87 protein-coding genes are annotated in these 109,345 nt (G+C 72.7%); 42 read left to right on the forward strand and 45 right to left on the reverse strand.

The window, feature by feature from the left end; genetic code table 11:
• Window positions 1-260: 260 nt before the first annotated feature.
• Window positions 261-1,433, reverse strand: coding sequence for a serine hydrolase domain-containing protein (locus ABD331_RS51655; protein WP_344493311.1), 1,173 nt, complete (start codon window positions 1,431-1,433; stop codon window positions 261-263).
• 315 nt (window positions 1,434-1,748) lie between these two features.
• Window positions 1,749-2,594, reverse strand: a complete 846-nt coding sequence (locus ABD331_RS51660) for an SDR family NAD(P)-dependent oxidoreductase (RefSeq protein ID WP_344493313.1) — start codon at window positions 2,592-2,594, stop codon at window positions 1,749-1,751.
• A gap of 72 nt (window positions 2,595-2,666) precedes the next feature.
• Between ABD331_RS51660 and ABD331_RS51665 the strand changes: the two genes are divergently transcribed.
• Window positions 2,667-3,617 carry a LysR family transcriptional regulator gene (locus ABD331_RS51665; protein WP_344493315.1) on the forward strand — a complete coding sequence of 317 codons (951 nt, stop codon included), beginning with the start codon at window positions 2,667-2,669 and terminating at the stop codon, window positions 3,615-3,617.
• On the opposite strand, the gene ABD331_RS51670 is transcribed toward ABD331_RS51665, so the two are convergent.
• The 5 genes from ABD331_RS51670 to ABD331_RS51690 form a co-directional block, all read right to left on the reverse strand.
• The gene (locus tag ABD331_RS51670; RefSeq protein WP_344493316.1) at window positions 3,604-4,185 is read right to left on the reverse strand and encodes a GTP-binding protein; all 582 of its coding nucleotides are present in this window, start codon (window positions 4,183-4,185) and stop codon (window positions 3,604-3,606) included. The genes ABD331_RS51665 and ABD331_RS51670 overlap by 14 nt on opposite strands.
• The gene (locus ABD331_RS51675) at window positions 4,166-4,516 is read right to left on the reverse strand and encodes a DUF742 domain-containing protein (protein ID WP_344493318.1); all 351 of its coding nucleotides are present in this window, start codon (window positions 4,514-4,516) and stop codon (window positions 4,166-4,168) included. Before ABD331_RS51675 ends, ABD331_RS51670 begins: the two co-directional genes overlap by 20 nt.
• Entirely contained in the window at window positions 4,513-4,938 is a 426-nt protein-coding gene (locus ABD331_RS51680; RefSeq protein ID WP_344493320.1) for a roadblock/LC7 domain-containing protein, read from the reverse strand. Before ABD331_RS51680 ends, ABD331_RS51675 begins: the two co-directional genes overlap by 4 nt.
• A complete protein-coding gene (locus tag ABD331_RS51685; RefSeq protein WP_344493322.1) occupies window positions 4,931-7,492 on the reverse strand; it encodes a sensor histidine kinase in 2,562 nt (853 codons plus the stop codon). Before ABD331_RS51685 ends, ABD331_RS51680 begins: the two co-directional genes overlap by 8 nt.
• Window positions 7,493-7,720: 228 nt before the next feature.
• On the reverse strand, window positions 7,721-8,896 hold the full coding sequence (locus ABD331_RS51690; protein ID WP_344493324.1) for an acyl-CoA dehydrogenase family protein: 1,176 nt from the start codon (window positions 8,894-8,896) through the stop codon (window positions 7,721-7,723).
• A 122-nt stretch (window positions 8,897-9,018) separates the two neighbouring features.
• On the opposite strand from ABD331_RS51690, the gene ABD331_RS51695 reads away from it, so the two are divergent.
• A complete protein-coding gene (locus ABD331_RS51695; RefSeq protein WP_344493326.1) occupies window positions 9,019-10,206 on the forward strand; it encodes an aminotransferase class I/II-fold pyridoxal phosphate-dependent enzyme in 1,188 nt (395 codons plus the stop codon).
• Here the strand turns inward: ABD331_RS51695 and ABD331_RS51700 are convergent.
• The 9 genes from ABD331_RS51700 to ABD331_RS51740 all read right to left on the reverse strand — a co-directional run bounded on the left by ABD331_RS51700 (window position 10,203) and on the right by ABD331_RS51740 (window position 26,505).
• Entirely contained in the window at window positions 10,203-11,759 is a 1,557-nt protein-coding gene (locus ABD331_RS51700) for a hypothetical protein (protein ID WP_344493328.1), read from the reverse strand. The genes ABD331_RS51695 and ABD331_RS51700 overlap by 4 nt on opposite strands.
• A complete protein-coding gene (locus ABD331_RS51705; protein ID WP_344493330.1) occupies window positions 11,759-12,763 on the reverse strand; it encodes a hypothetical protein in 1,005 nt (334 codons plus the stop codon). Before ABD331_RS51705 ends, ABD331_RS51700 begins: the two co-directional genes overlap by 1 nt.
• Window positions 12,760-13,752: a protein kinase family protein gene (locus ABD331_RS51710; protein WP_344493332.1), complete on the reverse strand. Its 993-nt coding sequence runs from the start codon at window positions 13,750-13,752 to the stop codon at window positions 12,760-12,762. The genes ABD331_RS51705 and ABD331_RS51710 overlap by 4 nt, the downstream gene beginning before the upstream one ends.
• Window positions 13,742-15,577, reverse strand: coding sequence for a hypothetical protein (locus ABD331_RS51715; RefSeq protein ID WP_344493334.1), 1,836 nt, complete (start codon window positions 15,575-15,577; stop codon window positions 13,742-13,744). The genes ABD331_RS51710 and ABD331_RS51715 overlap by 11 nt, the downstream gene beginning before the upstream one ends.
• 2 nt (window positions 15,578-15,579) lie before the next feature.
• Window positions 15,580-18,693, reverse strand: coding sequence for a tubulin-like doman-containing protein (locus ABD331_RS51720; protein ID WP_344493336.1), 3,114 nt, complete (start codon window positions 18,691-18,693; stop codon window positions 15,580-15,582).
• 7 nt (window positions 18,694-18,700) lie between these two features.
• Window positions 18,701-20,878 (reverse strand): VWA domain-containing protein, encoded by a 2,178-nt coding sequence (locus tag ABD331_RS51725; RefSeq protein ID WP_344493338.1) that lies wholly within the window; start codon window positions 20,876-20,878, stop codon window positions 18,701-18,703.
• 312 nt (window positions 20,879-21,190) lie between these two features.
• On the reverse strand, window positions 21,191-23,830 hold the full coding sequence (locus tag ABD331_RS51730) for an MGH1-like glycoside hydrolase domain-containing protein (protein ID WP_344493340.1): 2,640 nt from the start codon (window positions 23,828-23,830) through the stop codon (window positions 21,191-21,193).
• A gap of 178 nt (window positions 23,831-24,008) precedes the next feature.
• Entirely contained in the window at window positions 24,009-25,643 is a 1,635-nt protein-coding gene (locus ABD331_RS51735) for a glycosyltransferase (protein ID WP_344493342.1), read from the reverse strand.
• Between the two features lie 184 nt (window positions 25,644-25,827).
• Window positions 25,828-26,505, reverse strand: a complete 678-nt coding sequence (locus ABD331_RS51740; protein WP_344493344.1) for a TetR/AcrR family transcriptional regulator — start codon at window positions 26,503-26,505, stop codon at window positions 25,828-25,830.
• A gap of 72 nt (window positions 26,506-26,577) precedes the next feature.
• Between ABD331_RS51740 and ABD331_RS51745 the strand changes: the two genes are divergently transcribed.
• Window positions 26,578-27,804 (forward strand): hypothetical protein, encoded by a 1,227-nt coding sequence (locus ABD331_RS51745; RefSeq protein ID WP_344493346.1) that lies wholly within the window; start codon window positions 26,578-26,580, stop codon window positions 27,802-27,804.
• 223 nt (window positions 27,805-28,027) lie between these two features.
• Here ABD331_RS51745 and ABD331_RS51750 read toward each other — a convergent pair whose 3' ends face one another.
• Window positions 28,028-28,975, reverse strand: coding sequence for a pectate lyase family protein (locus tag ABD331_RS51750; protein WP_344493348.1), 948 nt, complete (start codon window positions 28,973-28,975; stop codon window positions 28,028-28,030).
• Between the two features lie 189 nt (window positions 28,976-29,164).
• Complete coding sequence (locus tag ABD331_RS51755; RefSeq protein WP_344493350.1) at window positions 29,165-30,925, reverse strand: HAL/PAL/TAL family ammonia-lyase; 1,761 nt, start codon at window positions 30,923-30,925, stop codon at window positions 29,165-29,167.
• A gap of 211 nt (window positions 30,926-31,136) precedes the next feature.
• On the opposite strand from ABD331_RS51755, the gene ABD331_RS51760 reads away from it, so the two are divergent.
• Entirely contained in the window at window positions 31,137-31,490 is a 354-nt protein-coding gene (locus ABD331_RS51760; protein WP_148443499.1) for an arsenate reductase family protein, read from the forward strand.
• A gap of 80 nt (window positions 31,491-31,570) precedes the next feature.
• Here ABD331_RS51760 and ABD331_RS51765 read toward each other — a convergent pair whose 3' ends face one another.
• Window positions 31,571-33,112 carry an MDR family MFS transporter gene (locus ABD331_RS51765; RefSeq protein ID WP_344493476.1) on the reverse strand — a complete coding sequence of 514 codons (1,542 nt, stop codon included), beginning with the start codon at window positions 33,110-33,112 and terminating at the stop codon, window positions 31,571-31,573.
• A gap of 162 nt (window positions 33,113-33,274) precedes the next feature.
• Between ABD331_RS51765 and ABD331_RS51770 the strand changes: the two genes are divergently transcribed.
• Window positions 33,275-33,928: a TetR/AcrR family transcriptional regulator gene (locus tag ABD331_RS51770; protein WP_344493352.1), complete on the forward strand. Its 654-nt coding sequence runs from the start codon at window positions 33,275-33,277 to the stop codon at window positions 33,926-33,928.
• A 2-nt stretch (window positions 33,929-33,930) separates the two neighbouring features.
• Here the strand turns inward: ABD331_RS51770 and ABD331_RS51775 are convergent, their stop codons facing one another.
• Window positions 33,931-34,617 (reverse strand): hypothetical protein, encoded by a 687-nt coding sequence (locus ABD331_RS51775; RefSeq protein WP_344493354.1) that lies wholly within the window; start codon window positions 34,615-34,617, stop codon window positions 33,931-33,933.
• A 348-nt stretch (window positions 34,618-34,965) separates the two neighbouring features.
• Here ABD331_RS51775 and ABD331_RS51780 point away from each other — a divergent pair, with 348 nt between their 5' ends.
• Window positions 34,966-38,049: an AfsR/SARP family transcriptional regulator gene (locus ABD331_RS51780; protein ID WP_344493356.1), complete on the forward strand. Its 3,084-nt coding sequence runs from the start codon at window positions 34,966-34,968 to the stop codon at window positions 38,047-38,049.
• A 52-nt stretch (window positions 38,050-38,101) separates the two neighbouring features.
• On the opposite strand, the gene ABD331_RS51785 is transcribed toward ABD331_RS51780, so the two are convergent.
• The 3 genes from ABD331_RS51785 to ABD331_RS51795 are packed head-to-tail and all read right to left on the reverse strand — an operon-like array spanning window position 38,102 to window position 42,034.
• Window positions 38,102-40,186: an iron ABC transporter permease gene (locus ABD331_RS51785; RefSeq protein WP_344493357.1), complete on the reverse strand. Its 2,085-nt coding sequence runs from the start codon at window positions 40,184-40,186 to the stop codon at window positions 38,102-38,104.
• A complete protein-coding gene (locus tag ABD331_RS51790; protein WP_344493359.1) occupies window positions 40,183-41,178 on the reverse strand; it encodes an ABC transporter substrate-binding protein in 996 nt (331 codons plus the stop codon). Before ABD331_RS51790 ends, ABD331_RS51785 begins: the two co-directional genes overlap by 4 nt.
• A gap of 37 nt (window positions 41,179-41,215) precedes the next feature.
• A complete protein-coding gene (locus tag ABD331_RS51795) occupies window positions 41,216-42,034 on the reverse strand; it encodes an ABC transporter ATP-binding protein (protein WP_344493361.1) in 819 nt (272 codons plus the stop codon).
• A gap of 255 nt (window positions 42,035-42,289) precedes the next feature.
• Between ABD331_RS51795 and ABD331_RS51800 the strand changes: the two genes are divergently transcribed.
• Both ABD331_RS51800 and ABD331_RS51805 read left to right on the forward strand, forming a co-directional pair.
• On the forward strand, window positions 42,290-43,819 hold the full coding sequence (locus ABD331_RS51800) for an alpha-N-arabinofuranosidase (RefSeq protein WP_344493363.1): 1,530 nt from the start codon (window positions 42,290-42,292) through the stop codon (window positions 43,817-43,819).
• Window positions 43,820-43,887: 68 nt separating this feature from the next.
• Window positions 43,888-44,403 (forward strand): XdhC family protein, encoded by a 516-nt coding sequence (locus ABD331_RS51805; RefSeq protein ID WP_344493364.1) that lies wholly within the window; start codon window positions 43,888-43,890, stop codon window positions 44,401-44,403.
• 4 nt (window positions 44,404-44,407) lie between these two features.
• Here the strand turns inward: ABD331_RS51805 and ABD331_RS51810 are convergent, their stop codons facing one another.
• The 4 genes from ABD331_RS51810 to ABD331_RS51825 all read right to left on the reverse strand — a co-directional run bounded on the left by ABD331_RS51810 (window position 44,408) and on the right by ABD331_RS51825 (window position 47,762).
• Complete coding sequence (locus ABD331_RS51810; RefSeq protein WP_344493366.1) at window positions 44,408-45,616, reverse strand: cytochrome P450; 1,209 nt, start codon at window positions 45,614-45,616, stop codon at window positions 44,408-44,410.
• 19 nt (window positions 45,617-45,635) lie between these two features.
• Entirely contained in the window at window positions 45,636-46,124 is a 489-nt protein-coding gene (locus ABD331_RS51815) for a GbsR/MarR family transcriptional regulator (RefSeq protein ID WP_344493368.1), read from the reverse strand.
• A gap of 53 nt (window positions 46,125-46,177) precedes the next feature.
• Entirely contained in the window at window positions 46,178-46,642 is a 465-nt protein-coding gene (locus tag ABD331_RS51820; protein WP_344493370.1) for a hypothetical protein, read from the reverse strand.
• A 100-nt stretch (window positions 46,643-46,742) separates the two neighbouring features.
• Window positions 46,743-47,762: a methyltransferase gene (locus tag ABD331_RS51825; RefSeq protein WP_344493372.1), complete on the reverse strand. Its 1,020-nt coding sequence runs from the start codon at window positions 47,760-47,762 to the stop codon at window positions 46,743-46,745.
• A 215-nt stretch (window positions 47,763-47,977) separates the two neighbouring features.
• Here ABD331_RS51825 and ABD331_RS51830 point away from each other — a divergent pair, with 215 nt between their 5' ends.
• From ABD331_RS51830 to ABD331_RS51845, 4 genes are all read left to right on the forward strand, one after another.
• On the forward strand, window positions 47,978-49,039 hold the full coding sequence (locus ABD331_RS51830) for a Glu/Leu/Phe/Val dehydrogenase dimerization domain-containing protein (protein ID WP_344493374.1): 1,062 nt from the start codon (window positions 47,978-47,980) through the stop codon (window positions 49,037-49,039).
• A 199-nt stretch (window positions 49,040-49,238) separates the two neighbouring features.
• On the forward strand, window positions 49,239-51,041 hold the full coding sequence (locus ABD331_RS51835; RefSeq protein ID WP_344493376.1) for a rhamnogalacturonan lyase family protein: 1,803 nt from the start codon (window positions 49,239-49,241) through the stop codon (window positions 51,039-51,041).
• Window positions 51,042-51,078: 37 nt separating this feature from the next.
• The gene (locus ABD331_RS51840) at window positions 51,079-53,796 is read left to right on the forward strand and encodes an exo-rhamnogalacturonan lyase family protein (RefSeq protein WP_344493378.1); all 2,718 of its coding nucleotides are present in this window, start codon (window positions 51,079-51,081) and stop codon (window positions 53,794-53,796) included.
• 90 nt (window positions 53,797-53,886) lie between these two features.
• Window positions 53,887-54,324, forward strand: a complete 438-nt coding sequence (locus ABD331_RS51845; protein WP_344493380.1) for a hypothetical protein — start codon at window positions 53,887-53,889, stop codon at window positions 54,322-54,324.
• 46 nt (window positions 54,325-54,370) lie between these two features.
• On the opposite strand, the gene ABD331_RS51850 is transcribed toward ABD331_RS51845, so the two are convergent.
• The 3 genes from ABD331_RS51850 to ABD331_RS51860 form a co-directional block, all read right to left on the reverse strand.
• Complete coding sequence (locus ABD331_RS51850; RefSeq protein ID WP_344493382.1) at window positions 54,371-55,378, reverse strand: hydroxyacid dehydrogenase; 1,008 nt, start codon at window positions 55,376-55,378, stop codon at window positions 54,371-54,373.
• Between the two features lie 225 nt (window positions 55,379-55,603).
• Window positions 55,604-56,467 (reverse strand): hypothetical protein, encoded by an 864-nt coding sequence (locus ABD331_RS51855; protein WP_344493384.1) that lies wholly within the window; start codon window positions 56,465-56,467, stop codon window positions 55,604-55,606.
• Window positions 56,468-56,584: 117 nt separating this feature from the next.
• Window positions 56,585-57,229: a TetR/AcrR family transcriptional regulator gene (locus ABD331_RS51860; RefSeq protein WP_344493386.1), complete on the reverse strand. Its 645-nt coding sequence runs from the start codon at window positions 57,227-57,229 to the stop codon at window positions 56,585-56,587.
• 256 nt (window positions 57,230-57,485) lie between these two features.
• On the opposite strand from ABD331_RS51860, the gene ABD331_RS51865 reads away from it, so the two are divergent.
• On the forward strand, window positions 57,486-58,268 hold the full coding sequence (locus tag ABD331_RS51865; RefSeq protein WP_344493388.1) for an SDR family NAD(P)-dependent oxidoreductase: 783 nt from the start codon (window positions 57,486-57,488) through the stop codon (window positions 58,266-58,268).
• Here ABD331_RS51865 and ABD331_RS51870 read toward each other — a convergent pair.
• Window positions 58,265-58,564, reverse strand: a complete 300-nt coding sequence (locus ABD331_RS51870; RefSeq protein ID WP_344493390.1) for a DUF3817 domain-containing protein — start codon at window positions 58,562-58,564, stop codon at window positions 58,265-58,267. The genes ABD331_RS51865 and ABD331_RS51870 overlap by 4 nt on opposite strands.
• A gap of 190 nt (window positions 58,565-58,754) precedes the next feature.
• Here ABD331_RS51870 and ABD331_RS51875 point away from each other — a divergent pair, with 190 nt between their 5' ends.
• Both ABD331_RS51875 and ABD331_RS51880 read left to right on the forward strand, forming a co-directional pair.
• On the forward strand, window positions 58,755-60,077 hold the full coding sequence (locus tag ABD331_RS51875; protein ID WP_344493392.1) for a cytochrome P450: 1,323 nt from the start codon (window positions 58,755-58,757) through the stop codon (window positions 60,075-60,077).
• A 2-nt stretch (window positions 60,078-60,079) separates the two neighbouring features.
• Window positions 60,080-60,787, forward strand: a complete 708-nt coding sequence (locus ABD331_RS51880) for a TetR/AcrR family transcriptional regulator (RefSeq protein WP_344493394.1) — start codon at window positions 60,080-60,082, stop codon at window positions 60,785-60,787.
• A 127-nt stretch (window positions 60,788-60,914) separates the two neighbouring features.
• Here the strand turns inward: ABD331_RS51880 and tcuA are convergent, their stop codons facing one another.
• Window positions 60,915-62,390: an FAD-dependent tricarballylate dehydrogenase TcuA gene (tcuA, locus tag ABD331_RS51885; protein WP_344493396.1), complete on the reverse strand. Its 1,476-nt coding sequence runs from the start codon at window positions 62,388-62,390 to the stop codon at window positions 60,915-60,917.
• 96 nt (window positions 62,391-62,486) lie between these two features.
• Here tcuA and ABD331_RS51890 point away from each other — a divergent pair, with 96 nt between their 5' ends.
• From ABD331_RS51890 to ABD331_RS51905, 4 genes are read left to right on the forward strand one after another with little or no spacing between them, the layout of a single operon-like run.
• Entirely contained in the window at window positions 62,487-63,491 is a 1,005-nt protein-coding gene (locus tag ABD331_RS51890; RefSeq protein ID WP_344493398.1) for a Bug family tripartite tricarboxylate transporter substrate binding protein, read from the forward strand.
• Window positions 63,488-64,012: a tripartite tricarboxylate transporter TctB family protein gene (locus ABD331_RS51895; RefSeq protein ID WP_344493400.1), complete on the forward strand. Its 525-nt coding sequence runs from the start codon at window positions 63,488-63,490 to the stop codon at window positions 64,010-64,012. The genes ABD331_RS51890 and ABD331_RS51895 overlap by 4 nt, the downstream gene beginning before the upstream one ends.
• Before the next feature lies 1 nt (window position 64,013).
• Entirely contained in the window at window positions 64,014-65,531 is a 1,518-nt protein-coding gene (locus tag ABD331_RS51900) for a tripartite tricarboxylate transporter permease (protein ID WP_344493402.1), read from the forward strand.
• Between the two features lie 33 nt (window positions 65,532-65,564).
• A complete protein-coding gene (locus ABD331_RS51905) occupies window positions 65,565-66,215 on the forward strand; it encodes a GntR family transcriptional regulator (protein WP_344493404.1) in 651 nt (216 codons plus the stop codon).
• 378 nt (window positions 66,216-66,593) lie between these two features.
• Here the strand turns inward: ABD331_RS51905 and ABD331_RS51910 are convergent, their stop codons facing one another.
• The gene (locus ABD331_RS51910; protein WP_344493406.1) at window positions 66,594-67,202 is read right to left on the reverse strand and encodes a hypothetical protein; all 609 of its coding nucleotides are present in this window, start codon (window positions 67,200-67,202) and stop codon (window positions 66,594-66,596) included.
• 233 nt (window positions 67,203-67,435) lie between these two features.
• Between ABD331_RS51910 and ABD331_RS51915 the strand changes: the two genes are divergently transcribed.
• The 7 genes from ABD331_RS51915 (at window position 67,436) to ABD331_RS51945 (ending at window position 74,169) form a co-directional block, all read left to right on the forward strand.
• Window positions 67,436-69,379: a sensor histidine kinase gene (locus ABD331_RS51915; protein ID WP_344493408.1), complete on the forward strand. Its 1,944-nt coding sequence runs from the start codon at window positions 67,436-67,438 to the stop codon at window positions 69,377-69,379.
• On the forward strand, window positions 69,376-70,026 hold the full coding sequence (locus ABD331_RS51920) for a response regulator (protein ID WP_344493410.1): 651 nt from the start codon (window positions 69,376-69,378) through the stop codon (window positions 70,024-70,026). Before ABD331_RS51915 ends, ABD331_RS51920 begins: the two co-directional genes overlap by 4 nt.
• Before the next feature lie 86 nt (window positions 70,027-70,112).
• A complete protein-coding gene (locus ABD331_RS51925; RefSeq protein WP_344493412.1) occupies window positions 70,113-70,565 on the forward strand; it encodes a MarR family winged helix-turn-helix transcriptional regulator in 453 nt (150 codons plus the stop codon).
• Window positions 70,562-71,539: an ABC transporter ATP-binding protein gene (locus ABD331_RS51930; protein WP_344493414.1), complete on the forward strand. Its 978-nt coding sequence runs from the start codon at window positions 70,562-70,564 to the stop codon at window positions 71,537-71,539. Before ABD331_RS51925 ends, ABD331_RS51930 begins: the two co-directional genes overlap by 4 nt.
• Window positions 71,499-72,371 (forward strand): ABC transporter permease, encoded by an 873-nt coding sequence (locus ABD331_RS51935; RefSeq protein ID WP_344493416.1) that lies wholly within the window; start codon window positions 71,499-71,501, stop codon window positions 72,369-72,371. Before ABD331_RS51930 ends, ABD331_RS51935 begins: the two co-directional genes overlap by 41 nt.
• A 113-nt stretch (window positions 72,372-72,484) precedes the next feature.
• Window positions 72,485-73,558 (forward strand): Gfo/Idh/MocA family protein, encoded by a 1,074-nt coding sequence (locus ABD331_RS51940; RefSeq protein ID WP_344493418.1) that lies wholly within the window; start codon window positions 72,485-72,487, stop codon window positions 73,556-73,558.
• A complete protein-coding gene (locus tag ABD331_RS51945) occupies window positions 73,555-74,169 on the forward strand; it encodes an NUDIX hydrolase (protein ID WP_344493420.1) in 615 nt (204 codons plus the stop codon). The genes ABD331_RS51940 and ABD331_RS51945 overlap by 4 nt, the downstream gene beginning before the upstream one ends.
• On the opposite strand, the gene ABD331_RS51950 is transcribed toward ABD331_RS51945, so the two are convergent.
• A complete protein-coding gene (locus ABD331_RS51950; protein ID WP_344493422.1) occupies window positions 74,068-74,775 on the reverse strand; it encodes a histidine phosphatase family protein in 708 nt (235 codons plus the stop codon). The genes ABD331_RS51945 and ABD331_RS51950 overlap by 102 nt on opposite strands.
• Before the next feature lie 12 nt (window positions 74,776-74,787).
• Complete coding sequence (locus ABD331_RS51955) at window positions 74,788-75,693, reverse strand: SDR family NAD(P)-dependent oxidoreductase (RefSeq protein WP_344493424.1); 906 nt, start codon at window positions 75,691-75,693, stop codon at window positions 74,788-74,790.
• Between the two features lie 60 nt (window positions 75,694-75,753).
• On the opposite strand from ABD331_RS51955, the gene ABD331_RS51960 reads away from it, so the two are divergent.
• Together ABD331_RS51960 and ABD331_RS51965 are read left to right on the forward strand one after the other, a co-directional pair.
• Entirely contained in the window at window positions 75,754-76,695 is a 942-nt protein-coding gene (locus ABD331_RS51960; protein ID WP_344493426.1) for an AraC family transcriptional regulator, read from the forward strand.
• Window positions 76,696-76,746: 51 nt separating this feature from the next.
• The gene (locus ABD331_RS51965) at window positions 76,747-77,661 is read left to right on the forward strand and encodes a DUF8094 domain-containing protein (RefSeq protein WP_344493428.1); all 915 of its coding nucleotides are present in this window, start codon (window positions 76,747-76,749) and stop codon (window positions 77,659-77,661) included.
• Here the strand turns inward: ABD331_RS51965 and ABD331_RS51970 are convergent.
• Together ABD331_RS51970 and ABD331_RS51975 are read right to left on the reverse strand one after the other, a co-directional pair.
• Window positions 77,658-79,112, reverse strand: coding sequence for an MDR family MFS transporter (locus tag ABD331_RS51970; RefSeq protein WP_344493430.1), 1,455 nt, complete (start codon window positions 79,110-79,112; stop codon window positions 77,658-77,660). The two genes, ABD331_RS51965 and ABD331_RS51970, sit on opposite strands and share 4 nt — an antisense overlap.
• A gap of 183 nt (window positions 79,113-79,295) precedes the next feature.
• A complete protein-coding gene (locus ABD331_RS51975) occupies window positions 79,296-79,862 on the reverse strand; it encodes a helix-turn-helix domain-containing protein (protein ID WP_344493432.1) in 567 nt (188 codons plus the stop codon).
• 99 nt (window positions 79,863-79,961) lie between these two features.
• Here ABD331_RS51975 and ABD331_RS51980 point away from each other — a divergent pair, with 99 nt between their 5' ends.
• The 5 genes from ABD331_RS51980 (at window position 79,962) to ABD331_RS52000 (ending at window position 84,156) form a co-directional block, all read left to right on the forward strand.
• Window positions 79,962-80,342, forward strand: coding sequence for a hypothetical protein (locus tag ABD331_RS51980; protein WP_344493434.1), 381 nt, complete (start codon window positions 79,962-79,964; stop codon window positions 80,340-80,342).
• Window positions 80,339-80,848 carry a DinB family protein gene (locus tag ABD331_RS51985; RefSeq protein ID WP_344493436.1) on the forward strand — a complete coding sequence of 170 codons (510 nt, stop codon included), beginning with the start codon at window positions 80,339-80,341 and terminating at the stop codon, window positions 80,846-80,848. The genes ABD331_RS51980 and ABD331_RS51985 overlap by 4 nt, the downstream gene beginning before the upstream one ends.
• 86 nt (window positions 80,849-80,934) lie before the next feature.
• The gene (locus ABD331_RS51990) at window positions 80,935-81,855 is read left to right on the forward strand and encodes a carbohydrate ABC transporter permease (protein WP_344493438.1); all 921 of its coding nucleotides are present in this window, start codon (window positions 80,935-80,937) and stop codon (window positions 81,853-81,855) included.
• Between the two features lies 1 nt (window position 81,856).
• The gene (locus tag ABD331_RS51995) at window positions 81,857-82,798 is read left to right on the forward strand and encodes a carbohydrate ABC transporter permease (RefSeq protein ID WP_344493440.1); all 942 of its coding nucleotides are present in this window, start codon (window positions 81,857-81,859) and stop codon (window positions 82,796-82,798) included.
• Window positions 82,798-84,156 carry an ABC transporter substrate-binding protein gene (locus tag ABD331_RS52000; protein ID WP_344493442.1) on the forward strand — a complete coding sequence of 453 codons (1,359 nt, stop codon included), beginning with the start codon at window positions 82,798-82,800 and terminating at the stop codon, window positions 84,154-84,156. Before ABD331_RS51995 ends, ABD331_RS52000 begins: the two co-directional genes overlap by 1 nt.
• 18 nt (window positions 84,157-84,174) lie before the next feature.
• On the opposite strand, the gene ABD331_RS52005 is transcribed toward ABD331_RS52000, so the two are convergent.
• The 6 genes from ABD331_RS52005 to ABD331_RS52030 form a co-directional block, all read right to left on the reverse strand.
• Window positions 84,175-85,416, reverse strand: coding sequence for a ricin-type beta-trefoil lectin domain protein (locus ABD331_RS52005; protein ID WP_344493444.1), 1,242 nt, complete (start codon window positions 85,414-85,416; stop codon window positions 84,175-84,177).
• A gap of 90 nt (window positions 85,417-85,506) precedes the next feature.
• On the reverse strand, window positions 85,507-87,708 hold the full coding sequence (locus tag ABD331_RS52010) for an effector-associated constant component EACC1 (protein WP_344493446.1): 2,202 nt from the start codon (window positions 87,706-87,708) through the stop codon (window positions 85,507-85,509).
• 134 nt (window positions 87,709-87,842) lie between these two features.
• Window positions 87,843-90,053 (reverse strand): WD40 repeat domain-containing serine/threonine protein kinase, encoded by a 2,211-nt coding sequence (locus tag ABD331_RS52015; RefSeq protein ID WP_344493448.1) that lies wholly within the window; start codon window positions 90,051-90,053, stop codon window positions 87,843-87,845.
• A gap of 163 nt (window positions 90,054-90,216) precedes the next feature.
• The gene (locus ABD331_RS52020) at window positions 90,217-90,828 is read right to left on the reverse strand and encodes a class I SAM-dependent methyltransferase (RefSeq protein WP_344493450.1); all 612 of its coding nucleotides are present in this window, start codon (window positions 90,826-90,828) and stop codon (window positions 90,217-90,219) included.
• A 114-nt stretch (window positions 90,829-90,942) separates the two neighbouring features.
• Complete coding sequence (locus ABD331_RS52025) at window positions 90,943-91,557, reverse strand: TIGR04282 family arsenosugar biosynthesis glycosyltransferase (protein ID WP_344493451.1); 615 nt, start codon at window positions 91,555-91,557, stop codon at window positions 90,943-90,945.
• A complete protein-coding gene (locus ABD331_RS52030; RefSeq protein WP_344493453.1) occupies window positions 91,544-93,007 on the reverse strand; it encodes a hypothetical protein in 1,464 nt (487 codons plus the stop codon). Before ABD331_RS52030 ends, ABD331_RS52025 begins: the two co-directional genes overlap by 14 nt.
• Before the next feature lie 139 nt (window positions 93,008-93,146).
• Between ABD331_RS52030 and ABD331_RS52035 the strand changes: the two genes are divergently transcribed.
• The 4 genes from ABD331_RS52035 to ABD331_RS52050 all read left to right on the forward strand — a co-directional run bounded on the left by ABD331_RS52035 (window position 93,147) and on the right by ABD331_RS52050 (window position 98,189).
• Entirely contained in the window at window positions 93,147-94,187 is a 1,041-nt protein-coding gene (locus ABD331_RS52035) for an NAD-dependent epimerase/dehydratase family protein (RefSeq protein ID WP_344493478.1), read from the forward strand.
• On the forward strand, window positions 94,184-94,834 hold the full coding sequence (locus tag ABD331_RS52040; protein ID WP_344493455.1) for a glycosyltransferase family 2 protein: 651 nt from the start codon (window positions 94,184-94,186) through the stop codon (window positions 94,832-94,834). The genes ABD331_RS52035 and ABD331_RS52040 overlap by 4 nt, the downstream gene beginning before the upstream one ends.
• Window positions 94,835-94,979: 145 nt before the next feature.
• On the forward strand, window positions 94,980-95,990 hold the full coding sequence (locus ABD331_RS52045) for an alpha/beta hydrolase (protein ID WP_344493457.1): 1,011 nt from the start codon (window positions 94,980-94,982) through the stop codon (window positions 95,988-95,990).
• 27 nt (window positions 95,991-96,017) lie between these two features.
• Complete coding sequence (locus ABD331_RS52050) at window positions 96,018-98,189, forward strand: ATP-binding protein (protein ID WP_344493459.1); 2,172 nt, start codon at window positions 96,018-96,020, stop codon at window positions 98,187-98,189.
• A 20-nt stretch (window positions 98,190-98,209) separates the two neighbouring features.
• Here the strand turns inward: ABD331_RS52050 and ABD331_RS52055 are convergent, their stop codons facing one another.
• The gene (locus ABD331_RS52055; RefSeq protein WP_344493461.1) at window positions 98,210-101,071 is read right to left on the reverse strand and encodes a helix-turn-helix transcriptional regulator; all 2,862 of its coding nucleotides are present in this window, start codon (window positions 101,069-101,071) and stop codon (window positions 98,210-98,212) included.
• 140 nt (window positions 101,072-101,211) lie between these two features.
• Window positions 101,212-101,985 (reverse strand): hypothetical protein, encoded by a 774-nt coding sequence (locus ABD331_RS52060; RefSeq protein ID WP_344493463.1) that lies wholly within the window; start codon window positions 101,983-101,985, stop codon window positions 101,212-101,214.
• A gap of 206 nt (window positions 101,986-102,191) precedes the next feature.
• On the opposite strand from ABD331_RS52060, the gene ABD331_RS52065 reads away from it, so the two are divergent.
• The 5 genes from ABD331_RS52065 to ABD331_RS52085 all read left to right on the forward strand — a co-directional run.
• On the forward strand, window positions 102,192-103,442 hold the full coding sequence (locus ABD331_RS52065; protein WP_344493465.1) for a PQQ-binding-like beta-propeller repeat protein: 1,251 nt from the start codon (window positions 102,192-102,194) through the stop codon (window positions 103,440-103,442).
• Window positions 103,443-103,663: 221 nt separating this feature from the next.
• On the forward strand, window positions 103,664-104,527 hold the full coding sequence (locus tag ABD331_RS52070; protein ID WP_344493467.1) for an LLM class F420-dependent oxidoreductase: 864 nt from the start codon (window positions 103,664-103,666) through the stop codon (window positions 104,525-104,527).
• 232 nt (window positions 104,528-104,759) lie between these two features.
• Window positions 104,760-106,013 (forward strand): bifunctional glycosyltransferase family 2/GtrA family protein, encoded by a 1,254-nt coding sequence (locus tag ABD331_RS52075; RefSeq protein ID WP_344493470.1) that lies wholly within the window; start codon window positions 104,760-104,762, stop codon window positions 106,011-106,013.
• Window positions 106,014-106,020: 7 nt separating this feature from the next.
• The gene (locus ABD331_RS52080; RefSeq protein ID WP_344493472.1) at window positions 106,021-108,405 is read left to right on the forward strand and encodes a glycosyltransferase family 39 protein; all 2,385 of its coding nucleotides are present in this window, start codon (window positions 106,021-106,023) and stop codon (window positions 108,403-108,405) included.
• Window positions 108,406-108,527: 122 nt separating this feature from the next.
• A partial coding sequence (locus ABD331_RS52085; protein ID WP_344493474.1) for a polyphosphate polymerase domain-containing protein occupies window positions 108,528-109,345 on the forward strand: 818 nt, incomplete at its 3' end.

Raw genomic sequence — 109,345 nt, forward strand, 5'->3', positions numbered from 1 at the left:
CGCGCGCCGCCCGCCTGACCGCGCGCCGCCCGCCTGACCGCGCGCCGCCCGACCGCGCGCCGCCCGACCGCGCGCCGCCCGCCTGACCGCGCGCCGGTGCGTCTGACTCGTGCGCCGTGCGCTGCTGCATGTGCGATCAAGTGGCGCACCGCTTGAACACGCGCCGCGATGGAGGTGGCGTGTGAGGCGCACCGCCTGAGTGCGACGCTGTGCGCCGCTGAGCGTGCGATCAGGCGCGCCGTGCGAGGTGGGGCGCGGGTTCAGGTGCAGGCGGAGCGGTGGGTGGCCTCGACGAGGTGCCTGACCCGATCGTCCCCGCCCTCGATGAGCTCCGTCATCCGGTTGGGCACGTACGCGAACCCCAGCTCATGATCCGGATCGGCATAGGCGAACACCCCGGTCACCCCCGGATGCCCGAACGCGGTGGGAGAGCAGTCGCCAGGCCACATCGGCCCCCCAGGCAGCATGAACCCCCGCCCGTACGCCGTCCGGCACCGCAGCACCAGGTCCATCCCGCTGGCCTCCACGGTCCGCGCCCGGTCGGCCGTCTCGGGGCGCAGCAGGCGGATGCCGTCCACCTCGCCGACGAGCGCGGCGTACATGCGGGCCAGGCCTGACGCGTTGCCCGCCCCGCAGCAGGACGGGATCTCGGCCTGCGGCACGCTGGCGGCGGCGAGGGGGTTGCCCGCCAGGGCGACGCTGCCGAAGGTCGAGCGGTGGAAGAGGGACGCGGGGTCGCAGATGGCCCGGTTGAGCCCGGCCAGCTCGGGGTTGGCGCGGCCCTGGAGAAGCTGCTCCGCGGTGGGCGGCACGAGGTCGGCGAGCTGTCGTTCCCTGGCGTCGGGCAGGCCGATGTGCAGGTCGAGGCCGAGCGGGCCGGCGATCTCGGCGGCGAAGTAGCGCTGCACCGACATGCCCGTGACGCGCTTGATGACCTCGCCGACCAGCCAGCCCATGGTCAGGCAGTGGTAGCCGTGCGCCCGTCCCGGCTCCCACGCGGGCACGGCGGCGGCCAGGGCGTCGCTCACCGCCGTGCCTCCCTCGATGTCCAGCAGCGTCAGCGGCGGGTCCACGGTCACCACCCCCGAGCGGTGACCGAGCACCCACCGCAGCGGGATGTCCGCCTTGCCGCCCGCCGCGAACTCCGGCCAGTACTCCGCGATCGGCGTGTCGAGGTCGAGCTGTCCGCGATCGACCAGCAGCATCGTGGCAGCCGCCACCAGTCCCTTGGTGGCGGAGGCGAGGAGCGTGATCGTGTCCTGCCGCCATGCGGTGTCCTGGCCCGCCTGTCCGCCCCACAGATCGACGACGGCTCGGCCGCGCTGGTAAACGGTCACCGAGGCGCCCTGCTCCCGGCCCTCGTGGAAGTTACGCGCGAACGCCTCCCGGACCGCGTCGAACTTGGGCTCGCACACCCCGTGGATCTCGATCAAGGCCCCTCCTCACGACCCTCCTCGAAGGCTTGCTGCGGGCGTGGGGGGGTCGCCTCAGGGGTTGGTGGTGGCTCGGGCCGCCGGTGTGACGAGCTCCGACTACCCTGGCCGCCCGACAGCAAACAGCGCTGACCTGCGCGAACGGCCGGAGCTAGGTCTTACGCGGGAGGTTGCCGGGGCGGGCCCTTGCCTACGCGCGGAGTTGTCGAGCGGGGCCTTGCCTACGCGCGGGGTTGTCGGAGCGGGCCTTGTTACGCGTGGGATGCCCAGAGCAGAGCCCTGCCACGCGCGGGGCTGCCTGGGCCAGGGCCTTGGTCACGTGCCGGGCTTCCAGGACAGGACCTTGCCGAATCGGACGAGCCGGCCGTACCGGTCCGGGTGCGCAGGGCCGAGGGCCAGGTCCAGGAGGGGGACGGCGGCTTGGGCGGGGGAGGGGGCGCCGGAGACGTCCCACCACAGGCCGGAGGTCGGCGTGTTGATCATGCCGGGGCAGGCGGCGGCGAGCAGGATGCCGCGCCGCGCGTCCTCGGCACGGCGCTCACCGGCGAGGGCACGCACGGCCGCCACCTGGGCGGTCTTGGACGGGATGTTGATGAAGCCGGGCCAGGCCCCGGCGGCGGCGCTGCCGTCCAGGACCGCGTCGCGCCAGGCCGCCACCTGCTTGTCCACTTCGTCGAGCGTGGTCAGCCCGTCGAAGCGGTCGTGCAGCACTGGCGCCAGGTGGTGCAGCGTCCCGAGAGAGCTGGCCACGACCACGAACCGCCCGCCGTCCCGCAGCAGCGGCGTGAAGGCCCGCATCAGCCGGGTGGTGCCGAAGTTGTTCACCTGGGTGTACTCGTCCAGCACGGCACGCGGGTCGTCGTCGGGGCCCACGCGCATCACGGCGTTGCCGAACACGATGTCCACGCCGCCGTGCCGCTCCTCGATCACTTCGGCCAGGCGGGCGGCGGCGCCGGGGTCGGCGACGTCGAGAAGCTCGCCGCGTACGCGGGCGCCCGTCCGGGGCATGTTCGCCGCCGCCTCGGCCACGCGCCCGGGGTCGCGGCCGGTCAGGTAGACGGTGTCGGCGGCGTCCAGCCGCCTGGCCAGGCCCTCCACCAACGCGAGGCCCAGTCCTTGAGTCGCGCCCGTCACGAGGGCGACGCGAGGTCCATTGGTCATGAACGTCAGGCTAGGAACGCTGGCAGGCATGCGTCCAACGAGAGTTGCTCATCTGTGGTATGCGTGATTGTCATGGCCTTCACCGACGCCTCGCTCACCGCGCTGCGGGTCTTCCGCGAGGTGGCCGAGCGCGGCACGCTCACCGCCGCCGCCACCGCGCTCGGCTACACCCAGTCGGCCGTCTCCCGCCAGATCGCCTCGCTCGAACGGGCGGCTGGGGCGTCCCTGCTGGAGCGGCGCCACGACGGCGTCCGGCTCACGGCGGCGGGGCGGATCGTGCTGCGCCGCGCCGCCGCCGTCGTCGATCAGGTGGACGCGGGAGCGCGCGAGCTGGCCGGGCTGCCCGGCGAGCCGGGGATGGTGCGGCTCGGCTGGTTCGCCAGCGCGGGCGCCGATCTGGTGCCCAGGGCGCTGGCCGGGCTGCGCGCCACGCACCCCGCCATCACGGTTCACTCCCGGGAGGGGCGCACGCCGGCGCTGGTCCGCGCGTTGCGGGCGGGCGCGCTCGACCTCGCGCTCATCGCCTCGGCGCCGCCGTTCCGGCCGCCCGACGCGGAGACGCCGGCCCTGGAGATCCAGACCCTCACCGAACGCGGGCTGTGCGTGGCCGTTCCGGCGGGCCATCCGCTCGCGCGGGGCGCGGACATCGATGTCGCCGACCTGCACGGGCAGCGCTGGATCGCCGGCCCGGGCTCGGCCGCCGCCGGGGGAGCGGGCGACAGCACGGGCATGGGGGCCTGGCCGGGGCTGGACGAGCGGCCGGAGATCGCGCACTCCGCCCGCGACTGGCTGGCCAAGCTCGCGCTCGTGGCCGCCGGCTGCGGGCTCACCACCGTGCCCGCCATGCTGGCGGCCGCCGTGCCGCCGGGCGTGCGCGTCCTGCCGGTACGCGGCGGGCCGCAGGAGCAGCGCCGCCTCCTGCTGGCCAGGATGCCGGGCCCGATGCCCGAGGCCGCCGCCTGCCTGGCACGGGCGCTACGCGAAGCCGCCCTGGCATCATGGAAGGACGTTACGCCCCCTTGACCGCGTACGTGACGAGCGTCGTGAGCACCTCCTTGACCGACGCGCGCCGCCGCACGTCGCACATCACGACCGGGATGTGCTCGCTCAGCCCGAGCGCCCGCCGCACCTTGCCCGGCTCGTACCGGCGGGCCCCGTCGAAGCAGTTCACCCCCACCACGAACGGGATGCCGCGCTGCTCGAAGTAGTCCACCGCCGGGAAGCAGTCCTGCAGCCGGCGCGTGTCGGCGAGCACGACGGCCCCGAGCGCGCCCAGGGCCAGCTCGTCCCACATGAACCAGAAGCGGTCCTGCCCCGGCGTCCCGAACAGGTACAGCCACAGCCCGTCGCGGATGGTGATGCGGCCGAAGTCCAGCGCCACGGTGGTGGTGGTCTTGGACTCCACGCCGGAGGTGTCGTCCACGCCGATGCCGCGGTCGCTCAGCAGTTCCTCGGTGTGCAGCGGCCTGATCTCGCTGATCGTGCCGACCATGGTCGTCTTGCCGACACCGAAGCCGCCCGCGATCAGGATTTTGATGGCCAGGGCCGAGGGAGCCCTGGTCGTGCCCGGCTCAGAGACTGCGTAGCCCATCCAGCACTTCCCTGTAGATGCGTTCGTCGATCGTCTGCGCGACGGGGCGCGGGCGCTCGATGTTGATCAGGCCGTCGCGCCGCAGATCGCCGAGGATCACGCGGGTGATGTTGATCGGCAGCCTGAGGTGCGCCGCGACGTCCGCCACCGGGGTGGGCCTGCGGCACAGCGAGAGCACGGCGCGATGCTCGGGGAGCAGGTCGGCGGGCTGGGGAAGGCCGCCGGCCGTGACCACGATGGCCACCAGGTCGAACGACTCGCCCTGCGGACGCGCCCGGCCCCCGGTCAGCCCGTAGAGCCGGATCAGCGGCCCGGGATCCTCCCCTGTCACGGTCTCGCGCCGTTCCAGGCGGGTGCCGGTGCCGCTCCCCTCGGATGCGCGGACAGGTGCTCGCCGACCCGCTTGACCATCAGCGCCATCTCGTACGTGACCATGCCCAGCTCGGCGTCGGCCGTGGCCAGCACGGCCAGCCGCGCCCCCTGCCCCGCGGCGGTGACGAAGAGGAAGCCCTCCTCCAACTCGATGATCGTCTGCCGGACGCCGCCCATTCCGAAGTGCCGCCCCGCCCCCAGGGCGAGGCTGTGGCTGCCGGCGGAGATGGCGGACAGGTGCTCGGCGTCCTCCCTGGTCAGGCCGTGGGAGCTGCCCATGGAGAGCCCGTCGGCGGACAGCACGATGGCGTGCCGGATGCCGGGCACGCGCTGGATGAGGTCGTCGAGCAGCCAGCTCAGTTCGCTTCTGGGGTCAGGCATCGGGGTGGTCGTCCTTTCGATTCCACATGTCGGGCTCCTGCTTGGCCTGCTGGCGACCTTCCTGCCAGCCGCGTTGCATGGACGACATGAGCTGTGCGAGCTCTTCGGGCGAGCGCCCGCCGCCGCCCCGCCGCTCCGGCCGCGCGTCCACGCGCAACTGGGGGGCGAGGCTGGCCTGCGGGATCCGCATCGGCAGCCCGTCGAGATCCTCGTCCGCCTCCTGGGGCGGCACGGTGACGCTCCAGCCCGCGGGCGGGCCGGAGGTCCTGGGGGGAGTGGCCGCGCGGGCGTGGTCGTCCCCGAACACGAGTGCTTCGAGGTCCGGGTGCTCGCTCCCGGGCGGGAACGTCGCCCCGGACAGCGGCGCCGGGTCGCCCCCAAACGTCCCGGACAGCGGCGCCCGGTCGCCTCCGAGCGTTCCGGACAGTGGCGCCGGGTCGCCTCCGAGCGTTCCGGGCGGCGGCGCGGCGTCACCCTGCGGTGGGAAAGCCGTCCCGGACAGCGGCGCCGGGTCGCTCTCCAGAGGGAACGGGTCGGGCCTGTTCTGCGCGGGGTCGGGCTCGAACCAGGTGCCGCGCACGGGCCGGGTCGCACGCCCGTTCACGGCGTCGTGCCCGGCGGTCGAGGCGGCGGTCGAGGTGGCGGCCGGTCCCGCGGTGAGGGCGAGCTGCTCGGTGTCGGCGAGCAGGCCGGCGGGCAGCAGGACGATCGCGGTGGTCCCGTCGTACGGCGACCGCCGCATCACGATCTTGATCCCGTGCCGGGCCGCGAGCCGCGCCACCACGAACAGCCCGAGCCGGTCGCTGTCGGCCAGGTCGAACTCGGGCACGTCGGCCAGCCGGGCGTTCAGCTCGTGCAGGGTGGCGTCGTTCAGGCCGAGACCGCGGTCCTCGACCTCCAGCGCCATCCCGTTGGCCGCCGTCACGCCGCGCACCTGCACGGTCGTGTTGGGCGGGGAGAACACGGTGGCGTTCTCCACCAGCTCGGCGATCAGGTGGATCACGTCGGTGACCGCGGCGCCGACGAGCAGCGGCGAGTTCGGCATCGGCGCGACCGTCACGCGGGTGTAGTCCTCGACCTCCAGCACCGCCGCGCGGACCACGTCGAACAGCGGCACCGGGTCGCGCCAGCGGCGCGCGGGGGAGGAGCCGGACAGGATGATCAGGTTCTCGGCGTGCCGCCGCATGCGGGTGGTCAGGTGGTCGAGCTTGAACAGGTCCTCCAGGACCTCGGGCTCGTCCACCCGCCGCTCCATGGTGTCCAGCAGCGCGAGCTGGCGGTGCAGCAGCGCCTGGTTGCGCCGGGCCAGGTTGAGGAAGACCTGGCCGACGCCCTTGCGCAGGGCGGCCTGGCCGACGGCGGCCTCGACCGCGGTGCGGCGTACGGCGGAGAAGGCGTGCACGACGCGGTCCACCTCGGCGGTCTCGGCCCTGTCGAGGCCGGGGGCCTCGGTGGCCGGGTCCACGTCGTCGCCGCGGCGCAGCCGTTCCACCAGCCGGGGCAGCCGCTGTTCGGCCAGCTCCACCGCCGAGCCCTGCAGCCGCCGCAGCTCGGCGATGAGCGACTGGCCGAACCGGTACGACAGCCACACCGACAGGATCACCATGGCCAGGCCGAGCAGCAGCACGATCCCGATCCGCCAGTAGGCGCCGTTCTTCTGCGACTCGCCCGAGGCCGCGGCGCGGACCAGCTCGATCTGCGTGTCGCGGTTGATCTGGGCCAGCACGGACTCGGCGGCGCCGCGCCACTCGCTGACCGACACCGGTGGCGGACCGCCGGTGTCGTAGGAGAACAGCTCGTCCTCCACCGCCACCACCCGCTTGTAGGAGGCGGTGGCCACGAGCTGCTCGTAGGCGGCGCGCAGCTCGGGGCTGGCGTCGCGCTCGGCGTTGGCCAGGACGAGCCGGCGGGCGGTCATGGCGGCGACGAACGCGGCCCGGTCGGTGGGGGTCATGTTGCGGTGCACCAGCGTGGTGGTGAGCACGGCGTGCTCCCGCCACAGGTACTCGGCCGAGGTGCTGTAGGCCGTCATGCCGCGTACCGACTGGTAGACCGAGGCGTCGCTCATCGCGTCGCGGTCGGTGAACTGCTGGTTGGCCGCGGCGATCAGGTTGTTGTACGCCTCGACGATCGTCAGGGCGGGCGCCAGCACGCCGCCGTCGGCGGAGGCGCGCAGCGACTGCAGCCCGTCCAGGGCCTGCACCATCGTCTGCACCTGCGCCGGCGTCTCGTTGACCGCCGTCACGTCGAGCGTCGCGATGATCTCGCGCAGCCGCTTGACCTGCTCGTCGGTGGCCTTGCGCTGTTCGATCAGCGGTTTGTACGTCGCCGTGCCGCTCGGCGCCTCGGCCGAGAGCTGGCGCTCCTTCTGTAACTCCACGATGAGCTGGAGCACCGGTGCGCCGATGGCCTGCCATCGATTCTGGATCTGGGAGACGGTGGAGATCTCATCCACGCTGGAGTAGGCGATGAACCCCCAGAGGGCCACCATGGAGACCAGCGGAAGCAGGAGGATCCTGAGCAGCTTGGTGCGAAGAGGCGGGGGCGAGCTCATCCTTCAATGTCCAATTCCGCGCGTGGGGGGTGCGCCCGGGCAGTCGTGACCTTGCTACCGCCCCCCGAGGTTGCCCGCCACGACTGGGTGCGCCTGTGGTCCGTCCACTATGCAGGTGAGGCAGATGGACTTCAAGGTACGGATGCGAAGAAACCTCCCGAAAGTAATGTTGACTCTTTGTCAGCACACTGTTCGTGAATGTGATCGTGCGCAGCTAACTATGGGTAGTCAGACGAAGGCCCCCACGCCGGTCACCGCCCGGCCGACGATCAGCGTGTTGATCTCCCGGGTGCCCTCGTAGGAGTAGATCGCCTCGGCGTCGGCGACGAACCGGGCGATGTCGTACTCCAGAATGATCCCGTTCCCGGCGAGCAACTCCCGCGCCCAGCCGACGACCTCCCGCATCCGGCTCGTGCAGAACGCCTTCGCCAGCGCCGAGTGCTCGTCGCGGAAGACGTCGTCGTCCTGGAGCTGCGCCAGCCGCACCACCATGCCCAGGCAGGCGGTGGCGTTCCCGAGCATCCTGACCAGCAGGTCCTGCACGAGCTGGAACCCGGCGATGGGCCGGCCGAACTGCTCGCGCTCCTTGGCGTAGCGCAGTGCGATCTCGTAGGCGGCGAGCATGATGCCGACCGCCTGCCAGGCCACCCCGCTGCGGGTCCTGCGCAGGATCCGCGCGGTGTCGCGGAACGAGTTCGCGTTCGCCAGCCGGTTCTCCTCCGGCACCCGGCAGTCCGACAGCGTGATGTCGGCGTTCTGCACCGTGCGCAGCGCCATCTTGTTCTCGATCCGCGTCGCGGTGAAGCCGGGCGTGCCCTTCTCCACCACGAACCCCTTGACGTGCCCGTCCGCCACGTCCCTGGCCCAGACGACGATCAGGTCGGCGAACGTGCCGTTGCCGATCCAGCGCTTGGCCCCGTCCAGCACCCACACGTCGCCCTCGCCCCTGGCCGTGGTGCGCATGCCGCCCGACACGTCCGAGCCGCCCGCCGGCTCGGTCAGCGCGAACGCCCCGATCCGCTCCATCCTGCTCATCGCGGGCAGCCAGCGCTCCCGCTGCTCCGCCGACCCGCAGGCGGCGATGCTGCCCATGGCCAGGCCGGTGTGCACGCCGAAGAACGTCGCCATCGACGGGTCGGCGCGAGCCATCTCCAGCGCCAGGAAACCGCTGAGCAGCCCGCTCGGCTTCGGCCCTGGACACTCCGGGTAGGCCAGGCCCGCGATGCCCAGCTCGGCGTACTCCTTCACCAGGTCCACGGGGAACTCCGCGCGCACCCAGCACTCGTTCGCGATGGGCACCACCTTCTCCCGCAGAAAGGCCCGCACCCGCAGCAGCGTCTCGCGCTCCTGTTCGGCCAGCAGACTCTCGAACGCGTACAGATCTCCGGTCAGCAGCTCAGACATGGCGGGACAGCTACCCACGGCCCGCGCCGTGACACGAAGCGTGGTACGCCACGCGCCCCGCCCGCCCCCGAGGCAGACTGCGCAGCACAGGGTCAGCCTCCGAGAAGGGCGGTGATGCGCCGATGCTCGACGTGTTCGGCAGGTGCCAGGTCCAGGACGACGTCAAGCCCGTCACCGAGATGGGCGTCTACCCCTACTACCACCCCGTCGAGCAGCGGCTGGCCGACGGTGAGGTGGTGGTCGGCGGGCGCGTGCTGGTGTCCGTCGGGTCCAACGACTACCTCGGCCTGTCGGCCGACCCCCGGCTGAAGGACGCGGCCTGCCGCGCCGTCCGCTTACTGGGCACCGGCACCGCCGGATCCCGCATGGCCAACGGGTCGCTCACCCTGCACGAGACGCTGGAGGGCAGGCTCGCGGCGTTCCTCGGCCAGGAGTCGGCGATGGTGACGCCCACCGGCTTCCTGGCGAACCTCGTCCTCAGCGCCCTGGTGGGCCCGCGCGACACCGTGCTCGCCGACCAGCTCATCCACGCCTCCCTCATCGACGCGGTCCGGCTCTCCCGCGCCCGCCTGCGGCGCTACCGGCACAACGACCTCGATCGCCTGGCGGGGCTGCTGGCCGAGTGCGACCCCGCCGCGGGCGCGCTGATCCTCACCGAAGGCATGTTCTCCACCACCGGCACGCTCTGCGACCTGCCCGGAACCGCCGGGCTGGCCCGCCGCCACGGCGTCCGCCTCGTCCTGGACGGCGCCCACGACATCGGCCTGATCGGCCCAGGAGGGCGCGGGACGGCCGAGCACTACGGCCTCGAACCGGCGGTCGACCTGCACACCCTGGCCTTCTCCAAGTGCTTCGGCACCACCGGCGGCGCCGTCGCCGGGCCCGAGCAGATCATCGTCTACCTGCGCCACCAGGCCCGGTCGATGGTGTACTCGGCGGCGCTCGCCCCGTCGAGCACCGCCGCCGCGCTGGCCGCCCTGGACATCATCGAGACCGAGCCGGAACGCCGCCGCCGGGCGCTGGCCGCCGCCGCCCGGCTGCGCGCCGACCTGTCGGGGCTGGGGTTCCGCACCGAGACCTCGCCGACCACGATCATCCCCGTGTACGTGGGCGACCTCCTGCTGTGCTGCCGGTTGTGGCGGGAGCTGTTCGACGAGGGCGTGCTCGCCACCGCCATGGTGCCGCCCGCCGTGCCGGACGGGCAGGCGCTGATCCGCGTCAGCACCACCGCCCTGCACACCGAGACGCAGCTCGACCGCGTCGCCGCCGCCTTCGCCGCGGCCGGGCGGCGGCTCGGGCTGATCCCCTAAGCCAGGAGGAACACCGCCACGATCGCGAGGATCACCAGGACGGTCAGCAGCGCGACGATGACCAGCCACTGGGGGTCCAGCCAGTTCGGCCTCGGGGCGCGGGCGGGGGCGTCGGGGTCGAGGAGGGCGCGCAGGACGGGGTTGATCTGGGCTTCGGGGAGTTGCCGTTCCAGGACGGGGATGAGGCGCGGCAGGCGGGCGCGGACCTCGGCCGGTTGGCGTCTGGCGGCCAGGGCGCGCATCTCCTGGAGGATGGCGGTGACGTCCTTGGGGGAGGTGGCCTGGGTGAGGTCGGTGCAGAGCATCTCGAACGCGTCCTGCTCCGTGTACTGCGGCACGGCCGGGCCCGCCGTCCGGGGCCGCTGCACCTGCGCCGTCTGCCCCGCCCCCTGCTCCGCCACCTCGCCCGCCACCGGGCCCGCCCCCTGCGTGGCCGCCTGCGCGGTCTGACCCGCCGCCTGCCCGCTCGCCTGTCCTGCCGCGTGCCCGGCTGCCTGCCCGGTCGCCTGCTCCGCCGCCCAGCCAGCCACCGGGCCCGCCGCTGCCTGCCCGGCTGCCTGCTCCGGCGCCCAGCCCGCCGCCTGCCCGGCCGCGTGCGGTGCGGTGACCTGCGAGGGCGCGGCCTGCGGGGGCGCAGCCGGGGAGGGCGCGGCCTGCGGGGACGGCGCGGGCTGGGAACGTGCCGGAGGCTGGGGCGACCACACCAGCTCATCCTCCCGATCCCCCGTAACCCCCCCGAACCGCCGCAACCGCTCCTCGAACGGCGTCCTGTCGGAGATCCGCAGCCGCTTCACCAGCCCCACGAGCTGATCCCGCGCATAGGCGTCCACCAGCATCGACGCGATCTCGGAATACCGATCCCCCTGCCCGGGCGACCGCGGATCCACCCGCGTCCGGTTGGAGCTCTGCGACGACACCCCCGGCCACTTCCGCAGAAAGACGATCTCGGCCCCGGGATTGAAGTCATCACTCTCGTACGTGGAGAACGTCTCCGGATGCCGCCCCAGCACCAGATCCAGAATGTCCACCAGCCCCCACAACTGCACGATCGCGTTCCCCCCTGAAGCGACCGACAATGGCGACCCCGGCCGCCGCAGGCACTCGGAGACGATCGGCGCGAGCGTCACGGCCGCCGCCCGCGATTCCCGGTCGAGCGCGGTCCGCGCGCTCTCGTACGAGCTGATCAGCTTGCCCAGGTCGAGCGGCTCGTCGTCGCCGGGCAGCCGGGAGCCCCAGCCGGAGGCGAGGGCGAGGGTCTGGCGCACGTTCGGCATGGCCATCGGCTGGGAGGCTGCGCCGCCCAGGTAGGCCTGAACGCGGATGGTGCGGCGGCTGTCGGCGCCGCCGGTGCGGGTGCGGGAGAGCACCACGACCCGCCCGTCCACGAGCAGCCGGCAGAGGCTGACGCCCGGCTCCGGCCCGGGGTCGAGCCAGGGCCCGAGCTGGTGGTACCAGCTCGCGGTCTGCTCCAGGGAGGTGCGCACGGGCCCGAGGCCGGTGCGCTGCTCGTCCCATTCGAACTGGATCCAATCGACGCTGGCGTAACGTCCCATCAGATCCCCACCTCCGGGTAGCCGCGCAGGACGCCGGTCATGGCGAAGAGCGAGATCAGGGGTTCGAGGACGCGGCGCGGCCGGACGCCGCGCCGGTAGCGGCCTTCGGCGGCGGCGGCGCCGGTCGCCGAGACGAAGTGCAGGGTGCACCTGCGGCACTTGTCGTACGGGCTGAGCCACGCCTGCGCCCCCCGCCGGTGCAGGTAGGCGTAGACGTCGCGGCTCTCGCGCAGGACGGCGGCCGGGTCGAGCCCGTCGGGCTCGGCGTACAGCCAGTTGTCGACGGGCGCCTGGAAGCGCACCGCGTCGCTCTTGGTGACGGCGATGGCGGCCGGGATGTCGAGCCGCCCGCCGGTCTTGGGCAGCCGGTCGAGCACGGCGCGGAACGACTCGTCGCCCATCCGGGCGGACTTGGTGGCGGCGTCGATCACGAACAGCAGCCCGCCGATGGCCGGCACGAACCTGGTGGCCTCGTGGGTGGCGCTGCGCAGCAGCTCGCCGGCGATGTCGAAGAAGGCGACGGCGGTGGTGTGCCGGCCGTCGTTGACGAGCAGCGCGTCCACGGGCTCGGCGGTGGCCCGGTGGGTGGTGCGGTTCAGCGCGACCCGTTCGACGAGCAGGGGGCGCACGTAGGAGTTGACGTACTCGGCGTGCCGCTCGATGTCGACGGCGTCGGTGGTCAGCCCGTACGGCCGCAGCCCGCCCTGCTCGATGGCGCCGATCATGGACGCCAGCAGGTGCGTCTTGCCCGTCTCGGGCCCGCCGACGAGGCCGATCACCAGGGGGCGGCCGTGCCGCACGTAGGTGTAGGGCAGGTGGTGTTCGAGCCCGGGGTCGGACACGGGCGCGGGGCAGCGGACGTGCGCGGCCCGCAGGAGGTCCTCGCGGCGCGGCCCTGTCACGTGCTCCAGGGAGAGCGGCTGGTACTGGCCGGCCGGGGTGCGCTCGTACAGCTCGTCCTCGGTCCAGGCGAACTCGTGCAGGCAGATCGGGCAGAGGATCACCGGGACACCACCCACAGGACGACGAGCAGGACGAGCAGGACGGCCAGCGGCAGCCAGCGCGCCCACCGGGGCAGCGGCCTGCCTTCCTCCTCCTCGGGGACGGGCACCGGCTGGACCCTGGTCTCCTGCGAGGCGGTGGCGGCGGCCGGTTCGCGCCTGGCCTCGCGGGCCCGGTCGAAGGCGGCGCGGCCCTCCTCCAGGCCGAGGTCCCGCTCGACGGCGACGGACTGCATCGGGTCGGGCATCCGCAGCCTGGCCAGCACCTCCTGCGCCGTCGGCGGCGAGTCGGAGAAGACGTCCCTGAGCGGCTGGAGCGCGGGGGTGGCCGACAGGTCGGGCACGTCGGCGATCTCGCGGCCGGTGACCGTACGGTAGATCACCATGCCCGCGCTCCACAGGTCGTCGCCGGCGGCGGTCAGCCCCTCGCCCCTGCGCTGGGCGGGGCAGGCGTAGGGCGCCTCGCCCATCCGCAGCCGGCGCGAGCCGGCCAGCGTGGCGTGGCTGAGGTCGGTGAGCTGCGCGGTGGCGCCGTCCCAGCGCACGGTGGCCGGCTCGATGCGCCGGTGCACGATGCCGCAGGCCGACAGGATGCGCACGGCGCGGAAGAGGCTGGCCTGCAACGTCCGCTGCTCGCTGATCAGCAGCGCGCCGAAGTAGCGGCTGACGGGCTCGCCCCGGTAGTCGTAGAGCAGCACGAACGGCTCCTCCTCGTCGAGGCTGTAGCCGATCAGCCGGGGCAGCTCGGGCGGGTAGGCGCGGCGCAGCCGGGTGAGCAGCCTGGCGCCCATCCGGGCCTCGTTCTCCAGCAGGTCGTAGAGGTACTCGCGGTCGCGGCCCTCGGCGCGCGGCACCCGCCGCTGCACGAGCTTGGTGCCGGAGGCGAGGTGGGTGACGCGGCGCTCGAACGGGTCCTGCCACGGCTCGGCCTCCACCTCCCAGCTCACCGGGTCGCCTTCGGGAGAGTCGAAGTCCAGCGGCTCAGGCTCCATCACCACTCCAGTTCTCCTCCACCGTCCCGGGACGCAGCGGCACCAGCCGTAGGGTGCCGGCGTACTGGCCCGACCGGGTCCACACGACTCCGGGCGGGTTGCCCTGGCCCCGTACGGCCCTGGGCGCGAACCGCACCGCGTACGCCTGCCGCAGCAGCAGCGACAGGTCACGGTCGCCGCAGAGCTGCAGCATCTGCCCGCCGGGCGGGGCCTGCAGCGCCCGCACCACCTGCTGCGACTGCCGCCACACCGCGTCCACCAGGTCCTGGCGGCCCGCGTCGGCGGTGCCGAACTCGGGCTTCTCCTGCACGCCCCGGTGCGCCAGGTGGTAGCGGTACTGGCGGAGCGTCTCGTCGACCCGCCGCTCCAGCCCCGCCTGCACGTCGCGGTAGTCGCCGTGCTCCAGCGCGGGCCAGGCCGGGTCGAGCCAGCCGGTCACCGCGTCGAGCAGGTCGCCGGTGATGACCTCGCGGAGCTGGCCGCCGCGGTCGCGCAGCCGCACGGTGACCTCCTCGTCCAGCGCCGGGCTGGCGGCGGCCTGCCCCGCCTCGGCCCTGCTCCAGTCGGTCAGCGTCGCCGACACCTGCGCGCAGATCTCCGCCAGCGCGGCGGCCACCGTGCGGGCCGCGTCGGAGGTGTGCATGCGGGCCTCGCCCAGCGTCCACTCGCTGGCGGCGACCTGTTCGAGCAGCGTGCGCAGCTCGTCGAGGGCGGTCCTGGCCGGGCCGAGCGAGAGCTGCTCGCGCCACCACGCCCGCGAGCGCCGCCAGAAGACGAAGCGGTTGAGCAGGCCGCGGGGGAACTCGGGCGGCGCGTGCAGCTCGTTGAGCAGCTCGTCGGGGCACCGGCGCCGGCAGCCGGGGACGAAGGCCGCGCTGCCGATGGGCGCGCTCTGGTCGGCCAGCGCGCGCAGCCGCGACACCAGCCGGGTCAGGCTCTTGCGCTCGCCCAGCGCGGTGTCCACGTCGGCGCGCAGCTCGGCGACGATCTCGGCGTGCCCCATGCCTGCCGGGGTGGCGAACTTGATCCCGTTGGCGGCCAGCACGCCGGGGGCGTCCTCGTCGCTGTGGTCGACGTCGGCGAACAGGCGGGCGACGGCGTCGCGGAACTCGGCCAGCGCCCGGCCCGCGGCGATCACCTCGTCCACGACGGCGGCCCTGGCCAGGGCGGTGCTGAGGTAGCCGAGCTCGTCGAGCGCCCTGGTGGCGCGGTCGAGCCGGTCGCGGGCCTGCCGGTAGAGCCGGTCCATCCGGCCGTCGGGGACGAGCGCGTCCAGGAGGTCGGCGGGCAGGTCGGCGGTGCCGCTGAGCACCGGCAGCGCGCTGGCCAGCGGCGAGCCGAACACCGCCGGGTCCTGCTGGGGCGGCCCGGCGAACCGGTCGGCCACGTCGGTGAAGGCCTGCGCGAGCACCTCGGGGTCGATGCGGCCCGCCACGATGCGCCAGCCGGGCGAGGCCGTCCCGTACGGGATCTCGCCCAGCTCGCCGACCACCTCGTCGAACACCTCCGGCTGCGACAGCAGGTCGATGAGGATGGCCTCGGAGCTGACCTCTGGCCCGTGCGCCGCCTCGCCGGTGTCGGCGTTCCACAGGATGCCGCACGGATCGCCCACCCACAGCACCCTGCGGCTCTCGCCGGTGAGCGCCGGGGGCAGGCGCGGGTCCGGCCCCAGCGCCACCACCAGCACCGACCTGACCAGGCGCGAGCTGAACACCTCCTGCAGCGCCTGCTGCCCGGCGGCCAGCCGGTCGGTGTCGGTCACCACCAGGACCCGGTGGCCGAGCCTGGTGATCTCCTCCTTGCGGAGGTCGAGCACGACGACCATGCTCACTCCCCGGTGAGCGCGTCCAGGTCGCGCAGGTTGTAGGCGACGGCCTCGGCGACCCGTTCGAACGGCAGGTCCAGCGCGGCGGGCAGGGTGTTCGCCCAGAACGCGACGAGCTGGTCGGCCCGGTTGCGCGCGCCCCCGGGCAGCTTCGGCATCATGATCTCCAGCAGGCCGAGCTGGTCGGCGGCCATGCCGGTGACCTGGTGGAAGAGCGGGTCGGGGGCGCTCAGCGCGCCCGCCAGGCCGCGCGGCAGCGCGTTCATGAGCTGCTCGCTCACCAGGCTGCGGAACTCCTCGTCGCCGCCGATCACCCACTGCTCGTAGGCCCGCAGGATGCTCGGCCACGAGGACGCCCTGCCGTAGCCGGTCAGCGGCAGCGTCATCGAGCCGCCCTCCACGTCGATCCTGATCCGCGACGGCGAGGCCGGCTCGCCCTCGACCACGCTGACCTGCCCGTTCCACAGCAGGCAGAGCAGCCGGTGCAGGATGCGGACCCGGTGCTCCTCGGTGGTGGCCAGGTAGCCGAAGTCGTAGCCGAGCCGCTGGCGCCACTTCAGATGGTCCTGCGGCCGTTCGTGCTGCAGGGCGTCGGCCCAGTCGTGCAGCACCTCGCGCAGCTCGCGCACCTGGGTGACGCTCATCGAGGTGCGCACCTGCACGACCGTCACCGAGTCGGCGTCGATGTTGCGGAAGTCGGGCACGCCCGGCAGGTCGATCCGCTCCTTCAGGAAGCGCTCCAGCTCGACGTCCTTGGCCGGCGCCGGGTAGGAGACGAGCACCTTCAGGTCGCCCGTGCCGTCGGGCGTGAAGCCGCCGGGCACCAGGTCGGCCAGCTTGAGCTGGAACTGCCGCACGTGCGGGTCGTCGCCGCCGCCCGTCGCCGCCTGGGCGAGGATGTCGGCCAGCGACGGCAGCAGCGGCTGCTCGCCCAGCACGGCGGCCTCGTCGCGGTCCTTGAAGAGCTTCTTGACCTCCAGCTTGAGCCGCTCACGCACCCAGGCCAGCGCGTCCACCGGCTTGCCCGTGCGCCAGGCCAGGTCGTAGGCGTGCTGCCAGCCCGCCGCGCCGATCAGCGCGTTGACCACCCCGGCCTCGCCGTCGGTCGGCCGCAGGAGCTGCCTGGCCACGTGCACGTCCACGAAGCGGCGCACCACCGCGTCGTAGAACGCCTCGGGGCCCGACGGCGGCAGCAGGTGGTAGACGCCGACGCGGGTCTCGTACAGCTCGCCTGCGCGGCGCGCGAACCGCTCGGGGTCCGCGTCCGCGTGCTCGGCGAACACCTCGGTGAAGTCGCGCACCTCGCGGATGAGCTGCTTGCGCAGCGGCTCCCAGCGCGGCATCTGGTCGGCCCAGGCCCGGTGCCACAGCCCCTGGCTGCGCCACAGGTACCAGGTGTCCTGGTCGTGCAGCGACGCCTGCACCTCGGGGTCGCTCCACTGCACCTTGCGGAACAGCCGGTCGCGCATCGGCCGCGGCTGCGGCGGCGCCTCGCTCATGTTCTCGTACGGCTTGCGCGGCTGCGCCCTGCGCTGGTCGAGCAGCCCGGCGAAGCCCAGCTTGTCGGCGTCGTGCACGTCGCCCTGAAGGCCCATCACCACCCGCCGCAGCCGGAACGGATCGACGTGGCCGAGCCCCTCCAGCGCGCCGCGCCGCACATCCATGTCCTTGGCCATGGCCGGCACGACACGGCTGAGCTGCCGTTCCAGCGAGGCCAGATTGTCCTCCATCGCACGCATCCGGTTGGCCAGCGACTTCTGGATCTCCGCCGCGCCGGTCGCCGCGCGGGCCTCGGGCAGCGGCAGCGGCTCGCGGGTGTTGAGCTGCTCCAGGTTGGCGGTGGTGAACATGCGGCGGATCTCCTCCACGTTGCTCTCTGCCGCGCCCGGCGGCGCGGCGTGCAACTGCGTCACCGCGCGCGCCAGCAGCCGCGAGCTGACCAGGTCGGCCAGCTCCTCCACGGGCACGGTCATCGAGGAGACGAACGCCGTGGACACGCCCCGGTTGCCGATGCCGGAGGCGGCGGGCACCTCGCGCTCGACGGCCCGGTTGATGAAGTCGTCGGCGAAGGAGGACTCGCCGCGGTCCTCCATGCCGCCCACGGTCTCTCCCGCGGTGCTCGGCCGGGTGCCGGCCAGGGAGACGATCAGCGAGGCGATCGAGCGGTGCAGGTCGTCGCGCTCGACGCCGGGCGGCATGGTGAACAGGAACGCGGTCTGCACCGTGCCGGTGCCCAGCCGCACCTCGCCCCTGCCCGGGTAACGCACGCCCAGCTCGCCGACGATGCCCTGCTCGTCGACCTGCGTGCCCGCGTGCGGCGCGTTCTGGTCGTCGACCAGCCTGAACAGGTCGAGCAGGCTCGCCCCCGCGTTGAGCCGGGCCCTGCGCCCGCCGCCCTTGCCCTCGACGAACGCCGACGGCATGACGACCAGCGGGTGGATCCGCGCCCTGATGTGGTTGCGGGCGAAGGCGTCGCCGATCAGGTGCAGGTAGTCGTAGAAGATGCCGCTGCCGGTGCCGCCCGCCACCGAGTAGGCCACGAACACGTCGCAGGTGCGCCGCAGCCGGCCGCCCAGCGCGGCCAGTTCGCTGCCGGAGTTGCTGATCGCGCCGATGGCGTCCTCGATGCCCTGCACGACCGGCCCCGTGCCGTGCCGCATGCGCTCGAACAGCGCCGCCCTGGCCACCGTCGGAAGCTGCCCCGCGCCCCGCATCAGCGGCGCGACCAGCGGCTCCTGCTCGCGCGGCGGCAGCCAGTCCTTGACGTGGTCGCCCAGCGTGGCGCGCAGGCTGCGGGCCACCTCCGGATAGGAGTCGAACTTGGGCACCACGTCGTGGATCAGGTGCGCGGTGCGGCCCGCCGCGGGCAGCTCCCGCTCGGTCGGCACCACGCGGCGGCGGGTGCGGTTCAGCTCGTCCTCGTTCAGGTCGACGTAGACGAACTGCAGGCAGGAGGGCAGCTCGTAGGGCTGGTAGTTCTGCCACCTGAAGTTCCTGATCAGATCCATGCCGTCGGGACCGCACAGCTCGTCACGCAGCCAGCGCTCCAGCTCCACCCCGACCCGGCAGCCGGTGCCGCCGAGCCCCACGAACATCATCGGATCGAAGATCCTCATGCATCCCTCACAACAGGTCGTCGCCTGGCATCGGTCGGTGGGTCGTCCTGCTCTGGTACGGCTGCGCGGGCCCGTACGCCGGCTGCTCGGCGCCGCCCCTGGCCCGGCCGTCGTCCACGCCGAGGTACATGCCGTTCGGCAGGGCGATCGGCTGGCCTGGGGAGAGCGGGTCCAGCTCCCGCCCCGACGGGTCGCGCACCAGCACCGTCCGGCCAGGGCCGCGGCGCACGGCGTAGCCCGTCCCGTACGTGCGGACCAGAAGGCCGTCGCGGACCTCGAAGGTGAACTCGGGGCCCTCGCCCAGCGGCGCCTGGAGCCGGCTGATGTACGGCTCGCCGAGCCGGTCGAACAGGTGCAGGGTCAGCTCGCTCGGGTCGGCCGCCCGCCGCCGCGCCCGCCGCCTGGCCAGCAGGAACGGCAGCGCCACCGCGAGGACGAGGAGGAGGATCAGCAGGGCCTGCAGCGCCCGCTGCCACAGCGGAGTCGGCGGCTGCACGTCCACGCTGACGAACTCCTCGGCCACGACCTGCCCGGCCGGGTCGAGCACCTGCACCATGCCGCTCACCTCGCCCTCCCCGGCGTCGGAGCCGACGCGCAGCTCCAGCGGCTGCTCCGAGCTGCCGGTCGGCGCCTGGAGCCGCTGGGCGGACAGGGTCACGGTGCCGGGGACGTCCACGAGCCGCAGGCCGAGCTGGACGGGCTCGGCCTCGTTGGTGATCCGGACGGCGCCGGCGAGCGTGCCGCCCGGCTCGACGGTGGCGGGAGTCAGCTCGACCTGGGCGCGGAGCCGGTCGGCGGGCCCGGCGATGCGCGTCGCGTACGGCCGCTCGTCGCCGGCCACGCCAGGCCCCGTCACCTTGCCGACGAAGGACAGCGCGCCGGTGGCCGTGGCGGGGATGACGATCGGGCCGGAGTACTCGCCGTCGCCCTGCGCCCGGTCGGCCCCCTCACCTGTGTCGCCCAGCTCGACCGGGACCTCCTGGAACCCGTCGCCGGACATCCTGGCGCTGAACCGCAGGCCCTCCAGCGCGGCAGGGTCGGTGATCGTGCCCGTCCTGGTCTGCAGGCGCAGCCGCACGTTCACCTGCTCGCCGGGGCGCGGCCGGGGGTTGCTCAGCGAGATCGAGGCGCGCAGCGCGCCCTGCCAGACGACGGTGGCGCTGACGTCCTGGCGGCTGACGCCCGGCGGCGAGGTGAGCCTGATGACCCACTCGCCGGGCAGCGGGTTGCGGATGCGCAGCGACTCCACCGGGCCTGACTCGCCGGCCGCCTGGAAGGTGGACTCCTTCAGCTCGCCCTGCTTGGGCACCTGGGTGTTCTCGGGGTCGAAGTAGGCGACCTGGATGCGCTTGTCGCGCTTGACCACCACGATCGAGCCGTCGGTGGCGATGATCGGGATGTTCACCTTCAGGTCGATGGTGGCGCCCGCGTCGAGCGAGTCGGTCACGGACTTCTCGATGCCGGCGCACCTGGCGTAGGCGAACGCCTCCAGCAGCGAGCGCTCCACGTCGGCCGAGCTGGCGACGACGCGGGCGGTCGGCGTGGCCGTCTTCTGGTCGCCGCAGGGCTGCACCCAGCCGCCCGCCGCGAACGCGTCGAGCGCCGACTTGTCGGCCGCGCCGAAGCCCAGCGGCCAGATCTGCACCTGCCCCTGCTTGGCGTCGCCGAGGCTGCGGGTGATCTGGTCCTGGGCGTTGGCGTTGCGGGCCTGGGCGTCGGCGCCGTACTGGGGGCTGTTCTTCACGTCGAGCACGCCGTCGGTCAGCAAGAACACGATCTTCGCGCGCTGCTGGTCGTCGGGCTTGCCCATGATGTCGAGCGCCTGCTCCAGGGCGGCGGCGTGATCGGTGTCGTTGCCCTCGCCCGAGCCGCGCAGGCGCAGCTTCTCCACGCACCGGCTGAGCGACTCGCGATCCTGCGCGGTCTCCACCCCGGTCAGCGGGCAGACGATGTCCACGGCCGACTGGCCGGGGGCGTTGGAGCTGCCGAACCCCACCACGGCCACCTGCGACTGCGGCGAGAGCTCGCTGAGCGCGATGAGCTGGGCGGCGGCGCGCTCGCGCCTGACGTCCTGGTCCTTGAGACTGCCCGACTCGTCGACCAGGACGACGACGCGGACGGGCTTGACGTCGGAGGGCGGAGCGGCGTGCGCGGCCGTCGGGGGGAGCGCCACGGCAGCGGTCACGGCAGCGGTCACGGTAAGCGCGAAAAGAAATCTGAGGGATGTAGTGACGAGCACATTTCCTCGCAGTCGCCGTTTTTCTTATCCGCAGAACGGAGAGGAGCCCCGAGAAGTTTCAACCCTGGTTTTGGTCATGCAATCTGTCAGATTGTGCATGTCCCTAATCGCCGTCGTCTACCCCGCATACAGGGATTCTATGGGGAAGGTCACGGCTGTGGGGCTGGTGGGTCAAGAGTTAAGTAAATACGGCTTTATGCCGAAATATCGGTCAATAATGGCCTCCGCCCCGGTTTTGGGCCGGGGCGGAGGAAAAGGCTAGAAGTCGGTCGCCGACAGGCGGCCGTAGACGATCATGAGCACCGCCACCAGCGACGTCCACCCCGTCTGGTGCGCCGCACCCAGACCGGCCCCGTCGTCACCGTGGAAGTACTCGTGGAACAGGATCAGATCCCGCCAGTGCGGGTCCTCCTGGAAGATCCGCTGCCCGCCGTACACCGGCCGCCGCCCGTCCTGACCCCGCAGGAACGTGCGCACGAGCCGGTCCGAGATCTCCTTGCTCACCTCGAACAGCGTCATCCGGTTGCCCGAGCCCGTCGGGCACTCCACGGTGAACTCGTCGCCGTAGAACGCGTACAGGTGCAGCAGCGCCCTGATCAGCAGCACGTTGATCGGGAACCACACCGGCCCGCGCCAGTTGGAGTTCCCGCCGAACATGCGGCTGTCGGACTCGGCCGGCAGGTACGCCACCTTGTACTCGCGGCCCTGAACCGTGAACGAGTACGGATGATCGGCGTGGTGCCGCGACAGCGACCTGATCCCGTACGGGCCGAGGAACTCCTCCTCGTCGAGCATCCGCGCCAGCACCCGGCGCAGCTTCCGCTCGTCCAGCAGCGACAACAACCGCCGCCCCGCCACGCCGGGCCGCTCCGCCGCCGACATGCCCTCGGCCAGGTCGGGATGGCGGCTCGCGAACGCCCTGACCCGGTTGAACAGCCTGGCCTCCGACTCCTCCGCGCGCGGCGTGAAGACCGTCGTCGCGCACATCGGCAGCAGCCCCACCAGGGAACGCACCTTGAGCCGGACGGCCTCGCCGTCAGGCAGCCGCAGCACGTCGTAGAAGAAGCCGTCCGCCTCGTCCCACATCTCCTCCTTCAGATCGCCGACCCGGTCGGTCGAGGCGGAGATGCGCAGGAAGGCCTGCGCGAAGCGCACCGCGAGATCCTCGTACGCGGGCGCCCGGTCCGACAGCTCGGCGGCCATCTGCAACATCGTCTGCGTGTAGAACGCCATCCACGCCGTGCCGTCGGCCTGGTCCAGCGAGCCGCCGGTCGGCAGCGTCGCGCTGCGGTCGAACACGCCGATGTTGTCCAGGCCGAGGAAGCCGCCCTGGAAGACGTTGCGCCCGTCCGGGTCCTTGCGGTTGACCCACCAGGTGAAGTTGACCAGCAGCTTCTGGAAGACCCGCTCCAGGAAGTCCAGGTCGCTGTGGCCGTCGAGCCTCCTGTCCAGGCTGTTGACGAAGCGCGCCGCCCACGCCTGCACGGGCGGGTTGACGTCGGCGAAGTTCCACTCGTACGCGGGCACCTGGCCGCTGGCGTGCAGGTACCGCTCGCCCAGCAGCACCTCGATCTGGTGCTTGGCCAGGTCGAGGTCCACCACCGACAGCGCGACCGCGTGGAACGCCAGGTCCCAGGCGGCGAACCAGGGATACTCCCACGTGTCCGGCATGACGAGCACGTCGTCGGCCGTCATGTCGAACCAGGCGTGGTTGCGCTGCCCCGTGCGCGTCCACGGGTCGGCGCCGTGCTCGGCCAGCCACGTCTCGACGTCGAAGTAGTAGTACTGCTTGCTCCACAGCAGGCCCGACAGCGCCTGCCTGAGCACCATCGCCTCGTCCTGGCTCGCCTCGGGCGGGGTGAGCGCCGCGTAGAACGCGTCCGCCTCCGCCCGCCGCTGCCGCAGCACCTCGTCGAAGCCCGCGCCCAGCGGGTCCGGGCCCGCGTCGCCCGCGGCCAGCCGCAGGCGCACCGTCACCTCGCCGCCCGCCGGCACCGTCAGCGTGTGGTGCACGGCCGCCTTGGTGCCCGTACGCTGCGGGTTCACCGCGCTGCTCTCCCCGCGCACCACGTGACGGTCGAACGCGTCCTTCACGTACGGGGAGGCGTTCCTGCCGCCGTACAGCCGCTCGTGGTTCGTCTCGTTCTCGGTGAACAGCAGCGGCGCGTCCGCCGCGCAGTACAGCCGGTACGTCCCCAGCTCCGCATGTTCGGCCTGCACCACCCCCGGCCCCGCGGCCCGCAGCTCCGGCTTGACGGCCCCCGCGCCCCACGACCACGTGTTGCGGAACCACAGCGTCGGCAGCACGTGGACCGTCGCCGCCTCCGGGCCCCGGTTCGCGACCGTGACCAGCATCAGCAGGTCGTCGGGGGCGGCCTTGGCGTACTCGGCGAACACGTCGAAGTAGCGGTTGTCGTCGAAGACGCCCGTGTCGAGCAGCTCGTACTCGAAGCCGCGCGCGTCCCTGGCCGCGTTCGTGGTGACCAGCTCGTTGTAGGGGAACTCGGCCTGCGGGTACTTGTAGAGGTACCGCATGTAGGAGTGGGTGGGCGTGCTGTCAAGGAAGAAGTAGTGCTCCTTGACGTCCTCGCCGTGGTTGCCCTCGCCGTTCGTCAGCCCGAACGGCCGCTCCTTGAGAATCGGGTCCTTGCCGTTCCACAGCGCCATCGACAGGCACAGCCGCTGCTTGTCGTCGCTGACGCCGCCGAGCCCGTCCTCACCCCATCGATAGGCGCGGGAGCGGGCGTGGTCGTGCGGGAAGTGGTTCCACGCGTCGCCGTTCACGCTGTAGTCCTCGCGGACGGTGCCCCACTGCCGCTCGCTCAGGTACGGTCCCCACCGGCGCCATGGCGCGTCCGGAGCGGCCGACTGCCCTAGTCGTTCTCGTTCGGCATCCATGGGCGCAGCATCCTCCGATGGCCGCCCGCTGCCTCCTTCCCGGGAAGTGAGGTTTCTCAGCCACGCGCCCGCCTCAGCCTTCGGGCGTCCGCTTGGTGAGCGCCCGCCTCAGCCTTCGGGCGTCCGCTTGGTGAGCGCCCGCCTCAGCCTTTGGACGTCCGCTTGGTGAGCGCCCGCCTCAGCCCTTGGGCGTCCGCTTCGTCAGCACCCGTTTCATGCGGCGGGTCAGGACGGCGCGCACGCCGTCCCCGCGCCTGGCCACGTGCAGCTCGCGGCGCAGCGTGCCGACCTCGCGCCGCAGCTCCACGGTGCTCCTGCGCCAGCGAGCCGCCTCGTCCCGCCACTTGGCGACCTGCGCCCGCAGCCGCTCGGCCTCCTTCGCCAGCCGGGCCGCCTCCGCCTCCGCCTGCGTCCTGGCCTTGTACGCGGCCCGCCGCCCGACGATCTCACCCGGCCCGCTGCCGAACCCGTACTCCTCACCGACGACCCACCGCACCCCCGACACGTCCTCCACGACGTCGTCGAGCGCCTCGCCCCGGTGGGCCACGATCCGGGCGCGGGCCAGGGCCGACACCCGTTCGAGCCGCGCCGAGACCACCTCCTCTGCCGTCTCCGCCAGCAACACCTGGATCAGGCCCAGCCCCTCACCACGAGCCAGCGCCAGCAGCCTGGCCAGGCTGTCCTCGCCGGGCACCCACCCCGCGGGCAGGCGCAGCACGAACGGCACGGACGGGTCCACCCGCTCCTCGGCCGCCAGCAGCACCCGGCTCTCGTGCTCGTAGTGGCCGTGCACCAGCACCAGGTCGAGGTTCGGGTCCTTGAGCGGGGCGCGGCGGTCACGTTCGAGCGTGTCCCAGGGGCCGACGAGCACCACCGACAGGTCCGCCACGGTCGAGGCGAGCAGCGCGTCCACGGTGGCGCGGACGGCCTCGTACCCGGCGGCGCCGTCCACGACGGCGGTCACGTTCGGCACCTTCCAGCGGCGGGCCGGATGTGTGCGCAGCCATTGGTAGGCGGGGATGCGGTCGGCGACGAAGGCGTGGCTGACCCGGTCGATGCGCTCCTGATGACGCATCCGCATGGTCGGGCCGAGATGGTAGGCGCGCGCCCGCGGCTCCGGCACGAACACCGCCCCCGCCTGGTACAGCCGGTAGCCCAGCTCGGTGTCCTGGCCGAGTATCAGGTCGTCGTCCATGGGCCCGGCGGCCTCCACCAGGCGGGCGCTGACGGAGGTGGCGCCGCCGACGTGCAGGCTGAACGGCCGCACCGGGTTGTTCGTCAGCCCGTCCGTCCGCTCCACCAGGCCGACCAGCCACGCGTGCGGGTCGGCCGGCTCGAACGCCGCCTCCAGATCATCAGGCAGTACGCCGGGCAGCGGCGCGCTCGTGAAACGGAGGTAACCCGTGACGGACAGGTAGGGCGCGGCGTGATGCCAGCGCATGTGCGCCTCGATCGCGCCGGGCGTGAGCACCACGTCCGAGTCCAGCCAGTGGATGACGTCGCCGGTCGCCTCGGCCAGCCCGGCGTTGCGGGCGGCGGCCCGTCCCGGACGTTCGCACACCACCATCCTGGCGGACGAGCCCGCGGGCAGCCGCAGCGGCGGCGAGCTGCCGTTGTCCACCACGATGATCTCGGTCAGCTCCGCCGGGTACGTCTGCCGCGCCAGCCCCTGCAACACCAGATCCAGCTTGTCCTGCGTGCCGTAGGCCGGGATGATCACGCTGACCCGCAGCTCCGGCGTGCAGCGCTCCGGCGGTCGCAGGACGCGGTAGTCGTTGCCGCGCACCCGCCGCGCGCCACCCTCGACGGACATGCCGGCGCCCCCCTGAGATCGACGAGGGGCTCACTTTAGGGTCTCTACCTGGGAAGAAGCTGTGTCCTCACTGGGAAATCGACATTTCCGCAGCTCAGTCCTGACAGCTTTCACACAGGAACGTCCTGACGCTGACAGGGACTGGTTTCACCCGGGAAGGCCCTGGCGCTGACAGGGCCTGGCTTCATCCAGGGAGGGCCCTGGCGCTGACAGGAGCCAGCCAGAGCCCGGCCAGCGCGTCGATGAGCCCGATCGCGGTGGCCTCCCACCCCGTACGCGCCCCCTGCTCCCCTTCGTGCAGCGCCCGCTCCCGCTCGGCCAGCGTGTGCACCACCAGCAGGCGGCTCATGTCCCCCCGCTCCCTGTGCACCTCCTCCGGCAGGTCCGGCAGCAACCGGAACATCCCCTCCAGCGCCCGCCCCATCGACGGCGCCGCCACCGACTCGTCCACCACGATCTGCCGCAGAGCCGGCACCGTGTCGAACTGCGCCAGGCAACGGGCCCGCCAGCTCGGCACACCCAGCGCGTCGAGCTGGCCGGTCGCCGGACGTACCAGACAGGCGATCCAGTCGCGCGGGTCGCCGGGCTCGGCGATCTCCGCCAGCATGCGCAGCCGCCGCTCCTCCGTCACGGCGGTGTGCCGGCGCACGATCGCCCGCACCAGGTCCGCCTTGGTGCCGAAGTGGTAGCCGACGGCGAAGTTGTTCGCCTGCCCGGCCGCCTGGCCGATCTGCCGGTTGGAGACCTCGCCCACCCCGCGCTCGGCGAAGAGCCGCTCGGCGGCGTCGAGAATCGCCTCACGGGTGTCGTGGGCCCGCTCGGCCCTGCCGGATGCCGCCTGCGCGGTTCTGCTGGAGGACATGCCCACCACCGTACGGGCCCCCGCCGCCCGCCGCCCTTCCACCCGGATGATCCGTTGTGATCTCCTGGGCCCATGCCGAACATCCCCCGGGCTCTCCTCACGGCAGCCGTCACCCTGCTCGCCGCGCCGGGCCTGGCGGCGCTCCTCTACCTCGCCGGCCGCCCCGAACCCGCCGGCGTCCTGACCGGTCTCGCGGCCGGCCTCCTGCTCCGCGACCGTCCCGCCCGGGCCGCCATGGCCACGTTGTGCGGGAGTGTGGTGGCGGTGGCGGTCGGGTCGCTGGTGGTGCAAGGGTTCCGCGCCGACGGGCCGGACTTTCCCGATGCGATGGCGGGGTGGCCTGGCTGGGTGGCGGGCGCCGTCCTCGCCTACGCGCTCGCGGCCCGCCGCCCCACCACCTCGGCCCGCGCAATCACCGCCCACCGTCCCACCACCCGGGCCGACGCGACTGTGGCTCGTGAGGCCGCCACCTGGTCCGGCGCGAGCGCGGCCGTGCCTCGCTGGCGTGGGGCCGCCACCCGCACCCTGGTGACCGCGGCCGTGCTCGCCGCCGTCCTGTGCTGCGGGCAACTCGTCCTCGCCCAGGCGGCCGGGATGACGCTGTGGGAGGACTACCACGAGTGGGACGGCCCCGGCCTGTACCGGGACCTCACCAGAGCCACCTGGCACCCCGCCGCGGCCGTGATCGTGGCGACGCTGACGGCGACCCAGGTGTTCGGGGAACGCGTCAGGCACTGGGCCGTCCCGGTGGCCGCGTGGCTCGGCTGCGCCCTGATCGGCGGCCCCGTCCAGTACGCGCAGGCGCTGGGGGCGGGGGAGCGGGCGGCGCTGCTCGCCCTCCTGGCAGCCCTGGCCGGCGGCGCGATCGGCGCCGCCGCCGCGACGGCCGCCCTCGGACGCCCCGGGATCTGGCTGGGGCTGACCGCCTTCGTCCTGTTGTTCACGGCGCAGGAGGTGCGGGGCGGCTGGGTGGAGGACCTTCCCGACCTGTGGGGTCTGTACGTGTCTGTTGCCCTGGTGGCCGGGGTCGCCGCGTGGACGGCCTGGCGTGAGACGAGCTTCGGGGCGGGGGCCGTCGCAGGGCTGGCGGGGCCGATGCTGATCTGGTCCGTCTACCTGCTGATTGGCTCCCGGCACTACGATCACGCGTCGCAGAGCGGGCCGTACACGTACGCGCTGCTGATCGCACTCGCCGCGATGGCCGTCGCACCGGTCGCGGCCGGCCTCGCCCGCGCCTTCCGCGGCGACCCCGCGACACCGCCGGGCTCAGGAGCGCCGTCGAGCCCGGCGGCGGCCTAACTCCAACACGACACCGACCCCGACCGGGGTGCCGAGCCCGCGTGTGGCACCGACCCCACGCGCGGCCTCAGTCCCGTACGTGCGACACCGAGCCTGCGTGCGGCCTCAACCTCGCGTGTGGCCTCAGCCCCGCGGGTGGAGTCGACCCTGCGTGCGTGCGTGCCAGCCCGGCCGTCGAGGCCGTGAGCGCGGGGAGATCAGGCCGCGCTCACGGCCACCGTCGTCAGATGGAGATGCGGCCCGCGCCCGCCCCCGCCGTCACGATGGACTTGACGCTGGAGGCGGAGTCGAGCGAGTAGGAGTACGGGATCGACCGCACGCTGCCACCACTCTGCCCACTGCCCGAGTTGACGAAGTGGTTGTTGCGGGCCACCAGGGTTCCGGCCGGCGAGCTGCCTTCGCCCAGGTGGAACGGGTCGTCGGTGTTCTCGAAGTAGTTGCCTTCGACGAGCACGCCGCCCTCCATGGTGGAGGCGACGCCGTAGCTGCCGACGCTGCCGTAGAAGTTGTTGAAGACGTGCACCGGGTTGCCGAAGCGGACGCGCGGGTGGCGCTGGTTGGTGCCGTCGAACCAGTTGTGGTGGTAGGTCACCCGCAGGCGGCCGCGGTCCTCGGCGGCGTTGCTGTCGCTGTGGCCCAGGAGCATGGTCTTGTCGTGGTCGAAGAACCTGTTCCAGGACACGGTGATGTAGTCGCTGGACCGCTTGATGTCCAGGGCTCCGTCGCCGCCGTTGCTGAAGGTGTTGTGGTCGATGTAGACCCGGGTCGAGTACTGGACGTTGATCCCGTCGTCACCCCAGTTCCTGAACGTGAGGTTGCGGATGATGACGTTCGACGCCTGCGACACGTTGAAGCCGCACCCGGAGATGGTCGCGCCCGAGTTGCCGATGACGGTCTTGTTGGAGGCGACGCGGAGCATGCCGGAGCAGGAGATCGTGCCGGAGACCCTGATCACGGCGGCGGAGCCGGACGACAGGGCGCTTGTCAGCGCTGAGGCGGAGGAGACGGTGGTGGTGGCGGCGCTGCCGCCGCCGGTGGTCCCGCCGCCCTGCGTGGCCCAGCCGACCAGCGGGGTGTCGGCTGCCGCCGGTGCCGCGGTCGCCGCCGTGAGCCCCGCCGCCGCGGCGGCCAGGCTGGTGACGAGGGTGAGGACACGTCGTGTTGTGCGCATGAGTGTGCTCCTACCTACTGCGGGTTGTCTGTAGGTGCTGTCTGTGCCTGGCGTTCACGTATGTGAATGGCAGGCATGGGAGTGAACGCATGCGAATCTAGGAAAGCGCTTTCCGGCCGTCAATGAAGCGCCTTGGACGGCCTTTCACCGGATCGGCGTCGTGGCCGGTCAGGGCATAACAACGCGATTTTACGATGGTGAAACTTTCATGTCGGGCACCAGTCGTCGCTCCCGTACGAGCTGGATGGCGCGTTCCAGATCGGGGGTCTGGTAGCGGTCGTCGCCGAGCGGCGCCACGTACCGCCTGAGCTCCGCCCGCAGCCGCGCCGTAGCCGCGCCCAGCGGCAGGCCCGCCATCGTCCCGGCGATCAGGTCGATGCCCTGGGCGGCCATCAGGTACTGGACGGCCAGGACGATCTCCAGCCGGTCGAGGTTCTCGTGCAGGTGGCGGGCCGAGGCCATGGCCATCGTGTTGTGGTCCTCCTGCCCGTCCTTCACCGGACGCGACAGCGTGCCCGCCGGGGAGGCTCTGACCTGCATTTCGGGGACCAGGGCGGCGGCCACCGTCTGCACCTGCACCATGCCGGAGTTGAGGCCGACGGGGGGACCGGCCAGGTTCGCCGGAAGGCCGTAGCTCCAGCGGGGGGAGAGCAGGCGTCCCGACAGCTCCTGCGACAGGACGCCGACGTCGGTGATCTCCGCGTTCAGGGTGTCGGCGAGATGTCCCATGATCGAGCCGTCCCAGTTGCCGCCCGTCACGAACTCGTACCCGCGGCCCCGCTCCCGCCTGAAGATCAGCGGGTTGAAGGTGGAGGAGTTGGCCTCGCGGGTGAGGGTGCGGCGGGCGTCGGCGAGCGCGTGCCGCAGGCCGGCCAGGATGTGCGGCGCCGCCCGTACCGACACCGCGTCCTGGACCCTCGGCTCGGCGCTCAGCCGCCTGCGGCCCTCCTCCGTCATCCAGCGGGAGCCCGCGACCAGCGCGCGCAGGCGCGCGGCGACCGCGTTCTCCTCGGGGATGTGGCGTTCTGCGTGGGTACGGGCGTCCAGCGCGCTCCGCTCGGCCCTGGTCGCCTCCATGAACAGGGCGAACGCCCCCTCGGCCTGGTCGGCGAGCGTCGTGGCGCGGTGGACGGCGTGCGCGAGCGTGGCGGCCAGGACGGTGCCGCCGCTGACGATCGGCAGCGCCTCACCTGCCTGGAGGGTGAAGCTCCTGGCCAGCCCGGCACGGGGCAGCACCTCGGAGGCGGGCCCCTCCTGGCCCCGGTAACGCACCGGCGCCTCCTCGCCGATCGCCGCCAGGCCGGCCGCGGCGTGGGGCTGCAGGTCGCCGGTGCCCAGGGAGCCGATCTGCGGCATCCGTGGCACGACTCCGGCGTTGACCAGGTCCAGCAGCCGCTGGGGCAACTCGGGGCGGACGCCGGCGCGGCCCCTGGCCAGTTGGTTCGCCTTGAGGATCAGGGCCAGCCTGACCACGTCGTCGGGCAGCGGGTCGCCGACGCCCGCGGCGTGGGAGCGCAGGATGTTGCGTTGGAAGCGTTCCTGCTGGGCCATGGTGAGCGGGCGGTCCTTGAGCGGTCCGAGCGCCTGGTTCCAGCCGTAGACGCGGCGGCCTTCCAGGGCAGCCAGGGCGCCGGCGCGGGTTCTGGACATGGTGGTGCGGGCGGACGGGGCCAGCGTGGCGGTGACGGGACGGCCGTCGAGGATCGCGAACGCGTCCGTGAGGGAGAACGAGGAGCCGTCCAGCACCAGGCTCAGCGGGCGCGAGGCGAGGGCTGGGGTGGGAGGCACTGCGGGCAGCGGCGTGAGGTGTGCTGTGAGGGACGGTGCGGGTTCGGCGGCTGCCTGGCCCGGGCAGTTCGCGGCGCAGCCGCCCGTCGGCGGCACGCACAAGGCGGCGACCAGCCCGAGGCCGAGGCTGAGGCCGAGGCCGGTGGCGGTGCGGCGGGTCATGGCGGCTCCCTCGGAACTCCAACCGGCGAAGATCGGTGCCGCACCGTTATAACGACGGCAGCGGGGCGGGCAGGAGGAGGCCCGGCCTCGCCGGGAAGAGTGCTGACCCGATCTCGACCGTTTCCATGGCAAGCCTCCCGCCGCGGGGCGAATCGCGGCTTGAGCTGCTGCGGTGGGGGTGGGGGCGAACGGGCCGATACGGTCTACTGCCATGGAGATCTGGATCAACCCCGCGTGCTCGAAGTGCCGCTCCGCGCTGTCCGTCCTGGATGCCGAGTCGGCGCAGTACACCGTGCGCCGCTACCTGGAGGACCCGCCGAGCGAGCCCGAGTTGCGCGAGGTGCTGTCCAGGCTCGGTCTGGAACCTTGGGACATCACCCGGACAGGGGAGGCGCGGGCGGCCGAGCTGGGGTTGGACGGGTGGCCACGGGAGGCGTTCGCGCGTGATCGGTGGATCAGGGCGCTGGCGCAGAACCCGATCCTGATCCAGCGGCCGATCATCACGGCGGACGACGGGTCGGCGGTGATCGGCCGGTCGGAGGACGCGGTGCGGTCGGTGCTCTGAGCCCTTGAAGAGGTGGTCCGGACAGGAGGAAGGCCGCGTCCCCGCGGGCGATACGGGGGCGCGGCCTTCCTGGTCGGAGGTCAGGCGCCGGTGACGGCCTTCTCCTTGGGAGCCTCGGAGGGCAGGTCGAGGCTGTCGCGGAGCTTGGCGGGCTTGAGGAAGGCGGCGGCGATGAGGCCGACGACGGCGATGGCCGCCGAGATGAGGAAGATGTGGCCGGTGGCGTCGCCGTACGCGGCCCTGACGATCTCCTTGATCGGCTCGGGCAGGGCGGCGATGTTCAGGCTGCCGCCGGCCGCGGCGGCGTCGCCGCCGACCGGGATCCCCGCCTTGGCCAGCCCTTGCGTGATGTTGGTCGCGACCTGGTTGGCCAGCACCGCGCCCAGCACCGACACGCCGACGGTGCCGCCGAGCGAGCGGAAGAACGTGACCGCGCCGCTGGCGGCGCCGATCTCGCTCAGCGGGACGGTGTTCTGGATGACCAGGACGAGGTTCTGCATCGACATGCCGACGCCGATGCCGACGGCGAGCATGTAGACGGAGATCAGCACCAGCGAGGTCTGGTGGTCGATGGTGGACAGGCCGGCGAAGCCCGCCAGCAGGACGACCAGGCCGACGAGGATGAACGGCTTGGTCCTTCCGGTGTTGGAGACCATCCGGCCGCTGATCGTGGACGACAGCAGCACGCCCACCATCATGGGGATGGTCAGCAGGCCGGCCTGGGTGGGGCCGAAGCCGCGGCCGATCTGGAAGTACTGGCCGAGGAAGACCGAGCCGCCGAACATGGCCATGCCGACCGCGAGGCTGGCCAGGATGGCCAGCGCGGGCGTGCGCCGCCGGATGACGTGCAGCGGCACGACCGGCTCCTTGACGAACGACTCGACCCACGTGGCCAGGGCGAGCAGCACGACGCCGCTGCCGGCGAGGGCGGCGGTCTGCCAGGACAGCCAGTCGAAGTCGTTGCCGACGAAGGTGACCCAGATGAGCAGGATGCTGACGCCGGCGGCGATGAGGGTGGCGCCCCAGTAGTCGATGCTCACGTTCGAGCGCCGCACGGTCGGGATGTGCAGGGTCTTGGCCAGCAGCGCGAAGGCGGCGATGGTGAACGGCACGGCGATGAAGAAGCACCAGCGCCAGCCGAGCCAGGAGGTGTCGGCGATGAGGCCGCCGAGCAGCGGGCCGCCGACGGTGGCCACGGCCATGACGGCGCCGAGGTAACCGTTGTAGCGGCCACGCTCCTTCGGCGAGATCATCGCGGCGATGACGACCTGCGCGAGGATCTGCAGCGCGCCCATGCCCAGGCCCTGCACGGCGCGGAACGCGATGAGCTGCCCGGTGTTCTGCGCGAACCCGCAGGCCAGCGAGGCGACCATGAAGATGACGATGGAGATCTGGAGCAGCAGCTTCTTGTTGAACAGGTCGGCGAGCTTGCCCCAGATGGGCGTCGAGGCGGTCGAGGCCAGCAGGGATGCCGTGACGACCCAGGTGTACTGCGACTGCGTGCCGTCCAGCGCGCCGATGATCTGGGGCAGCGCCACCGAGACGATGGTGCCGCTGATCATGGCGACGAACAGGACGAGCAGCAGGCCGCTCAGAGCTTCGAGGATTTGGCGGTGGGTCATCGGCTCCGCCGCGGACGGCGCTGCCGGCTGTGCACTCACGCGCGACCTCCGTTTCTAGGACGTTTTCACAAGGAAGTAAGGATCAACCCGGACACCTTACATGCACATGGGGCAACTTTGCGCATTGAGCATTTATTCCCGTTGGGTAAGCTGTGAGACATCATGGGCAACACAACTGGTCTGCGGGAGCGCAAGAAGGCCCAGACCCGCCAGGCCGTGCACGAGGCGGCGCTACGGCTGACCGTCGAGCACGGCCTGGACAACGTCACCGTCGAAGCCATCGCCGACGCCGCCAACATCTCGCGGCGCACGTTCTCCAACTACTTCGACGGCAAGGAGGACGCGCTGCTGTACGGCGACGAGCAGCGCCTGGACACCCTCGTCCTGCGCGTACGCGAGCAACCCGCCGACCGGACCGCCTGGCAGGCGCTGCGCGGCGCGCTCCAGAGCCTCTACGCCGAGACCGGCGGCCCTGACCGCGAATGGCACCAGCGCGCCCGCCTCGCCATGAACCACCCGTCCCTGCTGGCCAGGCAGCTCGCCGGCCGGGTGCGGCTGGAGCGGTCACTGAGCCAGGCGGTCGCCGAGCGCGAGCAGCCCGGGGGCGTCGGGCCGGAGATGGTCACGGCCGCGTTCCTGTCGGCGATGCGGATCGCCACGCAGCGGTGGTGCGCCGACTCCGAGACGCGGTCGCTGCACGAGCTGACCGTGCTGGCGCTGGACGAGATCGCCCGGCCCTTCGAGGCATGGCCCAGCCCCTGTCCGTCCGGGGGTGAGGGAGGTCCGGGCGGGCAGGGGCTGGGCGGCTCTGGATAACTTCAGGCGCGCGTGACCTCCCAGCTCAGGGTGGCCGTGCTCGGCGAGGTGTTGGTGACGCACACCTCGTAGCTCTGCGTGATGGGCGGCGTCAGAGCCCGGTCGATGGACGCCGTCGTCTCCAACGGCTGCTCACCGAGGATCTCGCCGTCGCCGTTCGCAGCCCTGATCGCGAACAGCACCGGCACGGACGACGTCCCGGCCAGCCGCAACGCCGGCGCCTCCCACCCGGCGGCCCACTCGCCGCACGCCCGCGCACCCGCGCCGAGCACGGCCGTATGCGGCCCCACCCCCGTCAGCACCTTCGGCCCGGGGACGGGCCCGAGCGACAGACGGTAGTGGACGGTCGCGTCGGAGGTGTTCGTGAGACAGGCCCGGTAGTACGCGGGCCCGGGGGACGGCGACGTGACACGCACGCTCGTCAGCTCCCACTGGGTACGGCGCAGCAGCTCCGTCTCGGGCCCGTCCACGGTCGCGGAGGTGCGGACCGTCCACGTGACGGGCGCTTGGTGGGTCGCGTTCCCGTACGCCCACGCGCCCCTGTCGGAGTAGGCGCGGTCGGTGCAGACGACGTCTCCAGGACGCAGCCCGGACCCGTCCGCGGCCCCGGCCGGAGCGGCGGCGAGCACGATGACCCCGGCCGCCACCAGGAACGCGGCCGCCGTGTGACGTGACTTGCGCAATGCCATGGCTTCTCCTCGTGCGTCGAGGTGGCCCGGCCCCCGTCGGCGGACTGGGACCGGGCCGGTCGCAGGCGCGTCCGACCCACCGGCACCGGCGCCGCCGGGGAGGACTCCAGCTCAGGCCTGTCGTCAACCCCGTCGAGCGCCGCCGCCGCGGGCCCGGGCCCCCGCGCTGCTGACGTCGGGAATGCTAGGAGATCGCCCTTCCGGAATCCTTACTCGCCCACTTGCCGCGATCATCCGGTATCCGTCCCCGTCATCCGCAGCCGCGTCCGGGACGAAGACCCGATCGGGGAGACGCCCGGACGGGGGCACGCCGCCGGGCCCGCTTCACGCATGCGCCTGGGGAGTGTGATGGTGGAGTTCCGGATCTTGGGTTCGGTGGGGGCGGTGCACGACGGCGCCGCGATCGCGCTCGGCGGGCCGCGGCACCGGCGGCTGCTCGCCGTCCTGCTGCTGAACGCGGGACGGCCGGTGTCCGTGCCCGCGCTGACCGACGCCCTGTGGGGCGAACGGCCGCCGCGCAGCGCGGCGGCGATGATCCACGTGCGGGTCTCCGAGCTGCGGAACGCGCTGCGGTCCGCCGGACGCGGGGTGCTCACGCGCGACGGCGGCTACCTGCTGCGACTCGGTCCGGACGAACTGGACGCCGACCGCTTCGAACGGCTGGCGGGAGCGGGGGCCGCCGCGTTGGCCGATGGGGATCCGGCTCGGGCCCGCGCCGCGCTGGAGGCGGGGCTGGCGTTGTGGCGGGGGCCCGCGCTGGGGGAGTTCGCCGACGAGGCGTTCGCCCGGCCCGACGCCATCCGGCTCGGGGAGCTGCGGCTGCAGGCTGTCGAGCATCGGATCGCGGCCGATCTCGAGTTGGGGCGGCATGGTGAGGTGGTGGCGGAGCTGCAGAAGCTCGTCACCGATCAGCCGCTGCGGGAGCGGTTCTGGGGGCAGCTCATGGTCGCCCTGTATCGGGCGGGGCGGCAGGGGGAGGCGCTTCAGGCTTATCGGGCGGCTTGGGATCATCTGCGGGATCAGCTTGGGCTTGAGCCGGGGGATGCGTTGCGGGGGTTGCATCAGGCGATCCTGACGGGCGATCCGGCGTTGCGGGTCGGTGGTGTGGACGTGGCTCGGTCAGGCGACAGGACACCGCCTGAGCCTGAGAGGCCGGTCGCGGATCCGCGGCCGGTGGCCCCCGTTCCCGCGCAGTTGCCCGCCGACGTGCCCGCCTTCACCGGCCGTACCGATCAACTGCGCCGGCTCGACGACCTGCTCCTCCACACCCCCGACACCCGCCCGCCGGACACCACGGTCACCGTCGCTGTGCTCTCCGGCACTGCGGGCGTCGGCAAGACAGCCCTCGCCGTGCACTGGGCGCACCGCTCACGCGACCGGTTCCCCGACGGCCACCTTCACGTCGACCTGCGCGGCTACGACCCCGGCCGGCCCATGGCCGCCACCGACGCCCTCGCCCGCTTCCTGACCGCGCTCGGCGTGCGGCCCGCCGACATCCCGCTCGACACCGACGAACGGGCGGCCAGGCTCCGCACCGAGCTGGCGGGCCGCCGCATGCTCGTGATCCTGGACAACGCGTCGTCGGTCGAGCAGGTCCGCCCGCTGCTGCCCGGCACTGGGCCGTGCGGGGTGCTGGTGACCAGCCGGGACAGCCTGGCGGGGCTGGTCGCGCGGGACGGCGCACGGCGGGTCGAGGTCGGCCTGCTCCCGCCCGCCGACGCCCACGCCTTGCTGCACCGCCTGATCGGCGCCCGCGCCGCCGCCGACCCGTCCGCCGTCGCCACCCTCGCCGCCCGCTGTGCCCGACTGCCGCTGGCCCTGCGCATCGCCGCCGAACTGGCCGTCTCCCGCCCGGCGCTGCCCCTGCGCACCCTCGCCGCCGAACTCGCCGCCCCCTCCACACCCCCCGAGCCGGCCGACGTCCGCCCTCGGCTGGAGTTGCTCGACGCGGGCGGTGACCCGCGTACCGCCGTGGTGTCGGTGTTCTCCTGGTCGATCAGGCACCTCCCGCCGGCCGCCGCCCGCACGTTCAGACTGCTCGGCTTGCACCCAGGCGCCGACTTCGACGTGCACGCCGCAGCCGCGCTGACCGGAAGGGACCTGAAGAGAACGCGAAAGGAAGTCGAAACGCTCACCCGAGCCCACCTCCTGCACGAGAACACCCCCGCCAGGTACGGCATGCACGACCTCCTGCGCGCGTACGCCGTCCGCCTGGTGACACCGGAGGAGCCGGACGCCGCGCTCGCCCGCCTGGCCGCCTACTACGTGGCCGCCGCCGCGACGGCGATGGACGGCCTCTACCCGGCCGAGACGCACCGCCGCCCGCCCGTAGACCCGCAGGACACCCCTCTCCCCGAGCTGGCGGGCACCGACGCGGCCCGCAGGTGGCTGGACGCCGAACGGCCGAACCTGGTGGCGGTCGCCGCACACCGTCCCATGCTGGCGGCCATCATGTACCGCTACCTCGGCGCGGGGCTCACCACCGACGCCCTGACCCTGCACTCCCGGGCTCACCGCGCGGCCGACGAAGCGGGCGATCGGGAGGGGGCGGCCTGGGCGTTGCTGGGGCTGGGGGAGGCGCACCTGGAGATGGGGCAGCACGACCGGGCGGCCGGGCTGTTCGGGCGGGCGCTGGCGTCGTTCGACGAGGCGGGGCAGGGGGTCGGCGCGGGGATCGCGATGACCAGCCTCGGCAGGGTGGAGCTGCGGCAGGGCAACCTGGACGCCGCGCACCGGCACCTCGAAAGCGCCCTGACCCGCTGCCGGAGCGCGGGCGACCCCACCGGGCAGGCGCGGGTGCTGAACATCCTGGGCATCGTGGCGGAACGCCTCGGCCGCACGGACCGGGCCATCGGTCATTACCGGAAGGCACTGGCCCTGTTCCGGCGCACGGGCGACCTGTCGGGCGAGGCGGCGATCCTGAACAACCTGAGCATCGCCGAGCAGCACGCGGGCCGGCCCGACCGGGCCGTGGGGCACTGCGAGCAGGCGCTGGTGCTGTTCAGGCGGCTCGGGGACGTGTCGGGTGAGGCGAGCACGCTGGACAACCTGGCGGGCGCCCAGGCCCGCCTCGGCCGGCACGCCGTCGCCGCCGAGCACTTCGAACGGGCGTACGCGCTCTACCGGGAGATCGGCGACCGGGAGGGGCAGGCGTGGGCGCTCAACGGGCTCGGTGAGACCGCGCTGGCCACCGGGCGTCCGGGTGACGCCGTCGCCTGCCATGAGGCGGCCCTGGCCGTCGCCGCCGAGATCGGGGCGCCCGATCAGCGGGCCCGCGCCCATGCCGGGCTCGGTCACGGGCATCGGGCCGCCGGACGTCCCGATCTCGCGCGCGACCACTACGAGCGGGCGCTCGGCGGGCACGCCGACCTCGACCCGGCCACGGCCCGCGACGTGCGGGCCCACCTCGCGGCCCTCCCCGGCACGCGATGAGGAGGGACGCCCCCGAAGGCCGGACGCGCCCATGGCTGGCCGCATCCAGGGTTCAGGCGCGCGCCCGCCACAACAGGTAGACGAAGTACGGCGTCCCGATGAGCGCCGTGACCAGCCCGGCAGGCACCTGGGCAGGCGCGATCACCGTCCGCCCGAGCGTGTCCGCCAAGCTGACCAGCACCGCCCCGAGCAACGCCGCCACCGGCAACACCCGGGCATGATGCGCCCCCACCAGCGCCCGGGCGGCATGCGGCGCCACGAGCCCCACGAAGGCGACCACCCCGACCGCTGACACGGCCGTGGAGGTGAGCAGCACGGCCCCGGCGAGCGCCCCCAGCCGCACAGGCTCCAGGGGCACGCCCAGGATGCGCGGCGTGTCCTCGTCCAGGGAAAGCAGGTCGAGGTCGCGCCGCAGCCACACCAGCAGCGGCACGACGAGCGCGAGCGCCAGCAGGACGGGCACGAGCTGCACCGGCACCCGCCCGTAGGTTGAGCCGGACAGCCAGGTCAGGGCCTTGGCGGTGTTCCACGGGTCGGACAGGACGATGATCAGCACGGTGATGGCGGTGCAGGCGGCCTGCATGGCGACGCCGATGAGGACGAGCCGGTCGGAGCTGAGCCCGCCGCGCCACGCCAGCCCGTACACGAGCCCGAACGCGACGAGCGCGCCCGTGCCGGCGGCGGCGGACATCGACCAGATGCCGGCCGCCGGCGCCAGCGTGATGAGGGCGACGGCGCCGACGCCGGCGCCGGTGGTGACGCCGAGCACGCCGGGTTCCGCGAGCGGGTTGCGGCACACGGCCTGCACGGCCGCGCCGGCCACGGCCAGTGCGGCGCCTGCCAGCACGGCGGCGCCGACGCGGGGCCACCGCTGGTCGAGCACGTACGTCAGCGCCCGCCCGCTGCGCCCCTGCAGCCAGTTGGCCACGTCGCCGGTGAGCAGCCACCGGTCGCCGCCGAGCAGCCCGAGCACGATCGCGCCGGCGAGGAGGGCGGCGCAGACGGCGACGACGGTGAGGAAGGCCGTGCGGGAGCGGGCCCCGCCGGTGCGGACGGCGGGCGGCTTGCGGGTCGGTCCCGCGTCGCGGTAGCGGCGGGCCAGCCAGATCATCACGGCCGCGCCGATGACGGTGGTGACGACGCCGGGCGGCACCTCCACGCCGGCCTGCGCGCCGAGCACGGCCCGCAGCAGGATGTCGGAGCCCAGCATGATCAGCGCGCCGGCCACCCCGGACAGGGGCAGCAGCATGCGGTGCCGGTGCAGCCCGGGGATGGACCTGGGCAGCAGCCGCACGACGACCGGCGCGCACAGCCCGACGAACCCGATGGGCCCGGCGATGGTCACGGCCGCCGCGGCCAGCAGCACGGCCAGCAGGGTGAGCCACAGGCGCAGCCGCCGCACGTTCAGGCCGAGGACGGTGGCGGTGTCGTCGCCGAGGCCGAGGATGTCCAGCCGGGGCCCGGCCACCACGGCGGCGGCCAGCGCGATGGCGATGAGCGGGCCGAGCTGGGTGACGGCGTCCAGGTCGCTCTGGACGAGGGAGCCGCTGCCCCAGGCGAACAGCCCGGTCGTCTCCTGCTCGAACAGGATCATGACGAGGTTCGTCAGGGAGCTGAGTGCCAGGGACGTGGCCGTACCGGCGAGGATCAGCCGGGTGGTGCCGGTGCGCCCGCCCGCGGACAGGGCCAGCACCAGCGCGGCGGCGCAGAGCCCGCCGACCAGCGCGAGCCCGCCGGACACGGACACGGGGAGCGCCAGCCCGAACGCGGCCGCGGTGGCGACCGCCAGATAGGCGCCCGAGCTGACGGCCAGCGTGTCGGGCGCGGCCATCGCGTTGCGGGCGACGGACTGCAGCAGCGCGCCGGCCACGCCCAGGGCGACGCCGACGCAGACGCCGGCCAGCAGCCGGGGCAGCCGTGAGGCGATCAGCACGCGGGCGGCCTCGTCGGCGTTGCCGGAGTCGCCGCCGAACGGCAGGGCCAGCAGGTCGAGCGCGCCGATGGAGGAGGTGCCCTGGGTGAGGTGCACGGCCGCCACCAGGACGGTGGCGCCCAGCGCGAGGAGGAAGACCCCGGCGGTGCCCAGCCGCCGCAGCGGCGTGGTGGGCGGCGCCGGGGTCAGGACGTCCGTGCTCAACCGGTGAACGCCTTCACCAGAGCGTCGGCGAACTGCTGGCAGGACAGGGGGCCGCCGAAGGTCCAGATCCCGTTGGGCAGCTTGGTGACCTGCTGCTTCTCCACGAACGGCAGCGACTTCCAGATGGCGTTCTTGTCGAGGCCGTCGGCGAAGACGTCCTCACCGTCGGAGGCGTTGTAGAAGAAGCGGGTCTCGGGGTCCTTGAGCACGGTCAGGCCCTCGACGTCGGTGGTGCCCAGGCCCCAGTCGGCGTCGACCTTGCCCGTCCAGGCGTTCTTGAGGCCGAGCTGGGTGGCCACCTCGGAGACCAGCGAGCCCTTGCCGAACAGGCGGATGGAGATGGTGCTGCCCTGCTTCCAGCCGTCGGCCATGATGAACGGCTTGCCTGTGGCGCCGGCGGCGGCGAGCTTCTCCTTGCCGGCGGCCATCGCGGCGTCGAAGTCGCTCATCAGCTTGGTGGCGGTGTCGGTCTTGCCGACGGCCGTGGCGATCAGGTTGAGGTCGTCGCGCATGCGCTTGAGGTTGTCGGTGGCGTCGCTGCCCTTGGCCACCACCACGGGCACGAACTTCTCGAGCTGCGCGGCCAGCTCCTCGTCGTCGGACTCCATGATGACCAGGTCAGGGTCGAGGGCGCTGATGGAGTCGATGCTGGGCTCCTGCCGCATGCCGACGTCCTTGACGGTGGAGTCGAGCTTGGCGGCGGTGTCCCAGGTGGCGTAGCCCTTCACGTCGGCCGCGCCCACGGGCATGACGCCGAGGCTGACCAGCATCTCGGTCTCGCTCCACTCCAGGCTGACGACCCTGGTCGCCGGGCGGTCGAGCTTGACCTTTTTGCCGCGGGCGTCGGTCAGGGTGACGGGGGTGGCGGTGGCCGACGCCGTGCTGCCGGCGGCGGGGGACTGCGTGGTCACGGGGGCCTCTGTCGTGCCGCAGGCGGCGAGGACGACGACGGCGGCGAGGGCTGTCAGGGGAGCCGTCAGGGCACTGCGCATGGTTGTTCCTGTCATGTGGTTGCTGGGACGGTTCTGGTCAGGTGGCTGCTTGGACGGTTCTGCTGTGGCGGCCGATGGGCCGGGTGGTCACGGTGCCGGTCCTCGGGTCGTGGCTGACCTCGATGCGGATGCCGTAGGTGTCGGTGAGGAGTTCCTCGGTGAGTACGTCGGCGGGCGGGCCGTCCGCGCGGATGCGTCCCCGGTGCAGGAGCACGACGTGGTCGGCGATCTCGGCCGCCTGGTTGAGGTCGTGCAGGACGACGCCGATCGCCACGTTGTGCTCGTCGGCCAGGTCGCGGACGAGGTCGAGCAGCTCCACCTGGTAGCGCAGGTCGAGGAACGTGGTGGGCTCGTCCAGCAGCAGGACGCCGGTGTCCTGGGCCAGGCAGGTGGCGAGCCAGACACGCTGCAGCTCGCCGCCGGACAGCTCGTCCACCGGCCGCTGCGCCATCTGGGTCACGCCGGTGAGCTCCATGGCCCGCTCGACGGCGGCGGTGCCGTCGGGGTCCGCCGCCCGCCAGCGCCGCCGGTAGGGGTGGCGACCGTAGCCGACGACGTCGCGTACGCACACGCCGCCGGGAGTGGGGCGGCTCTGCGCGAGCAGCGTCACCCGGCAGGCGAAGTCGCGCGCGGACAGGGCCAGCGCGTCGGTGCCGTCACCCAGCGTCACGGCGCCGCCGTCGGGGCGGTGCAGCCTGGACAGCGCGCGCAGCAGCGTGGACTTCCCGCTGCCGTTGGGGCCTACCAGGGCGGTCACGTGGCCCGGCCGCAGGGTGATGCGACCGTCCTCGACCACGGGGGTGCCGTGGTAGCTGAGGCGAAGCTCCGCGCCGCGGAGAGAGATCTCCTCGGTCATGGGCCTAAGGTTAGGCTAACCTTGCTAAGGATGCCATGCCGGGGTAGGTCACACCTTGTGATCAATCGCTGCACAGCAGCGACAGCGGCTCCTCAGGGGCCGGATCGACCGGCCGGGTCGCCGTCCGCCCGACGTAGCGGACCAGCCCGATGCGAGCACCAGGATCTCCGCCATACCACTCCTCCTTGACAGCACTTTATGTATCGATAAAGTAGCCCGCGTCCTCTGCAGCCATGAAACGAGAACGGTGCCCTGATGAGTGACAACGTCGTGCCCGCTGTCATCAACCTCGACGTGCCCGGCCCGGTGATCAGCCGGCACCTGTACGGTCACTTCGCCGAGCACCTCGGCCGGTGCATCTACGGCGGCTTCTACGTGGGCGAGGACAGCGAGATCCCGAACGAGGGCGGCATCCGCCTCGACGTGGTCGAGGCGCTGAAGGCGCTGAACATCCCGAACCTGCGCTGGCCGGGCGGCTGCTTCGCCGACGAGTACCACTGGATGGACGGCATCGGCCCGAAGGCGGACCGGCCGGTGATGGTCAACACGCACTGGGGCAACGTCGAGGAGAACAACCACTTCGGCACGCACGAGTTCATGGCGCTGTGCGAGCTGCTGGGGACGGAGCCGTATATTTCCGGGAATGTCGGTTCGGGCACCGTCAAGGAGATGAGCGACTGGGTCGAGTACCTGACCCGCGACGGCGACTCGCCGATGGTCCGGCTGCGCAAGCAGAACGGCCGCGAGGAGCCGTGGAAGGTGCGCTTCTGGGGCCTGGGCAACGAGGCGTGGGGCTGCGGCGGCAACATGTCGGCCCAGCACTACGCGGCCGAGGCCCGCCGGTTCGGCACCTACTGCCGCGACCACGGCGACAACAAGCTCTACCGCGTCGCCGCCGGCGCCAACTCCGCCGACTACGGCTGGACCGAGACGCTGATGAAGCAGTACGGCGAGCTGGGCTGCGCCTACCGGCCCACGCACTTCATGCAGGCGCTGTCGTTCCACTACTACACGGTCCCCGGCCCCTGGCACGACAAGGGCGACGCCACCGTCTTCGACGTGGACGACTACTACGCCACGATGGTCAAGGCCGCGCACGTGGACGAGCTGATCACCGGCCACGCCAACGTGATGGACTGCTACGACCCCGGCAAGACCGTCGGCCTGGCGCTGGACGAGTGGGGCACCTGGTGGAACGTCGAGCCCGGCACCAACCCCGGCTTCCTCTACCAGCAGAACACGCTCAGGGACGCCCTGGTCGCCGGCCTGCACTTCGACATCTTCCACCGCCACGCCGACCGCCTGGTGCTGGCCAACATCGCGCAGACCGTCAACGTGCTGCAGGCGATGATCCTCACCGACCCCGACACCAAGGCCCTGGTGCTGACGCCGACGTACCACGTCTTCGAGATGAACAAGGGTCACCAGGACGCCACCTCGCTCCGCGTGGACCTGCGCGAGGAGCTGCCCGCCCGCGAGGTCGGCACCGGCACCCTGACCACCGTGTCGCTGTCGGCCAGCCGCAAGGACGGCAAGGTGCTCGTCTCGCTGTCCAACCTGGACGCCGAGCAGCCCGCCGACGTCGACCTCGACCTGCGCGGCGGCGCCGTGACGGACGTCCGCGCCCGCATCCTCACCGCCGACAAGCTGCAGGCCCACAACACCCCCGACGCGCCCGGCGCCATCGCTCCGCGCGCCCACGAGCAGGTCACCGCCACCGCGACCGGGCTGCGCGTGCACCTGCCCGCCCACTCCTTCGTCACCGTCGAGGGCCGGCTCGGCTGAGCTTTCCCGGCCCGCATCGGCCTGGAGGACCTGCTCACGCCGAGCCCCGCCGCGTAACGTACGGGGGTATGACCCACACTCACGATGAGGACCCGGCGTGTGAGGTGGCCCACAGCGAGGCCCCCGTCGCGGCGGACGGGCGCACCCTGGTCGCCGTCTTCGACTCGCCGGTGGCCGACTGCCTGCTGAGGTTCGGTGCCGAGCTCGGCTACCGCACGGTCCTGTACGAGCCCGACCCGCAGCGCCAGGCCCAGGGCTCGGTACGGGCGGAGCGGCTGGCCGACCACCTGGACGGCACGGCCGACGTGGTGCTCACCGACCACCACCGCGACGAGATCGGCCCGGTGCTGCGCGACGTGCTCAAGTACCCCGTGCGCTGGGTCGGCATCATGGGCAGCGCCCGGCACACCGCCCCGCACGTGGGGGCGCTGGCCGAGCTGGGGGTGCCGCCGGAGGAGGTCGCCCGGGTGCACCGGCCCATCGGGCTGAACATCGGCTCGAAGACCCCGCCCGAGATCGCCGTCGCGACCCTCGCCGGCCTGATCGCCGACCGCAACGGCCGCCCGGGCGGGTTCCTCTTCTAGGCGCTCACAGGTTCCGGACGAGCGCCAACCGCCGCACCCCCGTCAGTGTCGGCGTGGGGATGAACAGCACCGGGTCGTCGGGATCCGTCCTGAGCCGCTCGAACCGGTCGAGCAGGATGTTCAGCGCGATCCGCCCCTCCAGCCTGGCCAGCGGAGCGCCGAGGCAGAAGTGGATGCCGCGCCCGAAGGCGAGGTGCGGGTTCGGGTCGCGGTGCGGGTCGAACGCCTCCGGGTCGGGGAACTGCCGGGGGTCCCGGTTGGCCGCCCCGAGCCAGCACATGACCATCTGGTCGGCCGGGATGGTCACGCCGCCCAGCTTCACCTCGCGGGTGGTGGCCCTGCCGAGCGCGGCGAACGGCGTGAACAGCCGCAGCGCCTCCTCGATGACGGCCGGGATCGAGGCGCGGTCGGCCCGCGCCCTGTCCTGCTGCTCGGGGTAGGCGTCCAGGCACAACACCGTGTTGCCGAGCAGCATCGTCGTGGTGATGTGCCCGGCGAGCAGCAGCAGGATCGCGAAGTTGACCACCTGGTCGTCGGGCAGGCGCTCGCCGTCCACCTCGGCCTCGACCAGCCTGGTGAGCAGGTCGGCGCGCGGCTGCCTGCGGCGTTGCGCGGCGTGCCCGGCCAGGTAGTCGGACATCTCCTTCCACGGCTTCATCACTGCCTGGAGCTCCGCCTCCCGTTCGTCCGACGGCCGGTTGACCGAGACCTTGGCGTCGCTCTGGAACAGCGCGTCGGCCCACCGCTTGAACAGGGCGCGGTCGCCACTGGGCACCCCCAGCAGCTCGGCGATGACGATAACGGGCAGGGGATAGGCCAGGTCGCTCACCAGCTCGAACCGCTCCCGATCACGCGCCGCGTCGAGCAGCTCATGGGTGAGCGCGGCGATTCTGGGCTCGAGATCCGCGACGACCTTGCGCGTGAAGGCGCTGCTGACCAGCTTGCGTAGCTTGCCGTGCTCGGGCGGGTCGATCTGGGTGATGAAGCCGTCCAGGGAGAAGTCGTCCTTGGACGGCATCATGGACGCGGGGACCACCCGCATGGTGTCGGAGGAGAACGCCGCCGGGTCGCCGAGCACCTCGTGCAGCTCGGGGTGACCGTAGACGTTCCACATTCCGGCGTCGGCCGAGAACTCCACCGCCGGGCCCGATCGGGGCCCGTGCAGCCAGAAGTGTTGTACGGGGATGTCGTACCTTTCGACGATGTCGGCCATCGCCACTCCTTGTCGGTTGTCAGGATGACGCGTCGCGGTACTCCTGCCAGCGGTGCAGCATCTCGTCGCCGTCCTGCACGGTGAAGGCGAAGAAGTCCCTGGTCTCCTCCAGCCGGACGCGCTGGGCGGCCCGGCTCTCGTCGAGGATCGACAGCCCGTACTCGAGCGTCTCCAGGCTCTGCTTCACCAGCCCGAGCTGGACCCGCAGGATCTGCGCCCACCCGCCGCCGACCGCGCGGTAGCGGTGCTCGCGGCCGGCCGTGGGGACACGTTCGATGATGCCTCCCGCCTCCAGTTGCCTGGCGACCGTGCTGACGGCGGTCTTGCTCAGGCTGAGCTCCGCCGCCAGGTCGGTGAGCGAGGGGTCGGGAGGGTCGCAGATCATCAGCCACGCCCAGAGGCGGCCCATGGAGCGGGTCGCGCCCAGGCGCTCCATGACCAGGCCCATCCGATCGACGAACTCGCTCTCCGAAGGCTTCACGGGCGACAACTCCGCAACGATCGTCAAGTACGTACTTTACGTACGGTATGCCGAGGACCGTGAAGTGAGAAGGGCTGGAATCAGCCGGTCTGGCCCGCGACCTCGTCGACCCGCACGAACGTGGCGCCCTGGGCGGCGGCGCGCGCGCCGAGCACGTGCCCGTCGCACATCCGCGTGACCGTCCCCGCCTGGTCGATCACCTTCCACGTGGCCGGCTCCTCGCACGGCCGGCCGAGCCGGTCGTAGCTCCAGGTCCGGTGGCACACGCGGCACTCGGTGATGCCCGCCCGGGAGGAGAGCGTGTTGCCGTGCTCCGCGCACACGCCCCACGGCAGGCCGCATGGCCGCACCTGCAGCCTGGCCAGCTCGGCCGCCGCCCGCTGCAGGTCCTCGGCGGCCCTGGCCAGGTAGCCCGCCGCCTGCCGCGCCTCCACCAGGGGGTCGGGCTCGGTGCCCGGTGAGCCGCCGCAGAGTGCCCAGACCTCGGCGGTGAGCGCGTCGGCGCGGGCCGCGAGCGCACGCAACTGCTCGGGTGTGACGGTCATGCGGGCTTCCATCTCGCGAGGGCCGTCGCCGGTACGGCCGGGGAACTGGTCGCTGAACTGGACCCTACGTCCTCGGGGCCGCCACCGCGTTCACACCCCGTCACGGCCCTGCTTTGGCGCGCAGGATGCTGTAGCGGCCCGAGGTCGGGGTGACCTCCTCCAGCTCCCAGCCGCCCGCCCGCAGCAGGTCGCGGTACTGCGCCTCGGTACGCTCACGGCCGCCCAGCAGCACCAGCATCGCCAGGTCGGACAGGTGCACGTGCGACGGCGTCCACGGCTCGGGCAGCAACATCTCGACCAGCAGCAGCCGGGCGCCGGGCGGGGCGGCGCGGCGGCAGGTCGCCAGGATGCGGACGGCGTGCTCGTCGTCCCAGTCGTGCAGGATCCACTTCAGCAGGTACAGGTCGCCCTTCGGGACCTCCTCCAGGAAGTCGCCGCCCACCAGGTCGATCCGTTCGGCCAGCGGTGAGCCCTGCAGCCGCTGCCGGGCCGCCTCGATCACCGGCGGCCGGTCGAGCAGCACGCCCGTCGCGGCCGGCGCCTTGTCCAGCAGGGCCGCGAGCAGCACGCCGTAGGCGCCGCCGACGTCCACGAGCCGTTCGTGGGCCGAGGGGTCCACGGTGGCCGCGACGTCGGCGGCGACCTGCGCCGACTGCTCTCCCATGCCCAGCGCGAAGTGCTCCGCCTCGTCGGGATGGGCGGCGAGGTGCTCCCAGAACGTCCGGCCGAGCAGCGCCGGCGCGACCGGCTCGCCGGTCTGGACCGCCTGCTCGAACTCCCCGACGAGCCGCCACACCGTCGGCGAGCCGTAGGCGACGGCCAGCTCGCGCAGGGCCGTGGGGGAGTCGGAGCGCAGGCACTCGCCCGCCTCCGTCAGCCGGTAGTGGTCCGGCTCCGTCTCCGTCAGCAGTCCGGCGGTGGCGGCGGCGCGCAACAGCCGCAGCAGGGCGCCGGGGTCGGCGCCGACCGCCGCCGCGAGGTCCCGCGCCGAGCGCGGCCCTGCGGCCAGTTCGTCGGCGACGCGCAGCCGGGACAGCACCACGATGATCTGGGTGTGCCAGAAGCCGCTCAGCAGTTGCAGGACGTGCTCCGCTGGTTTCCCGCCGTCGGCGTACGACATGGACTCACTATGACATCCGGAGCTGATGGTGTCATCGAAGAGTTTTGCCCGAAATTTCGGTTAACGGTCCGCGGTACACGCCCCGCCCTGCCATGCCCGCCTCGCGGCCTGGAGGGTGCTGATCGCGTACTTGGCGTATCGGCGAGCGGTCTTGACCCGCGGCGCCGCCTCGCCGATATTCGCGATATCCCGCCGCTCGGCCTTGAGGACTGTTCATGAGGATCGTGGAACTCGTCTCCGTCGATGGGTACGTCGCTTTCGACCTCGAATGCCCGATGAGCGCGGGCGGTACGCGGCTCGCCCCCGACGTCACCCCCGGCGAGGCCGGGCTGCTGGCGCGGGCGATGACGTACAAGCTGGCCGTGCTGGAGCAGCGGATCGGCGGCGCCAAGGCGGTGCTGCGGGCCACGGACGACGAGCGGGACGTCACCCTGGCCCGCTACTGCGCGGAGATCGCCCCGCTGATCGAGAAGGGCGACTTCGTCACCGCCTCCGACCTGGGCACCCGGACGCAGGACTTCACCTCGCTGCCCGACTACCGCGCGGACTCGCTGATGCACCAGGAGGTCGGCGGCGAGCTGGTCGACACCATGGTGACCGGGCTCGGCGTGGTGGTGGCCGCCGAGACGGCGCTGGGCGGGCTGGCGGGGCGGACGCTGGCGGTGGAGGGGTTCGGCAAGGTGGGCGGCGCCGTCGTGCGCGAGGCCGCGGCGCGTGGCGGGCGCGTCGTCGCGCTGTCCACCCTGTACGGCTGTGTCGCCGACCCGGCCGGGCTCGACGTGGCCGCCCTCCAGCGGTTGCGCGCCGAGCACGGGGACGCCTGCGTGACCCGGCTAGGGCTGCCCGTGCTCCCGGCCGGGGCGCTGTACGAGGTGGCCGCCGACGTGCTCGTCCCCGGCGCCCGCACCGGGACGCTGACCGCGGAGCGGGCCGCCCGGGTGCGCGCCCGCGTGGTCGCCCCGGCGGCGAACGTGCCCTACACGGCGGCGGGGCTGAGTACGCTGCGCGAGCGCGGCGTGCTCACGCTGGCCGACTTCGTCTGCGGCGCCGGCGCCACCATCGGCTACCTCGCCGACCGCGCCGGCCAGGCCCGCGACGCGGACACCGCCCGCGCCCTGGTGGAGGAGCGCATCGCCCGCCTCACGGCCGAGGCGCTGGAGCACCCGGGCGGGCCGTTCGCCGGGGCGTGCGCGGTGGCCGAGCGCTTCATGGCCACCTGGCGCGACCCCAGCGGCCTGCCCGACGGCCCGCCGCTCGCCCCCGACCCCGAGGGCTGATCTCTCCTAGGTAAACCGCTTGCAGCCGATGATGGCGCACCCGCGGTTCCCCGTCAAACCCTCTGGGCCAGGCATGACACAGGCCTTGACTTCGCCATGCGTTCATGGTCCCATCCCGTCTATGTAAACGCTTCAACCCTCTTGGGTTTCGCCCGGGTTACACCACGAGCCCGGTACCCCCGTCACCAAGGAGGTCATCATGCACGTCCCCCGCCGCTTACGGGCCGCCGCCGCGGCGCTGCTCTTCCTCACCGCCGTCCCCCGGCCCGCCGAGGCCGAGGCCGCGGTCGCCGCCCGTCCCATGGAGAGCCTGGACCGCGGCGTCGTGGCCGTCCGCCGCAGCAGCACCGAGGTGCTGATCACCTGGCGGCTGCTGGGCCTGGACCCGGACGGGATCGGCTTCAACGTCTACCGATCGACCGCCGGCGGCGCGGCCGTCAAGCTCAACGCCGAGGTGCTGACCGGCGGCACCAACTTCACCGACTCCACGGCCGACCTCACCCGGCGCAACAGCTACTACGTGCGGCCGATCATCAACGGCGTCTGGCAGCCCGCGAGCGCGTCCTTCCTGCTGACCGCGAACCACGCCGTCGAGCCGGTGGTCCGCGTGCCGCTGCGCCCCGGCGGCCCGATCAAGTACACCTGGGTCGGCGACCTCGACGGCGACGGCGCCTACGACTACGTGCTCGACCGGCAGACCAGCCCGCAGACGATCGAGGCGTACAAGAGCGACGGCACGTTCCTGTGGTCGGTCGGCATGGGGCCGAACAGCACCGACCAGGACAACATCGAGGGCGGCTCGGCCACCATCGACGTCGGCCACTGGGACGGCGCGACGGTCTACGACCTCGACGGCGACGGCCGCGCCGAGGTGGCGCTGAAGGTCGCCAACGGCGTCGTCTTCGGCAACGGCGCCACGTACACGGGCGGTCAGACCGACACCCACCAGGCGATCGCCATCCTCGACGGCCGCACGGGGGCGCCCCGCGCCACCGCGCCGGTGCCGGCCGACTACCTCTCCGACGGCCCGATGGGCGCCCGTTTCGCCGTCGGCTACCTCGACGGGGTCACGCCGAGCCTGGTGGCGTACCTGAAGAACCGGGTCGGCAGCGGCGGCTTCAACCTCATGATGACCGCCTGGAAGTTCACCGGCACCGCGCTGACCAGGCAGTGGAAGTTCCTGCGCGGCAACCAGGACCTCCCCGACGGGCACAACACCCGCGTCATCGACGTGGACGGCGACGGCAGGGACGAGGTCGCCGAGATCGGGTTCGTGCTCAACGGCGACGGCACCCTGCGTTACTCGCTGTCCGACGAGGGCGTCGTGCACGGCGACCGGTGGCACCTCGCGGACCTGGACCCGTCCCGCCCGGGGCTGGAGGGCTACGGCGTCCAGCAGGACAACCCGAGCGGCCTGCGCGAGTACTACTACGGCGCCAGGAACGGCAACCTGCTCTGGACCCACACCGGCGACGGCGTCGCGGACGTCGGCCGGGGCATGGCCGCCGACATCGACCCGCGCCACCTCGGCATGGAGACGTGGGCCTTCGACGGCGTCTACAACGCCCGCACCAATACGCTCACCCAGGCCACCGGGCCGTGGCCGCACCTGCGCGTGTTCTGGGACGGCGACCTGGGCGCGGAGCTGTTCAACGACGGCAAGATCGAGAAGTGGGACCCGGCCACCGGAGGCGTGGCGCGGCAGGTGACCACTTGGAACCACGGCGCGGCCAACGTCGGCACCCAGTACCCGACGCTCGTCGGCGACCTCTTCGGCGACTGGCGCGAAGAGGTCGTGATGACCAGCCCGGCCTACGACGAGCTGATCGTCTTCACCACCGACAGGCCGACGGACACCAGGCTCTACACGCTCGCCCACAACCCGGCCTACCGCAACGACCTGACCGTCAAGGGCTACCTGCAGGACCACCACGTCGACTACTACCTCGGCACCGGCATGACCACGCCGCCCCGCCCGAGCATCGCCTACGCCGGCAGCTGAGCTGCCTTCCCCCTGCTGCACCCAAGGAGTTGACCCTGTGGCTGACATCAGCCGACGTTCCATGCTGGTCACCACCGCGGCCGGAGCCGCGGCCGCCCTCGCCTTCCGCGCCGCCACGCCGGCCGCCGCGCAGGCCGCAGGGACGGTGACGCCGGCCGAGGTGAACGGCCATGACCCGATCACGCTGAAGTGGCTGGAAGGCGGCGCGCCCGCCGAGGTGACCGGCGGCACGACGTGGGGCGTGCCGTGGCCGCGCGGCGCGTTCGCGCCCGACCAGCAGTTCTCGCTGACCACCGAGGCGGGCGCGCAGGTGCCGGTGCAGTCGTGGCCGATCGGCTACTGGCCTGACGGGTCGGTGAAGTGGACCGCGCACGCGGTCAGCGGGGCCGACCCGCGCGCGCAGACGTACCGGCTCGGGGCGGGTACGGCGGCGCAGCCCGCCAAGCCCGTCGTGGTCAGGACCGAGGGCGGCAAGGTGAGCGTGGACACCGGCGTCATCACGGTGGTGTTCGAACGCGGCGGCGACCACGTCGTGAAGTCCATCAGCCGGGGCGAGACGGTCATCGCCAGGGACGGCCGCCTGGTCGCCTCCCGCCAGGACAAGGCCGAGGAGCCCGGCAGGACCGAGTCGTTCACCGGCCGCGTCTCCTCCGTCAAGGTCGAGCAGGAGGGCCCCGTGCGCGCGGTGGTCAAGGTGGAGGGCAAACACAGGAAGGGGCGGCGCGAGTGGCTGCCGTTCACGGTGCGCTTCTACCTGTACGCGGGCTCCGACGCCGTCCGCGTCGTGCACACCTTCGTCTACGACGGCAACGAGAACAAGGACTTCATCAACGGCCTCGGTGTCGCGTTCACCGTCCCGATGCGCGGCGAGCCGCACGACCGGCACGTCCGCTTCGCCGGCGAGGGCGACGGGGTGCTCGCCGAGGCCGTACGCGGCATCACCGGCCTGCGCCGCGACCCAGGAGCAGCGGTCCGCCAGGCCCAGTACCAGGGAAAGGCCACCCCCGACCCGGCCACCTGGGACCAGCGCGTCACCACCCGCCTGCACTGGATCCCTGCCTGGGGCGACTACCGGCTGAGCCAGCTCAACGCGCACGGCTTCGAGATCCGCAAGCGCACCAAGGAAGGCCACTCCTGGGTCCGGGTGGACGGTGGCCGCCGCGCCAGCGGGCTGGCCTACCTGGGCGGCCCGACCGGCGGGCTGGCGTTCGGCATGCGCGACTTCTGGCAGCTCCACCCGACCGAGCTGGAGATCACCGGCGCAGCCTCCGACGAGGCCACGGCCACCGTCTGGATGTGGTCGCCCCGCGCCGGGGCGATGGACCTGCGCTTCTACCACGACGGCCTGGGCCAGGACACCTACCCCGAGCAGCTCGACGCCCTGGAGATCACCTACGAGGACTACGAGCCGGGCTTCGGCACCCCGTACGGCGTCGCCCGAACCACCGAGCTGACCTTCTGGGCCCTGGAGGCCACCCCCACCAGCGAGCGCTTCGCCCGGCTCGCCGCCGCCAACGCCACCCCGCCGCTGCTGACCAGCCCGCCGCAGCACAACCACAGCGCGGGCGTGTTCGGCTCCTGGGCCCCGGTGGACCGGTCGGTCCCGGCCAAGGCCGCGATCGAGGACAAGCTCGACCTGATGCACAAGTACCACCGCGAGCAGGTGGACCAGCGCTCCTGGTACGGGTTCTGGGACTACGGCGACGTCATGCACAGCTACGACGGCGACCGGCACGTGTGGCGCTACGACGTCGGCGGCTACGCCTGGGACAACTCCGAGCTGTCCACCGACCTGTGGCTCTGGTACCACTACCTGCGCACCGGCGACGCCAAGGCGTTCCGCTTCGCCGAGGCGATGACCCGCCACACCAGCGAGGTGGACATGTACCACCTCGGCAAGTGGCGCGGCCTGGGCACCCGGCACGGCATCCTGCACTGGGCCGACAGCGCCAAGCAGGTGCGCATCAGCAACGCCGGGTACAAGCGCTTCTACTACTTCCTGACCGCCGACGAGCGCGTCGGCGACGTCATGCACGACCTGATCGACTCCGACCGTACCTTCCTCGTCCTCGACCCCGGCCGCAAGCTGGACGGTGCGGGCACGTTCGACCCCGACCCGAAGGCGCTCGGCGTCGGCCAGACCACCGACTGGGGCTCCCTGGCGATGGCCTGGCTGGCCGAGTGGGAGCGGGGCGGCGACCCGATCGCCCGCACCAAGCTGATCAACGGCGCCACCACGATCGCCGCGCTGCCCAACGGCTGGGTGCAGGCCGGCGTCACCTACAACCTCGCTGACGGCCGCTACAACCCGATGACGGAGAAGTCGGTGAGCATCGGCAGCCTCAGCTCGGTGTTCGGCCTCATCGAGGTCATGACGGAGCTGATCGGCCTGATCGACGACGAGGCCGTGAAGGCCAAGTGGATCGAGTTCTGCCGCCTCTACAACGGCACCAGGGCCGAGCAGGAGGCGGCCACCGGCGCCTACTGGGGCAGCCTCAACCTGCGCCAGGCCTACTCCCGCGCCACCGCCTACGCGGCCAGGCAGCTCGGCGACCAGGCCCTGGCCAAGCGGGCCTGGCAGGAGCTGCGCACCGGCCACGCCGGATACCCGGACAACCACCCGTTCGGCTCCAGGCGCGTGACGGGCTCCGCCGTGCTCAACCCCGTGGACGAGGCGGAGCTGAGCACGAACGCCAGCGCGCAGTACGGCCTGGCCGCCTTCCAGTGCCTCGCGCTCGTGGGCGAGCACATCTGATTCCGCTGTCACCCGGCCCGGAGTACGGTGGTTGCCGAATCCGGTTTCGCGCCGCCTCGGAGGTCGGCTGTGCCGCGGTCGAGTGACGTCATGCTGGTGGCTCTTCTGCTCGTCACGGCGGGCTGCACGGGCGGGGGAGCCCCGGCCGTCCCCTGTGCCTCCAAGGTCGTGCAGAAAGAGCTGCCGGAGTGGGCGCGCGCCGGGTTCAGCCCCGGCGTGGCGCCGCACCACGTGTTCAGCGGACGCGGTGACATGGTCGCCGTGATCTTCGGCTATCCGCTGGCCAGCCCGCCACGCCCGAACCGCGGCAACAAGATCCTCTGGGTGTCGAGGCTGCCGCTGGTCCCGTCCAGCCCGCTGCGGATCGAGGCCCGCCTGGAGGGCGGCGGCGCGCCCGTGCGCACCAAGGTCAGCGGCGGCCCAGGCCCCTCGCTCATCGACCTGCCGGGCGCGGGCTGCTGGCGGCTGGACCTGAGCTGGAGCTCGCACACCGACTCGATCGATCTGGAGTACGTCGCCCCGGAGTAGGCGTGGTGGCACCGGGAGTGCCGCACCTGACCTACGAGCGTGAGGCTCAGGCCGTGTAGGGGAGCTGCTCGGGCAGCACCTGGCCGCGCAGCGGGTCGCCCGCGAGCAGCCGTTCGAGCTCGGTGACCGCGAACTCGCCGAGGCGGCGCAGCTCGCGGCCCTGCGCCCCGGCCAGGTGCGGCGTGATGAGCACGTTGGGCAGCTCGAAGAGCGGGTGACCGGCCGGCAGCGGCTCGGGGTCGGTGACGTCCAGCACCGCCGAGAGCCGTCCGGACGCGCACTCCTCGGTGAGCGCCCTCGTGTCCACCAGCGTGCCGCGCGCCGTGTTGACCAGCACGGCCCTGTCGGGCAGCAGCGCGAGGCGGCGACGGTTGAGCAGGTGGTGCGTCTCCGGCAGCGCGGGCGCGTGCACCGTGACGAGGTCGCCGCGCCGGCACAGGTCGTCGAGCTCCACCAGCTCGGCGCCCAGCGACGCCGCCTCGGCGGGCGTGACCGTGGGGTCCGACAGCAGGACCCGCACCTCGAAGCCGCGCAGCCGCTGCAGGACGAGACGGCCGATGCGGGACGCGCCGATCACGCCGACCGTGCAGTCGTGCAGCCCGGTGCCGTCGCCCGGCTGCCACAGCGCCCTGTCCCGCCCGGCGGCGTAGTGGCGGGCGCGGGCGAAGGCGAGCTTGGCGCCCATGACCAGCGCCGCGATGGTGTAGTCGGCGACGGGCACGGCGTTGGCCTGCGCCGCCGAGGACACGGTGATCCCGCGCTCGAAGACGTCCGGATCGACCAGGGACTTGACGCTGCCGGCCGCGTGCAGGACGGCGCGCAGCCGGGGCGCGGCGGTGACGATCCGCGCGTCGATGCGCGGGCAGCCCCAGCCGGTGAGCAGGATCTCCGCCCCGGCCAGCGCCTCGGCCGCGGCGGGGCCTTCGAAGGAGGTGAGCCGCACCTCGTCGGCCACGTCCGCGGAGCGGCGCAGCCGGGCGACGAGGTCGGGCGGGAAGACGCCGGTGAAGGCCCAGGGCGCGATTGCGAAGACCGCGACGGGTCGCCGTGGCACGGAGTGGTCTCCTTCTGGTCGAACGCGAGAAGCGATGTAAACGCTTCCGTGCATTCTGCCATGCCACGGATTGTCACACGCAGGGGCTTCCGGAGGAGTGCTGAAGGCTTCCGTTTAGGGTTGTGTAACCGTTTTATGTCCGGGGCAGCGCGATCGCCGCTGACCTGCACTATCGTGGGAAGCCGAGTCCGGCACACTGATCCTGTGCCGGACTCGGCAGACCGGTTAGCCCTTGTTCCACACCGAGGCGATGACGCCGTCCTCGGCGCTCACGATCTGCGGCCGGTAGCCCATCGTCCTGAGCTGCGCGGCCTTCACCGCGTACGTCACCTTCGACAGGCTCAGGTACTCCTTGAGGCCGGTGGCGCTGCCCTTGGCCCACACGGTGGAGTACAGCTTGCCCGGCCCGACGGCCATGAGCACCGGGCGCAGGCCCTGCTTCGCCTTGGCCAGCAGCTCCTGGCCGCGCTGCTCCACGGTCTGGCCGAGCGTCACCTGAAGGGTGCCGGTGGCGGCGCCCGCCACCCAGACGGCCGCGTACAGCGGCTTCTCCACCGTGCCGTACACGTCCAGCGAGGCGATGCTGTAGCCGGCGGCGCTCAGCTCGGCGTTGACCTTGACGAGGGTCTCCTTCGTCAGCGCCAGCTCGGACTTGACGAGCTGCGTGGTCTTCTCGAAGACCGCCGCGAAGACCGCGCCGGGGCCGGTGCCCGTGCCGGTGACCAGCTTGGGCTGGTAGCCCAGCTTGGCCTGCTCCGCGATGCGCTGCGGCAGGTCCGTGGCCGACAGGCCCTGCAGCACGTTGACCTTGCGGGCGGCGTCCTTGACCCAGACGGACGTGTACTGCGGGCTGGCCGCGTTCGTCACGTTCAGCGACTGGGGCACGTACCCCTTGCCGAGCAGCTCCTTGATCCGCTGCACCAGCTTCGAGCCGCTGAGCGCGTCGAGGGAGAGCCAGTCGAGCGCCTGGTTCTGGACGGTCTGCGCGGACGTGGTCTGCGCCGTGGCCGGGGCGGCGACGCCCAGCAGGGGAGCGGCGGCGAGCGCCACGGCCGCGGTCAGGGTGGTCGCTCTGTTCTTGCCCCTCATGGTCCTCCTATGTAGGTAAAGGTCATCCCAATTGCGGACAAGAGGGGACCATAACAGAGGATGAGGGGAAGGCGACCTACCGTTACGGTGATCGTGACAAGGCTGTGTCAAAACTCCTTACGCGGTGTCGGGGGCCGTGCAGAGCTGCGCGCGCAACGTCTCGTACGCCCAGCGCTCGAACCGCTCGGGCGTCCAGCCGCGCTCACGGACGAACAGCAGGTAGAGGTCGGGGCTCAGCACCCCGTAGAGCAGGTCGGCGGCCTCGTCCACCGGCACCTGTCCGCGCGCGCCCGGCTTGGCCATCAGCTCGCGCGCCGCCGCCGTCGCCACGACGTGGCGCGGGTCCTCCTTGTCCGGCCACATCTCCGAGACCTCGGGGTCGGTGGCCGCGGCGATCTCCAGCACCTTGGTCATCGGCGCCACCCGCTCCAGCACGGAGCGGGTGCCCGCCACGTGGCCGCGCAGGTGCTCCTCGGCGGTGCCCGCCGCCATGGCCTCGCGGAACCACGGCCGGTCGAGCGTCGCCACCGGCAGGTCGTCACCCGCGATCGTGACGTCCACCAGCTCCTTGAGCAGCCGGCGCTTGTTGCCGAACACGAAGTAGACCGTCTGCACGGCCACGCCCGCCCTGTCGGCGACCTCCTGCAACGTCGTCGCGCCGTAACCCCGCGCCACGAACAGCTCTCCGGCGGCGCTCAGCAACCGCCGCCGGGTCTCCGCCGACTTCTGCGCCTTCTTGCCAGGCCTCTTGCCGTCACTCACGGCGGCAAGGCTAGTGCACCCCGGGGAGCCGCACCGGCATGCCGACGATCATCGTCAGGGGTATCACCTCCTCCAGTGCGACGGGCTGCAACGCCAGACCCGGCACGCCCGCTCGCAGGCGGCTCATGTCCAGCCGGTCCAGAGACTGGGGGGGTTCTTGACGGGTTTCATACGGCCGTAGGTCGAACATTGACGACCTCTGTACGGCGGGGGACGCATCGTGGAGACAGCGAAGATCCAGCCAGCGAGGAGAACCATGTCACGCGTTCTGATCACCGGATCCGCCGACGGGCTCGGCCTGATGGCCGGGCGGCTGCTCATCGGCGACGGACACGAGGTCGTCCTGCACGCCAGGAACGCGCGGCGGGCGGCCGACGCGGAGGCCGCCGCGCCCGGCGCCGCCGGCGTGCTCGTCGGCGACCTGTCCGGCATCGAGGAGGTGCGGTCGGTGGCGCGGCAGGCGAACGAATCGGGGCCGTTCGACGCGGTGATCCACAACGTGGCCGTCGGATACCGCGAGCATCGCAAGATCACGACGGCCGACGGGCTCAGCCACGTGTTCGCGATCAACGTGCTGGCCCCGTACCTGCTGACGGCGCTGATCACACCGCCGCGGCGGCTGGTGTACCTGAGCTCGGGCATGCACCTCAGCGGCGACCCCGACCTGTCGGACCTGCAATGGGACAAACGGCCCTGGAGCCCGGCGCAGGCGTACGCGGACACCAAGCTGCACGACGTCCTGCTGGCCTTCGGGGTCGCTCGGCGCTGGCCGCAGGTGTCGTCCAACGCGCTGACGCCGGGCTGGGTGCCGACCAAGATGGGCGGGCCCGCCGCGCCCGACGACCTCGACCAGGGGCACCTGACCCAGGCCTGGCTGGCCGTCAGCGACGAGCCGGCGGCCACGGTGAGCGGCGCGTACTTCTACCACCAGGAGCAGGCCGACACGCATCCCGCCGCGCGCGACCACGACCTCCAGGACGCCCTGCTCGCGGCGTGCGCCGAGCTGACCGGGACGCCGCTCCCGTCCTCAGCGGGTTAGGCGGGCTGCTCTGCCACGGCCGTGCGTGCCGCCATCCGCCGTTCGAACCACAGGGAGGTGAACGGCGGCACCGCGCAGGCCAGCCCGAGCACCACCGCGCCCCGGCTCCAGCCCGCCTCACGCGCCGAGAGCAGGACTCCGGCCACGTACAGGACGAACAGCGCCCCGTGCACCGGGCCGAAGATCTTCACGCCGAGTTCGCCGGTCTCGGTCACGTACTTGAAGAACATCCCGACGAGCAGGCCCGCCCACGAGCATGCCTCGGCCACCGCCACGGCCCGGAACCAACGCAGCACAATCCGCCCTCTCGCTCGATATCGCGCCTTACTCTACAAGCTGTAGAGCGAGGCGGGAACATGCACGGCGTGCATTGATGCGCGTCGTGCATGTTCGGCGTGTAGGGTGGCTCCGTTTCCGGCTTGCCGACGGGCGATCGCGCGGCGCCGCCGTCGCACGTCGCCCGTCCTCCGAGAAGAGGATGTGGCGATGGCGATCTCCGATGAGCAGCAGACCGAGGGCCAGAACGGGCGGGTGACCGAGTCCCCGACCCAGATCCGCCGGATGTTGCCGGCCGACATGGTGGACAGGGGCGGCTGCCCGTTCGACCCGCCGCCCGGTGTGCGGCAGCGGCGCGGGCAGGGTGCGATCCAGCCGCTCCAGCTCCTCAACGGCGCCCCCACCTGGCTCGTCACCGGGCTGCAGGAGGCGCGGGCCGTCCTGGCCGACTCCCGCTTCAGCTCCGACCGGGTGCGCTACCCCGACGTCACCAAGCTGCAGCCGCACGAGGTCGAACAGCTCACCGCCGCCGCGAACGGCAGCGGGTCAGGTGCAACCGTCGCGCCCAAGGTGGAGACCCGCACCGACGGCATGTTCGTCTTCATGGACCCGCCCGAGCACACGCGCCTGCGGCGGCTCCTGACCGGCCAGTTCACCGTCCGGCGGATGCGGGCGCTGGAGTCGCGGCTGCGTGAGATCGCCGTGGAGCACATCGAGGCCATGCGGGCCGCCGGCACCGAGGCCGACCTCGTGCCCGCGTACGCGCTGCCCATCCCCTCGCTGGCCATCTGCGAGCTGCTCGGCGTCGACTACGCCGACCGGGCCGAGTTCCAGGAGCGCACCGCCATCGCGCTGAACTCCAACACCCCCGACGACGAACGCATGCGCGCCGGCATGGAGCTGTACGGCTTCATCCAGGGCCTGGTGGCGGCCAAGCGCGACAAGCCGGGCGACGACATCCTGTCCGGGCTCGTGCACGACGCCGACCCGCCGCTGACCGACGCCCAGCTCACCGACGTGGCCCTGGTGCTGCTCGGCGCCGGGCACGAGACCACCGCCAACATGCTGGGCCTGGGCACGTTCGCGCTGCTGGAGCACCCCGACCAGCTCGCCGCGCTGCGCGCCGACCCGTCGCTGATGGACAACGCGATCGAGGAGCTGCTGCGTTACCTGTCCATCATCCAGATGGGCGTCAGCCGGGTGGCCATCGAGGACGTTACGATCGCCGACGTGAAGATTCCCGCAGGCGGCACGGTGATCATCGCCACGCCCGAGGCCAACCGCGACCCCCGCCACTGGGACGACCCGGACCGCCTCGACGTCCGCCGGCCCCGCGCCTCGCACCTCGCGTTCGGCCATGGCATCCACCAGTGCCTGGGGCAGCAGCTCGCCAGGGCCGAGATGAAGGTCGGGCTGAGCGAGCTGATCACCCGGATGCCGGACCTGCGCCTCACGGTGCCCGCCGACCAGGTGCCGCTGCGCAACGAGATGCTCATCTTCGGGGTGCACTCCCTGCCCGTCACCTGGTCCTGACCATGCCCGACGCCACCACCGCCACCGCCCTGCCCGTGGTCGGGCGGCGGGAGCGGAAGAAGCAGGCGACCAGGGCCGCACTGCGGGAGGCGGCTCTGCGCCTGGCGCTGCGCGACGGCGTGGAGAACGTCACCGTCGAGCGGATCGCCTCCGAGGCCGACATCGCGTTGCGGACCTTCTTCAACTACTTCTCCAGCAAGGAGGAGGCGGTGGTGGCGGCCGCCGCGGCGGGGGCGGAGGCGGTCATCGCCGAGTTCCGGGCCAGGCCCGCCGCCGAGTCCGTGTTGCGGGCGTTGCGGGAGGCGGTGCTCATCGTCTTCGACCAGGATCATGCGGCGAGTCGCGACTACATCAGGGCCAGCAGGCTCATCCGCAGGACGCCGTCGCTGCTGCCGCAGGAGCTGGCCGTTCTGGCCGCCCAGGAGAAGGCGCTCGCCGCCGCCATCGTCGAGCGCCTCCAGCCCGCCCACGAGATCGCACGCCCCGCTGCCGCCACCGAGCAGCCCGCCCCGATCGGGATTTATCCCGCCTTGTGTGCGGCCACGTCCCTCACGGCGCTCCGGGTCGTGCTGAGCCGGTGGCTGGAGCACGCCGCCGACTCCGACGAGACGCCGCCCATGGACCTCCTGCGCCAGGAGATCGACCAGGCGATCGGCGACCTGGCCGCCGGCCTGGACCGCCCAGGACACCCGCCCGCCTCAGGCAGGTGACCGGGCCCAGGCCGTCCGCCCGCCTCAGGCGAGTGACCCAGGCCGAGGCGGCGCCCGCGTTAGGCGAGTCACCGGGCCGAGGCCGCGCCTGGCTCAGGCGAGTGACGCGGCCGGAGCCGAGGTCGCGTCAGGCGAGTGAGCCCGCGCGGCGGCCGAACACCGCGCCCGAGGTGAGCCCGGTCCCGCCCGGGTAGTTGCCGCTGAACAGCCCGCCCAACATCTCCCCGCACACGAACAACCCCGCGATCGCATCCCCCCGCCCGTCCAGCACCCGCCCGTGCGTGTCGGCGTGCAGCCCGCCGAACGTGAACGTGATCCCGCACGTCACAGGAAACGCGTAGTACGGCGGACGCTCCAGCGGAACGGCCCAGTTCGACTTGGGCGGCGTGGTGGCGGCGGCCCGCCCGTCGAGCACGGACAGGTCGAGCGGCGCCGACCGGTCGATGGAGTCGTTGAACTCCGCGACGGTCCGCCCCAGCACCGAGGCGTCGACGCCCATCCCCGCGGCCAGCTCGTCCAGGGTGCCGGCCGTCACGACGGACGCGCCGGGCATGTCGTACTCCTCGGCCCGCAGCTTCGGCCGGGTGTCGGCGTCGAAGAGCTGGAAGGCGACGCCTCCGGGCTGGGCGAGGATGCGCGCGCCGTACTCGGCGTAGGTGAGGTTGCGGAAGTCCGCGCCTTCGTCGAGGAAGCGCCGCCCGTCGGTGTTGACGACGATGCCGAGCGGGTAGCCACCGCGGGTGAGCTGGTTGGTGAGCTCGCGGTTGCTCTCGTTCTCCGCGTACCAGGCGTCCCAGGCGACGCTGTGACAGGTGCTCCAGTCGCCGTGCGTGCCCGCTCCGGCGGCGATCGCCGCCGCGAGCATGTCACCGGTGTTGTACGGCGTGCCGCGCACCTTGGCCCGCTGCCAGCCCTCCCCGAGGTGCTCGCGCCGCATGCCGGCGTCGGCCTCGAACCCGCCGGCGGCGAGCACCACGGATCCGGCGCGCACCGAGCCGCTGCGGCCTTCGGTGTCCTCCCAGGTCAGGCCGGTCACGCGGCCCGCGTCGAGGATGAGGCCGCGGGCCCGTACGCCGTAGCGGAGCTCCACCCCGGCCTGCCGCGCCGCCCGCGTGTGCTGCTCGATGAGGCCCTTGCCGCCGCCGGTGCTGCCGACGGCCAGCCCGCCCCAGAAGACCTGGCGGCCGTCGTCGCCGGGGTAGGCCTGACGCTCGTACATGAGCCGGAAGCGCAGGCCCTTGCCGTGCAGCCAGCGCAGCGTCTCCGCGCTCTGGCTGATCAGCACGTCGGTGAGCGCCTTGTCGTTGCGGTCGCCGGTGACCTTGGCCATGTCGGCCGCGAACTGCGCGGCCGGGTAGGAGGGCAGCACGGTGGCGGCGTGCCGGTCGTCGGGGTCGAGCAGGTCCGCGAGCTCGCCGAGGCCGTCGTGCACGATGCGGAACGCGCCCGCCGTGTAGTAGCTGTTGCCGCCCGCCCCTTGCTCGGGGCCCTTCTCCAGCAGGAGAACGCGGCGGCCACGCTCCGCGGCGGCGTGCGCGGCGCTGAAACCGGCGTTGCCGCCGCCGACCACCACCACGTCGAAGTCGTCGCTCGCGAGTTGCATCATGCCCTCCAGGTCTTGTTCTCAATTGCATGTGAGTGTATACAGTCGTACACCATAAATTCTGACAACGGGACTCGGGGAGCGGTGAAGGGCTCGATGACTCCTATCAAGCGGTGGGCGCCACTGGTGGTCGCGCTGCTCACGACCGGTGCGCTCGTCGCCACCGCGCCGGCGGACGACCAGCGGGCGGGCTCCGCCGTGACCCGCGCGCTTGACGGCAGGCAACTACGGATCATGGCGCCCGCGGCGCCCGGCGGCGGCTGGGACCAGACGTCGCGGGAGATGCAGGCCGCGCTGCGCGACCTGATCGGCCGCAGCGAGGTGTACAACGTCGCGGGGGCGGGCGGCACGATCGGGCTGAGCCAGTTCGTCCGGCTGAACGGCGACCCCAGTCAGCTCATGACGACCGGCCTCATCATGATCGGCGCGGTGGAGACCAACGACTCGCCGCACTCGCTGTCCGAGACCGTCCCGCTGGCCCGGCTCACCACCGACTACCAGGTCGTCGTGGCCGCCGCGAACTCCCCGCTCAAGGACATGAAGGCGGCGGCCGACGCCATGCGCCAGAACCTGCCCGCCGTGTCGATCTCCGGCGGCTCGGCCGGCGGCGTCGAGCAGATCCTCGCCGGGCTGATGGCCAAGGCCGTCGGCGCCGACCCGGCGAAGGTCAGCTACGTCGCCCACTCCGGCGGCGGCGAGGCGCTCACCACGCTGCTCTCCGGCCGCTCGACCATCGGCATCTCGGGGGTCTCCGAGGTCATGCCGCAGATCAAGGGTGGGCAGGTGCGGGCGCTCGCCGTGTCCAGCCCGCAGCGGCTGCCCGCGCTGCCCGACGTGCCCACCTTGCGCGAGTCGGGGCTGGACGTCGAGCTGCAGAACTGGCGCGGCGTGGTCGCGCCGAAGGGGATCACGTCCGAGCAGGAGCGCGCGCTGGAGCAGATGCTGCTCGACATGACGCGCACGGACGCCTGGCGCCAGGCGCTCGCCGAGCGCGGCTGGGGCGACGCCGCCCTGGCGGGACCCGAGTTCGAGAAGTTCGTCGAGTCGGAGCAGAGCCGGGTGGCACAGATTCTCAAGGAGATCGGATTGGGGCGTTCATGACCACCGGGACGAACGAGGAGACCACCGCGTCCATCGAGCCCGAGCCGGACCTGACCTGCGACAGAAGGACCGCCCTCAGCTCGGCGATCTTCGGCGGCCTCATGGTCGTGGCCGGCCCCGTGATGATCGCGGACGCCCGCCGCCTGCCCGACGACGGCAGCGCCATGGGCCCCGCCGTGATGCCGTTCACGCTGGGCGTGCTGCTCGCGCTCACCGGCCTCTGGCTGGCGCTGCGCTCCCTGCGCGACCTGCGCACCGCCACCCGCGGGCACCCGCTGCGCAGCCACGCGGCCCTCCGGGTCGGCGCGCTGGCCGCCGCGCTCGTCGCCTTCGCCCTGCTGCTGCCGGTCATCGGGTACGTCGTCGGCTCCGCCGCCCTCTTCGTCGTCACGGCCCTGCTGCTCGGCGCGCCGCACGGCTGGCGGCTGTACGCGGGCGGCTGGTCGCTGGCGGCACTGGCCTTCCTCGTCTTCGACCGCGTCATCGGGCTCACCCTGCCCACCGGACCGTGGGGGTTCTGACATGGAGCAGCTCGTCCCCCTCCTGGAGGGCTTCGCCGGCGCGCTGACGCCGATGCACCTGATGTGGGCGCTGATCGGGGTGACGATCGGCACGGCCGTCGGCGTGCTGCCCGGCATCGGCCCAGCGCTCACCGTGGCCCTGCTGCTGCCGATCACGTTCCGGCTGGAGGCCTCCAGCGCGCTGATCCTCTTCGCCGGCATCTACTACGGCGGCATGTACGGCGGCTCGACCACCTCCATCCTGCTCAACACCCCCGGCGAGAGCGCGTCGATCATCGCCGCCATCGAGGGCAACAGGATGGCGCGGGCGGGACGCGCCGCCGCCGCGCTGGCCACGGCGGCGATCGGCAGCTTCGTGGCCGGCACCATCGGCACCGTCGCGCTGACGTTCCTCGCCCCGGCCGTCGCCGGCTTCGCCACCAGCTTCGGCCCGCCCGAGTACGTCGCCCTCATGGCGGTCGCCTTCACCACGGTCAGCGCCCTGCTCGGCCCGAACCTGCTCAAGGGCCTGGCCGGGCTCCTGGTCGGCGTCACCGTCGGGCTGGTCGGCATCGACTCCCAGACGGGGCAGCCCCGGCTGGTGTTCGGCGTGGAGTCGCTGCTCGACGGCATCGACGTGGTCATCGTGGTGGTCGCCCTGTTCGCGCTGGGGGAGACGTTCACCCGCGTCATGACCGGGATCGGCCGCTCCACCGTGCAGCCGCTGCGCGGGCACGCCACGCTCTCCCGCTCCGACCTGCGCCGCTCCTGGCCCGCCTGGCTGCGCGGCACCGCGCTGGGCTTCCCCATCGGCAGCCTGCCCGCCGGCGGCGCCGAGATCCCGACGTTCCTCAGCTACACCGTGGAGAAGCGGCTCTCGCGCCACCGCGACGAGTTCGGCCGGGGCGCGATCGAGGGAGTCGCCGGGCCCGAGGCGGCCAACAACGCCGCCGCGGCGGGGGTGCTCGTGCCGCTGCTGACGATCGGGCTGCCGACCTCGGCCACCGCCGCGGTGATCCTCACCGCGTTCCAGTCGTACGGGCTGCAGCCGGGGCCCGCCCTGTTCGAGGAGTCGGGGCCGCTGGTGTGGACCCTGATCGCCAGCCTGTACGTCGGCAACGTGATGCTGCTGCTGCTCAACCTCCCGCTGGCGAAGGCGTGGGCCAGGCTGCTCACGATCCCGCCCTACCTGATCTACGCCGCGGTGATCATGTTCTCCGCGCTCGGCGCGTACGCGGCCGGCGGCACCGCCGCGGACCTGGTCGTCCTGTGCGCGCTCGGCCTGCTCGGGCTGCTCATGCGCGAGGCGGGCATCCCGGCCGCCCCCGCCGTGGTGGGGCTGATCCTCGGCCCGCTCGCCGAGCAGCAGCTCCGCCGCGCGCTCATCCTGTCGGAAGGCGACCCGTCCATCCTGGTGTCGGGCCCCATCACCATCGTGCTCTGGGCGGCGGCGGCGCTGTCGCTGATCGTCCCGGTGGTGCTGCCGATCATGCGCGGCCGACGCCGCACGCTGGCGAGCGCCGACCAGGACTCCGAATGACTGCATACAACGGTATGCTCAGCTCTGCCAGGGATGCGAGGAGAGGAGGACACACTGTCCGAGGTCTACGACCGGTTGAGGGCCGAGATCGTCGACGGCACCCTCGCCCCAGGGGCGGCCCTCGTGGAGGTCGCGCTCGCCGAACGCTACGGCACCAGCCGCACGCCCGTCCGCGAGGCGCTGCGCAGGCTCCAGCAGGACGGCCTGGTCGAACGCGCCGACCGCGGCATGCGGGTGCGCACCCGCAGCCCCGAGGAGATCCTCGAGATCTACGAGGCGCGCATCGCGCTGGAGGCCACCGCCGCCGCCGGCGCCGCCCAGCGCCGCAGCGACTTCGATCTCGTACGCCTCGCCCGCGCCCAGAAGGCCATGATCGCCACCCCGGCCTCCGAGCCCGCCGCCATGGCCGAGGCCAACCGGGCCGTGCACGAGGCCATCTGGGCGGCCAGCCACAACGGGACCATCGTCGATCTGCTCACCCGGCTGAACAACCACCTCACCCGGTATCCGCAGACCACCCTGTCCATGCCGGGGCGGTGGGACGAGGCCATCGCCGAGCACGCCGAGATCATCGAGGCGATCGGGGCTCGGGACGCGGATCGGGCTTACGGGCTGGCTCGGGAGCACATGACCAAGGCTCGGGAGCTGCGGCTGCACATCTACGCCGACGACACAGACGCCTGACACCCCCACCCGCCCACCCCGCCCATGCGGCGCGTCACGCGTCCGTCCGACCGGCGCGTCACGCGTCCGCCCATCCAGCGCGTCACGCGTGCGCCCGGCCGGTCTGCCGCGCGTCCGTCCACCTGACGCGTCACGCGTCCGCCCGCCTGGCCCGCCTCGCGCGCCCCTCCACCTGGCGCGTCACGCGTCCGTCCGGCCGGTCTGCCGCGCGTCCATCCATGCGGCGCGTCACGCGTGCGCCCCGCCGATTGGCCGCGCGTCCGCCCATCCAGCGCGTCACGCGTGCGTCCGGCCGGTCTGCCGCGCGCCCGCCCAGTCGGCGTGTCAGGCGTGTGTCTGAGCGGGTGCGGGGCGTGGCTTGCCGGTCGGGCGTTCGGGTCATCGGACGGTGGCGGGCACCGGTTCGGTGGCCGTGCGTGCCGTCGCCACCCCCACGGCCAGCAACCCGACCCCCGCCACGACCGTAGCCGGGATGATCACCAGCCCCTCCACCACGGGCAGCCCAGGCCCCAGGATCAGCACCACCGCCGCGACCAGCAACGCCACCCCCGCCAGCCGCACCGGCCTCTCACCCCCGCGCCAAGCGAGCCCCGCCCCGAACGCCACCAGCGACGCCATCCACACCATCCCGGCCGCCGCGTTGACCGCGCCCCCACCCCCGGCCTCCACCTGCTCGGCGACCCCGTGCAGCGGCGAGACGTACGCCTCGAACCACGCGCCGGGCGCGAGGGCGGCGAACGCGACCGCCAGCACCACCGCGCCGACCGTGGCCAGCTTGGACGCCTGCAACGCCCGGCTGAGCGCCACGCACAGGGGCAGCCCGGCGGCGATCAGCAGGCCGCCCAGGGCGAAGACGAGGTGGGCCGCCTCCCAGGTGGGGGCGGAGTGCGCGGCCTCGTTGTGCTCCAGCGGGTGCAGGACGTTGCCGACGGCGAACAGGATGCCGCCGGCGCCCACCAGGCCGCCGGCCAGGACACGCAGGTTCATGGTCTCCTCCTTCGGGGATCGTGCGGGGCGGCGGGCCCGCCCCTGGCACGACCGTCAGTCCACCCGCCCGCCGGTCCCGCCCGCCTGAGCACCGGGTCCCGACCGAGTCCCGCCTTCCCGAGGTCCCGCGCCCCGTCCGTCCACGTCCCGGAGTCGCGTCCTTCCCAGGTCCCGGCCCGAGCGGGACCCTGGTCCCATTGCCCCAGCTCGGGACGGAAAGGGACGATGTGCGGGTGCGCCTCTCCACCTGGCCGTGGGTGATCCCCTGCGCGGCCGCGGCAGCCGTCCTGATCGGCACCGTGCTCACCGTCAACGTCCCGGTCCACGACGCCACCTACCTGATACTCGACGCCGCCGTCGGCCTGACGTACCCCCTGGTGGGGGCGCTGATCGTGACCAGGCGCCCCCGCGACCCCATCGGCTGGCTGTTCTGCCTGAGCGGCGCCGGGCTGGCGTTGCAGGCGCTGGCGGGCGGATACAGCTCCTACGGCGAGGCCCACGGATGGCCCGGCACCGAACTGGCCGCCTGGGTGGTCAACTGGGTGTTCTTCGCCGGGTTCGGGCCGCTGTTCCTGCTGCCCGCGTTCCTCCCGGACGGCCGCCTGCCGTCGCGGCGGTGGCGGCCCGTGATGGGGGCGCTCGTCGCGGCGATGGCCGTGATGCTGGTCGTGCTGATGTTCAGGGACCTGCTCTGGGTCTGGGGGAGTGAGCGGCCGAACCCGGTGGGGTTCGTGCCCACCTCGATCATCGCGGCCTGCTTCGCGGTGCTGGTCAGCGCGGGAGCGCTGGTCGGGGCGGTGGCGCTGGGCGTGCGGGTGCGGCGTGCGCAGGACCGGCGCCAGCTCATGCCGCTGCTTCCCGCCGCCGTCGCGATCGCGGTGGCGGCGCTGATCGACTCCACCCACACCGGCGGCACCTGGTACGCCGGGATCTGGCTGCTGGCGCTGACCCTGCCCACCCTGCCGCTGGCCACCGCGGTGTCGATCTTCCGCTACCGGCTGTTCGACATCGAGGTGCTCATCCGGCGCACCGTCGTGTACGTCGTGGTGGCGGCGCTGCTGCTGGGCGCGTACCTGGCGACCGTCACCACCCTGAACGCGCTGTTCAGGGAGCGCAGCGGCGTGCTGGAGTCGTTGCTGGCCACCGGCGTCGTCGCGGTGGCGTTCGCGCCGGTGCGCGACGCCGTGCAGCGGGCCGTCGGCCGCCTGCTGTTCGGGAACCGGGGCGAGCCCGCCGTGGCCCTGTCCCACCTGGGGCACCGGCTGGAGGCCACGGCCGCCCCGACCGAGCTGCTCGACGGCGCCGCCGAGACGGTGGCGCGCACGTTGCGGCTGCCGTCCGTCGCCGTGGTCACCGCCGCGGGCGTCCCCGTCTCGATGTTCGGCGAGGTGCCGGACGACGGCGTACGCATCCCGCTGCTCAGCGGCGGACGGACGGAGGGAGAGCTGCGGGCGGCGCCCAGGTCACCGGGCGAGCCGCTGACCAGGGCGGACCTGGCGGTCCTGGACGACCTGGCGCCCCACCTGGCGGTGGCGCTGGCGGCGGTGCGGCTGGCCACGGAGGTCAGGGAGTCGCGCGAACGCCTGGTCAAGGCGCGCGAGGAGGAGCGGCGGCGGCTGCGCCGCGACCTGCACGACGGCCTCGGCGCGGACCTGACCACGATCGGCCTGCGACTGTACGTGATCGAGGCGACGGCGCCGCCCGAGCTGCGCGAGCAGGTCACCGGCGTCAGGGAGCTGACCCAGTCGATCGTGGGGGACGTCCGGCGGATCGTGCACGACCTGCGCCCGCCCGCCCTGGACGAGCTGGGCCTGTCCGGAGCCCTGGAGGACCTCGCGCTGGACGCCCAGCCGGGGCCGAACGTCGCCGTCACGATCGCGGACCCGCTGCCCGCGCTCCCGGCCGCCGTGGAGGTGGCCGCGTACCGGATCACGCAGGAGGCCCTGTCCAACGCGCTCAAGCACGCCGGCGCCGCCAACGTCGAGATCACCGCCAGGATCGTGCCCGACCGGCTGCTGCTGCGCATCCGCGACGACGGACGGGGCCTGCCCGTCCCGGTGCGGGAGGGCGTAGGATCCGGCAGCATGCGAGAGCGGGCCGCCGAGGTGGGCGGTGAGCTGCGACGTTCGTCCGAGCCTGGGCGCGGGACACTCGTGGAGGCGGTGCTGCCCCTATGACAGAGCCGGCGAGGCCCGTCCGCGTGCTGCTGGTGGACGACCATCCGCTGCTCCGCCACGGCCTCCGGGCGCTGCTCGAACAGGTCGGCGGCGCCGAGGTCGTCGGCGAGGCGGGCGACGGCGAGGAGGCCGTCGAGCTGGCGCTCTCCCTCGAACCCGACGTGGTCGTCATGGATCTCGTCATGCCCGGCATGTCCGGCACCGAGGCGACCCGGCAGCTCATCGACCGCCGACCCGACCTGGGCGTGCTCGTCCTCACGATGAGCGAGGACGACGCGTCCGTCTTCGCCGCGCTGCGGGCCGGGGCGCGCGGCTACGTGCTCAAGGGCACCGCTGGGCCCGACTTCCTCGCCGCCGTGTCCGCCGTCGCCAGGGGAGAGGCGGTGTACGGGGCGGGCGTGGCGCGCAGGATCCGCCGCTTCCTGACCAGCGGGCCTGCTAGCGGGCCGTTTCCCGAGCTGACCTCGCGGGAACGGGAGATCCTCGATCTGCTGGCGTCCGGCAGGTCCAACGCGGAGATCGCGCGGGCGCTCTACCTCAGCCAGAAGACCGTCAAGAACCACCTGACGTCCGTCTTCGCCAAGCTCCAGGTCGCCGACCGCGCCCAGGCCGTGGTGCGCGCCCGCCGCGCCGGCCTGGGCGAGTAAACACCCCCTCGCGCACTTAAATCCCGTCATATCCGTCTGACCTGGCTACTTCCCAATACCTCGTAAGCAGAGCTAACATTCCGGGCATGAGTGCGGAGGACCTCTCCGACGCCTTCGCGGGCGTCATCGCCGGTCTCAACCGGCTGATCCGGCGACGGGTACGCCGTCAGATGGCCGTGCCCCCGCTCCGTGGCGCCCAGGCCGAGCTGCTGCGCCTGGTCGAGGCCAACCCCGGCATCAGCGTCTCGGCCGCGGCCAAGGAGTTGTACCTGGCGGGCAACTCGGTCTCCACCCTGGTCAACCAGCTCACGGCCGCCGGCCTGCTGCATCGGGAGACGCGCAGCGACGATCGGCGCGCGGCCCGCCTGCTGCCCACGCCCCAGGCCGAGGCGCGGTTGCGGGCGTGGCAGGAGCGGCGGGCGGCGATCGTCCGCGAGCACGTGGAACTGTTGGGCGAGGACGACAGGGCCGCCCTGGCCGCCGCCCTCCCGGCACTGCGAAGGCTGGCCGACAGCCTGCGAGAGGAGGCACCGGAATGAGTGACGACGATCAGCCCCAGCAGGACGCGACCCCCGTCACAGACCCGCGCGACGGCGACCGGCCGCACGAGAACGCGCTGACCGGCCCACGCGATGGCGACCGGCCGGGCGAGGACACCTTGAAGGACCCAGGTCCCGATGGGCGGTCGCGGGAGGAGGCCGTGACGGTTACGGGGTTGCGTTACGCCTTCGGCAGTTCGACGGCCGTGGACGGGCTGGATCTGACGGTCACGTCCGGCGAGGTGTTCGGGCTGCTCGGCCCGAACGGCGCGGGCAAGACCACCGCGATCCGCTGCGTGACCACCCTCCTGCCCGTCCCCGCCGGAATGGTCAAGGTCTTCGGGCACGACGTGACCACCGACAGGATGGCGGTGCGCCGCCTGCTCGGCTACGTGCCCCAGCAACTGTCCGCCGACGCGGGCCTGACTGGCAGGGAGAACGTCGCGCTGTTCGCCCGCGTCTTCGACGTGCCGAGGCGTGAGCGCGCGGCCCGCGTCGCCCAGGCGCTGGAGGCGGTCGGGCTGGCCGAGGTCGCCGACCGGATGGCGGGCACGTACTCGGGCGGCATGGTGCGCCGCCTGGAGCTGGCCCAGGCGCTGATCAGCTCGCCGCGCCTGCTGATCCTGGACGAGCCCACGATCGGCCTCGACCCCATCGCCCGCACCGGCGTGTGGGACCACATCATGGCCGTGCGCGCCGCCAGCGGGATGACCGTCCTGGTCACGACGCACTACATGGACGAGGCCGACCAGTACTGCGACCGGGTGGCGCTGATGCACCAGGGCCGGGTGCGCGCGCTGGGCACGCCCCGCCGGCTCACCGACGACCTGCGCGCCCGGCGCGGCGACGGCACGTCCCCGACGCTGGAGGACGTCTTCCGCGACGTCGCAGGCAGCGGCCTGGACGATCTCGACAAGGGAGGGGAGTTCCGCGATGTCCGCCGTACCCGCCGCACCGCAGCCCGTGTCGGCTGACGGGCAGGCGTCAGGAGCGGCCGGTGGAGGGCTCGGGCTGCTGCTCGTCCCGCCGCGCACCCGGCCCGCCTGGCGGCTGATCCCGGCCAGGGTCGCCGCGATGTGCGTGGTGGAGCTGCAGAAGCTGCGCCACGACCGCAGCGAGCTGTACACCCGCGCGATCCAGCCGGCGCTGTGGCTGCTGATCTTCGGGGAGACGTTCACCCGGATCAACGTGATCCCGACCGGCGGCATCCCGTACCGCGACTACCTGGCGCCGGGGATCATCGCCCAGTCCACGATGTTCATCGCGATCTTCTACGGCATCCACATCATCTGGGAGCGCGACTCGGGCGTCCTGACGAAGCTGCTGGTCACGCCGACGCCGAGGGCGGCGCTGGTGGCGGGCAAGGCGTTCGCCGCCGGGGTGAAGGCGATCGTGCAGGCGCTGGTGGTGGTGGTGATCGCGCTGCTGCTGGGCGTGGGGCTGAGCTGGAACCCGCTGCACCTGCTGGGGGTGCTGGCGGCGGTGGTGCTGGGCTCGGCGTTCTTCTCCTGCCTGTCGGTGACGATCGCGGGTGTGGTGCGTACGCGCGACCGCATGATGGGCATCGGCCAGGCCATCACGATGCCGCTGTTCTTCGCCTCCAACGCGCTCTACCCGACCGGCGCCATGCCGGGCTGGCTGCAGGCGCTCAGCGCGATCAACCCGCTCAGCTACGAGGTGGACGCGCTGCGCGGGCTGCTGCTGGGCATCCCCGCGCATCTGCCGCTCGACTTCGCGGTGCTGCTCGTGGCCGCCGCGGCCGGCATCACGGCGGCCTCGGTGCTGCTGCCCCGGCTGGCCCGCTGACCGCCCGTCGGCCGCCGGACCACCCGCCCGGCATGCGGCACGTCGGCGGGGCCGGGAAGCCCGCCCAGTACGCTGCTTGCGACGTACCCCGGCTCCCGAGGAGGCCTGCCCTCATGACCACCACGTTCGGCGCGATCGGCGGCGGCCGGCGGACCCGGTTCTTCCTGCGGCTGGCCGCGGCGCTGCCCGACCGGCTGCGCGTCAGCGGCGTCGTGACGCGCGGCGAGGAGTCGGGCGCGCGGATCACCGGCGAGTGGGGCGTGCCCGCCTTCCGCTCGGTCGGCGAGCTGCTGCGGCACGAGCGCCCCGACTACGTGAGCGCCGCGGTGCCGTGGCCCGCGATGCCGGACGCGATCCGCGCGGTGGCCGAGCACGGCATGCCGGTCCTGGCCGAGACGCCGCCCGCGCAGGACCTGGACGGGCTGCGCGCCCTGTGGGGCGACGTGGGCGCGACCGGCCTGGTGCAGGTGGCCGAGCAGTACCTGCTGATGCCCGGGCACGCGGCCCGGCTGGCGCTGGTGCGCGAGGGCGTGATCGGTGAGCCGACGTCGGTCCAGGTCTCCTCGACCCACCTGTACCACGCGGTGTCGATGATCCGCGGCCTGCTGGGCGTCGGGTTCGAGGCGGCGGAGGTGCGGGCGGGCGCGTTCCCCGCGCCGCTGGCCAACCCGCTGGTGGCGGGCGGGTGGACGGGCGACGGCACGCCGCAGGAACTGACCACGACCATCGCGACGGTCGACTTCGGCGGCCGGATGGGCCTGTACGACTTCACCGAGAACCAGTGGTGGAACCCGTTGCGGATGCGCCGCATCGTGGTGCGCGGCTCGACCGGCGAGCTGGTGGACGACCGGGTGGTGCGCCTGCTCGACCCGACGACGCCGGTGGAGTCGCACCTGATCAGGCGCGACACGGGCGTGGACCTCAGCCTGGAGTTCCGCGACCTCAAGCACATCAGCTTCGACGGGCGGGTGCTCTACCGCAACCCGTTCGACGGCTCGGGGCTGTCCGACGACGACATCGCGGTGGCCGACATCCTGGAGCGGACGGGGGCGTGGGCCCGCCAGGAGGGGCCGGCGCCGTACCCGCTGGCCGAGGCGTGCCAGGACCACCTGATCAGCCTCGCCATCGGCGAGTCGGCCAGGACCGGCGGCGCGGTCACCACCGGCAAGGAGGCGTGGGCGGGGTGACGACCGGTTCCGACGGGCCGGGCAAGCGGCTGATCGCCCGGCTCTGGCACGGCATCCGCGGGTCGGTCCAGTGGCGGCTGCTGTACCTGTCGCAGGCCAAGTTCATGGTCGGGGTGACGGGGGTGGTCCGTGATCGTGGCGGCAACGTGTTGCTGCTGCGGCACCGGTTCTGGCCTGAGCACCGGCAGTGGGGGCTGCCGACGGGCGGGGCGAAGCGGGGGGAGACGTTCGAGCAGACGGTCGTGCGCGAGGTGCGGGAGGAGACGGGGCTGGAGGTGAGCGTCGGTGAGCTGGTGCACCTGGGGAGCGGGTTCCGGCTCAGGGTCGAGGTCGCGTACGTGGCCGCGTACGACGGCGGCGGCACGATGCGGCTCAACCCGATGGAGATCCTGGAGGCCCGCTGGTGCGCCCCGGGCGACCTGCCGGACGGCCTGCTGGCGGCCCACCGCCGCCTGATCGAGGCCTCAGGCGAGCGGCCCGCCGATGTGGGCTCAGGCGGGCCGTCCGACTCAGGTGGGTGGCGTGGCCGTGGTGGAGAAGGCGGCGTCGAGGTGGGCGGTGTCGTTGAAGCGGCGCAGGACCCACCGGACCCCGGTCAGCACCAGGTGTGACACCGACGCGTTGTCCGCGCCGAGGAACGCGAACGGCCGCGACCCGGTGGCCGCGGCCAGCGCCTCGGCGATCACCCCGCCGTGGGTGACCACCACGACCCGCTGATCGGGGTGCGCGGCGGCGAGCCTGCCGAGCGCCTTGCGCACCCGCTCGGCGAACGCCTCGGCGGGCTCCGCGCCCGGGATCACGTCCCAGCGCTCCTCGTCGGCCATCCGCCGCGCGATCGGGTGCCCTTCGGCCACCATGCGCCGGAACAGCCCGCCCTCCCACTCGCCGAGGTGCACCTCCCGCAGCTCGGGGTCCACCACCGGCGTCAGGCCGAGCCGGGCGGCGAGCGGCGCGGCCGTCTGGGACGTGCGCCGCAGCGAGCTGACGTAGATCGCGTCGATGGGCTCCGAGGAGAGCCGCAGCCCCACCCGTTCGGCCTGCTCGTGCCCCTCGGGCGCGAGCCCGGGGTCGCCCTGGCCGTCCACCAGCGGGAACGGCCTGCCGGGCCGTGCGGGCTCCGACTCGCCGTGCCGGACCAGCAGAATCTCCGTGGCCCCCGGCGGTGTACGGAACCGGCCCTGCCGGTACTCGACCGGCGCGCTGCTCTCAGATCCCACAATTACCGAACATTACTCTACTGATCGGGACGCGTGATCCCAGAGGCGGTCGGCGGCGTCCGGATCCACCGACCAGGACGCGACGCCGGTCATCACGTCGGGCCCGCCCCGCACCACCTCCGCCTCCTGGTTGTCGTGCGAGAAGAACCGGCCGGTCACGCCGTCCACCAGGGGAGAGGCGGCGAGCAGCACCGCGGTGGCCGCGCCCTGCTCGGGGGTCGTGAAGTGGCCGGGGGTCAGCGGGCCGCCCTCGTCGTCCAGCAGCCCGGCCGCCCGCAGGGTGTCCTGGTCCAGGTGCCGCTGCAGGTTGGTGCGCACGTAGCCGGGCTCGAAGGCGTTCGCGGCGATGCCGTCGCCCGTCCAGCGCCGCGCGAGGCCGACCGCGAGCAGCACGCCGGCCGTCTTCGACTGCGCGTACGCGGCCCACGGGTCGTACGGGCGGCGCTCGAAGTGCGGGTCGTCGAAGTGGAACGGCTCACGCAACTGGGCGCCGGAGCTGACCACGACCACCCGCGCGCCCCCGTTCCTGCGCAGGTGGTCGCGCAGGCCGGTGATCAGCGCGAAGTGGCCGAGGAAGTTCGTCGCCAGTTGCAGCTCCCAGCCGTTGGCGGCCACCTGGCGGGCAGGCAGCGCCATGATCCCTGCGTTCGCGACGATCGCGTCCACCGGCCCCGTCCAACCGGCCGCGAACGCGCGCACCGAGGCGAGGTCGCTCAGGTCCAGCGCCCGCTCGCCGGGCGCGGGACGCCGGGTGGCCACCGTGACCTCGGCCCCCGCCGCCCGCAGCGCCCGGGTGGTCTCGAGGCCGATCCCGGAGGCGCCGCCGGTGACGATGATCCGCCGTCCGGTCAGGTCGATCCCGGCGAGAACCTCCGAAGCGGTGGTCCTGGCGTTGAAGGGAGTGGTGATGAGTGTCATGACCACCACCGTAGGCAGCCCGATTTGGACTTGGAATACGTATGGGTCCACCATAGTTGCGTGAACGTCCAGCAAGCCGATCCCCTGGAAGATGTGCTCACCCTCGTCGGCACGACCAGCCGCCTGTCCACCGGGCTGGTCGCCGGCGGCAGGTGGGCGCTGTCGTTCGACCCGCCCGACGGGGTCAAGTTCAACGCGGTGCGCCGCGGCAGGTGTGTCCTCACCGTGGACGGCGTGCCGGGCCCGATCGAGCTGGCCGAGGGCGACTGCTTCCTGCTGGTCCGGCCGCGCGCCTTCACCCTGGCCGCCGAGCCTGGGCTGCGGCCCGTCCCGGCTGGCCCGCTCTTCCGCGCGGCCACCGACGGCGTGGCCCGCGCCGGGGAGGGCGAGGACGTGGTGATCGTCGGCGGCCGGTTCGGCTTCGGCGAGCGCGCTCAGGAGCTGCTGCTGGACGTGCTGCCGCCGGTGATCCACGTGCCCGGCCGCACCGCCGAGGCCGCCACCGTGCGCTGGGCGCTCGACCTCATCGACGCCGAGCTGCGCGAACGCCCGCTCGCCGCCACCCTGGTCACCGAGCACCTCGCGCTGGTCATGCTGATCCACCTGCTCCGCCTGCACCTGGCAGGCGCGGGGCCGGAGGGCGGCTCCGGCTGGCTGGCGGGGCTCGCCGACCCGGTCGTGGCCCCCGCGCTGCGCGCGGTGCACGCCGAACCCGCCCGCGCCTGGACGGTGTCCGAGCTGGCCAGGGTGGCGGCGGTGTCCCGATCGACGCTGGCGGCCCGGTTCAAGCAGGTCGTGGGGAGGGGGCCGCTGGAGTACCTGACCGGCTGGCGGATCGAGCTGGCCGCCGACCGGCTGCGGCGTGGCGACGAGACGGTGGCGGTGATCGCCACGCAGGTCGGTTACGGCTCCGTCAGCGCGCTGAGCAACGCGTTCAAGCGGATCACCGGCGTGTCGCCGCGCGACTACCGCCGCTGGAAGCAGGAGATCGCCCCGCTGTGATTTACGGGCGTCCGATATGTTCTTTTTGTGATTAGGGGAGCAAGGCGTGGAGTGCTGCTGACCCTGGCGGGTGCCGTGTGCCTGTCGGGCTGCGCGACGATCCCGGGCCTGCGCTTCCTGCCCGCCGAGGCCCCCACCACCACCGCCGCCGCCCCTCGTCCGACCCCCACACCCACCCCCACCACCCCGAGCCCCAGCCCCAGCGCCACCGCCAAGGCGGCGCTGACCAAGCCGCAGGCCACGCAGGCCCTGCGCGAGTGGCTGGCCAAGTACAACGCGACGCTCAAGAAGCGCAAGTGGTGGCGCCAGAACGACGTCCTCGACGGCCTGTTCGTGGAGGCGGCCCTGCACGAGGGCGTCCTGGAACGCAACCGCGAGACCTTCGGCTGGGGGACGGGACACAAGCCGATCAACCCGACCGGCACCCCCGCGCTCTACCTGCCCAGACCGGAGAAGCAGCCGGGCATCGGCGACTGGTTCATCGCGCGGGCCACCTGCAAGGACACCAAGGGTCACGCCCGCCCGCACGTCCTGGCCTTCTTCCGCTCGCCGGGGCAGCGGTTCAAGCTGGCCGTCGCCACCCCGATCCACTGGGGCCAGCGGATGCCCGAGCCGAAGCTCGACGCCGACGGCTACGTCACCGACATGGACGGCATCATGGCCGCCGCCGTCACCATGGAGTACCGCAACTTCTGGAACAACGAGAAGAAGGAGGGCGACTCCGGCTACCGCCTGGCCAAGGACAGTTACAGCCGCAAGGCGTTCCCCGCCGTCAACAAGGGCATGTACGTGACGTTCGCCGGCCACGGCTCGGTGTTCGGCTTCCGCACCGTGGACGGCGGCTCGTTCTTCCTGTTTGCCCTGGTCAACGACACGAAGAGCGTCAACCAGGTGCTGAGCGAGGCGCTCCTGGTGAACAAGGGCAGCAAGACCATCCAGGAGCTGGGCGCCAACTGGTTCTCCTAGCCGTGGGCGTGCGCCTCGGTGGCGTGGTCCGCGCGGGCGGGCAGGAGCAGCGCGGTGATGACCACGGCCACGGACAGCACCGCCCCGATGACGAAGGCCAACTGCATGCCGCCGAGGCTGGCGAGCGCGTCGGTGGCTCCCGACGTCCGCAACGCCTCGGCCCGCGCGCTCATCACGGTGACCACGAGCGCGGTGCCGAAAGCCGCCGAGACCTGCTGCAACGTGCTCAGGATGGAGCTGCCGTGGGAGTAGAGGCGCGGCGGGACGGCGCCGAGCCCGAGCGTGAACACCGGGGTGAAGGTCGCGGCCAGGCTCACCATCAGCAGCGCGTGCATGCCGAGGAGCAGCCAGAACGGCGTCGTCATCGACACCTGGGTGAAGCCGGCGAGGGCGAGCATGATCCCGGCCGCGCCGGGGATGACCAGCACCCGCCCGCCGAACTTGTCGAACAGGCGTCCCACGGTCGGGCCGAGCAACCCCATCGCCAGGCCGCCCGGCATCACCAGCAGCCCGGTCTCCAGAGCGCTCAGGCCGCGGACGTTCTGCAGGTACAGCGGCAGCAGGATCATCGAGCCGAGCATCGACATGAACGCCACCGACATCATGATCAGCGCGACCGTGTAGGTGCGGTGGCGCAGGGTGCGCAGGTCGAGCAGCGGCACGCCGCGCTTCTGCAGCGACAACTGCCGCACGACGAAGACGGCGACGGTGACCAGCCCGGCCGCGACGATCGCCGCGGCCACCCGCACGTCGCCGCCCTCGAACCGGCTCAGGCCGTAGACCAGGCCGCCGAACCCGGCCGCCGCGGTCACCACGCTGAACCAGTCGATGGTGCCGGCCTGCGGCTCCCCGACGTTCCTGAGCCGCCGCAGGCCACCCCAGGTGATCAGCGCGGCGATGGGCAGCACCACGGCGAACAGCAGCCGCCAGGACCCGAACTGCAGGATCACCCCGGAGACCGTCGGCCCCATCGCGGGCGCCACCGAGATGGCCAGCGTGACGTTGCCCATCACCCGGCCCCGGTCCTGCTCGGGCACCACCTGCATCAGCGTGGTCATCAGCAGCGGCATCATCACGGCCGTGCCGCACGCCTGCACGATGCGGGCGCCGAGCAGCACCTCGAACGACGGCGCCACGATGGCCAGCGCCGTGCCGAGCAGGAACAGGCCCATCGCGGTGACGTACGCGCCGCGCGTGGAGACCCGCTGCAGGAACCACCCCGTGATGGGGATGACGGCGGCCATGGTCAGCATGAAGGCGGTCGAGAGCCACTGCGCGGTCTGCTCGGTGATGTGCAGCGCGCTCATCAGCCGCGGGATCGCGTTGATCATGATCGTCTCGTTCAGGATGACCACGAACGTGGCCAGCACCAGCAGCCGAATGACGGCAGGGGTGCGACCGGCGACGGCGGCAGCGGATTCGGCAGGTGAGTCGAGCTGTGGGCTGGACACGGCACCTCGATCGGGGCTGTCGGACATTACGCGGTCATGGCCGGCCTTCAGGCCTTCGGTCTCACATGAAGTAGTGGTCATACACAGACTGACCGGCACCACCGACAAAACTCATCGACGACTCCCAACATTGCGGCAAGTGCTGCGAAATGTCACCACCTTTTCACCCACAGTGAAAGCCGATCAGTGCTGGGACGGCGCCAGGTGCGCGCGCTCTCCCTGCGCCCCGAACAACGTCAGCACCTCGGCGGGCCGGCTCCCGGCGCTGCCGAGCCAGTGCGGCACCCGGGTGTCGAACTCTGCCGCCTCCCCGGCCCCGAGCTGGAACTCCTGCTCCCCGAGCACGAACCTGACCTGCCCGTTGAGCACGTAGAACCACTCGTAACCCTCGTGGACCCGCAGCTTGGTGGGCGAGCGGCCCGCCGGCGGATAGATCACCTTGTAGGCCTGGACGCCGCCCGCCCGCCTGGTGAGCGGCACCAGCACCAGCCCGGAGCGCCGCACCGGCCGCAGGTGGATGCGCGGGTCGCCGGTGGGCGGAGCCGCGACGAGGTCGTCGAGCGGCACGCCGTGCGCCCTGGCCAGCGGCAGCAACTGCTCCAGCGTGGGGCGCAGCTTGCCGTTCTCCAGGCGGGACAGGGTGCTCGCGGTCAGCCCCGTCTCGTCGGCCAGCGCCGCGAGCGTGGCGCCCCGGGCACGCCGCAGGGCGCGCAGGCGCGGGCCGACTCCGGCCAGAACGTCTTCCGTCATGACCCCGATAATGCGGATCCGCAACTTTTCTTGCAACTGCGGAACGGCGGTGGCGAAGCTGTCCGTACGTGACCAGCCGCACGTACGAAAGGACCACTCATGGACTCCACCCGACGAGGCGCGGAACCCGGCAGCGCCCCCGAGACCCGCACCGGCGAGGACGCCGCGACGTTCTGGGAGCGGCTCCACCGCGCCCGGCCGGCCGGGAACGCCCGCGTCCTGCGCACCGCCGCGCACGCCCTGCGCCCCGGCGGCCTGCTGCTGATCGTCGACCACGGCTCCACCGCCCCCTGGTCCTGGACCGAGGACGCCGACGCCCACTACCCCACGCCCACCGAAGTCGCCGCCGGCCTCGACCTGGACCTCGCGCACTGGTCCGTCCTGCGCGCCGGCATGCCGCGCCGCCAGGCCACCGGCCCCGCCGGCCAGACCGCCACCGTCGTGGACCACGTCCTGCTCGTCCAGCGCGGCGCCGCATGACCGGCGCCGCCCGCCCGCCGCGGCGCCGAGCGGCCAGGGACACCAAGCCCCCGCACACCGGCGCCGACGAGAAGGCCACCCTGCGCGGCTTCCTCGACCACCTGCGCGACGCGATCGCCGCCAAGGCCACCGGCGTGCCGGAGCCGCAGGTCCGCACGCCCGGCGTGCCGTCGGGCACCAGCCTGCTCGGGCTGGTGAAGCACCTGGCGTTCGTCGAACGCTTCTACCTCCTCGGCGAGGACGCCGACGACTGGGCCGCGACCATGCGGCCGGCGGCGCGCGAGACCGTGGACGGCCTGCTCGCCGACTACCGCGCGACGATCGAGCGCGCCAACCAGGTCATCGACGCCTGCCAGGACCTGAGCCTGCCCGCCCCGCGAGCCCCGCGCCCGGGACCGGCGCCGTCGATGCGCTGGGTGCTGGTGCACCTGATCGAGGAGACCGGCCGGCACGCGGGCCACGCCGACATCCTCCGCGAGCAGCTCGACGGCTCCACCGGCCGCTGACCCATACCATCAGAACCGGTCGAACGCGCAGGACGGGGTAGAAACCGCTCGCCGCAGGGTCTACGGTGACCGGCGAAGGAGGCACCATGGCCACCCCCACCAGGCCGGCGACGACCGGCACCGCCGCACGAGCGCGAGACGACACCCGCCTGGCGCTCCTGTTCATCCTTCCCGCGCTGATCGGCTTCCTGGTCTTCCTGCTCTGGCCGACACTTCGGGGCATCTACCTCAGCTTCACCAAGTTCAACCTGCTCACCCCCGCCCGCTGGACGGGGCTCGACAACTACGTGCGCATGGCGCAGGACCCGGTGTTCTGGAACGCGCTGGGCGTGACCGTGTACTACGTGGTCGTCAACATCGCCGTGCAGACCGCGCTGGCGCTGGTCATCGCGGTGCTGATGCAGCGGCTGACGCGCAGGACGTGGCTGCGCGGCATGGTGCTGACGCCGTACCTGGTCTCGAACGTGGTCGCGGCGCTGGTCTTCCTGTGGATACTCGACTACCAGCTCGGCATCGGCAACAAGGTGCTGGAGCTGGCCGGGCTGGACCGGATCGCGTTCCTGTCGGACTCCGCGTGGGTCATCCCGACCATCGCGCTGATCAACGTCTGGCGGCACGTCGGCTACACCGCGCTGCTGATCTTCGCAGGGCTGCAGACGATCCCCGCGACCCTGTACGAGGCGGGCCGCATGGACGGCGCGAGCGAATTGCGCATGTTCCGCAGCATCACCCTGCCGCTGCTGCGGCCCGTCATGGCGGTGGTGCTGATCATCAGCGTGGTGGGCTCGTTCCAGGTGTTCGACACCGTCGCGATCGCGACGCGGGGCGGGCCCGTCGACTCCTCCAGGGTGCTGCAGTACTACATCTACGAGGCCGCCTTCAATCGCTTCCAGTTCGGCTACGCCTCGGCGATGTCCGTGGCGCTGCTGGTCGTCCTGATGATCATCACGTTCGTGCAGTACCGGCTCACCCGGGCCGGCAGCTCCGACCTGGCCGCAGGAGGGTGAGATGGCTACCGTGACGGCGCCCGCCGAGAGCGACGCCCACGCCGCAGACCGGGAGCCGCCGCCGAAGCCCCGGTTCGGCTTCGGCCGGGCCGTGGGCTGGGCGTTCATGATTCTGGTGATGATCGTCAGCCTGTTCCCGTTCTACTGGATCCTGCGCACCGCGCTGTCGGACAACAACGCGCTCTACGCGGGCGGCGACAGCCTGCTGCCCGTGCGGTTCTCGTGGGGCGGGTTCGAGCGCGTCTTCGGCATCCAGACCGGGCAGGAGGCCATCGACGCCGGCGGCGCGGGGCAGCCGATCGCGTTCTGGCGTTACCTGCTCAACTCGGTGCTGGTCGCCACGATGGTCACGGCCGGCCAGGTGTTCTTCTCCGCGATGGCCGCCTACGCCTTCGCCCGGCTGCGCTGGCGGCACCGCGACAGGGTCTTCGCCGTCTTCCTCGGCGGCCTGATGATCCCGGCGATCTTCACGCTGCTGCCGAACTTCGTGCTCATCAAGGAGCTCGGCCTGATCGACACCGTGCTCGGCATCGCGCTGCCCAGCATGCTGATGACGCCGTTCGCGGTGTTCTTCCTGCGCCAGTTCTTCCTCGGCATCTCGCGCGAGGTGGAGGAGGCGGCGCTGGTCGAGGGCGCCTCGAAGACGCGGATCTTCTTCCGGCTGATCCTGCCGATCTCGGCCGCGCCGATCTCCACGCTGTCGATCCTCACCTACATCACCTCCTGGAACGAGTACTTCTGGCCGCTCATGGTCAGCTACACCGACAAGTCGCGGGTGCTGACCGTGGCGCTCGGCGTGTTCAAGTCACAGAAGCCGCAGGCCGGCCCCGACTGGTCGGGGCTGATGGCGGCCACGCTGGTGGCGGCGCTGCCGATGTTGCTGCTGTTCCTCCTCTTCGCCCGCCGCATCGTCAACTCCATCGGCTTCAGCGGGATCAAGTGATGCTCAGACGACTCCTCCTGACCGCGCTCCTGCTGACCACCGCCTGCGGCGGGGGCGGCAGCGGCGGCGGCACCGGCACCATCGAATACTGGCTCTGGGACTCCTCCCAGCAGCCCGGCTACCAGAAGTGCGCGGACGCCTTCCAGCAGCAGAACCCCGGCCTGCGCATCCACATCTCCCAGTACGGCTGGGACGACTACTGGTCGAAGCTGACCGCCAGCTTCATCGCCGACACCGCCCCCGACGTCTTCACCGACCAGCTCGCCAAGTTCCCCCAGTTCGTCGACCTCCAGGTGCTGCGCCCGCTCGACGACCTCGGCCCCACCAGCGACATCAAGGACTCCGACTACCAGCAGGGCCTGGCCGAGCTGTGGAAGGGCAAGGACGGCAAGCGCTACGGCTCGCCCAAGGACTGGGACACCATCGCGATCTTCTACGACCACGCCGCGATCGAGGCCGCCGGCATCGACCCCGCCACGCTCGACGAGCTGACCTGGAACCCCCGCGACGGCGGCACGTTCGAGAAGACGATCGCGCACCTGACCATCGACCAGAACGGCGTGCGCGGCGACGAGCCCGGCTTCGACAGGACGCGGGTGAAGACGTACGGGCTGGCCGCCAACGGCGGCGGCGGCGACAACTGGGGTCAGACGCAGTGGTCGGCCTTCACCGGCAGCGCCGGCTGGCAGGCCACCGACCAGAACCCCTGGGGAACCCGCTTCAACCTGGACGACCCGGTCGTGCAGGACACCCTGAGCTGGTACTTCGGCCTGGTGCGCAAGGGCTACATGGCGAGCTTCGCCGCGATCGGCGGCAGGAACGCGATCACCCCCGACACGCAGATCCAGTCGGGCATCGCCGCGATGGGCCTGTCGGGGTCGTGGACGATCGCGTCGTTCACCAAGCTCACCGACGCCGGCGGCAGGAAGCTGGACATCGGCGTCGCGCCCACCCCGATCGGCCCGGCGGGGAAGCGGGCCTCCATGTTCAACGGTCTGGCCGACTCCATCACGACGTTCTCCAAGCAGCCGGAGAACGCCGCGAAGTGGGTGAAGTTCCTGTCCGGCGAGCAGTGCCAGAACATCATCGGCCAGTCGGGCGTGGTGTTCCCCGCCCGGCCCTCCGGCACCGAGCTGGCCATCCGGTACAACGAGAACGAGCGGAAGCTGGACGTGTCGGCCTTCACCGACCACATCGAGAACCGCACCACGTTCCCGCTGCCGGTGACCTCCAACGCGGCCGACATCACGGCGCTGATGACGCCCGCGCTGGAGGCCGTCTTCCTCGGCGAGGCTCCAGCCAGCTCGCTCACCGCTCTCAACGAGCAACTGAACCGGCTCTTCGAGGTGGCTGGGTGAGAACGCGCTCTCTCGGTTCTAGGAGCGGGTCCACCGCTGGTTGGCGCCGCCCGAGCAGTCCCAGATCTGCAGCCGGGTGCCGTTCGCCGAGCCGGCCCCGGTCGCGTCCAGGCAGCGGTTGGACTGCGGGTTGACGATCTGGCCTGTGCCCGAGTTGTAGGTCCACCGCTGCGCGCCGGTGCCGTTGCAGTCGTAGAGCTGCACCTGCGCCCCGTTGGCGGTGGACCCGCTGGTCACGTCCATGCACTTGCCGAGCGCCCGCACGGAGCCGTCGGCGTTCCAGGCCCAGCTCTGCGCGCCGGTGCCGTTGCAGTCCCAGAGCTGGACGGCGGTGCCGTTGGCGGAATTGGCGCCCGCGACGTCCACGCACTTGCCGCCGTACCCGGTGATCTGGCCGCTGGAGCCGCCGGTCGGCGGGGCGAAGACGCGGACGTAGTCGACGGTCAGGGCCTGCGGGAACGTGGTGGTGGCGTCGGGGTAACCGGGCCAGTAGCCGCCGACCGCCACGTTCATGATCATGAAGAACGGGTGGTCGAAGACCCAGCGGTTGCCGCCCAGGTCGGACGGGGTACGGCGCTGGTACTCGACGCCGTCCACGTACCAGATGATCAGGTTCGGCGACCAGTCGACGGCGAAGGTGTGGAAGGCGTCGGCGAACGCGCCGCCGATGCTGTAACCGGCGCCGATGCCGCCGCCGCCCGAGTAGCCAGGCCCGTGGATGGTGCCGTGCACGGTGCTGGGCTCGCGGCCGATGTTCTCCATGATGTCGATCTCGCCGCTGTTGGGCCAGCCGACCGAGCCGATGTCGTTGCCGAGCATCCAGAAGGCCGGCCAGATGCCCTGCCCGCGGGGCAGCTTCATGCGGGCCTCGAACCGCCCGTAGGCCCTGGTGAAGGTGGCGGAGGTGAGCAGGCGGGCCGAGGTGTACTGGCAGGTGCCGTAGTGGCACTGGTAGTTGGACGGGTTCTCGCGGCGGGCGGTGATCACCAGGTTGCCCGCGCCGTCCATGGCGGCGTTGCGGGTGCTGCTGGTGTAGTACTGCTGCTCGTTGTTGCCCCAGCCGCTGCCGCCGAGGTCGAAGCGCCACTTCGACTGGTCGACGGCGCTGCCTGCGGCGCCGTTGAACTCGTCCGACCAGACGAGCGGGCCGGGGGCGGGGGCGGCGCTCGCGGCGCCGGCCGGCGGCGCGAGCAGGGCGATGATCGCGGCGAGTGCGGCGCCGGCGGCGAGTAACGCTCTGGAACGGGGGGTGCGTGCCATGGGAGTGTCCTCATCGGATCCACGGATGCGGGTTCACAGAAACACTCCGGCACTGTGAGCGCCGCTGTCAAGAGAGCGCTCTCTCGAATTTCAGGTCACCTTCTCCGGCGTTCCCGACAGCGGGATGTCGAGCCTGTACACGCGGGTGGTCTGGAGGTGGCTGAGGTTGTCGTCCGAGATCAGGTAGAGCATCCGGCGATCGGCCGACGTGACCGGCCCCAGCGCCATGCCCTCCACGTTCTGCAGGAGCGGGTTCGGCTGCGCCTCACGGGCCTGCGCGCCGCCCGCCGGGCAGGCGGCCAGGTTGACCAGCAGGGTCTTGGTGGCGAAGTCCTGCTCCTCCACGTTCCGCAGGGAGTTGTCCCACCCGATGCCCCACTTCTTGCCGAGCGTCGTCCGGTAGACGCGGATCGCGTTGCCGACGCCGTCCATGTAGCCCCGTTCGAGGGTGAGCAGCACGTTGTCCTCCAGCGCCACCATGTCGACGAGGTTCAGGCCGGTGTCGGCCTTGTAGCCGTACTGGCCGTCCGGGGTGTAGCCCTGGTCGGCCATGCCCGAGTAACGCAGGATCCGCAGCAGCGGCTGGCCCCGCACCTTGCCGTCACGCCACAGCGGCTCCTCCAGCCCGGCGTACAGCAGCCTGCCGTTGGACGTGGCGGTCAGCGACTCGAAGTTCTCCGCCGGCCCTTCGCCGCCCCCCGACTTCACGCGGTACAGCGGCGGCACGTCCAGCGCGCCGTTCTGCTTACCCGACCTGCGGTCGAACCGGACGATCGACGGCTCGGTCTCCGAGCTGATCAGCACGTTGTGCGGCTGCAGCACCATGCCCTCGCCGTCGAACTCGCGATCCTGGAAGTGCGACCCGTCGGAGCGGACCAGAGTGGTCATGCCCTTCACCCCGACGTGGCGGGGGTCGCCGCCGAGGGTGAGGTGGTAGAGGCGCGGCGGCGCGTTGTCCGTCAGGCTCACGGCCTCGGACGGGCTGGTCATCGTGAGCGCCGACAGGCCGCCCACCGTGGTGCCCCCGTACTGCACCTTGTCGAGATCGTCGGAGAAGCCGACGAGTCTCGTGTCCGCCGAGCACGGGCCCTGCGGGCCGGACGGCCACAGCACCACCGCCACGACGGTGGCGGTGACGGCCGTCACGGCCAGCGGGGCCGCCCACAGGAACAGGCGCCGGCGCTTCGGCATGGGCGGGTCCTCTCTTCCGGAGGCGGGGGCCGCCTCCACGGGGTCACCGGACCGGGGGACGCGGAAGTAGGGCAGCGACCCGACGTGCAGGGGGCCTTCCCGCTGCGGCTCCGGCTGGTGGGGGATCAGGGCGGTGCGCACCGTGCGGTACAGGTCGTCCAGCGTCGTGAACTCCGCGCGCGTCCGCGGCTCGCGCAGCGCGCGGATGATCTCCCCGGTGAACGCGGTGTGCCGCGCCGACCTGGGGGCCAGCGCCAGGCTGTGCTTGGAGGCAGCGGTCAGCGTGTAGATGCCGTCGGCCTTGGCCGCCTCCAGGAGACTGGCGGACGGGTCGCGCTCGTCGATGGCCAGGCCGCTGTAACAGCAGTCGAGGATCACCACGCGGTGCTTGGCGCGGCTGGCCCGCAGGATCGTCCGCAGATCCCGCCACGGCACGGTGGCCGCCGCCTCGGCCCTCGCCTGCTTCGCCCCGCCCAGGCACAGGTGCAGCTCCCTGCCGTCGGAGTCGCACAGGCCGTGGCCGGAGAAGTAGACGAGCAGCGTGTCCTCGGCCGCCGTCGCCGCCTCGCCCACCGGGGTCAGCAGGTCGCGGGGGGTCTGCGGGTTCAGCACCATCCGGCAGTTCTCCCACGGCACGCCCCAGATGCCCGGGTCCACCAGCGCACTCGCCAGGTCCACGCAGTTCTGCTCGACGGCGGGCAGGTCACCCAGGTGCGGGTAACGGCTCACCCCGACGAGCACGCAGCACGACCGGCTCGGGTCGGGCTGCCCGCTCAGGGCGCGCACGGCGGCCGGCACGTCGAGCAGCTCCTGGCCGGACAGCGTCCGCGTGGTGTCGTCCAGCCGCACCACCAACTCGGCCGCGCGGTCGCAGTCACGGCGCCAGGTGACGAAGGCCAGGGCCAGGGTGGCGATCTGGAAACCGCTGTCGACGACGAGCTGGATCACCTCGAAGCCGGGGCCCATCGTGTCGGACGCCTGCGGCGGGGGTTGCAGCGAGATGTCGGCGCCGTGCAGCCGGGGGTCGGAGAGCATCGTGTTGATCAGAGAACGCTGGGACTCCCTGTCGTGCTGGTCGGCCACCCAGACGTGAATGCGCACGCTGCTCATCTTCCTCGGCTTCGGCAGAATGTCGCCGAGAACTTTATTGCAGCGGTTATTTCAGCGCGGGAGATTTCCGCAGAGCGGTTTTATGGATAATTCTATTGTGGTGATTTGTGTCGAGCTGTGCTTGATCACGGGGACGCCGGGCCGAGGCTCCAGCCGGTGACATTGCCTTCGCGGTCGCCCGCCACCAACCACGACTCCCCGTCGTCCTCGGCGATCACCACCGAGTAGACGCCCTTGCCGGGAGACTTCAGCGGCTCGCCGACCAGCTCGCCGGAACGCAGGTCCCACACGCGGACGGTGCCGTCGAAACTGCCCGAGGCGACCACCGCGCGGCCCTTCACCCGGCCCACCGCCAGGCAGGCCACCTCCGCGGTGTGCCCCGAGAACGAGGCCAGCTCATGCCCGTCACGCAGGCCCCAGACCCGGACGACACGGTCGGAGCCGCCGCTGATCCCCACCGGCGTGCCGTCCAGCGCGGCGGTCGCCACGGCGAACACGTCGTTGCCGTGGCCCCGGAAGGTGGCGCCCATGGCGCCGGTCTCCAGATCCCACACCTGCGCGGTGTCGTCCGCCGACGCCGTCACCGCGAACGGGCGGCCGTCCATCGAGCCCGTCGCGATCCCGAACACCGGATCGCCCCCGGCCGCCTTCGGCTGCGGGCCGGAGTCCTTGCCCGACGCCGGGTCCCACACGTGGATCTTCCCGGCCGCGTCACCGCTGACCAGCAGCGTCCTGCCCGACACCTGCGCGGTGGCGAGCACGTAGACCATGTCCTGGTGGCCCTGGTAGACGGGGCCGAACGGCTTGTCGCCCTCCGCCGCCGAGACGAGCACTCCGCCGTTCTGCAGCCGCCTGAACGTGGCCGCCTTCCCGTCCACCTCGCCCACGTCGATGGCGGCGTCCTTCTGCTCGCCGCCGGAGTTCCTCAGCTCGGCCAGCTCGACGGGGGGTGTGCCGAGCCTCCACGCCTTCGCCATGCCCTTGGTGCTGCCCGCCAGCACCACCCGCCGGCCGTCCACCGTGGACACCGCGACAGTGTTCACCTCGCCGCCGAGGGTCCCCTCGCCCACCTTCTCGCCGTACGGGCGGGGGGTGGCGGACGGCGACGGGGTGTCCTCCTGCGTGGCCGTCGTCTTCGCTGTCGCCACCGTCGTTGTGGTGGTCGTCGAAGGGGAGGTCGGCGCGGAGTCCCCGGCGCGCAGGGCCACCACGATCACGCTGATCAGGACCGCTGCGGAGGCGGCGGCGCCCACCACCAGGAGCCTGGAGCGTCTGCGGTTGGAGTCGGGGGGTGGTGGGGCCGCGCCTGGAGAAGACGTCCAGACGCGGGGTGCTCCGGGTTGTGGCGCTTTCGTCTGCGGCGCTCCTGCCGGGTGGGGGCCCGTTTGAGGCGTTCCGGAGGGAGATGCCCCTACGGGAGGGGCTGTGGGCGGGCTCATGGGCGGGCTCGTCGGCTGGTTCGCCGGCTGGTTCGTGGCGAACGGGGCCGCGGGCGGATGGGGGACCGAGCTGCCGCTGATGGGCCTGGTCACCGTGGTCTGGTCGTGGCCGAGGAGCAGGTTCAGCGCCTCCGTCGCCGCCGGACGCTCGTGCGGCGTCTTCGCCAGGCAGCGGGCGAGCAGCGAGCGCAGCGGCTCGGGGACACCCTCCAGATCCGGCTCGGCGTGCAGGATGCGGTACATCACCGCGGGCAGCGTGTCGCGGCCGAAGGACGGGCGCCCGGTCGCCGCGAAACCCACGGTCACGGCCCAGCTGAACACGTCGGACGCGGGCTGCGCGGGCTCACCCGCGATCACCTCGGGCGCCATGTACGTCGGGGTGCCCACCGAGCCCCCGGTCACGGTCATGTCGATCGCCCGCGCGATACCGAAGTCGATCACCCGGGGGCCGTCGGAGCCCAGCAGCACGTTCGACGGCTTGAAGTCGCGGTGCACCACCCCGGCCCGGTGGATGGCCGCCAGCGCGGTGGCCGTGCTGACCGCGATCCGGTCGAGCGCGCCTCCCGACCTGGGGCCGTGCTGCCGGACGGCGTCGTCCAGCGACGGGCCGTCGATGAACTCCGACACGATGTACGGCCTGTCGCCGTCCACCGCCACGTCCAGCACCCGGGCCGTGCAGAAGGCCGCCACCCGCATGGCGGCGTCCACCTCGCGTAAGAAGCGCTCGCGCGCCTCGCTCATCCCCGCCAGCCTGGCGTGCAGGACCTTGATCGCCACTCGCTCGCCCGAAGGGTCCTCAGCCAGGTAGACCACGCCCTGCCCGCCCTCGCCGAGGCCGCCGACGATGCGGTAGTCACCCAGGTGGGTCGGCTCGCCGGCGTGCAGGGGGCGGAACATGATTCCCGACGATACACGTTCGGCAGATCAACGGCGATCCTGCGCGTATACGGCGGAATCACCCCGGGAATGCGGCGCTCGGGTGGGGAGGGTTACATGGCAGCGCGTCCGGGTTACGGGCGGTGCGTCGCGTCGCGTCGGTGTGGCGGGCCGCGGGGTGTGGTCAGGTCAGGCGGGCGAACCAGCGGTCGTGCGCCGTCCAGCAGTCGGCGGCGGTGAACCCGGCGGACGGGGCGATGCGTCCGATGTCGCGCGCGGAGACGGTCGCCCAGCCGAACCACTGCCCCGCCACCGCCCCGCGCCGCAACCGGAGCCGGTCGACGCGGCTGCGGGTCCCGGGCGGCGCGACCTCGGCCAGGACCGCCCCGCCCGGCCGCAGCAGGTGCCTGACCCGGTGCAGCAGCGCCGCGGGGTTCCCGCCGATGCCGATGTTCCCGTCCGCGAGCAGCGCGGTGGCCCACCGGCCGCTGTACGGGAGGTCCTCGAAGACGTCCCTGAGCAGCGCGAACCCTCCGGCGCGGCGGGTCAGGGCGACGGCGCGCGGGGTGACGTCGATGCCGAGCGAACGAATCCCGCGCCGCGTCAGCGCCACCGTGAGCCGGCCTGGACCGGAGCCGACGTCCAGCGTGGGGCTGGCACAGCGGGTCAGGAGCTCCTCGTCGCCCGCGATCGGCTCGAACCAGCGCGCGGCCTCCAGCGGCACGCGGGTGCCGTCCACGTACTCGATCTCGACGCTCTCCCCGGCCAGGGCGTCGGCGTACATCTCGCCGATCACCGGCTCACCTCCTGTGCCGCGTCGGCGTACATCTCGCCGATCACTGGGTCGGCTCCCGCAACGCGGCGGCACGCGGCTCAGCTCCCGTGGGGTGCCGGTGCGCATCTCCGCCGATCACCGGTCCAGCTCCCGTAGCGCGGCGGCGAAGCAGGAGCCGGGGGCGTCGGCGGCCACGGCGGTGGCGTCCGCGGCGGTGTCGACGTCGATCAGCTCGGGCAGGTGGTGCACGGCCAGCCCGGCGCGTTCCAGCCGGTCGAGCTGCTGCTTGCCGGTCTCCGGATGCGACATCGGCACCCCCAGCAGCAACGCCGGATCCGGCCGCCGCAACCCCAGCAGCCAGAACCCGCCGTCGGCGGCCGGGCCGAACACGGCGTCGTACCGCTCCAGCGCCTGCCCCGCCTCCCGCAGCAGGGCGGGCGTGACCTGCGGGGTGTCCATGCCGATCAGCACGACGGGGTCCGGCCGCAGCCGGTGGGCGTCGGCGAAGGCCGCCGCCAGGCGCTCGTCCAGGCCCGCACCGCGCTGGGGGATCACCACGAACCCGGCGGGCAGCCAGCGTCCGGGCAGCCCGTCGAGGGCGAGCACCCGCTGGGTGGCGGGAGTGGCGGCTACGGCGCGCACGCTGTCGCGCAGCGCCGCCTCAGCGAGGGCGGCGGCCTCGACCTGGCTGTACGGCGGCGTCAGCCGGGTCTTCACCTGGCCGGGCCGCGGTTCCTTAGCGATGATCAAGATCTGGTGAGTCAGTGTGCTCAGTCCTTACGGGGTGCGGGGCGGCAGGCGTCCTGCCGGACCGATGGGGGAGACGCGCCACCCAGCCGATCAGCACGGCCAGCATGGCCGCCGCGTAGAACGCGGGGCCGAGGTCGCCGTCGAGGTAGGCGACCGCGCCCGCCAGAGCCGTGCCCAGCCACTCCCACCGGCCGTCCATGGCGGCCAGCGCGACGACCAGCAGCGCGTACCAGGAGTAGCCGGGGGTGAACAGCAGCAGCAGCGAGCCGCTGACCAGCAGCGCGCCCTGCCAGGGGCGGTCGGGGTCGCCGTGGCGCAGGACGAGGAGAGCGATCAGGCCGAGCAGGGCGATCGCCGCGTAGGGGGCCCAGGCGTCGGGGACGATCAGGCGCAGCACCGCGTACCGGGTGCCGCCGCCGTCGTAGCGCTCCTCCTTGAGGTAGCCCGGCAGGTAGCCCAGCACGGCACCGCCCGAGGCCAGGACGTACGGCAGGTAGGACAGCACCACGACGAGCCCGGCGGGCACCACGGTCACGATCACGCGCCGCCAGGCCGTGCGGCATGGGTTCACGGGGCCGCTCGATGGCACGCCGGATCGGGAGCCGGACAGCACACCCGACAGGGCGCCGGGCAGGGCCGTTGCGGGTAGCAGCTTGGCCGCCACCGCCGCGCCGAGCAGCGCGCCCCGCCCCGCGCCGCCCCACCCTGCGCCGCCCCACCCTGCGCCGCCCCACCCTGCGCCGCCCCACCCTGCGCCGCCCCGCCCCGCGCCGCCGCGTACGGTGCCGAAGGCGAGCACCACCAGCAGCACGCCCAGCATGTCCACGTGCGCGTTGTTCACCGCCTCGACCGGCACCGCCGGGCACCACGCCCACAGCGCCGCCCGCCGCGCCCCCGCCACCCGGCACAGCACCAGCAGCGCCACCACGGCCATCACCCACCCACCGACCTGAAGCACCTGGTGCCGCGCCCCGGCAGGGGACAGCCAGTGGACGAGCAGGAAGTACCCCTGCGCCACCGGCGGGTAGATCGTCGGCTCGGTGGGCCGGTTGATCCGCGTGCAGCCGCCGTCCGGAAGGGGGTACAGGCCGGCGCAGTCGGAGGGGAAGAGCCAGGCGTCGCGCAGCCCGGCCAGCGCGGGGTCGGACGGCGGGCGTTCGTAGGGGGAGATGCCCGCCGCCTGCACCCGCCCGTCCCACACGTACCGGAAGGAGTCGGTGCTGGTGCTCGGCGGGGCCGCCAGCCCGGTGGCGGCGAGGACGATGCCGCCGCCGACGACCAGCGCGGCGAGCCGGCGTTCCGGCACGCGGCGGGACACCCACGCGGCGGACGCGAACAGCGCCCACGCCAGCAGGTGCCAGCCCACGCCCGCGGGCCCGGTGACCGTCCTCAGCAGGACGGCCGCCAGGGCGGCGAGGAGCCCGCCGGTGGCGAGCGTGCTGCGGCTCACAGGCGGCAGCCTCGCACGCCGGCGCCTGGTCAGGGCCGTTGCGGCCGTCGCCGTTCGTGCTCCGTAAGAAGCCTTACGAACCGCGAACGTGGCTTCAGCGCGGCGGGGACGGCGGGTTAGCGTCGGCGGCGTGAGAGTGATGGTCACCGGCTCGGCCGGTTTCATCGGCGGCCACGTGGCCGAGACCCTGCGGGCGGCGGGCCTCGACGTCGTCGGCCTGGACCTGAGGCAAGGCGACGGCGCCCACCACCCGGACGCCCAGGACCTGAGGCAAGGCGCCAAGGCCCCGGCCCTGGCGTGCCGTGCCGACGTGCGCGACCCCGACGCCCTGGACGCGTTGCTGCCGGGCGTCGGCGTGGTCGTGCACCAGGCGGCCAAGGTCGGCCTCGGCGTGGACGTCTCCGACCTGCCCGCCTACGCCTCCACCAACGTCTACGGCACAGCCGTCTTACTGGCCGCCATGGCCAGACACAACATAAAGCGCCTGGTCCTGGCCTCCTCGATGGTCGTCTACGGCGAGGGCCACTACGCGTGCGCCGCACACGGCAGGATCAGGCCGGGCCCCCGCACCGTCCACGACCTGAAGGAGGGCCGTTTCGACCCCGCGTGCCCGCACTGCGCCGAGCCGCTGACCTGCGCGAAGATGGACGAGGACGCCCGCCCCGACCCCCGCAACGCCTACGCCACGACCAAGCTCGCCCAGGAGCACCTGGCCGCCAACTGGGCCAGGGAGACGGGCGGCCGGGTGGCGGCGCTGCGCTACCACAACGTGTACGGCCCGCGCATGCCCCGCGACACCCCCTACGCGGGCGTGGCGGCGATCTTCCGTTCGGAGCTGGAGGCGGGCAGGGCGCCGAGGGTGTTCGAGGACGGCGGCCAGCTCCGCGACTTCGTCCACGTGCGCGACGTGGCCAGGGCGAACCTGGCCGCCGTGTCGGCGCCCGTCGCGCCCGGCGAGCTGCGGGCCTGGAACGTCGCCTCCGGCACGCCGCACACCGTGGGCGAGATGGCGGTCGCGCTGGCCGCCGAACGGGGCGGGCCCGAACCCCGGGTTACCGGGGAGTTCCGGCTGGGGGACGTCCGCCACATCGTGGCCTCGCCCGAACGGGCCGCGTCCGAGCTGGGCTTCCGCGCCGAGATCGGGTTCGAGGCGGGCATGAAGGAGTTCGCCCGGTCATGACGATCGACGTGATCCTGCCGTGCCTGAACGAGGAGGCCGCGCTCGGCTGGGTGCTGGGCCGGATGCCGGACGGCTACCGTCCCATCGTGGTGGACAACGGCTCCACCGACCGCTCCGCGCTGGTCGCCGGGGAGTATGGGGCGCTGGTGGTGCACGAGCCCAGGCGCGGGTTCGGCGCCGCCTGTCACGCCGGGTTGCTGGCCGCGTCGGCGGAGCTGGTCTGCTTCATGGACGCGGACGCCTCGCTCGACCCCCTCCAGTTGCCCCGGGTGGCCTCGGCGGTGCTCGGCGGGGGCGGCGACCTGGTGCTGGGGCGGCGCGTCCCGAAGGCCGCGGGTGCCTGGCCGCCGCACGCCCGGCTGGGCAACGCCGTCCTGGCCAGGAGCCTGCGCCGCCGTACGGGTGCGCCGCTGCACGACCTCGGCCCCATGCGGGCGGCCAGGCGTTCCGCGCTGCTGGCGCTGGAGCTGACCGACCGCCGCTTCGGCTACCCCCTGGAGATGGTGCTGCGCGCCGCCGCGGCCGGGTGGCGGGTCGCGGAGGTCGACGTCGACTACCTGGCGCGCGCGGGGCGCTCGAAGGTGACCGGCACCGTACGCGGGACGTTGCGGGCGATCGCCGACATGCGACGCGTCCTGGCTTCGTGAAAGGGCCGCGCCAATTCATTCTTTATTGTGAATAAGGATAATTGTCCTATTTGAAGAATCGCACCTGACGCGTTCGTTCCATGGAAATTCTGCGGTATGTTCGGCCAGCCAAAAGAAATGGCGATGCTGCCGTCAGGAGATCACCTTGTTCGCAAAGGGCCGGGCGCTCGTAAGAATTCCGCTCATCGCCGTACTCATGACGGCGCTGAGCTCCACCCCGGCGCACGCCGCCGCCTCTTGCGCGGCCGTTCGCGTCCCCGCAGGGGATCACACGATCTCCGGGACGCTGTGCGCGCCCGCCTCCTACCCCGGCGGCGTCAAGCGGGTGGACGTCCTGGTGCACGGCGCCACGTACGACTCCGCCTACTGGGACTGGCCGGTCAACCCCCGCGTGCACTCGTACGTGCGCAGGACCACCGCGGAAGGCAGGGCCACGCTCGCCTACGACCGGCCGGGGGCGGGGAAGAGCACGAAGCCGCCCAGCACCGCGCTCACGGTGCCCGCCGACGCCGACGTCCTGCACCAGGTCGTGCGGTGGCTGCGCGGCCGGGGGTTCGACGAGGTGACGCTGATCGGGCACTCGCTCGGATCCGTGATCGCGATCAAGGAGACGGCCGACCACGGCGACGCCGACCGGCTCGTGGTGACCGGCCTGGTGCACCCGCCCGCCCTCGGCCTGACCGCGCCGATCGCCTTCGCCAGCGTCTACCCCGCACCCCTCGACCCGCAGTTCGCCGGGCAGAGCTCCGACCTCGGCTACCTGACCACCAGGCCGGGCACCCGAGGCGCCTCGTTCTACCACGCCCCGGCCGCCGACCCCGAGGTGATCGCCTACGACGAGGCGCACAAGGACGTCGTGTCGAGCGTCGAACTCGCCGACGCCCTCTCCCGCCTCGCCCTGCCGCCGCTCGTCAACGACGCCAGAGGCGTGCGCCGTCCCGTCCTCGTCGTGCTCGGCGAGCGGGACGCGGTCTTCTGCGGCCCGGTCGTCGACTGCTCCGACAGCGCCGCCGTCCGCGTCAACGAGAGGCGGTACTTCGCGTCGGCCCCCAGCCTGGCCGCCGTCGTGCTGCCGGAGACCGGGCACGACCTGCCGCAGCACGAGTCGGCCGGGCTGTCGTTCGCCCGCATCGACCAGTGGATCAGAACGCACTGACCCCTTTCGCGACGACGGAACCGGTGAATGACGGTGACACCAGTGCGGCGGATCGGGCGCCTGCCCGAGCAGTCGACCAGCATGGTCGGGCGCGGCCACGAGCTGGCCCAGGTCACAGCGCTGTACGAGAGGTCACGGCTGGTGACGCTGACCGGGCCAGGCGGGGTCGGCAAGACCCGCCTGGCGTTGCGCGCCGCCGCCGAGCTGGCGCCGCGCTTCGCCGACGGGGTGCGGCTGGTGGAGCTGTCGCCGGGGGCGGAGGCCGCGCTGCCGCACACGATCGCCGAGGCGCTGCCGCTGGAGGACCGCAGCACCCGTCCGATGCTGGAGGTGCTGGCCGACCACCTGGCCCGCCGCGAGCTGCTGCTGATCCTGGACACCTGCGAGCACCTGATCGAGGCGTGCGCGCAGGCCGCCGAGACGCTGCTCGCCGCGGCACCGGGGCTGCGCATCCTGGCCACCAGCCGCCGCCCGCTCGGCCTGCTCGCCGAACGGACCGTCACGGTCGAGCCGCTGCCCGTGCCCGACGCGACCGGCTCGGGGCCGCGTGACGCGCTGCTGCTGCTCGCCGACCGCGCCGCCGCCGTGGTGCCGGGCTTCGCCGTGACGCCGGTCAACCGGCCCGATCTGGTACGGGTGTGCCGCAGGCTGGAGGGCCTGCCCCTGGCGATCGAGCTGGCGGCGGCCCGGCTGGGCGAGCTGTCCCCGGGGGAGCTGGCCGACCGGCTGGAGACCCGGTTCAGCCTCCTCGACGAGGCCAAGGACGAAGGCGACACAGCCCACGGCGTGGGTGGCGGTGCCGAGGGCCTGGGTGGCGGTGCCGAGGGCAGGGGTGGCGGCGCTGAGCACCTGGGTGGCGGTGCCGACCCGCCGCGTCACCAGGCGCTGCGCACCGCGATCGGCTGGAGCCACGAGCTGTGCACCCCCGAGCAGCGCCTGCTGTGGGCGCGCGCCTCGGTGTTCTCCGGAACGTTCGACGCCGACACCGCCGCCCGCGTGTGCGCCGACGACCGCCTGCCGGAAGACCAGATCCCCGCCCTCCTGACCACCCTGTGCGAGGCCTCGGTCCTGGCCTGGCTGCCCACCGGGGGCGGCGAGCGCTACCGCATGCTCGACACCGTCCGCGAGTACGGCGCCTTCTGGCTGCACCACCTCGGCGAGGCCGACGACCTGCGCCGACGCCACCGCGACCACTACCTGGCCCTGGCACACGAGGGCGAAGCGGCCTGGATCGGCCCCGACCAGTACCTCTGGTACGACCGGATGACCACCGAGCACGACAACCTCCGCGCCGCCCTGGAGTTCAGCCTCACCGAGCCCGACGGGCACACCGCCGTGGAGCTGGCCGGAACGCTGTGGTTCTTCTGGTACGGCACGGGAGCCGTCAGGGAAGGCCACGGCTACCTGGAACGAGCCCTGGCCCGCGCCCCCGAGCCAGGCCCCGCACATGCCAGAGCGCTGTGGATCTACGCCGTCCTCACCACGGCCCAGGGCGACGGCGCGGCCGGAGCGGAGTGGGCCGCCGAGTGCGTCACCGTGGCCGAGCGGCACGGCGACGCCGGCGCGCTGCAGGGGGCGCTGGTCGCGACGATCCTGTCCGCGTTCGTCCGCGGGGAGCACAGCGCGGCGGCGGCCATCGCCACCGACCACCTCGACGGCCGGCCCGAGAACGAGCTGACCCTGGCCGCGCTCATCGCCTGGCTCGTGCTCAGCCACGCGCACATCGTGGCGGGCGAGATCGAGCGGGCCGTCGCCGTCCTGGAGGAGATGCGCGTCGTGTGCGAGCGGCACGGCGAGCGCTGGCAGCGTTCCTACGGCGACATCATCCGCGCCAGGGCCGAGCTGGCGCGCGGCCGTCCGGCGGACGCGGTGACCTTCGCCCGCGCCGGGCTGGAGGTCAAGCACCGCATGCACGACCCGCTCGGGATCGGCGTCGCCGTCGACAGCTTCGCGCTCGCGATCGCCGCCGTCGGCCATCCGGAGCGCGCCGCGTACCTGTTCGGGCTGGCGCAGCAGCTCTGGGACACCGTCGGACGGTCGCAGGCGGGCGTGCCCGAGTGGGTCGCCGCGCGCCGGGCCTGCGAGGAACGCGTCCGCACCGGCCTCGGCGACCACGCCTACGAGAGCGCCTACGGATCCGGCTACCACACCGACCTGGACACGGCCATCGCCCACGCCCTCGCTCCACCGGACCACTGACCACCCACCGCCGCGTGCTCCTAGGAGCCGGTCAGCACCCCGCGCAGCTTGATCCGCGAGTCCACGTCGAGCTTCGTGAACACCTTCCGCAGATGCCACTCGACCGTCCGAGGGCTGATGAACAACTCGGCCCCGATCTGCGAGTTGGTCTTCCCGTCAGCGGCGAGCTGAGCGATCTGCGCCTCCTGCGCCGTCAACGCCTCCCGCACCTCGGCGGCACGCTGCCGCACCGACTCCCCTGCGGCCGCCAGCTCCCGCCGGGCACGCTCCGCGAAGGCCTTCGCGCCGAAACGGCTCAGCATCTCGTACGCGGTGCGCAGGTGCTCACGGGCGTCGGCACGCCGGTTCTCGCGGCGCAGCCATTCGCCGTACACGAGATGGGTGCGCGCGAGGTGCACGGCGACGCGGCTGCGCTGGAGGTGCTCGATGGCCTCGCGGTACAGCGGGTCGGCGGCCCGTCCCTGGCTGAGCAGCGCTCTCGACCTGGCCAGGACGCCGCGCGCCCAGCTCGTACCGGCCGCGTCGGCGCGCTCCTCCAGACGCCGCAGGGCGGTCGCGCCCGCGTCGCGGGCGTCGCAGTGGGCGGCGGCCTCGATCAGCTCGACGAGGGCGAACCCGTAGACCCCGAGATCCTCGTGCTCGGCCGCGTGCCGCGCGTCGGCCAGGGCGTCCTCGTACTGGCCGAGCCCGTTGTGGAGGACGGCGTTCAGGTAGGCGCCCAGGCCGATGGCGCGTCCCTCGCCCCAGGAGGTCGCGTCGCGGACCTTGGCCCGCATCACCGACGGCGCCTCGTCGTCCTCGCCGCGCCAGGCGAGGAGCAGCAGCGAGGCGTAGGCGAGGGGCGAGTTGCGGGTCGCCTCCGTGATCGCGTCGGACTCCTCGACCAGCCCCGAGGCCACGTCGAACGCGCCGGCGTGCACGTGCACGGCGGCGCGGTAGGTGAGGGCCAGCGGCAGGTAGTTGAGCGCGCCGGACTGGCGGGCCGTGCGGACGGCGTGCGTGGTCAGCTCGTGCCACGTCTCGTCGTCCCACAGGTCGGCGGCGATCAGCCAGGTGAGCCAGAGCCAGCGCATGATGTCGTCCCCGTTGCCGCACGGGTCGCGCCGGAACGCCTGGAGCGCCTGCTTGAGCAGCGGCGCGCCCGCGATGTGACCTTCGGCGAACCGCTTGGCCAGCCCGTCTAGCAGCGCGTCCGCGAGGCTCAGGGGTTGCGGGGCGGCGGCGGCCTCGGCCGCGTCCGGGAGGTACGGCGGTTGCGGGCCGCGTGGTTCGGCCTCGGCCGTGTCCGGGAGGCGCGGGGGTTGCTGGCCGCGTGGTGCGGCGAGGGCGGCCTCGGCGACTCGTGGCAGGCTGTCGTGCCCGTTGAGCCGTCCGGCGAAGACCGCCGACCCGATCGCTTCGAGGTACGCCTCGCGCGCCTGCCCGCCGTCCACCCGTTCCAGCGCCTTGGCGGCGTCGAGCAGCAGCGGCAGGGCCTCGCCGCCGCGCCTGCGGGCGAAGACGATCTGGGCGCGGAGCCGGGCCAGCCGCGCCCGCCGCAGCTCGTCCAGCGGGCCCAGCTCGGCGGCGGCGAGCAGCTCGCGCGCGGTGTCGGGGACGCCCGCCTCGAAGGTGGCCTGCGCCGCGGCCAGCGCCCGCGCCCCGCGCCGGGCCGGGTCCGGCGTCAGCTCGGTGGCGCGCCGCAGGAACGCCGCCGCCGCCGCGATGCCGCCGCGTGCCTGGGCGCGGTCGGCGGAGGCCTCCAGCTCGCCGGCCACAACCTCGTCGGGCTCGACGGCCGCGTGGGCGCGGTGCCAGGCGCGCCGGTCGGGGTCGGACTCGGGGTCGGTGGCCTCGGCCAGCGCGCGGTGCACGTCCTGGCGTGCCTCCAGGCCCGCCGCCCGGTACGCCGCCGAACGGACCAGCGGATGGCGGAACCGCGTCCGCGTGCCGAACTCGATCAGCCCCGCCGCCTCGGCCGCCGCGGCGGCGACGGGACCGATGCCGAGCCGATCGGCCACCCGCCGCAGCAGTGAGACGTCTCCCACCGGCTCGGCGGCGGCCACGAGCAGCAGCAGCCGGGTGTCGTCGGGCAGCGCCTCGATGCGCCGCAGGAAGTGCTGCTCGATCTGGCTGGCCAGCGGTCGCGCGTCGGGCCGTCCGAAGCCGCCCGCCAGGTCCGTCGCCGTGAGGCCGCGCGGCAGCTCCAGCAGGGCGAGGGGGTTGCCGCGGGTCTCGGCGACGATCCGGTCCCTGACCCGTTCGTCGAGCCGGCCGGGGACCACCGAGTCCAGCAGGGCGCGGGCGTCGTCGTCGCGCAGGCCCCGGACCACAAGTTCCGGCAACCCCCGCAACTGGTCGTCGGCAGTGCCCTGCGCCAAGGTGCCCTGCGCCGTGGTGCGTACCGCGAACACCAGCGCCACCCGCTCGGCGAGCAGCCGCCGCGCGACGAAGGCGAGCGTCTGCGCGGAGACCTGGTCGAGCCACTGCGCGTCGTCCACGGCGCAGACGAGCGGCTGCTCCTCCGCGGCCTCGGCCAGCAGGCTGAGGACTGCCAGGCCGACCAGGAAACGGTCCGGCACGTTGCCCGCGCTGAGGCCGAACGCGACGGCCAGCGCGTCGCGCTGCGGGCCGGGAAGCCGGTCGAGATGACCCATGATCGGCATGCACAGCTGGTGCAGCCCGGCGAACGCCAGCTCCATCTCCGACTCGATGCCGACGGCCCGCAGGATCCGGCAGCCTGCCGCGTTCGCCACCAGGTGCTCCATCAGCGCGGACTTGCCGACCCCCGCCTCGCCGCGCAGCACCAGCACCTGGCTCTGACCCGACTTCGCGTCGGCGAGCAGCCGATCCAGCGTTTCGCACTCGCTGCGCCTGCCGCGCAACGGGCCGCTGTTCGACATCCACCACCCCGCGCAGGTCACGTGAGCCAGACCCCGGCTGTTTCGGGTCGTCCCAATTATGCACTGGGGAGCTGCGGCGCGGACAAATCGGTGATCAGGTCAGGAGTCGCCTTCTCGCTGGTCAGCGGCGTCCGGAGACCTCACCACCGCCTCGGGCCGGGGAAGAAGTGCCGCAGGGCGGCGTCGAGCTGGCCCGGCGTGGTGACCAGCTCGTCCAGGCGGCAGAGGTTGATGGTGTCGGTGGCCTTGTCGCGCCAGGGCGAGCGCGCCGACGTCCAGGACAGCCGCTGACCGGCGAACGGGTCGGGCGCAGTGAAGTCGAACATCGGGCGCAGGATCAAGGTGGCGCGCGGCTTGGGCCCGATGCCCGGCACGATGCCGATGAACGCGATGCGCGGCCAGGCGAAGCGCACCCGGCGCAGGCCGCGCACCAACTCGATGCCGTCCGCCGAGATCCGCAGGTAGCGGGGCCTGGCCAGCTCGAACAGGAACATGCCCAGCGCGTGCAGAGCGGAGAGCGCGGCGACGATGATCAGGCTGAGCAGCGCGTACGCGAAGACGCCCATCAGGACCGTCCCCCCGCTGGGCAGCAGCGAGCGGACGGTGCCGTCGTCGTCCCGGTTCGAGGAGGTGAGCCAGAACACGAGCCCGACGCAGATCATCAGCGTCCAGAGCAGGCAGCCGCCCCGCCCCTTGCGGGCGACGGTGCCGGCCTTGATCCGGGCGACGTAGGCGCCGGCGGGCCGCGGCGGCCCGCCAGGCCCGGCCGGTGCAGGCCCGACCGGCGCAGGCCCGGCCGGTGCAGGGCCGGCCGGTGCAGGGCCGACCGGTCCAGGGCTGACCGGTGCAGGGCCGATCGGCGCCGGGCCGTCCTGAGCCGGGCCGTTCTCCCAGTGCGGTTCGTGCGTGCTCATACGCCGCTCCCCGAGGTAAGCGCCGGCGACAGTGCGGCGGGCCATGCCCCGTCAGTGTCATCCATGACCCCGCCGGAAGCCGAGCGCCGGGATCGGGCCTGCGCTGTACGCCAACACATCGTGCGCTCTGTGCTGACGACAGGGGAGTGACGGCGGCGCAGGATGGCCGATCGAGGAAGTGCGTTCCCGACCGAGGACAGGTGGGCGTGCCCGCGCATTCCAGGATCACGAGGCCCGCGATCGTCGCCCTGCTGGCCGTCACGCTGGCCGGGTGCGGCGCCGGAGCGGGGACAAGCGCGGGCGGACCGCCGCCCGCCGCCGAGCGGTTCGACCCGCCGATGAAGTTCGAGACGGACGGCGCCGAAGTGGAAGCCATGAACACCGGCGTGCCGGCTGTCTGGGAACGGTACGCGTTCCGGCTCGTCAACCAGCGCACCGGCGACTCCGAGTACACCAGCGACCTCACCGCGACCGACCTCCTGACCGGGGACCGCCTGTGGTCCGTCACCGAGAGACGATCGGTGCCGAACCAGGCCGCCGTGCCCGTCGTCGCCTCGCTCGGCGGGCGCCCGCTCGTCCTCACCGCCCAGAGCACCGAGATCAAGGGCGAGGGGACCGCGCCCGTGACGATGGCCGTGGACCTCCTCGCGGCCGACGCGGTCACCGGCGTGACGGTGTGGCAGGCCAGGCTGCCGTTGGGCAAGCAGGGCGAGGGGCCGTGGGAGGAGGCCAGGCTCGTCGGCGCCGACGACGACGCCATCGTGATCGCGCTGGGCGAAGGGGACGCGATGTACAGGGCCCAGCTCACCATGGTCGTCGATCCGGTGACCAGGCAGGTGCGCTGGACCGAGAGGCTGCAGCCGGACGGGTACGCGGGCGGCCGGGTCTTCGGGCTGCCCACCGCCGACGTCGTCCCCGGCAACCTGCAGAGCTGGGACGTCAAGGAGCACCGCAAGCTGTGGGAGGCGCAGCTCGACGCGCCGGCCGGGTCCAGCGCGATCGCGGCCGGGCCGACGCTGATCTTGTCGTACACCGGGGTGCCCTCGCTGGACGGCTCGTCCCTGCGGCTGCTGGACGCGGCCACAGGCGAGATCCACACCCGACTGGCGGACGGCGACCGGGCGAGCGGCACCGCCTGCCGGTACGACGAGGTGTCCGTGGTCGTCTGCCAGACCTACGACGACCAGAACCGGCCCGGCCTCGTCGCCTACGACGCGCCGTCCCGCGAACAGCTCTGGAAGCTGCCGGAGAACGGCCGGACCGGCGCCGTCATGGCGGGGCTGTGGCACGGGGCGCTGTACGGCACGACGGCCAACGGGCCGCTGGTGCTGGACGCCCGTACCGGAGAGGACAGGGAGACCGCCCCCGGCGCGGCCCCCGACATCGTCACCCCCTACGGCGGGCTGGTGAAGGCGGCGGGCGGCGGGAGCTGGCTCCTGCACCGCGCGACCGGGTAGCGGGCTGGGGGAGCAGGCTCCCGCACCGCGCGACCGGGTGACGGGCTCGCCTGGCGTGTGGGTGACGGGCTCGCCTGGCGTGTGGGTGACGGGCTCGCCTGGCGTGTGGGTAGCGGGCTCGCCTGGCGTGCTTCTGCGTGCCGATCTTCCTGGGTAGGGTTGTGCCCCTTGGTGATCGAGGCCTGGCGGCGCTGCGCGTGGCAGGCGATGGGGAGGTTGTGATGGATCTTTCCGGAGTGGGCGTGTGGAGTCACCATCTGCGTTTCGGTGACCCGGCGGAGGCCGCCGACGCGGCCGCGGAGCTGGACGAGCTGGGCTACAGCGCCCTCTGGATGCCGGACGCCGGAGGGCCGGTCTTCGACACGGTCACCAACCTGCTGACGGCGACGAACCGGATCGTCGTGGCCACGGGCATCCTCAACCTCTGGATGCACGACCCCGCCGGAGTCGCCGCCTCCTACGCGTCCGTGACCGAGACGTACCCCGGCCGGTTCCTCATGGGCATCGGCGTGAGCCACGCGGTGGCGATCAACACCGAGCAGGAGCCGGCCCGCTACCGCAAGCCGGTGGCGGCGATGACGGCCTTCCTCGACGAGCTCGACCGCGCCGAGCAGCCCGTCCCGGCCGACGGGCGGGTGCTGGCCGCGCTCGGCCCCAAGATGCTCGACATGGCCGCCAAGCGGGCCCGCGGCGCCCACCCGTACCTCGTCACCACCGAGCACACCCGGCGCGCGCGGGAGGCGCTGGGCGACGGCCCGCTGCTGCTCCCGGAGCAGACGGTCATCTTCAGCGCGAGCAGGGAGGAGGCGCGGGCCATCGGCGAAGGCTGGCTGCGCGGCTACCTGTCGCTGCCGAACTACGCCAACAACCTGCTCCGGCTCGGCTACTCGGCCGACGAGCTGGCCTCGGTCAGCGACCGCGTGTTCGATGACGTGTTCGCCTGGGGCGACGAGGAGGCGATCCTGCGCCGCCTGGACGAGCACCGCGCGGCAGGCGCCGACCACGTGTGCGTCCAGGTGATCACCGCAGACTCCGGTTCCTTCCCGCGGCAGGAGTGGCGCGCCCTCGCCGCGGCGCTGCGCTGAGCTGTCGGGCGGTTGACCGGAAGGTGTACAACTGGCTAACTTCTCCGCCGCCACCTGACCGGGCCGCCGCCTGACCGGCCGGGCCGGACCCGGGCGCCGGCCAGGGCGGGAACGGCCGCCGACGCGCCGGCACGGCGAGGGAACCGCCGCCGGGCTCTCACACAACTCACACAGTCGCCTGCGATGACTGACCACATGACAGATTCGCGAGCGCGCAGGTGGTGGTGAGTGCATGACGGACAACGCCGTGGCGGCGCGAGGCGACGCCCCTCCGCCTGCCGGGCTGACCGCGACGGTGGAGATCGTGGTGCCCGTGTACAACGAGGAGCGGGCGCTGCCCGGTTGCATCGACGTGCTCCGTGACCATCTGGCGCGGTGTTTCCCGTTCGAGTGGACGATCACGGTGGTGGACAACGCCAGCACCGACCGCACCCCGGTGGTCGCCGCGGAGCTGGCCGACCGGCACCGGGGCGAGGTGCGGCTGCTGCGGCTGGAGCGCAAGGGACGGGGGCTGGCGTTGCGCACGGCGTGGGCGCGCAGCCAGGCCGACGTGGTCGTCTACATGGACGTGGACCTGTCGACCGGGCTGGACGCGCTGCTGCCGTTGACGGCGTCGCTGGTCAACGGGCACTCCGACGTGGCGATCGGCTCCCGGCTGGCGCGCGGCGCGCGCACGCTGCGCGGGCCGCGGCGGGAGCTCATCTCGCGCGCCTACAACGCGCTGATCAGGCTGACGCACGGGGTGGGGTTCACCGACGCGCAGTGCGGGTTCAAGGCCGCCCGTACGGAGGTGGTGCGCCCGCTGCTGGAGAAGATCGAGGACGACGGGTGGTTCTTCGACACCGAGTTGCTGCTGCTGGCCGAGCACAACGGGCTGCGGGTGGCCGAGGTGCCGGTCGACTGGGTGGAGGACGTCGACAGCCGGGTTCAGGTCGTCTCCACCGCGCTTGACGACCTCAAGGGGCTGATCCGGGTGGCGCGGGCCAAGGCGTCCGGCGCGGCCACCGTGCCCGGCCTGCCGCGCCGCCCCGAGCCGCGCGCCGCGCACCCGGACGCGGTGCTGGCCCCGCGCGGTGACGGCGGGCTGCTGTGGCAGGTGCTGTCGTTCGGCGCGATCGGGGTGCTGTCCACGCTCGCCCATCTCGGTCTGTACGCGCTGCTGCGGATGTGGCTGCCGGTCCTGGTGGCGAACCTGCTCGCGCTGACCGTCACCACCATGCTCAACACCGAGGCCAACCGCCGCTTCACCTTCACCGCCGCGCGCGGCTCGACCACGCGCACGCACCTGCTCGGGTTCGTGGTCTTCGCCCTGTACTACGCGGTCACCTCCGGCGCGCTGCTCGTCCTGCACGCCGTCAACCCCGGCCCGCCGCGGCTGCTGGAGCTGACCGTGCTGATCTGCGCCTGCGTGCTCGGCACCGCCGGGCGGTTCCTGCTGCTGCGCGGCTGGGTCTTCCGCCGCGCCTCCACCTCTTCCGGAAGCTGACCGACTGATGACCGCCATCTCCCCGCGTGCCGCCTTTGTGCGGCGGTACGCGCTGACCGCGATCTGCCTGCTGGCCGCCTTGCTCTACGGATGGTCCTTCTGGACGTGGGGCTGGGGCAACACGTACTACAGCGCCGCGGTCAAGTCCATGTCGGCGAGCCTGACCACGTTCCTGTTCGGCTCCTTCGACCCGGCCGGTGTCGTCACGGTGGACAAGCCGCCGATGGCGTTGTGGCCGCAGGTCGTCTCCACCTGGGTCTTCGGGTATCACGGGTGGGCGCTGCTGCTGCCGCAGGTCGTCTTCGGGGTGGCGGCGGTGTTCGTGCTGCCTCGGGCCGTGCGGCGGTGGGCGGGGGAGACCGCCGGGCTGATCGCCGCCCTGGTGCTCGCCGTGACGCCGGTGACCGTCGCGATCAACCGGGACAACAACCCGGACACCCTGCTGGTGCTCCTGCTGGTGGCCGCCGCCTACGCGCTGACCCGCGCCCTGTCGCCCGGACTGGCGGCGCGGCGGGTCACCGGGTGGCTGATGGTGGCCGCCTTCCTCGTCGGGTGCGGGTTCACCACCAAGATGCTGGCCGCGTGGGTGTGCCTGCCCGCGTTCCTGCTGGCGTACTTGTTCGGGACGAGTGCGCCGTGGCGGCGGCGGGTCGGGGATCTGGCTGCGGCGGGCGGGGTGTTGCTGGTCAGCTCGTTGTGGTGGGTCGCGTTGGTGGATCTGTGGCCGGGGGAGAAGCCGTACATCGGGGGGAGCACGGACGGGACGGCGCTGGACCTGGTGCTGGGCTACAACGGGCTGGGACGGATCTTCGGCGAAGGCGGGCCTGGCGGCTTCGGCGGCGGCGGGTTCGGTGGTGGAGGGCCCGGCGGCGGTATTGGCGGCGGCGGTGGCTTCGGCGGCGATGGGCCTGGCGGCGGTTTTGGCGGCGGGCCGGGCGGTCAGTCGCCGGAGATGCCGAACGGGCAGATGCCGGATATGTCGGGCGGACTCCCCGGCGGCGGCGGGCCGGGTGGGGGCGGTGGGCCGGGCGGCATGTTCGGCGGGTCCGCCGGTCTGGGGCGCATGTTCAACGACGTGGTCGGCGGTCAGATCAGCTGGCTGCTCCCGCTCGCCCTGCTGACCATCGTCGCCGCCACCGCACTCGCCGTCCTGGCCCACCGCCGAGGCGCGACGACCACGCCCGCCGTACGCGGCGGGTGGCTGCTGTGGGGCGGCTGGCTCCTGGTCAACGCCGTCGTCTTCAGCTTCGCCTCCGGCATCTTCCACTCCTACTACACCACCATGCTGGCCCCCGCCATCGCCGCTCTGACCGGCGCGGGCACCGTCTGGCTGGCCCGCCACCGCCGGGGCGCGGTGGTCGCCATGGGGGCGGTGGCCGTCACCGCCGCCTGGGCCTGGGTGCTGATCTCCCGCGACACCTCATGGAACGGCTGGCTCCGCTACGCCGTCCTGGCCGCCGCCGTCGCCGCGATCGCCTTCCTCCTCGTACGGCTGCGCGGCGGCCGTACCGGACCGTCGGTCATCGCGGCGCTGCTCGTCCCCTCACTGCTGGCACCGGCCACCTGGTCGATCGCGTACGCGTTCGGCCCGCCCGACACCAACACCACCAACCCCACCGCCGGTCCACGCGGGACCTTCGGCGGCATGCGCTTCGCGGCCGGGCGAGGCACCGCGCCCGGCCTACCCGGCACCAGCCAGCAGGCCGGCCCTCAAGGCACGCCCGCGCCGGGCCAGTCGGGTGGCCCCGAGGGCACGCCCGCGCCGGGCCAGTCGGGTGGCCCGGAAGGCACGCCCACGTCGAGCCAGTCGGGCGGCCCCGAGGGCACGCCCACGTCGGCTCAGCCGGGCGGCCCTCAAGGCACGCCCGCGCCGGGCCAGCCGGGCGGCCCCAACGACACGCCCACCTCGGGTCGCCAGGACGGCGTCGATGGCGCGCCCGGGTCCGGTCGGCGGGGTGGGGGCGGCGGGATGCCCGGGTTCGGGGGTGGCGGGCCGATGGGGGGCGGCAGCGAGCTGACCACCGACCAGCGCAAGCTCCTCGACTACGCCGTCACCAACTCCGGCCCAGCCCGCATCAAACTCGCCATCAACGCCCCCGGCATGATGACCGCCGCGTACATCATGCACAGCGACGCGACGGTGATAGGCATGGGCGGCTTCATGGGCTCCGACCCCGCCCCCACCACCGACCAACTCGCCCGCTGGGTCAAGGCAGGCGATCTGCGCTACATCCTGAGCAGTCCCTCCGGTCAGGGCCAAAGGGGCGGCTCCACGTCCGACCGCACCACCTGGATCAGCACCAACTGCACCGAGGTGCCCGCCACCGAGTACGGCGGCACGGAAGGCACCGGCACCCCCGGCGGCCAGACCCTCTACCGATGCGGCTCCTGAAACAAGACGCCCACCAGAACCAGGAGGAGTGACAACCCCGTCCGTTAACCCTCTCGTCAGATGCGGTTCACACATTATTCCCAGCTTCGTGCTGTCAGATGTGTGCTGACGAAGGGAGGGACATGCTGAAAAGGTTCCGCAAGGCAGCCGTTTCCGCAGGCGGCAGCGGCGCGCAGCCGGTGTCCGGCACCGAGGCGAACGGCGAGCTGGGCCACCGGCTGCGCGCGCCCAGCAAGCTGCACGCCTTCAACCGCTACGAGATCAAGTACCTGGTGGACCTGGCGCAGGCGGCCGAGCTGCGCGAGGAGATCGAGCAGCGCCTCGACCGCGACCGGCACAGCGGCGACACCGGCTACGGCATCTGGAGCGTCTACTACGACACCCGGCAGCTCCGCTTCTACTGGGAGAAGATCGAGGGGCTGAAGTTCCGCAGGAAGCTGCGGGTGCGCCACTACGGCGACCGGTTCGCCGTGGGCGCGGACACGCCGGTGTTCGTCGAGATCAAGCAGCGGGTCAACCGGGTGACGCAGAAGCGCCGCGTCCAGTTGCCGTACGCCGACGCGCTCAAGCTGTGCGACGGGCGGCAACTGGTCGAGCACGACCCCTCCCAGCGGGCCTTCCTGGAGGAGGTGCTGGACCTGGTGGTGCGCCTGGACCTGCGGGCCGTGGCGATGACCGGCTACCAGCGGCACGCCTACGTGGGCCGTGACGCCGACGTGGGCCTGCGGGTCACCTTCGACCAGCGCATCCGCGGCCGGGATCGCGACTTCCACCTCGGCGCCGACACCACCAACCGGCTCATCGTGCCGGCCCGCAAGTCGATCGTCGAGGTCAAGGCCAACGACCGGGTGCCGTACTGGCTGACCGACCTGACCGCCAAGCGCAACCTCCAGGTGGTGCGGGTGTCCAAGTACTGCCAGAGCGTCGAGGCGCACGGCCT

It is taken from the genome of Nonomuraea monospora (assembly GCF_039531895.1).
GTDB classification, from domain to species: Bacteria; Actinomycetota; Actinomycetes; order Streptosporangiales; family Streptosporangiaceae; genus Nonomuraea; species Nonomuraea monospora.

What these genes read in the sequence shown, in the direction of transcription:
- ABD331_RS52005 (WP_344493444.1), bottom strand. Translation starts at nt 85,416, where the DNA reads ATGGCACGCACCCCCCGTTCCAGAGCGTTACTCGCCGCCGGCGCCGCA.
- ABD331_RS51670 (WP_344493316.1), bottom strand. Translation starts at nt 4,185, where the DNA reads ATGGGCTACGCAGTCTCTGAGCCGGGCACGACCAGGGCTCCCTCGGCC.
- ABD331_RS51730 (WP_344493340.1), bottom strand. Translation starts at nt 23,830, where the DNA reads ATGGATGCCGAACGAGAACGACTAGGGCAGTCGGCCGCTCCGGACGCG.
- ABD331_RS51995 (WP_344493440.1), top strand. Translation starts at nt 81,857, where the DNA reads ATGGCTACCGTGACGGCGCCCGCCGAGAGCGACGCCCACGCCGCAGAC.
- ABD331_RS51905 (WP_344493404.1), top strand. Translation starts at nt 65,565, where the DNA reads ATGCGAGGAGAGGAGGACACACTGTCCGAGGTCTACGACCGGTTGAGG.
- ABD331_RS51660 (WP_344493313.1), bottom strand. Translation starts at nt 2,594, where the DNA reads ATGACCAATGGACCTCGCGTCGCCCTCGTGACGGGCGCGACTCAAGGA.
- ABD331_RS51920 (WP_344493410.1), top strand. Translation starts at nt 69,376, where the DNA reads ATGACAGAGCCGGCGAGGCCCGTCCGCGTGCTGCTGGTGGACGACCAT.
- ABD331_RS51750 (WP_344493348.1), bottom strand. Translation starts at nt 28,975, where the DNA reads ATGCGCACAACACGACGTGTCCTCACCCTCGTCACCAGCCTGGCCGCC.
- ABD331_RS51770 (WP_344493352.1), top strand. Translation starts at nt 33,275, where the DNA reads ATGGGCAACACAACTGGTCTGCGGGAGCGCAAGAAGGCCCAGACCCGC.
- ABD331_RS51740 (WP_344493344.1), bottom strand. Translation starts at nt 26,505, where the DNA reads ATGTCCTCCAGCAGAACCGCGCAGGCGGCATCCGGCAGGGCCGAGCGG.
- ABD331_RS51700 (WP_344493328.1), bottom strand. Translation starts at nt 11,759, where the DNA reads ATGGGACGTTACGCCAGCGTCGATTGGATCCAGTTCGAATGGGACGAG.
- ABD331_RS52050 (WP_344493459.1), top strand. Translation starts at nt 96,018, where the DNA reads ATGACGGTGACACCAGTGCGGCGGATCGGGCGCCTGCCCGAGCAGTCG.
- ABD331_RS51890 (WP_344493398.1), top strand. Translation starts at nt 62,487, where the DNA reads ATGACTCCTATCAAGCGGTGGGCGCCACTGGTGGTCGCGCTGCTCACG.
- ABD331_RS51975 (WP_344493432.1), bottom strand. Translation starts at nt 79,862, where the DNA reads ATGACGGAAGACGTTCTGGCCGGAGTCGGCCCGCGCCTGCGCGCCCTG.
- ABD331_RS52080 (WP_344493472.1), top strand. Translation starts at nt 106,021, where the DNA reads ATGACCGCCATCTCCCCGCGTGCCGCCTTTGTGCGGCGGTACGCGCTG.
- ABD331_RS51895 (WP_344493400.1), top strand. Translation starts at nt 63,488, where the DNA reads ATGACCACCGGGACGAACGAGGAGACCACCGCGTCCATCGAGCCCGAG.
- ABD331_RS51745 (WP_344493346.1), top strand. Translation starts at nt 26,578, where the DNA reads ATGCCGAACATCCCCCGGGCTCTCCTCACGGCAGCCGTCACCCTGCTC.
- ABD331_RS51810 (WP_344493366.1), bottom strand. Translation starts at nt 45,616, where the DNA reads ATGGCCGACATCGTCGAAAGGTACGACATCCCCGTACAACACTTCTGG.
- ABD331_RS51755 (WP_344493350.1), bottom strand. Translation starts at nt 30,925, where the DNA reads ATGACCCGCCGCACCGCCACCGGCCTCGGCCTCAGCCTCGGCCTCGGG.
- ABD331_RS51805 (WP_344493364.1), top strand. Translation starts at nt 43,888, where the DNA reads ATGACCCACACTCACGATGAGGACCCGGCGTGTGAGGTGGCCCACAGC.
- ABD331_RS52070 (WP_344493467.1), top strand. Translation starts at nt 103,664, where the DNA reads ATGGATCTTTCCGGAGTGGGCGTGTGGAGTCACCATCTGCGTTTCGGT.
- ABD331_RS51715 (WP_344493334.1), bottom strand. Translation starts at nt 15,577, where the DNA reads ATGGTCGTCGTGCTCGACCTCCGCAAGGAGGAGATCACCAGGCTCGGC.
- ABD331_RS51760 (WP_148443499.1), top strand. Translation starts at nt 31,137, where the DNA reads ATGGAGATCTGGATCAACCCCGCGTGCTCGAAGTGCCGCTCCGCGCTG.
- ABD331_RS51830 (WP_344493374.1), top strand. Translation starts at nt 47,978, where the DNA reads ATGAGGATCGTGGAACTCGTCTCCGTCGATGGGTACGTCGCTTTCGAC.
- ABD331_RS52040 (WP_344493455.1), top strand. Translation starts at nt 94,184, where the DNA reads ATGACGATCGACGTGATCCTGCCGTGCCTGAACGAGGAGGCCGCGCTC.
- ABD331_RS51735 (WP_344493342.1), bottom strand. Translation starts at nt 25,643, where the DNA reads ATGTCCGTCGAGGGTGGCGCGCGGCGGGTGCGCGGCAACGACTACCGC.
- ABD331_RS51795 (WP_344493361.1), bottom strand. Translation starts at nt 42,034, where the DNA reads ATGACCGAGGAGATCTCTCTCCGCGGCGCGGAGCTTCGCCTCAGCTAC.
- ABD331_RS52000 (WP_344493442.1), top strand. Translation starts at nt 82,798, where the DNA reads ATGCTCAGACGACTCCTCCTGACCGCGCTCCTGCTGACCACCGCCTGC.
- ABD331_RS51710 (WP_344493332.1), bottom strand. Translation starts at nt 13,752, where the DNA reads ATGGAGCCTGAGCCGCTGGACTTCGACTCTCCCGAAGGCGACCCGGTG.
- ABD331_RS51765 (WP_344493476.1), bottom strand. Translation starts at nt 33,112, where the DNA reads ATGACCCACCGCCAAATCCTCGAAGCTCTGAGCGGCCTGCTGCTCGTC.
- ABD331_RS51695 (WP_344493326.1), top strand. Translation starts at nt 9,019, where the DNA reads ATGCTCGACGTGTTCGGCAGGTGCCAGGTCCAGGACGACGTCAAGCCC.
- ABD331_RS51720 (WP_344493336.1), bottom strand. Translation starts at nt 18,693, where the DNA reads ATGAGGATCTTCGATCCGATGATGTTCGTGGGGCTCGGCGGCACCGGC.
- ABD331_RS51690 (WP_344493324.1), bottom strand. Translation starts at nt 8,896, where the DNA reads ATGTCTGAGCTGCTGACCGGAGATCTGTACGCGTTCGAGAGTCTGCTG.
- ABD331_RS51835 (WP_344493376.1), top strand. Translation starts at nt 49,239, where the DNA reads ATGCACGTCCCCCGCCGCTTACGGGCCGCCGCCGCGGCGCTGCTCTTC.
- ABD331_RS51775 (WP_344493354.1), bottom strand. Translation starts at nt 34,617, where the DNA reads ATGGCATTGCGCAAGTCACGTCACACGGCGGCCGCGTTCCTGGTGGCG.
- tcuA (WP_344493396.1), bottom strand. Translation starts at nt 62,390, where the DNA reads ATGCAACTCGCGAGCGACGACTTCGACGTGGTGGTGGTCGGCGGCGGC.
- ABD331_RS51865 (WP_344493388.1), top strand. Translation starts at nt 57,486, where the DNA reads ATGTCACGCGTTCTGATCACCGGATCCGCCGACGGGCTCGGCCTGATG.
- ABD331_RS51790 (WP_344493359.1), bottom strand. Translation starts at nt 41,178, where the DNA reads ATGCGCAGTGCCCTGACGGCTCCCCTGACAGCCCTCGCCGCCGTCGTC.
- ABD331_RS51780 (WP_344493356.1), top strand. Translation starts at nt 34,966, where the DNA reads ATGGTGGAGTTCCGGATCTTGGGTTCGGTGGGGGCGGTGCACGACGGC.
- ABD331_RS51990 (WP_344493438.1), top strand. Translation starts at nt 80,935, where the DNA reads ATGGCCACCCCCACCAGGCCGGCGACGACCGGCACCGCCGCACGAGCG.
- ABD331_RS51985 (WP_344493436.1), top strand. Translation starts at nt 80,339, where the DNA reads ATGACCGGCGCCGCCCGCCCGCCGCGGCGCCGAGCGGCCAGGGACACC.
- ABD331_RS51955 (WP_344493424.1), bottom strand. Translation starts at nt 75,693, where the DNA reads ATGACACTCATCACCACTCCCTTCAACGCCAGGACCACCGCTTCGGAG.
- ABD331_RS51935 (WP_344493416.1), top strand. Translation starts at nt 71,499, where the DNA reads ATGTCCGCCGTACCCGCCGCACCGCAGCCCGTGTCGGCTGACGGGCAG.
- ABD331_RS51875 (WP_344493392.1), top strand. Translation starts at nt 58,755, where the DNA reads ATGGCGATCTCCGATGAGCAGCAGACCGAGGGCCAGAACGGGCGGGTG.
- ABD331_RS51855 (WP_344493384.1), bottom strand. Translation starts at nt 56,467, where the DNA reads ATGAGGGGCAAGAACAGAGCGACCACCCTGACCGCGGCCGTGGCGCTC.
- ABD331_RS51845 (WP_344493380.1), top strand. Translation starts at nt 53,887, where the DNA reads ATGCTGGTGGCTCTTCTGCTCGTCACGGCGGGCTGCACGGGCGGGGGA.
- ABD331_RS51680 (WP_344493320.1), bottom strand. Translation starts at nt 4,938, where the DNA reads ATGCCTGACCCCAGAAGCGAACTGAGCTGGCTGCTCGACGACCTCATC.
- ABD331_RS51685 (WP_344493322.1), bottom strand. Translation starts at nt 7,492, where the DNA reads ATGAGCTCGCCCCCGCCTCTTCGCACCAAGCTGCTCAGGATCCTCCTG.
- ABD331_RS51910 (WP_344493406.1), bottom strand. Translation starts at nt 67,202, where the DNA reads ATGAACCTGCGTGTCCTGGCCGGCGGCCTGGTGGGCGCCGGCGGCATC.
- ABD331_RS51880 (WP_344493394.1), top strand. Translation starts at nt 60,080, where the DNA reads ATGCCCGACGCCACCACCGCCACCGCCCTGCCCGTGGTCGGGCGGCGG.
- ABD331_RS51940 (WP_344493418.1), top strand. Translation starts at nt 72,485, where the DNA reads ATGACCACCACGTTCGGCGCGATCGGCGGCGGCCGGCGGACCCGGTTC.
- ABD331_RS51800 (WP_344493363.1), top strand. Translation starts at nt 42,290, where the DNA reads ATGAGTGACAACGTCGTGCCCGCTGTCATCAACCTCGACGTGCCCGGC.
- ABD331_RS51900 (WP_344493402.1), top strand. Translation starts at nt 64,014, where the DNA reads ATGGAGCAGCTCGTCCCCCTCCTGGAGGGCTTCGCCGGCGCGCTGACG.
- ABD331_RS51980 (WP_344493434.1), top strand. Translation starts at nt 79,962, where the DNA reads ATGGACTCCACCCGACGAGGCGCGGAACCCGGCAGCGCCCCCGAGACC.
- ABD331_RS51930 (WP_344493414.1), top strand. Translation starts at nt 70,562, where the DNA reads ATGAGTGACGACGATCAGCCCCAGCAGGACGCGACCCCCGTCACAGAC.
- ABD331_RS51820 (WP_344493370.1), bottom strand. Translation starts at nt 46,642, where the DNA reads ATGACCGTCACACCCGAGCAGTTGCGTGCGCTCGCGGCCCGCGCCGAC.
- ABD331_RS52055 (WP_344493461.1), bottom strand. Translation starts at nt 101,071, where the DNA reads ATGTCGAACAGCGGCCCGTTGCGCGGCAGGCGCAGCGAGTGCGAAACG.
- ABD331_RS52075 (WP_344493470.1), top strand. Translation starts at nt 104,760, where the DNA reads ATGACGGACAACGCCGTGGCGGCGCGAGGCGACGCCCCTCCGCCTGCC.
- ABD331_RS51925 (WP_344493412.1), top strand. Translation starts at nt 70,113, where the DNA reads ATGAGTGCGGAGGACCTCTCCGACGCCTTCGCGGGCGTCATCGCCGGT.
- ABD331_RS51825 (WP_344493372.1), bottom strand. Translation starts at nt 47,762, where the DNA reads ATGTCGTACGCCGACGGCGGGAAACCAGCGGAGCACGTCCTGCAACTG.
- ABD331_RS51665 (WP_344493315.1), top strand. Translation starts at nt 2,667, where the DNA reads ATGGCCTTCACCGACGCCTCGCTCACCGCGCTGCGGGTCTTCCGCGAG.
- ABD331_RS52035 (WP_344493478.1), top strand. Translation starts at nt 93,147, where the DNA reads ATGGTCACCGGCTCGGCCGGTTTCATCGGCGGCCACGTGGCCGAGACC.
- ABD331_RS52015 (WP_344493448.1), bottom strand. Translation starts at nt 90,053, where the DNA reads ATGTTCCGCCCCCTGCACGCCGGCGAGCCGACCCACCTGGGTGACTAC.
- ABD331_RS52060 (WP_344493463.1), bottom strand. Translation starts at nt 101,985, where the DNA reads ATGAGCACGCACGAACCGCACTGGGAGAACGGCCCGGCTCAGGACGGC.